Genomic DNA, 114,012 nt, shown 5'->3' with positions numbered 1-114,012 from the left:
CACTTCCATGCGACCGTAGCCTGCCCGCAGGCCCTTGACCTCCAGCAGCGCGCTCATGCCGGCGCTCCCTGCGCGGCCAGCCGCGCCGCCGCGCCGTGGCCCAGATAAGCCTCGACCACCTTGGGATCGCGCGTAACCTCGCCGGGCGTACCCGCCGCAATCAGCCGGCCCTGCGCCAGCACCCACACGTGCTCGGCCAGGCTCATCACGGCGCGCATCACGTGCTCGATCATCAGGACGGTGACGCCATCGTCCACCAGTTTTTTCACCACCGGAATCATCTCGTCGATCTCACTGGGATTCAGGCCCGCCAGCACCTCGTCCAGGAGCAACAGACGCGGGCGGGTGGCCAGCGCGCGCGCCAGTTCCAGGCGCTTGCGCCCGGCCACCGTCAGGTCGGCCGCCGGCTTGTCCAGCGACGCCTGCAGGTTGACGCGCGCGGCCACGGCCTCGGCTGCGGCCAGCGCCTCGTCGCGATCCGCCAGGCGCAGATGCGCGCCCACGGCGATGTTCTGGCGCACCGTCTGCGCGCCGAACGGCTGCACGATCTGGAAAGTCCGGGTCAGGCCAAGGCGCGCGGATTCGTGCGGCGCTTGGCCCGTGATGTCCTGTCCAGCAAAGTGCACGGAACCGGAACCAGGTTTCAGAAAACCCGACAGCAAGCCAAACAGCGTGGTCTTGCCCGCGCCATTGGGACCCACCAGGGCGGTAAGCGAACCTTGCGGCACGTCCAGGCTGACGTCCTGCACGGCCTTCAGGCCGCCGAAGGTGATGGACAGATTGCGCGCTTGCAGCAGGATCTCAGACACGGGCGCGCTCCTTCATTTTGAACAGGCGACCCAGCGACTGACCGCCGCCGGTGATGCCGCGCGGCATGAACATGACGATCAGGATCAGCACCACGCCGTAGATGACCATGCTGATGCCAGGCAACTCGCCGAACAGGTTGCGGGTCAGGTCGGCCAGCGCATGCAGCGTCACCGCGCCCAGCAGCGGGCCCCACAAGGTGCCCATGCCGCCGACGATGGCGCCGACCAGCGCCTCCACCGACACGGCCGAGCCGAATGCGATGCCCGGATCGATGTACTGGAAAACTTGCACATAGAAGGCGCCCGCGACGCTCATGAAGGCGGCCGACAGCGCGATGCCGCCCAGCTTCACGCGCAACGGGTTCACACCGATGGCGCGCGCCGCGTCCTCGTTGTCGCGCACGGCCTGTAGATAGGCGCCGAAGCGCGAATGACGCAGCCACGCGGTCACCAGCAGCGCCAGCAGCACGAAGGCGAGCAGCAGGTAGATGTAGCCGCGGCGCGAGCCGAACTGCATGTTGGCAACGCCTTCTTGCAGCGGCACCATGAGTCCCACGCCACCGCCCGTGAACGACGCCGACAGCGCCAGAATGCGGAAGACTTCAGCGAATGCCAGCGTGACCAGCGCGAAATATGAGCCCTTCAACCCATAACGGAACGTCAGCCCGCCCACCGCCACGCCGACCAGCGCGCCCAGTGCGATCGCCATGGGCAGCACCAGCCACGGATTGAGCCCCAGATTGAGCTGACCCAGCGCCTGTGCGTAGGCGCCCACGCCGAAGAACAGCGCATGGCCAAACGACAATTGGCCGCCATACCCGCCCAGAATATTCCAGGCCTGCGACAGCAGGGCCGCGTACAGCGACATCATCACGAACGTCAGCAACACGCCCGATTGGGACAACGCAGCCACGGCCACCAGCACCACCCCGAACAGCGCGATTGCGCAAAGATCCCGTTTCATCGTCAGCCCCTCGCCCCGAACAGCCCCTGCGGGCGAAACAGCAGCACCGCGATGAAGATCGCGAAGATGCCCATCTGGCCCAGCGAGTCGCCCAGGAACAGGCCTCCGATGGACTCCACCACGCCGATCAGCAGTCCGCCCACCAGCGCCCCCACGAAACTGCCCATGCCGCCCAGCACCACGATGGTGAAGGCGACCAGCACGAATCCGCTGCCCACCTGCGGATTGACGTAATAGGCCGGCAGCAGGAAACACGCCGCCGCGCCCAGGCACGCCATGCCGATGCCGAACGACACCGCGTACACCTTTTCGACGTCGATCCCCATGAGCTTGGCGCCCTGCTTTTCGCGGGCGACGGCGCGGATCGCGCGGCCCAGATCGGTGCTGCGGATGATCCAGAACAGAACCGCCGCCACCGCCAGCGCACCGCAGAACGCGATGACCTTGGGCAGCGCGATCATGGCCGGGCCGATCTCCACGGTCGACAGCGTGTACGCCGTATCGATGCTGCGCGTGTCGGACTTGAACCAGACCAGCGCCAGGTTCTCCAGCACGATCGCCAGGCCCAACGTGACCAGCAGGATGTTCTCGTCCTTGCCATGGCTGGCGCGGTTGATGACGAGGCGTTGCAACGCGTAGCCCAGCACGAACATGCCGGCCACCACCAGCGGCAAGGCGGCGTAGGGGTCGATGCCCAGCCGGTCCTTGAGCAGGTACACGGCGTACAGCGCCACCATGAGCGCTGCGCCGTGGGCGAAGTTGATGATGTGCAGCACCCCGTAGATCAGAGTCAGGCCCAGTGCGATGAGCGCGTAGACCGCGCCCGTCGTCAGGCCGTTCAGCACCGAGGAAAAGAGGATGGCGGGATCGAGCATGGGTCTTGTCAGGCCTTCAGCGGAAACACGGCGTCGGCCTGGCGGTACTCGGCCGGGAAGATCACCTTGATGTCGCCCCCGATCACCTGCGTGAGCAGCGGCTGCGCGCCGGTGTTCTGGCCGTTGACGAACTTGGTCGGGCCATAGGGCATCAGGTTGTCCTGGAAGGTGCTGGACGCCAGCGCCTCGATGATCGCGGCGCGGTCGGCGGACTTGGCGCGCTCCAGCGCGTCAGCCAGCAGCAGCATCGCGGTGTAGGTCATGAAGACCTCGTAGCTGAAGTAAGCGCCCTTCTCTTCCACGCGGGCCTTCAGCGGCGCGACGCGCGCGTCCTTCGGATTGAACCAGTGGTTGCAGTCGATGATGCCGTTGGCGATGTCCGGGAATTCTTTCAGGAACTTGTAGCTGGACGCCGCCCCGCCCAGCACGGAGTAGATGGCCTTGGGCTGCACCTTCTGCTGCTTCATCGCACGCAGCAGCAAGGCGTATTCGTTGTAGTAGTTGGCCGGGATCACGATGTCCGGATTCACCGAGCGCATGCGTAGCACGATGTTGTTGAAGTCGCGCGTGGGGTTCGGGTGCTTGACGATCTCTTTGACCTCGAAGCCGTGCTGCGGCAGCGATTTGGCCAGCAGCGCCGCCGTGCCCGTGCCGAACAGCGAGTCCTCGTGCACGATCATGACGGTCTTGGCCGGCTTGCCGGCGGCGTCGTTCAGTGCGGCCAGGTCCAGGATGGCGCGTTCGCTACAGGCGCGATAACCGGGTCCGAAACGGAACGTGTTCTTCAGGCCGCGCTCGACGATCTGGTCGGCCACGCCCACGTCCACGACGTGCGGCAGGTTGTACTTGGCCGCTGTCTGCGTCGTCGCCAGGCAGATCGCCGATGCGTACGCGCCCACGATGGCCGACACGCCCGCCTCGTTCATCTTCTCGACTTCGGCCGAACCCGCCTCGGGACGCGACTGCGCATCGCCCAGCACCGCCTGCAGCGGCGCGCCGCCCAGCGACTTGATGCCGCCCGCCTTGTTGATGTCCTCGATGGCCAGCAGCGCGCCCAGGCGGCATTGCTGGCCGGAATACGCCAGCGCGCCGGTCACCGGGTGCAGCACGCCGACCTTGATGGGCGTGGCGCCCTGCGACCGGGCCACCCACGGAGCGGACACGAGGGCCGCGGCGGCGGCGGATTGGTAGAGGAAAGTGCGGCGCGAATTCATGGGGCGAATCTCCGAAGGGTTCAATGGAATTGGGCCGACAGCTCTTCGCTGACCCAGACCTTGGCGTCGATGCTGCCGACGCGCGATAGCTGCAACTGATATTGGTAGCGGTCGGGCCGGTACAGGCCCTGCAGCAATTGCACGGGCCGGTCGCCGACATCGCGCACCAGGCGCGTGACGGCCAGCAAGGCCGAGCCCACCGACACGTCCAGATGGCGCGCCACCTGCGCGTCGGCCAGCCGCGCGGAAATGGTCTGCGTGGCGCCGCCGAACTCCACGCCGGCCGCTTCCAGCAGCATCAGCAGCGGCTCGCGCTCCAGGTCTTCCCGCGTGAAATCGGCCACGGACTGCGGCACGTAGGTGGTGATGTGAGACAACGGCCCGGCGTCGGTGCTGCGCACCCGCAGGCTTTTGTGCACGGGCGTGCCGGACGGAATGTGCAGCGCCTCGGCCACCGTGGGCGGCGCAAACACCAGCGTGCTGTCCAGCACCTGCACCGAGGTGCGCAGGCCCATGTTGACGATGTTTTCCAGGAGGCCGGTCAGGTGCGCCTTCTGTTGCGCACTGGGAGACGGCGCGCTGTGGGCGCTGGACGCGCCGCGCAGGGGCCAGGTGCCCAGGCCCGGCCGGCGCGACACCAGCCCGTCCGCCACCAGCATCTCCATCGCCTTGCGGATGGTGATGCGCGCAACGTCGAACTGGTCCGCCAGCGCATGCTCTCCTGGCACGCCGTCCTGATCGAACCGCCCCTCCTGCAACTGTTCGCGCAGGACGAGATAGATCTGGTGGTACTTCGGAAGTGGTAATGAGGTTCCCATGCAGGGAACTCTAGGGGTGTCCTAATGTACGGTCAATGGAACAAATGCCCGGACGGGTTGTTCTATCGGGAAAACACCGACTCGATCCGGTTGCGTCCCCGCTGCTTGGCGTAATACAACGCGCGGTCGCTGCGGCTGAGCGCCAGCTCAGCGTCGTCGTCCTTGGTATGTAGGGCGGAAATCCCGATGCTGACGGTCAGCGGGATGTGCCGCCCTCCAGACAGATAGGGCGTATCGGCAATGCGGCGCTGCACGTTGCGGGCAAAGACGCGGGCGCGTTCGATGTCGGTGTCGGGCAGCACGACGGCGAATTCTTCGCCGCCGATGCGCCCCACCAGGTCGATCTCGCGCAACTGCGTGCGCAGCATGCTCGCAAAATGCTGCAGCACACCATCTCCAATGGCGTGGCCCCAGGTGTCGTTGATGTGCTTGAAATGATCCAGGTCGCACATCAGCACGGCCGACCCCAGTCCGCCGTGACCCTTGATCCGCGCCAGCTCCGCGGCGATCCGCGACATGAAATGGCGGCGGTTGGGCAGGGTTGTCAGCGCGTCGGTCGCGGCCAGCTCACGCAGTTCGAGCTCGGCACGCTTGCGGTCGGTAATGTCGGTGACGAAGCCGTGCCAGACCACGGCGCCGTCGGCGTCCCGCCTTGGGCTCGCGTCGCCCTGCCGCCAGCGCACACCCTGCAGGGGCAGGCACACGCGGAACTCCACATGCCAGGGGGTCCGCGCCGCCGCTGCGGCCTGCAGGGATGCGCGATAGACAGGCAGATCTTCCGGATGGATGCGCTGTTCGACGGCGGTCGTGCTGGCCCGCACGTCGTCTGCCGTGAGTTCAAACATGTCCCAGATGCCCGCGCTGACGTACGAGAAGCGCGATCCGCCCTCGGGCAACGGCCGGCATTGGAAGACCAGACCGGGCACCGCGTCGGTCAGGTTGACGACAAGGTCCGCCGTGCGCTGGAGCCTTTCGGACATGGCGCGCACGGCGCTGATGTCGGTGGTGGTGCCCATCATGCGCAGCGCCCTGCCCGATTCGTCGCGGCTGACCACCTTGCCGCGGCTGCAGATCCATTTGTAGCTGCCGTCCTTGCACCGGATGCGGTGTTCGACTTCGTAACTGTCGGTCTTGCCGTCGAAGTGATCCTGCATGGCGGCCCGCACGTAGATCAGGTCGTCCGGATGCAAACGGGTGTAGGCGTCCTCGATGCGTGTGGTGAGTTCGGATTCGCCGTAGCCCAGCAAGGCCTTCCAGCCCGGCGAATAAGTGATCTCCCCGGTTACGACATTGCGGTCCCACACCCCCGTGCCGCTACCCGCGATAGCCAGCGACAGCTTGCGGGCCTCGTCGCGCCAGGTGTCTTCGTCGGCGCGCTCGCACGCCAGCGCGTGGCGCTTCTCGACGGCCGCGGCCGCCAGGCTGGTGAGGTCCTGCAAGGCCTGGCGGTCTTCATCCGAGAAATCGCGCGCCTGCCCGTGCCCGAGACGAAAGACGCCGAGAAGGCGGCCGTCCGTGGCGCGCACCGGGAGTTCGAGGGACCACGGACACCGGGCATGGGTGCAGGCCGCGCCGGCTGCCGCCTGCCACACGCCATCTGCATCGGTGCAAATGATGGCGGCCAGGTCGACGCCAAACATGCGGCAGGCCAGACGCGCCAGCTTATCCAGCGGGCCGTCCAGGTCGCGCGGCGCACCGCCGGCGGCATCGCCGGGCGGTGGAGTTGGGGACGCATCACCGGTAGCGGGCATGTCAGGACCTGATCAATACGACATTCATCGGTACAGCCTGGCGCAGCGTGGCTGACATTCTGTCACGGTTCGCACCAAAACTGCATCATTTCGGAAGATATGATCGCGAGCCTATGAGACCCCTAATTTCCGTAACCTTGCCGTGCCGGCGGCCTCGTTGGAAAGCCGCGCTGGCGTATCCGCTATGGCTTGCCGCCGCCGCGGCGCTGATGGCTTTCCAGTCCGCCATCGCGGCCGCGCAGCCCTTCGACCGCCATGCGGAAAACGTGCGCTATCAGCAATGGCTGGGCGAATTCCGGCAAGACCTGCTCGGGCTGCGGCAATCGGCCGATGCGCAGCCGGGGGACATCAACACCCTGTTTGCCGGAACGGTCGTGCCCGGCTCGCGCGCCACGGCGCTGCTGGAAAAACTGGCGGCAGCCCCTTCTGGCGGCACATCCGGCGAAATCCACTTTGTCGGCATCCGGCGCGTCTTCCTCGCCGCGCTGTCCGACGCCGTCGTGGCGGGCGACGGCGGGATCTATCCCGAAACACAAACGGCGTTTCAGCAACCCGCGCTGCGCGTGCGGTACGTGCATGTGGACGGCGGCGGGCGCCTGGAACGCTACTTCGACGACCCCGAGGTCTTCAAGCCCTACCGGCTGCCGGAATCGGGCGTTTTCGCACGCAACGCGTATCCGTTCCTGCTGTTTGAGGAACGCGATGGCAAATTGCGCCTGGGCGGGGTATCCAAGGAATTCTGGGATCTCGTGACGTTCATGGACGCGCTGCAGTATGCGTGATCGTCTTTGCCGCATCGCCTTTGGCGCTGCGCTGGCCTCGGCCTCGGTTCTGCACGCCGCCTCGGCCTTGGCCGCCTGCGGTCCTGCGGATTTGGGGTTTTCCGAGTCTGGCGCTTTGACGGCGCTTCGCGTTTCCGTCGATGTGACGCAATCGCGCGTCCTGCTGGGCCGCAACGGCGAACGCGTCGCCACACATCCGCAACCGATCTGGCTGACAGCTTCCGGCGATCCGCTGCCGCGCACCTGGATGGACAAGGTGGACTGGACCGCCTACCGCGTGGTCGACGGCAATGGCGCGGCCCATGCGCAACTGCTTTTCGACGCCGACGGCCGGCTTTGCCGGGTCGAGCACCTGGAGCGGCGGGCTTTGGGGAAGCCGACGGTATCCGGCGGCCATGCATTCGAGTACGGCGCTGACGGGTCCCTGCTGCGCGTGGCCGAGTACGAGCGGACGCAGGGCGCGGCATACACGCTTGTCGGCCAAGTCTGCCTGCGACGCGATGCGCATGGCACGCTGCAGGCATTTATCGCCGGGCCCTGCGGCGATGCAACGGACGCGGCCCCCGGGCGGCGCTACGTCCGCGATGCAGCCGGCACCCTGCTGCGTGTCATCGACGGCGCCGCCAACGAATCCATCGCGGTGCAGACCTACGATGAACGAGGCCGGCCGGCCACGCGCTATGTGCGGCGTCAGCCTCCATTCCTTTCGCCGGATGGCAACGACGGTCCCGGCGCCTATGCGGAACCCGTGGCCCTGCGGGACCGCCTGCACGTGATCGAACGCGAGGCGCTGTCGCGGCTGTCGACCGAAGTCCCCGGCAACGCATGGCGCATCGTGCGCCTCAAGGACGACGTCGCTTTGGACGACACTGACATGGAGTCTTGGGATCCAAGCAGCCAGACGGTGCTGGCCGAGGGCGTGACCGGCGACCAGGGTCAGTGCGCGCTTGATCCCGCCGTCCAGCAAAAGGTCTGGAATGCCATGCAGCACGAGCCCGGGCGGATTCTTTGGTACACCGACCCGATGAGCCGGCTGGTGCTGGTGCCGGCAATGCCGGCCACGACGTGGCGGGCATGCACGGACCCCGCAAACGTGTCGCGCGACGCCTGCCTGTAAACGGCAGGCGCGGCGCGTCTGTCTCGCAGCGCTGGCCGCGCCTGCCTATCGTCAGCGCGCGTTACGCGGTCCTGGGCCGGGTATCCACCGGCAGGCACAGCAGCGCCGTCAACAGCGCCAATCCCACGTGCGCGCCGTAAATCGGCGAGAAATCCGCATGGCTGGCGACGCCATGTCCCAGCAGCAGGACCGTGATCGCCACGCCCAGCACGCCGCCCACCTGGCGAGTCGCCTGGTTGACGGCGCTGCCCACGGCGTAATGCTGGGCCGGCAACCGGTTCACCGCCGCGCCCGACAGCGACGGCAGCACCATGCCCACGCCGATGCCGCTAAGCAGCAAACCCGGCAGCCATTCGGTCAGGTACGCGGGCTCGGCGCCCGGCACCAGCAGAAACCACAAGCCGCTTGCCGCATACACCAGCGCGCCGCCCACCAGAAAAGGCCGATGCCCCATCCGCGCCGCGAGCCGGCCGGTGATGATCGCCGTCGGCATCACCAGCAGCGGACCCGGCGTCACCGCCAGCCCAGCGCGCGGCAGGCTGTAATGCCACACGCCCGTCATGTAGAAGAAGAACGCGAAGAACATCATGGCAAAGGCGATGCCGAAACTGAGCGTCGCCAGGTTCACGTAGCGGTAGGTGCGGTGCTTGAACAGCGCCAGGTCCACAAGCGGGTGCGGGGTCACGCGCGCCCAGGCCACGAAGGCGATCAGCGCCATCACGCCCACCGCCGCCGCGATCGCCAGTTCGCTGCGCTGCCACGTCGGCGATTCCGATTGCACGATGGCCAGGGCCACCGCGCCCACGCCCACCATCAGCAGCGCCATGCCCACGCCATCCACGCGGCGGCGCGCGTCGGGCTTGACCGACTCCTTCAGCATCCCCGCGCCGAACCACAGCGACACCGCGCCCAGCGGCAGGTTGATGTAGAACGCCCACGGCCATCCCGCCACGTCCACCACGAACGCGCCCAGGCTGGGTCCCACCGCCGCCGCCAGTCCGCCTACCGCGCCCCACAGACTGACCGCGACCGACCGCTGCGACGCCGGAAACGCCGCCAGCACGATCGACAGCGACGCCGGCGTCAAGAGCGCCGCGCCCACTGCCTGCAGGACGCGCGCGGCGATCAGCCACTGTTCCGTGGCCGCCAGCCCACAGGCCGCGGACGCCGCCAGGAACAACAGCACCCCGCCCATGAACATGCGCTTGCGGCCATGCGTGTCGGCCAATCCGCCCGATGGGATCAGCATTGCGGCAAAGACCACCGTGTAGGCGTTGAGCACCCACGACATGTCAGCGGCGGAGGCCGTCGGGAACCCTTCCCGCAGGGCGCCGAATGCCGCGTACAGCATCGTGCTGTCCAGCGACACCAGGAAGACGGCAATGCTGGCGATCCAGAAGACGGGCCAGGGGGAGGCTTGCGGGGCGGTGGTTGCGGGCGACGCGGCGCCCATGCCTGCTGCCGAAGCGCCCGCGGAAGTGGAGTTGGTTCGCATGACGACCCGATCCTTGCGTTTACAGATAAACCGACGGACTGGCGGACAGGCCCTGCTTGACCTGGCGGGTCCGTTCGTCGGCCAGCACTTCCCGCTCGCCGGCTTCCAGCGCATCAAACGCCTGGGTGACGATGGCCTGCGGCGTGGACTTCGGCGCGTCGATGCCCTTTGTCAGATCGGTATCCACGAATCCCATGTGCAGGCCCAGCACCTGGGTGTTCTGCTCGCGCAATTCCTGGCGCAGCCCGTTCGTCAGCGCCCATGCCGCGGACTTGCTCATTCCGTACACGCCCAGCACCGGGCTGTTCACCCAGCTCGCGATCGACAGGACATTCAGAATCGCTCCGCCGCCATTCGCGGCCAGCACCGACGCGAAGGCCTGCGCCACCAGCAGCGGCCCAAACAGATTCACATCCAGATGACGGCGCGCCGACTCCACGCTGCCCGGGGCCAGAAAGCCGCCGAAGTCCGCAATGCCCGCGTTGTTGATGATCAGCGTCACATCCTTGGCCAGCTCCGCCGCGGCCGCCACGTCTTCAGCGCGCGTCACGTCCAGCTTCACCGGCACCACGCCTTCCAGCGTGATGGTGGAGGGATCGCGCGCGGCGGCGTACACCTTACGGGCGCCGCGGGCCAGCGCCTCGCGGGCAAAGGTCAGACCCAGGCCGCGATTGGCCCCGGTGATGAAAACTACGGCGTTCTTGAGTTCCATGATGGGCATTCCTGAGGGGTGATGGGTGTGAGTGAGTCGGCTTCGGTATTTATAAATATGATGACCATCATATTCAAGGACAGCAAAACGGCCGCGCAATGCGGCCGCGAAAATCAATCAGTGAGAGGCTGCAGCGCCCTCATGGTCGTACTGGTCCAGGACCGTCTGGCGGGCGGATGCCAGCACCGCGCGTCCGCTCGGGTTGTCACCCAAAGCCCGTGCCAGTTGCAGCGCGCCTACCAGGGTGCTCAACACCGCAGCCGCCGCGTGGTCGCCAGCATCGGCGGGCAGCACCTGCTGTACCGCTTCCAGCAACCGCTGCACCCGACTCGCCGCCGCCTCGCGCACGTCTTCCGACTGGCGAGGAATCTCCGACGCCAGCGCCGCCACGGGACACCCCCGTTCGCAGCCGGTCAGATGCGCATCGCTGAGATAGGTTTCCACCCAGGCGCGCAACGGGCTGGCGCCCTCGGCGCGGCGGCGCGCCATGCCCTGAGCCATCCGCGCCGCGCCGTCCTGGCCGGCACGTTCCATTGCCGCTGCCAGCAGCGCATCGCGCGACGGGAAATGTGCGTAGAAGCCGCCGTGCGTCAGCCCGGCTTCTTTCATGACGTCCGCGACGCCTACCCCGGAATACCCCGCGCGCCGGATCGCGCGCGCAGCCGCATCGACGATGCGTTCGTGGGATTGTTCCTTGCGGGAGGCGGACATGATCGCGACACCGAAAATATGATGATCGTCATATTACGCCCGCCATATTCCGAAGCGCAAGCCCCGGCCCCGATTTTTAACGCCAGGCCTCCGGCTCGATCGTCACTTCGCCCTTCTCCGCCGAGAAATACACCACGCCGTCCGAGATATTGGCGTTCAGCTGCATCGTGCGCTCCGCCAGCTTGCCCAGCGCCTTCGACTGCTCCGACGGCAGATTCACCACCTTCAGGTTGCGCGTGCGCTCCAGCTTGTTACGCACCCCATCCCACCAGATCTTGCTGGCCGACCCGCCATAGCAATACACGATCACCTCATCGGCGCGGCCACAGGCACGCAGAATCCGGCGCTCTTCCGGCTGGCCCACCTCGATCCACAGCTTGATCTCGCCAGTCAGGTCCTTCACCCACAGGTCCGGTTCGTCGGTATCGCTCAGCCCCTTCGTGAACGCCAGCTCCTCCTGCGCGTGCATCGCAAACGCCAGCAACCGCACCATCATGCGCTCGTCCGTCTCGGACGGATGGCGCGCCACGGTAAGCCCGTGGCTGCCGTAGTAGTGGCGATCGGTATCGGCGACGTTCAGGTCGGCCTTGTAAATGGTGGCGCGCAGGGCCATGGCGTAAGTCCGTTCAAAAGCGAATTGCGGGAAGGCCGCCATGATAACCGGGCGGTGCGGGAGCGTTACACTTGCCGGGCGTCCGCCGGGCCAATCCTGCCGGCAGCGCCATTCAATATTCGCCCGCCATGACCGCCACCGCCGCCCTACTAGCCTTCACCCTGGCCGCCGCCATCCTGACCATCACGCCCGGCCTGGACAACGCCCTGGTCCTGCGCACCGCCGCCGTCGAAGGCAGCCGCCGGGCGCTAATGGCCGGATTGGGCATCAGCGCCGGCTGCCTGCTGTGGGGCGCCATCGCGGCATTCGGTCTGGGCTCGCTGCTGGCCGTGTCCACGCTCGCCTACGACACTCTACGCATCTGCGCCGCGATCTACCTGTTCTATCTGGGCATCAAGCTGCTGTGGAGCACCCGCTCCCGCCGCAAGACCGCGATGGCATCACCCACCGGCATCCTGGCCACTCCCGCCCGCCCCAGCAGCACCGCCACCGGCTGGTTCGTGCGCGGCTGCCTCACCAATGCGCTGAACCCCAAGGTCGGTGTTTTCTACATCACATTCCTGCCGCAATTCATCCCCGCCGGCACCGACGTCCTGCGCTTCAGCCTGTTGCTCGCCACGGTTCACGCGATCGTCGGCATGCTGTGGTTCGTCCTTCTGGTGGCCGCAACCCGGCCCCTGGCCCGCTGGCTTTCCCGCCCCGCCGTCACCCGCGGCCTGGACCGTGTGACCGGGGCGGTGTTTATTGCGTTCGGGTTGAGGTTGGCGCTGGAGAAGCGCTGATTCAAAGGCTTGAAGCGACGCTGGCGCTTCGATGGGTGTCAGACACCCGGGCAGGCCAGCTGCAATACCACGCCCATCTCGTAGGGGTGTCAGACACCTGACGGCGGCGCGGGCGCGCACAGGCGTCTAACGACAAACACCCCGCCACCAGCGCGCAGCGTCATCATCACGACGCAAGACACCCAAACGCCAAAGAAGGCCGCCCGCGCGGCCGATTTTGGCGGCCCCGCAAGACCTTCGCCCCGCCCCGCCCGAGGCAAAAACGCAAGAACTCCACCCGCTCCGCCACCCAACGCCGGCAACTCACGGAGCGGCTGGTGACGGGACGGGTGCGAGCGAGGGGCGTCGATGCGCCCAAGGGAATCCGAAGGCAGGCGCCGAAGGGCGCCAACGAGGATGACGCAGGGGCCGTCCGGAGCGAAGGCTCCGGACCGCAATCGTGGCCCCTCGCTCGCACCCGGCACGGCGCCGGCCGCGTCTCAAGAACCCCGCCCGCCGCAAGCAGCAACAGCAACAGCAATAACAGCAGCAGCAGCAGCAGCAGCAGCAGCAGCAGCAGCAGAAACCGCCGCCTCAATAAACCCCAATGGCATGCCGCGCCACAAAATGCCCATCTCCCACGGCAACCAACGGCTCCACCAGCGGCTCATCCCCCACCCGACGCATCGGACTAGGAATCTCATCCACCAGCAGCGACCGCTCCCGATGCCGCCGCTGCGGATCCGCAATCGGCACCGCCGCCATCAGCTTCTTCGTATAGGGATGCTGCGGATTCTCAAAAATCGCCCGCCGCGGCCCGATTTCCACGATCTGGCCCAGATACATCACGGCCACCCGGTGGCTAACCCGCTCCACCACCGCCATATCGTGCGAGATGAACAAAAACGACACACCCAATTCACGCTGCAAATCCAGCAGCAGATTCACGATCTGCGCCTGAATCGACACATCCAGCGCCGATACCGACTCGTCCGCGATCACCACTTTGGGGTTCAACGCCAATGCCCGCGCAATGCAGATCCGCTGACGCTGTCCGCCCGAGAACTCGTGCGGATAGCGGTCGATCATCTCGGGCAGCAGCCCACACTTGTCCATCAGCCAGCGCACCCGCTCCTGCGCCTCTTTACCGCGCGCCACTTTGTGGATCAGCAGCGGCTCCATGATCGAATAGCCCACCGTCATCCGCGGATCCAGCGACGCGAACGGATCCTGGAAAATGAACTGGATATGCTGGCGCAACGTCTGCATCGCGCTGCCCCGCAACGCGCCGATGTTCTTGCCGTCGAACTCAATTGACCCGCTCTTGCTCTTGACCAGCTGCAGCAATGAACGGCCAGTCGTCGTCTTGCCACACCCCGACTCGCCCACCAGCGACAGCGTCTCGCCGGGGTACAGGTCAAAGCTGACCTTCTCGACCGCATGCACCCGCTTCTGCACCCGGCCCAGAATGCCGCCGGTAATGTCAAAGCTGGTCGTCAGATCCCGGACCTTCAGCACCGGCCCATTCTCGCGTCGCACCGTCGACGGCGCCGCCACAGGCGTGTCCACCAACTGCGCCGGATTCGGTACCCGCACCGCCTCGTCCACCTTCAACAGCGGAAACGGCGCCGGCTCGTCCGTGCCCTGCATCGCCCCAAGGCGCGGCACCGCCGACAGCAGCGCCCGCGTGTAGGCATGCTGCGGACGCGCGAAGATCTCGTCCGACCCGCCCTCTTCCACCTTGTCGCCCCGGTACATCACCAGCACCCGGTCCGCCACTTCCGCCACCACGCCCATGTCGTGCGTGATGAAGATCACGCCCATGTCCATTTCTTCCTGGAGCTGGCGGATCAGTTGCAGGATCTGCGCCTGGATCGTCACGTCCAGCGCGGTCGTCGGCTCGTCGGCGATCAGCAGTTGCGGCTTGCACGACAGCGCCATCGCGATCATCACGCGCTGGCGCATTCCGCCCGACAACTGGTGCGGGTAGCGGTCCAGAATGGCGCGCGCCTCGGGAATCCGGACGCGCTCCAGCATGCGCAACGTCTCCGCCCGCGCCGCCGCCGCGTCCAAGCCCTGGTGCAGCTGCAAGGCCTCGGCAATCTGATTGCCCGCCGTGAAGCTGGGGTTCAGCGACGTCATCGGCTCCTGGAAGATCATCGCCACGTCCGCGCCGCGCACGCGCTGCAGCGTGGAATCGGGCGCGCTGACCAGGTCCAGGACGTCACCGCTGCGCCGGCGCAGCAGCATCCCGCCATTGGCGATGTGCCCGCCGCCGTACTCGACCAGCCGCATCAGCGCCAGCGAGGTCACCGACTTGCCGGAGCCAGACTCGCCCACGATGGCCAGCGTTTCGCCGCGGTTCACGTGAAAGGAAACATTGCGCACCGCTTCCACGGTGCGTTCGGGCGTTTTGAACCGCACCGTCAGGTCATTGACCTGCACGACGCGGTTGGAATCCATGGTTGCCATATCGATTACTTTTCCTGACGCGGATCGAGCGCGTCACGCAGCCCGTCACCCAGCAGATTGAAGCCCAGCACCACCAGGAAAATGGCCGATCCGGGGAAGATCGACATCCAGGGCGCCTGGGTCATGAAGTTCTTGGCCGTGTTGAGCATCGAGCCCCACGACGGCGTCGGCGGCTGCAGGCCCAGGCCCAGGAAGGACAGGCTGGCCTCGGCGATGATGGCCGTGGCGATCGTGATGGTGGCCTGCACGATCAGCGGCGGCATCACGTTGGGGAACACGTGCCGGCCGATGATGCGCAGGTCAGACGCGCCCAGCGCGCGGGCGCTCTGCACGTAGTCCTCGTTCTTGACTGCCAGCACCTGCCCCCGTGTCAGCCGGATGAACTTGGGCGCGGCCGATACGCCGATGGCGATCATCGCGTTGGTCAGGCTGGGCCCGAGAAAGGCGGCCAGCGCAATCGCCAGGATCAGGAAGGGAATGGCCAGCAGGGCCTCGGTGGCGCGCGAAATGATGCTGTCCGTCCACCCGCCGAAGTAGCCCGCGGCCAGGCCGAAAGGCACGCCCACGATCAGCGCGATCAGCACCGACACCAGGCCCGCCATCAGCGAGGCGCGCGCGCCGTACACCATGCGGCTGTAGATGTCGCGGCCCAGTTCGTCCGTACCCAGCCAATGCGCCGCGGACGGCGCCTTGCGGATGGTGGTGAAGCTGGTCTGCAGGGGATCCTGACTGACGATGAACGGGGCCAGGATGGCCACCACCACGAAGAACAGCACGATGCCCAGGCCGAGCATCGCGATGCGGTTGCGTTTGAATTTGGCCCACGCGCGATTGCGGCTGCGGGGCGGCGTGACGGCTGCGGCCGTTGCAGGAATTGCGCTCATGAGTGCCTCAGGCGGGGATTGACCAGGATGTACAGGATGTCGGCCAGCAGGTTCATCAGGATGAAGCCCACCGCCACGCAGAGCACCACGCCCTGCACCACCGCGTAGTCGCGGGTGAACACCGCGTCGACCACCAGCTTGCCGAAGCCCGGGATCGTGAAGACCTGTTCGGTCAGCACGGCGCCCGCCAGCAGTTCGCCGAACAGCAGCGTCACCAGCGTGACGATCGGCATCAGCGCATTGCGCAGCGCATGACGCAGCACCACGCTTCGCGGCGACACGCCCTTGGCGCGCGCGGTGCGCACGTAGTCCGCCGACAGCGCTTCCAGCATGGACGAGCGCGTGTGGCGCATCAGGTACGCCGCGATCGCCGTGGACAGCACCAGCGACGGCATCAGCATGGTCTTGATCGACAGCCAGAAGTCTTCAGAGGGAGACACGTAGCCCGAGGCCGGCAGCAGCTTCCACTGCACCGACACCACCATGATCAGGATGATGCCCAGCCAGAAATTGGGGATGGACATGCCGGATAGCGCCGCGATGTTGGCCCCCATTTCGACAGGCTTGCCTTTGCGCACGGCGGCGATGATGCCCATGGGAATGCCTACCAGCAGCGCAAAGAACATCGCCATGGCGGCCAGTTGCAGGGTGACGGGCAGCTTTTGCGCGATCAGCGTCGTGACGGGGACGTCGGTGCGCAGGGACTTGCCCAGATCGCCTTGCAGGACCTGCCCGGCCCAGGCCGCATACTGCATCGGCAACGGGTCGTTCAGGCGATATTTGTCGCGCAGGTAGTCCAGGACGGCCGGGTCGCGCTCTTCGCCGGCCAGGGTCAGCACCGGATCGCCGGGCAGGATTTTCTGCAGCATGAACACGATCATCGACACCAGTATCAGTGTCGGGATCGCGACGATCACGCGGCGCAAGATGAGTTTAAGCATGTGGGAAACCGTAAGACTGGAACGACGGACGGCGCCGGCCGGACAGGGCCCGATGCGCGTCCGCCGCAAACGACAACCGGACGCGCAAGGCGCGTCCGGCGGGCGCGGCGGGCATTCGCCGCTCCGACATTACTTCTGCGCGAACGTCACGCCCTTGAGCCGGATCATACCGTCCGGATAGGGCGTGAAGCCCTGGACCTTCTTGCCCATCACGAAGGGCCACGGCTGGTAGTAGTTGTACACGCCGGGCAGTTCGTCCTGGATGATGGCCTGCGCCTGGTCGTAGATAGCTTTGCGTTTGGCTTCGTCCGGGACCGTGCGGGCCTGATTGAGCAGCTTGTCGACTTCAGGGTTGCAGTAGTGGCCGTCGTTCAGCGCGCCCTTGCAGGTGACGAAGGCGTGGATGTTGCCGTCGGGATCGACCCGGCCGGACCAGCCCAGCATCACGATCTGGAAGTTGCCGCCGGCGGATTCCTTCTGCAGCGCGGCGTATTCCGTGGGACGCAGGGACAGGTCAAAGCCCGCCTCGGCGGCCATGGCCTGCACGATCTCGGCGACGGACGAGGTGGTGGTGTTGTTGCCGAACACCAGCTCGGCCTTCACGCGGTCAAAACCGGCCTGCTTGAGCAGGCTCTTGGCCTTGGCCACGTCGCGCTTGGTGACCGGGAACTTGTCGCTGTGATAGGGACTGGCGGGCGGGAACGGCTGTTGGGCCGGTTCGAAGATGCCGCCGCCGGCCACTTCGTTGATGGCGTTCCGGTCGATGGCGTACTGGAACGCCTGGCGCACCAGCTTGTTCTTGAACGGGTTGTCTTCGGCGCGCTTGCCGTTGTCCACGTTGAACATGAATTGCTGGAAGCCCAGACCCGCGACCGGCGCGAACGTCAGGCTGGCGTCGGTCTTGACCTGCGGCGCGTCGGACGGATTCAGGCGTTCGAGCATATCCAGGTCGCCGGCGCGCAGGTTGGACAGGCGCACGGTGGTGTCCGGAATGGGCAGGAAGGTCACGCGCTTGAACGCGTAGTCCTTGGCGCCGTAGTACTGGTCGAATTTCTCCAGGACGATGCGGTCGTTCTGGATGCGTTCGACGAACTTGTACGGGCCGGAGCAGATGGGCTTGCGGCCCACCGCGGCGACATCGTCCGTGAAGGTCTTGGGCGACAACATCATGCCGGCGCGGTCGGACAACTGCGCGAGCAGCGTGGCGTCCGGTTCCTTCAGGGTCAGCACCAGCGTGGTGGCGTCGGGCGCGTCGACCTTGGCCACCGAGCGCAGCTCGCCCTTGCGCAGGCTGTCCGGCAGGCTCATGGCGCGGTCGAGGTTGGCCTTGGCCGCCGCCGCGTCGAACTTGGCGCCGTCGTGGAACAGCGCGTCGTCGCGCAGCTTGAAGGTGAGCACCTTGTTGTCGTCGCTGAACGACCACGAGGTGGCAAGCTGCGGCACGAAGTGCAGTTTGGGATCGATGTCCACCAGCTTGTCGCACAGCGACGTGAACACGATGCGGCCCACGTAGGTGCGGGCGCGGTGCGGGTCCAGGACATCGGGATCTTCCTGCAGGCCGATCCGGATGTTCTGGGCGCTGGCGGCGCCGGCGGCCAGTGCCAGCAAGCTGGCGCCGAAAGTCATGGTCAAGCGTTTCATTGTGTTTATTCCCCTTGTTGCTGCATTTGCCGGTATCAGGAACCGCTTAGAAACCCACCGCCTGGCCGTCACGACGGCTGTCGCTGGCGGCGACGTAGCCCAGTTCGTTGTCGTTCTCGGACATGCGCCAGATGAATTGGCCGGCGCCGAAGTCCATGTACGGATCGTCAACGGATTTCAGAGCATGCCCCAGGTCCTTCAGTCCCGCAATCGTCGACGCCTTCATATTGGTCTCGATATCCAGCGTGAAGTCGCGGTTGACCTTCCAGCGCGGCGCGCAGCACGCGGCCTGCGGGTTCTGGTGGTAGTCGATCATGCGGACCACGGTCTGCATGTGGCCCTGGGGCTGCATGTCGCCGCCCATGACGCCAAAGCTCATGACCGGCTTGCCGCCGCGGGTCAGGAAGCCCGGGATGATGGTGTGGAACGGGCGCTTGCCGCCTTCGACCACGTTGGCCGACTTGGGATCCATCGAGAAGCCCACGCCGCGGTTCTGCATGCTGATGCCGGTGCCCGGCACGACCACGCCGGATCCGAAGCCCATGTAGTTGGACTGGATGAACGAGATCATCATGCCGTTTTCATCGGCGGCGGTCAGGTAGATGGTGCCGCCCGCGTGCGGACGGCCGGCTTCGAAGTGGGTGGCCTGGTCCAGGCGGATCAGCTTGGCGCGGCTGTCCAGGTAAGCGTCCGACAGCATCTGTTCGGGCGTGACCTGCATGGCGCGCGGGTCGGCCACGTACTTGTACAGGTCGGCAAAAGCCAGCTTCATGGCTTCGATCTGGATGTGCTGCGATTGCACCGAATCCACGGGAATGTCGGCCATGTCGAAGCGTTCGACGATGCCCAGCGCGATCAGCGCGGCGATGCCCTGCCCGTTCGGCGGGATTTCGTGCAGCTCGTAGCCGCGGTACGACTTGGAGATGGGCTTGACCCATTCCGGGCGATAGCCGCGCAGGTCTTCCAGCGTCATCGCGCCGCCGCATTCCTTGCTGAAGGCGGCGATGCGCTCGGCCAGTTCGCCTTCGTAGAAGTCGCGGCCCTTGGATTCGGCGATGCGGCGCAGCGTGTTGGCGGCGTCGGGGAAACGGAAGTGCTCGCCGACCTTGGGCGCGCGGCCTTCGGGCAGGAAGGCCTGGGCGTAGCCGGGCTGCGACTTCAGTTCCTCGGCAGCGGCGGCCCACTTGTGCGCCACCACGGGCGGCACGGCGTAGCCGCGCTCGGCGATCTCGATGGCGGGCTCGAACAGTTGTTCGAACGGCAGCTTGCCCAGCTTTTCATGCAGCGCGGCCCAGCCGGCCACCACGCCGGGGACCGTGACCGAGTCCCAGCCGCGCTTGGGCTGGATGGCCAGGCCGTTGTCGCCAGTGCCGTACTTGCGCTTGAAGTATTCGGTGTTCCAGGCGGCGGGCGCCACGCCCGACGAGTTCAGGCCGTGCAATTCCTTGCCGTCCCAGACGATGGCAAAGCAGTCGCCGCCCAGGCCGCACGAGACCGGTTCGACCAGGACGATCGTGGCCGCGGCCGCAATGGCGGCGTCCACCGCGTTGCCGCCCTTGAGCAGCATGCGCAGACCCGCCTGGGCCGCCAACGGGTGCGACGTGGAGACCACGTTGCGGGCGAACAGCGGGATGCGAACGGAAGGATACGGGTTGCCCCAGTCGAAGGATTTCATGTGGCGGGTCTCATAACGGTTAAGCGGGCGAAGTTACTCTCGTGCTTTAATTAAATCAATTTGATTTTTTGTTCCGTCATAAAAGAATTTTTTATGAGTACGATCCGATTCCTGCGCACGTTTCTGGCGGTCGCGCACCACGGTTCCTTCTCCGAGGCCGCCGAGCAGGTCGCCCTGACGCAGGCGGCCGTCAGCTTCCAGATGCGCTCACTGGAGGCCGAACTGGGGCGGGAGCTCTTTGACCGCAGCGGGCGCCTGGCCATCCTGAACGCGGCCGGGCGCGAATTGCTTCCCGAAATCAAGCACTTGCTGGATTTATACGACAGACTGAGGCGCCCGAGCACGGCGCCCGGCGAATTGGCCGGATCGGTGTCGGTGGGCAGTATCGTGTCCTGCATGGGCACGCTGTCCAAGGTCATCTCGGGGCTGAAGAAGGCCCATCCCAAGCTCGACGTGCGCATCCTGTCGGGCAAGGCCAGTGAACTGGCGGGCAAGGTGGAAGACGGCGAGCTGGACGCCGCGTTTTTGGTGGAGGCGGGCCGCAAGATGGCCAGCACGCGCTGGACGCCGCTTTATCAAGAACAGATGGTGGTGATCGCCCCGCGTTCGGCGGCCGGCAAGGATGCCCGCGAGGTGCTGGCGGGCAATCCCTTCCTGCGCTTTGACCGGACCCAGCGCACCGGGCTGCAGATCGACCGCCTGCTGCGGCGCATGGCGGTGCCCGTCAACGACTTCCTGGAACTGAACGCGATCGAGACACTGGTGGAACTGGTGCGCCAGGAGGTCGGCGTGACGCTGCTGCCGCTGATCAACGGTGCGAACTGGCAGCACAGCCCGGAGCTGCGGATTTTTCACCTGCCCGAAGACCTCGGGCCCCTGTCGCGCTCCATCGGCATGCTGGAACGCCGCGAGCACGCCCGCCAGGGCATCACGGCGGCGATCTGCGAGGCGTGCGCGCAGGCTTTCCGCGCACGCGAACCGCAGACCGCCGCGTGAGGCTTACTCGGCCATGGCCGGGTCCGTGACGGACGCCTTGCCCGTCTCGATGCGGCCTGCAAAGCGGCGCAGCCACGACGGATCCTCGGTCAGGCGCACCGTGAAGTCGTACCAGGCATGGCTGGCAGCCAGCGCCCAGTGCTGCTCGACCTGCCCGCCCGCCGGGACCGTGAACGTCCAGCGCTCGTGGTTGGCGTAATAGGCGTTGGGCGTCACCTCAAACGTGCAAGGCGTCTTGCCGGCGTTGATGAAGCTGACGTAGGCGTCGCCGTTGGCGATGTCGTAGCAGACGCGGATCTCGGCATCCTGCTGCGCCGTGCGGTCGTGCGCCAGATCCCCCGCGAAATGGCGGTGCCAGCCGTTGGGACCCAACACCCACAGGTCGTACTTGCCGCCGTCGGCCGCCGTGTCCCAGCTGCCTTCAAGCTGCTTGTCCGGTTCCACCGTGTAGCGTCGCGGCAGGCGATCCAGATGCAGGCGGTCATAGACGTGGAACACCGCCGCCTGTTTGCCCGTGTTGGAAAACACCAGCCACATGTTGCCGGTGCCCGGCTGGCTGCGGCCGCTCGCGTGCAGCTCGTAGGGCAAGGCGCGTGAATAGCGCACGCCCTTTTCTTGCACGCCCTTGGCCTGCGTGGACGGATCGGGCAGCGGCACCGCAGTCAGCGCTTGCTGGGCAGCGCGCTCCTGATCCGCACCCGTGCGGGTCAGGATGTTCAGATCCGGCAGCTTTTCGTCATTCGGCGTCGCGAAGTTGAATGCCGAGGTCAGGTCGCCCAGCACGGCGCGGCGCCACGGGCTGATGTTCTCTTCCTTCACGCCGAAGCGGGCTTCCAGGAAGCGCAGCACCGACGTGTGGTCGAACGCTTGGGAATTGACCCAGCCGCCGCGGCTCCACGGCGACACGACGTACATCGGGACGCGCGGACCGGGGCCGTAGACGCGGTTATCGGCGGCGTCCTGGGCGGACGCGTGCGTGTGGCGCTCGAGGTCGGTGTTGACGGTGGAGGCGCCGGCCATGGAACCGTCCGCGTTCAGCGACGGCGCGGCAGGCGGCGGCACGTGATCGAAGTAGCCGTCGTTCTCGTCGAAATTGATGAGCAGGACGGTTTTGCTCCAGACATCCGGATTGGCGGTCAGCGCGTCGAGCGTTTCCTGGATGTACCAGGCGCCTTGCACGGGGCTGGACGGACCGGGGTGTTCGGAGTAATCGGCGGGCGCGACGATCCAGGAGATCTGCGGCAGCGTGCCGTTGAGGGCGTCGTCGCGCAGGGCTTGCAGGAAGCCGCCGTCGGGCATGGTGTTGGCCGTGCCCTTGTACAGCGGATTGGACGCATCCATGCTGGGCGTCCAGGCGGGGTACGGCGCGCCATTGGTGCCGTTGCCGGCCAGTTCGTTGGCGCGGCGGTACTGCTGAAAGCCGGCCAGCGGGTTGTCGCCGAAGTTCTCGGGCAGGTTCTGGTAGACCTTCCACGTGACGCCGTTTTCCTGCAGGCGCTCGGGATACGTCTTCCAGGTCCAGCCGGTGGTCGAAGCGCCCAGGCTATCCCATTGATTGCGGGTGGACGGGCCATTGCCCTGCGCCAGCGGGTCGTTGGTGCCGGTCCAGTGGAACAGGCGGTTGGTGTTGGTGCCGCCGTGCGTCGAACAGTGGTAGGCATCGCACAGCGTGAAGGCGTTGGCCAGCGCGAACTGGAATTCCACTTCCTTTTCGCGGTAGTAGCCCATGGACTGGTTCTGCTTGTAGCGCGGCCACTGGTACATGCGGCCGCCGTCCCAGGCCATCTGGGCGTCAACGTAGTCGTGCGGCGTGCCGGCCACGCGCTGGGCGTTGCCCTGGGTGCTGTCCAGGTGATACGGCATGACGACGCGCGTGCCGTTGGTCTGCTCCCAAACCGAGCGCTCTTGCGGGAGCGGAATGGTGATGCGGTCGCCAAAGCCGCGCACACCCTTGAACGTACCGAAGTACATATCGAACGAGCGGTTTTCCTGCATCAGGATGACCACGTGCTCGACGTCGTTGATGGTGCCGGTGCGGTTGTTGGCGGGAATGGCCAGCGCGCGGCGGATGGCCGGCGGGAACATCGACAGTGCGGTCAGCCCCGCGGTGGAGGCGGCGGCGTTGCGCAGGAACCGGCGCTTGCCGGCGTGGATCGTGTCTTTTTCGGACTTCACGGATGCTTTTCCTAAGGGTCTATGCAAAGGGCGCGGAGGGCGAGCCTCAAGGCGCGCAACGCAGTTCGGGTTTGGCGGGCGGCGGCGGCGCGGGCGTCTCGGGCTGGGTGGGGGTGCCCGGGTCGGTGGGGGTGCCCGCGTCGTCATCGTCGTCGCCGCCGCCGCAGGCGGCCAGGGTGACGGTCAGCATCAGCACCGCGCCGGCTCGCAGGAAACCGCGCAAAATCATGGATTTGCTCATGGGGTATCTATCCTTGGGACTTCAGGGAAACAGTTCGGAGACGGACTTGCCGGACATGGCGAGGGACTTCACTTCTTCCTCGGTCAACTCGCGCGACCAGAACGCCAGGTCATCAAAGACCATCGTGTACGGGCCCTTGGTGCCGGCGCAGCAGATGCCGTAGGTGCCGCGGCCGTCTTCGTTCAGGCCGATATGCGGGCCGAACACGCCGGCGATCTGCGCGAGGTTGACGGTGCCGGTGGCTTTCGTGAGCCGCGTGAAGCCCAGTTCGCTGTCGTAGCGGTAAGCGACCATGGTCTTGGTCGTCTTGTTGACGGACATGGCGATGTAGACGGGCTTGTTGGCCGTGAACTTGACGCCTTCGATGTCGGCGCGCGAACCGCCGGCCAGGTTGAATCGCAACTCGGGGCCGGCCCACTGGGCGATGGTGATGCCGGGGTTGGCGCCGGAGTTGTAGTCCTTGTTGCCCAGGATCGACCGGTCGTTGGCGGTGCCGTCGGACTGATACCAGAAGCCGATCGTGAAGGCCTGCACGCTGTCCATGAGGCCTGCGGGGTAGTCGAGCTTGAAGGCGCCCAGGGCGGCCGCACTGCGTTCGTTGCGGAAGCTCTTGCCGTGCATGCCGGGATCGGCGTAGGCGGGGGCTTGCACGCCGTCGTACGGCGTGATCGCGCCGCCGCCCGCCGCCTTGTCTGCCACGTCGCCTTCGAACGGGAAGAACATGGTGAGACCGGTGCGCAGCGAGGGCAGCAGCAAGATGGGCTTGGCGTAGACGACCGAAGCGCGGGCAGCGCTGACGGCGCGGCCGGCGGAGACGCTGTAGGCGAGTTGATGTACGCCTTCGACGTCGAAGGTGAAGCCGGTGTCGACGTATTCCGTGGCGGTGCCGGGCAGGCGCGCGACTTCCTTGCCATCGCGGCTGACGACGATGTCGCCGGCGGGTTCGCCGACGCGCACCCAACTGACGGTGACGCTCTTGTTGTCCATGGAGGTGCGAGTGGCGACGCGGCGCAGCGCGAGCGGCTCGGAGAGCGCGGTGCCGGCCATGTCGTAGGCGGCGGCTTCGGGCAATGCGTGGAGGTGCGAGAGGACGGTGGGCGCGACGTCGGCGGCGCTGGGCAGCGCGTACCAATTGGTGTCCCATACGCCGTCGAAGGAGGCATCGTCGGCGCTGCCGCCAAGCAGGACCGGTTGATTAGCAGCGAGCAGGATGGTCTTGTTGGAGGAGAACGGCAGGCCGTCGCTGCCGCCGGTCTTGTCGAGGCCGTGGCTGGACGCGACGACCATGAGCCAGTTTTCGTTGGGATGCGCGGCGCGGCGGTCGGCGAGCTGCTTGGCCAGGACGCCGAGGGCGGCGTCGGTCTGGTGGATGACGGCCTCGTAGGTGGCGCCGAAGCCGTTTTCGGCGGCGGCGCGTTCGGGTGCGCCGAATTGGGCGACGACGACGTCGTAGCCTTCGGCGATGCGGTCGCGGGCTTGGGAGGCGACGCAGTCGTCTGCGCCGGCGCAGTCGGTCAGCGTCAGTACGTAGCCGGCGTCGCGGTCGGTGCCGAGCAGGCTGGCGAGGACGGGCGAATTGAAGGCGCCGGCGGTGCGGGCGTCGGGTTGGGCGGTTTTGATGCGTTGGAACAGGCTGGGGGCTTTCATGCCCTGGCCTTGCGCATTGGAGCGCACGCCATGCACGTCGGCCCATTGGCCGGTCAGCAAGGTGGCCCAGCCGGGGGCGGTCAGCGTGGGCTGCTGGGTCACCGTGTTCGTGACGCCGCCGGTCCAGGCGCGGGTGACGGTCAGTTGGCTCAAGTTGGGGAGCGTGTTGTCGGCGGCGCCGCGACGCAGCGCGTCGTAGGTGAGGCCGTCGACGCCGACAAACAGCACCTTGTCGACGCTCGCCTCGCCCGGGGCGGTCACGGGCGGCTGTGTCGGTGGGGCGACGGGCGCGTCGTCGTCATCATCATCGCCGCCTCCACAGCCGGCCAACGCGCTGGTCGCCAGCAACGTGGCGCACCATCTTCTCCAATTCAATGTCTGCATTGCTTCTCTTCTCTTTTTCATGAAGGGGGTCTTACGCTGGCCGACATGGTGGAGACCGAACGTGAAAGACCCGTGAAGCAAAGGAGAGAAACCCTGATTGCTGAATCAGGATTCTTTTGCGTATGACGCAATGCTGGGGTGGATTTTGGTCGGGTTGATTGCTTCGGAGGCAAGGGAGTGCAGGGTTTGCGGCGGCGGCACGGGGGATGAGTTCTTGAGGCGTCCGGTGCGGCGGTGTCTTGCGGCGTCGTGCTGACGCTTTGCGTGTGGCTGGTGCGTCGCGCGTATTGCCCAGGTGTCTGACACCCGCTGAGACGGCGCTACAAGCCGACGACGACCTCCCCAGGGTGTCAGACACCGCCACATCGCCGCTATTGCATGACTGTCATGAAACGCCGCTATAGTCGGCCGCGTCTTGTTGACCGTGCCTGAATGCCATGCCTTTGTCCCTGCGCCTGCCCCTGCCCTCCGCGCCCGCCGCGCTGCGTGTTCTTGCCGTGCTGGCATTTGCCGCGGGGCTTGGCGTGTGGGCGTCGATTCTGCTTGCGCCGCAGCCCGGCCCTCTGCCCCCGGCCGTCTCTGCCGCCGCGCTGCGGGCGGCCGACAACACGCCGGTCGCGCTGTGGTTCGGCAAGGATGAAGCCATGCGAACGCAGATCACGGTGCTGGGCGTGATTGCAGCCGGTCCTGACGGCGCGGCGGTGTTGAGCGTGGACGGCGGGCCGCCGCTGGCACGGCGTGCCGGGGCGGAGGTGGCGCCGGGAATTTTGCTGCGTGACATCGCGGCGGATGCCGTGACGGTTGAACAGTCGGGCCGCGCCAGCCGTCTGGCGGCGCCGGCGGCCCAGGATGCGCCGGGCGGGATTACGCGGGAGAAGTAGGTGCGTGACAGGTCCGCGAAGTCTGGTGCGCATTACTGTCATATTTCATGTCCACAATCCCGGGCTTCAACAGATAGACCGGAGTTGCAAAGTGCGTCAGTTACCGCGCGGGCTTGCCCGCCAGCAGGGCTTCACCCTCATCGAGATCATGGTGGTGATTGTGATCATGGGGATTCTGGCCGCGCTGGTGGTGCCGCGTGTGCTGGATCGCCCCGACCAGGCGCGCCAGGCCGCTGCCCGCCAGGACATCGGCGGCATCATGCAGGCGCTCAAGCTGTACCGCCTGGACAACGGCCGCTATCCCACCACCGCCCAGGGTCTGCGCGCGCTGGCGCAAAAGCCTGACGGCGTGGCCAATTGGCGCGGTTATCTGGACAAGCTGCCCAACGATCCGTGGGGCCATCCCTATCAATATCTGAGCCCCGGCGTCAAAGGCGACGTCGACGTCTTCTCGTTTGGCGCCGACAACAAGCCCGGCGGAGAAAGCGGCGATGCGGACATCGGTTCCTGGGAACTCTGAGCGCGGTTTCACGCTGGTCGAAGTCCTGGTGGTGCTGGTGATCGTGGCCATTGCCGCGAGCATGGTGAGCCTGTCCGTCGGCCGGAGCGACAACGGCCTGCGCGCCGATGCCGAACGCCTGGCCGACGCGTTCACCGTGGCGCAAAGCGAAGCCCGCAGCGACGGACGCAACATCCGCTGGCTGGCGAACGGCCAGGGCTGGTCGTTCGAGCGCGCGGGCCGCGCCCCGGGTCCCACCGCGCAGGACGACATTCCGGTGCCCCCCGACCGGCTCGAACGCGACGAGGTTCTGCGTCCGCAGTCCTGGTCCGCGGCCCCGGTGCAATGGCGCCTGGATCCGGATCGTCCGCTGATCTTCAATACGGAATGGGTTGCCGCACCGATGACGCTGACGCTGAGCGCGGCTGATGGACACGTCACGCTGCAACGCGACGCTGCGGGGCGCTATGAGATCCGTTAACGCATCGGCCAAGGGCGTTGCCGAGGCCGCCGCCGGCGCGCCATGCCCGCGTCCGCGCGACCGCGAGCGCGGTTTCACGCTGATCGAAGTGCTGGTCGCGTTGGCAATCATCGCGGTGGCGATGGGCGCGGCGCTGCGTGCCACCGGGGTCATGGCCGCGAACAATCGCGCCTTGCAGGACAAGACGCTGGCACTGTTGGCGGCGCAGAACGCGCTTACGCAATTGCGGCTGGAACAAGCCCTGCCGCGCGCCGGCACGCAGATGGTGCCGTGCCCGCAAGGCGGTCTGGCGCTGCAATGCGAACTGGTCTTCACGAACTCGATGAACCGCAGCTTTCGGCAGGTGTCCGTGAAGGTCCATGACGCCGCGTCTCCGCGTGACGGGGCGATTTTGCTGCAGCTCGACGGACTGCTGTCCAGTTTGCGATGACGATGCGCCGCTCTCCGCAATCGCAGGCTGGCTTCACGCTGATCGAAGTGCTGGTCGCCCTGGCGCTGATGGCGCTGGTCAGTCTGATGGCCTGGCGCGGCTTGGCCAGCGTGTCCGGCGCGCGCGATCTGATCGCCGCGCAGGCCGAGGACACGGATGCCATCGTGCGCACGCTGGGCCAGATGGCGCGCGACGTCGAGTTGTCCTATACGGGTCCCGCCTTTGATTCGCCGGGACTGGACGCGGTGGCGTTCACGACGGGCCTGCGCCTGCTGCCGCGCGCGGCGGGCGGGCAGACACTGGAAATCCTGCGCCCCGATCCTGATGGCAACGGGTTGTGGCAGCGGGTCCAATGGCAGGTGCGCCGTGACGGCCTGTGGCGCGCCAGCGGCCCGTCCGCGCCGCGCAGTCCGCTGCCTGCGGCGAACGACGGCGTGCTGCTGCTGCCGGGGGTACGGTCCCTTGCGCTTCGCGCGTGGGTGCCGGGCGTGGGCTGGGCAGATGCGAACGCCTCGTTTGGGGCCGCGCCCAGTGGCCTGGAGATTGCTTTTGAACGCGGCGTGCCGGGCGACCTGCGGCGCTATACGCGCATCCTGGAGCTGCCATGAACGGTGCGGTGGTTCATGCCCACGGCGCGAGTGGCGCGCGCAGCATCCCCAGCGCTGCCCGCCAACGCGGCGCGGCGGTCGTCAGCGCGCTGATCGTCGTTGCCATCGTAGCCGCGCTGACCACCAGCCTGTTCCAGCGCCAGACGGCCAGCACGCGGCGCGTGGAAAACGAACTGGCGCGGGTGCAGGCGCGTGCGATGCTGGCGGGCGGGATCGACTGGGCGCGGCTGGTGGTGCGTGACCACGGCCGTCGCGAGCCCACCACCCGCGGCGACCAGATCTGGGCCACGCCGGTGCTGGACACCCGCATCGAACGCCCCGGCGACGATCGCGTGGCGGTGTTTTCGGGCGGGGTCCAGGACGAGCAGGGCAAGTACAACCTTTACAACCTGGCGCGTAACGGCGTGCCGCAACCGGAGCAGGAAGACATTCTGCGGCGTCTGCTGGGCACGCTGGAACTGCCGGAGACGCTGGCTGCGAGGATCGTCGACATCGTGGCGTCCGCCCAGCCGCCCGCGCTGGCGGCCGACGCCACGAATACCGCGGCGCGGCCCGGGCCGCAGGCGCGCGCGCCATTGCCGCGCGGGGTTGACGAAGTGGCCGCCCTGCTGGGGCTGGAGCCGCCGATGCGCAATGCGCTTCGGCGCACGATGACGCTGCTGCCTTCGGCCACCACCGTCAACGTCAACACGGCGCCGGCCGAGGTCATCGCGGCGCTGGTGCCGGGGCTGTCGCTGGCCCAGGCGCGCGCGATGGCGGGCGAGCGCGATCGCGGCAACTGGTTCAACAACACCGGCGACTTCGCCAATCGGCTGGCGGGGACGGGCGTGAAGACGCCTGCCCCGTCCGTCTCCACCAACAGCGGCTGGTTCCTGGCCAGCGGCACCGTGGTCTACGAACGGGCGCGCGTCTCCATGCAGGCGCTGATGCGCAGCGCCCCGCCGGCCGCTCCCGAAACCATCTGGACGAGAGAAACACCTTGAAGAACACCCTGCGCATCGCCCTGCCCGCGCTGGAGGAATTTGGCGCCGATTCGCCGCTGCCCTATGCCTGGTTCGACCGGCGCGGCCACTGCGTGCGGCAAGGCGAACTGGCCCTGCGCGCCCTCGGAAACGCCTGGCCGCAGGCCATGTGTGAAGCCGTGCTGCATCCTGCCGACGTCATCGCGGCGACGGTGCAGATTCCGGCGGTGGCGCGCGCGCATTTCGGCGCGGCCGTCCGCGGCGCGCTGGAACCGCTGGTCCTCAGCGACCTGGACAGCCTGGCGATGGGATACGGCACGCGCGCGGCGGACGGCTCCGTGCCCCTGGCGTGGTCTCCGCGCGAGCCGGTCCGGCGCGCTTGGGGTTTGCTGAGCCAGCACGGCCTGCGCGTGCGCGCGCTGATCGCCCCGCAGGCGCTGGCGCCGGTCACGGATGCGCCCTTGCGCGACCCTGCCGATCCGCGCTGGCACGCGCCGTCGCCAGCATGGTCGCTGGCAATGCCGCAGCTTGCCCCGGTCAGCGTGTCGCGCTGGCAGCCGGTGTGGCGCTGGGGCGCGCTGGCCGCCGTCGTGTGGATTGCCGGACTGAATATCTATGCAGCGCAGCTGCGCGGCGAGGCCGACACCTTGAAGCGCGGCATGCACGACCAGGTGCTGGCGGCCTTTCCCAACGTGCCGGTGGTGCTGGATCCTGCGCGTCAGGCGCAGCAAGGACTGGACGCGCTGCAGGCCAACCGTGGCGCCGCCAACGCCGGCGACTTCCTGCCGTTGGCGCGCGCGGCCGCACAGGCCCTGCCCTTTGCCGCCGACAAGGTCGCGCATCTGACCTACGCGGGCCAGGCGCTCACATTGCAGCTTGCGGACGCCGGCCCGCAGGCGCAACGCGTCGCCGAGACCCCCGCGCTGATCCAGCAGGCCGCCGCTCTGGGGTTGAAGCTTGAACGCGGCGACACCGACAACACCTGGCGCATCGTGCGCAGCCAACCATGAAACCGCTTTACCGACTTCAAGCCGCGTGGCAGGCCGCGCGCAAACCCGTGGACCCGGCGCTCGCACGCGCCCGCCAGCGCTACCAGGCGCTGGCCCCGCGCGAACGCCGCCTCGTCGCCGGCGCTGCCCTGCTACTTGGCGCGGCGATCGTCTTCGTCACCCTGATAGAACCGGCCCTGAATACGGTGCGCAAGCTGCAGGCCGAGCTGCCGGGACTGCGCGCCCAGGCCGCCACAGTCGCCGACCTGACCGCGCAAGCGTCCGCCCTGCGCCAACGCAGCGCCGCGCCTGCGGGCGCGATGCCCAGCACGGCGGAATTGGCGGCCAGCCTGGAGCGCGCCGGCCTGCCCGCGGGGCAGTGGACGCTGGCGGATGCCGATGCGGGCGGCGTGGAACTGTCGCTGGACCAGGCGCCGTCCTCGGCGCTGATGCGCTGGCTGGACGGCGCAGGGCGCGACTGGGGGCTGGCGATCTCGCACGTCGACCTGACGCGCGCCGCGAACGCCAATGGGCGGCCGCTGCCGGGACTGGTCAACGGCAAGGTCGAGTTGCTGCCGCCGCAGGCGGCGGGGAGCCACTGATGTCCGCGAAACTTCCCTCGCGCCGCGTCGCAAGTTTGTGGATCGCCGGCGTCCTATGCGCCGCAGCCGCCGGCGCTGCCGTGCTGCCCGCACGCTGGGTGCTGGCGCTCTTGCCCGACGACGCGCCGGTCACGCTGGCCGACGCCAGCGGCACGCTGTGGCGCGGCAGCGCCTGGATCGCACTTGGCTCCCAAGGCGCGCGCCGCGTGCTCCCGCAACCGGTGCAATGGCACTGGCGCTGGGACACGCTGGCGCTCGACATTGCGCATCCCTGGCTGCAAGGCACCCTGCGCGCGCGCCCGGGATGGAACGGTCTGGCGGTCCCGGCGTCGTCCCTGCGCATGCCGGCGACGGTCCTGCCCGCGCTCGGCGCACCGTGGAACACGTTGTCGCCGCAAGGCATGCTGGAGATCAGCTGGCAACCCCTGCGCCTGGGCGCCCCGCTTCCCCCCGGCCCGGCCGTCGACCTGCGCTGGCGCAACGCCGCGACTGCCCTCACGCCCATCACGCCGGTGGGCACTTACCTGCTGCGCGTGCAGGGCGGCAAAACCGGCGCCACGCTGACCCTCAGCACGGAAAGCGGCCTGCTCGACGTCAAGGGCCAGGGCGGCACCGGCCCCCGGGGCATCAACTTCCAGGGCGAAGCCACGTTCGCCCAGTCAGCCAGCGATGCCGACCGCGCCGCGCTGGACGGACTGATGTCGACGCTAGGCCGCCGCTCGGGCGACACGGTGACGTTCGGCGTGGGGAAATCCGGGCGATAGGGGCGATTGCGAGAAGGTGTCAGACACCCTAGGAGCGCCTGCGCAATATGAAGGCCAACTCACCAGGGTGTCAGACACCGTTTAGTAAGTAAGGTGTCTGACACCAAGTGGTTTCGGGCGCTACGCGTCCCGTGTCACGCGCAGGATTTCCTCTGGCGATGTCTGCCCCGTGTCCACCCACCGCTGCCCGTCCTCGCGCATGCTGCGCATCCCCGACGCCGCGGCGGCGCGGCGCAGTTCGCGTTCGTCGCGGCCTTCGTGGATCAGGCGGCGGGCCTCGTCGTCTACCGTGAACAGCTCGTGGATGCCGGAACGGCCGCTATAGCCGGTGTGGTTGCAGGCCTCGCAGCCGACGGGGTGGAACACCTGCACGCCGTCCAGCATCGACGGCGCCTTGCACGCCGGGCATAGCTTTCGCACCAGGCGTTGCGCCAGCACGCCCAGCAATGACGACGCCAGCAGGAAGGGCTCGACCCCCATGTCAGTGAGTCGCGTGACCGCCGACACCGAATCGTTGGTGTGCAGCGTGGCAAGCACCAGGTGGCCCGTCAGCGAGGCCTGCACCGCGATCTGCGCGGTTTCCAGGTCGCGGATTTCGCCGATCATGATGACGTCGGGGTCCTGGCGCAGGATGGCGCGCAGGGCCAGCGCAAAGCTCATGTCGATCTTCGCGTTGACCTGCGTCTGGCTGATGCCGGCCAGGTCGTATTCGATGGGGTCTTCCACCGTCAGGATGTTGCTGGTGGAGGCGTCCAGCCGGCTCAGCGCCGCATACAGGGTGGTGGTCTTGCCGCTGCCGGTCGGGCCGGTCACCAGCACGATGCCGTGCGGCTGGCGGATCAGGCGGTCCAGCTGCGCAAGCACGCCGGGACTCATGCCCAGCTTTTCCAGTTGCAGGCGTCCCGCCTCCTTATCCAGCAGACGCAGCACGGCGCGTTCGCCATGCCCGGTCGGCAGCGTGGACACGCGCACGTCGATCGGCCGCCCGCCCACGCGCAGCGCGATGCGGCCATCCTGCGGCAGCCGTTTTTCGGCGATGTCCAGGTGCGCCATGATCTTGATGCGCGAAATCAGCGCGGCGTGCAGCGCCTTGCGCGGCGACACCACATCGCGCAGCGTCCCGTCGACGCGGTAGCGCACCACGGAATGCGTTTCAAAGGGTTCGATGTGGATGTCGCTGGCGCCGTCGCGCGCAGCCTGCGCAAAGAGCGCGTTGATCATGCGGATCACGGGCGCGTCGTCCTGCGCTTCCAGCAGGTCCGCCACCTCGGGCATGTCCTGCATCAGACGGTCCAGGTCGATCTCGTTTTCCGCCACGCCCATGACCGACGCCGCGTCTTCCGAGTGGCTGTACGCCGCGGTCAGCAACGTCTCCAGCGCCTCGTCGTCGATCTGCGTCAGGCCGATATCGCCGTGGCAGCGCCGGATTTCGCGCACCGCCCAGTCGGGCGTGCGCGGGCTGACCGTCAACTGCGCCTGCCCCCCGCGCAGCGACAGCACCGCGCGCTGCGCGCGGGCCCAGGCATAGGGCAAGGGGTGCGCGCTCATAGCAGCGTCTCGGGGTCCACCGCCACCGTCATCATGAGCGGCCGGGGCGCGCGGATAGGCTGCTGCGCAGGCGCGGGCGGCGTGCCGGGATACTGGCGCACCGCGAAGGTTTCCACCGTCGTGGGCGGCGGGCGGCGCAGCGTTTGCGCCTGCTGCTCGGGACGCAGGTCGTAGGCGTTGTTGGACACCGACGGCGCCGACCCGGGCAGCGGCAGGATGGGCGCCTGCATGTCCGGCAACGCCCAGTGGTCGCGCGGCTGCACGGCGCCCTGCGCGCGGCGCATGTAGTCGTAGCGGTCCATCGTGACGCTGGCGCTGCGGTTGGCGTCGCGCACCACGTAGGGACGCAGGAACACCATCAGGTTGGTCTTGGTGCGCTTGCGCGTGTCGTAGCGGAACAGCGAACCGATCACGGGCAGCGAGCCCAGGCCCGGCACGCTGTTGGACGTCAGCGTCACGTTGTCTTCCAGCAGGCCACCCAGCACGATGATCTGGCCGTCGTCGATCAGCACGCTGGTGTCGATGGCGCGCTTGTTGGTGACGATGCCGGTGGTGGCGTTCGAGCGGCTTTCGTCGATGCTGCTGACTTCCTGATAGATGTCCAGCTTGACCGCGCCGCCCTCGGAGATTTGCGGGCGGATGTTGAGTTTGAGGCCCACGTCCTCGCGTTCGATCGTCTGGAACGGGTTCGAGCTGCCGTTGCTGCCCGACGTCACGTACTGCCCCGTCACGAACGGCACCGTCTTGCCCACCAGGATGCTGGCCGACTGGTTGTCCAGCGTCAGCAGGTTGGGCGTGGACAGGATGTTGGCTTCGCCGGTGTTCTGCATGGCGCGCGCCAGCACGCCCAGGTTGATGACTTCGTTGCCCAGCACGTCCACCGTGCCCTTCACCACGCCCAGGCTCAAGCCGCCGCCCAGCGCGTCAATGGACGTCGGGCCGTTGCCGGTGATGCCGCTGCCGCCCAGATTCGTGCCGCCGATGAAGCTGGTGCCGTTGCTGTTGATGTTGCCCGCGCCCGTCATCCACTGGATGCCGAATTCCGCGGCCTTTTCCTCGCTGACTTCCACGATCAGGCTTTCCACCAGCACCTGCGCGCGACGCTGGTCAAGCTGGTCGATCACTTCACGCAGGCTGCGGTACAGCGGCTCGGGCGCGGAGATGATGAGCGAGTTGGTGGCCGGGTCCGCCTGGATGGTGGCGCCGCCCGCGGAATATGACACCGCCTGCGACGTGTTGTCTTCGCGCGCGATGCGCTCCTGTTCGCCGGACAGGCCGCCGCGCGACGAGCCCGACTGGCTGGACATGCCGAGCCCGGCCGGGTTCGACGTGCTGCTGGCCGTGTTCTGCGCACGCGCTCCGCCCTGCGTGCCGCCGGTGCTGCTGCTGGCGCCCGGGGCCGCGCCCGGCGCCGAATTGGCCTGGCCCGTCAGCAGCCCGCCCAGCACCTCGGCAATGCGCGTGGCCTGCGCGTTGCGCATGTAGACCACGTGCAGGTTGCCCGCGCGGTTCTGCTGCGCGTCCAGCTTCTGGATCAGCTCGCGCGCGAGCCGCGTGCGAGCCGGACTGCCCGAGCGCACCAGCACGCTGTTGCTGCGCGGATCCGCCACGATGGCGATGCGCTGCGTCGGATCGCTGCTCTGCGTATCCAGCAACTGCGAGGCCAGGATGGCGATGTCCGTCGCGATGGCCGACTGCACCGGCACGACGTCGGTGTCCATCGAACTGGGCACGTCGATGCGCGCGATCACGGCGGCGATGCGTTCCAGGTTGTCGGCATAGTCCGTCACGACCAGCGTGTTGTTGCCGGGATACGCATTGATCGGGTTGTTCGGCGGCACCATGGGGCGCAGCACCGGCACCAGGTTCGCGGCGTTCTCGTACTTCAGGGGGAACACGCGCGTCAGCATTTCACCGCTGTTGCCGCCGCGCTTGGCAAAGGACGACACGGGCACGGGCGCCCTGCCCCCCACAGCGGTCGCGCTGCCCGCCGGCTTGGGGCCGCCCACGACGGCGCTGCCTTGCAGCTTGGCATCGGCCTCGGGCACCACGCGCGTCACGCCGTCCACGTCGACGATGGCAAAACCCTGAAGCCGCAGCGCGCCGGTCAGCATGGACAGGGCCTGCGCGCTATCCACCGGCCGGTCCGCAACCAGCGTGAGCTTGCCCTTGACGCGGGGGTCCACCAGGAAGTTGCGCTGCGTGAACAGGGACAGCGCGCGCAACACCGCGGGGATGTCCGTATCGACGAAGTTCAGGCTGACGCGGTTGTCCGCCTGTTGTGCGTGAGCCGTGCTGACGGCGGGTCCGAGTTGGCTTGCAACAAGCAGGAAAGCAAGGCTGAATTGCGCGATGTGACGCATGACGAAATAGTTGCCCGAGACGTGAAATCGTTTGAGAAAACGTGAAAGCGCGTCGGAGTATACGGGGTGTGACTGCAACATCCCGGTCATATTTCCAAGGCAAGGTGACGGGCTGGAAACCCTTTAAATTCGGGGCTCTTGGCGATTTCGGCAGGTGCTTCCGCTTTATTACAGTCATGCCCTCCTTTCGCTATGAAGCCACCGACGCGCTCGGAAAAATCGTGCGCGGCACGATCGACGCCGACTCCGAACGCGGCGCCCGCAACCAGTTGCGCGGCCGCGGTCTGCTGCCGCTGTCGACCTCGCTGGCGGCGCGCGCCGAAGGCCTCGGCGCGTCGCTGCGCACGCGTCTGTCAGATGCGGATCTTGCGTGGCTGACGCGCCAGCTCGCCAGCCTGCTGGCCGCGCGCCTGCCGCTGGACGCCGCGCTCAGCGCCACGCTGGAACAGGCCGAGAAAAAGCACATCGCCGCCACGCTGGGCGGCGTGCGCGACGACGTGCGCGCCGGCCATCGCCTGTCCGCCGCGCTGGCCTCGCGCCCTCGCGACTTTCCCGAGATCTATCGCGCGCTGATCGGCGCGGGCGAAGAATCGGGCGACCTGGCGCAGGTCATGGAAAAGCTGGCCGACTACATCGAGGAACGCAACACCCTGCGCAGCAAGGTCATGACGGCGTTCATCTACCCCGCGGTGGTGGCCAGCGTGTCGGTGGTCATCGTCATCTTCCTGCTGGGCTATGTGGTGCCGCAGGTGGTGTCGGCCTTCAGCCAGGCCAAGCAGGAATTGCCGATGCTGACGCGCGTGATGCTGGGCTTGTCGGATTACGTGCGCGAATGGGGCGCGGTGACGGGCATCGCCGTGGTGGCGCTCATCGCGCTGTGGCGCTACACGCTGCGGGCGCCGGCCGCGCGGCGGGCCTGGCACGCGCGGGTGTTGCGGCTGCCGCTGGCCGGGCGATTCGTGCTGGGGGTGAATGCCGCGCGCTTTGCATCCACACTCGCCATCCTGTCGGGCAGCGGCGTGGCCCTGCTGACCGCGCTGGAGGCGGCGCGCCGCACGCTCAGCAACGACGTGCTTCGCCTGGCAGTGGATGAGGCCGCGGCGCGGGTGCGCGAAGGCGCGGCGCTGTCGTCATCGCTCGGCGCGCAGAAGGTCTTTCCGTCGCTGCTGGTGCACCTGATCGCCAGCGGCGAAAAGACGGGCCGCCTGCCCGAGTTGCTGGATCGGGGCGCGCAGAACCTGTCGCGCGACCTGGAGCGGCGCGCGATGGCGATGACGGCCCTGCTGGAGCCGGCGCTGATACTGCTGATGGGGGGATTTGTCCTGCTGATCGTGCTGGCGGTGATGATGCCGATCCTGGAGATGAACCAGTTGATCAGGTAGGAATACGGGCCGCGTGTTGGCGCGGCCCGTGAAAGATGCGGATCAGAGCGCCTCTTCGTCGCTCTCGCCGGTGCGGATGCGGATGGCCTGCTCCACCGGGGTCACGAAGATCTTGCCGTCGCCGATCTTGCCGGTGCGCGCGGCCTTGACGACGGCTTCGATGGCGGCTTCCACCTGATCGTCCGGCAGCACGACTTCAACGCGGATCTTGGGCAGGAAGTCGACTACGTATTCGGCGCCGCGATAGAGTTCGGTGTGGCCCTTCTGGCGGCCGAAACCCTTGACTTCGGTGACGGTCAGCCCGCTGACGCCGACTTCCGCCAGCGCCTCGCGGACTTCGTCGAGCTTGAAGGGTTTGATGATGGCGGTGACTTGTTTCACGTTGGTCGTCCTGGGTTTTTTGATCTGTGCGGCGCGCCGCCGGCGGCTGTTGCGTGGGACGGAGCGCGATGAACGAGAGAATACCACCGCGCAAGGGCCAGCCCTACGCCGCACGGGAAGACCCGGACCGATCGCTTCGGTAACGATCGGTGTCCGCGCGATCGGTATCCGCCCCCATGCGGTTTTCTGTCAGACGCCCGGCGCCTCGTCCGGGATCCGGTCGGCTTCCCGCATCCAGACCACCGATTCCGAGTCGCTGGGCGCGCGCCAGTCGCCGCGCGGCGACAGCGAACCGCCGGAGCCGACCTTGGGCGCGTTCGGGATGCAGGTGCGCTTGAACTGGCTGGTCCGGAAGAATTTGTCCAGGAAGATCTTCAGGTTGCGTTTGATGGCGGCCAGGTCGTACTGGTTGCGGGCGACGTGTCCGGCTTCGGGCCAGGCGCCGGCCTCGCGGTCGCGCCATGCGGTCCACGACAGGAACGCGACCTTGGTCGGCGCAAAGCCGTAGCGCAGCGTGTAGTAAAGGTTGAAGTCCTGCAATTCATAGGGGCCGATCGACGCCTCGCTCTTTTGCTCGGGCTTGTCGTCCGCGCCGCCGGGCACCAGTTCGGGGCTGACGTCCGTGCCCAGCACGTCCAGCAGCACCTGCGCACCGTCGTCGCCCAGGCGGCCGGATTCAGCCACCCAGCGCACCAGGTGCGTGATCAGCGTCTTGGGCACGCTGGCGTTGACGCTGTAGTGCGACATGTGATCGCCCACGCCGTACGTGCACCACCCCAGTGCAAGTTCGCTCAGGTCGCCCGTGCCGATGACGATGGCATTGCTGAAGTTGGCCAGGCGGAACAGATGGTTGGTGCGCTCGCCCGCCTGCACGTTTTCGAACGTGATGTCGTAGACGGGCTCGCCGTTCGCATAGGGATGGCCCAGGTCCTTGAGCATCTGCAGGCAGCTCGGACGGATGTCGATCTCGGACGCCGTGCAGCCCACTACCGCCATCAGACGGCGCGCCTGCTGCAGCGTGCGGGTGCTGGTGGCAAAACCCGGCATCGTGACGGCCAGGATGTTGGCGCGCGGCAGGTCCAGGGCGTCCATGGCCTTGGCGCAGACCAGCAGCGCGTGCGTGGAATCCAGCCCGCCCGAAATACCGATGACCACCTTCTTCATGCCGCTGGCCGACAGCCGCTGCGCCAGCGCTTGCACCTGGATGTTGTAGACCTCCTTGCAGCGCGCGTCGCGGCGCTGGGGGTCGGCCGGCACATAGGGGAAGCGCGCCACGCGGCGTTCGAGCGGCAGCTCGGTGTCTTCAAGGGGCGGATTGACCGGCACCGCCACGCGGCGGAACTTGCGGACTTCGTCCTGATGGCGGCGCACGGACTGGCCGAAGGTGCTCTGGCGCATGCGCTCGCGCGACAGGCGTTCCAGGTCGACGTCCGAAAACACCTGGTGGGAATGGTTCAGGAAGCGCTCGGATTCGGCCAGCAGCTCGCCGTTTTCGTAGATGAGCGCCTGGCCGTCCCAGGCCAGATCCGTCGAGGATTCGCCGCGCCCCGCCGACGTGTACATGTAGGCCGACAAGCAGCGCGCCGATTGCTGCGAGACGAGCTGGTGGCGGTATTCGGACTTGCCGACGACGATATTGGAGGCCGACAGGTTGACCAGCACCGTGGCGCCGGCCAGCGCGGCATAGGACGACGGGGGAATGGGCACCCAGACGTCTTCGCAGATTTCAACGTGGAACTGGAACAGCGGCAGCTTTTCCATCTGGAACAGCAGCTCGGCCCCAAACGGGACCGTCTGGCCCAGCAGCCCGATCTGCGTATCGATGGCGCAATCGGCGGCGCTGAACTGGCGGGCTTCGTAGAACTCGCCGTAATTGGGCAGATAGGTCTTGGGCACCACCCCGAGGATGCGCCCGCCCGCGGCAACGACCGCGCAGTTGAACAACTGGTGGGCCACGCGCAACGGCGCGCCGACGACGATGGCGATGTCCAGATCGGCCGTGGCCTCAACCACTTGCGCCAGTGCCGCCTCGCAAGCGTCCAGCAGGGCCTTCTGGTGAAAGAGGTCGTCGCAGGTGTAGGCCGACAGGCCCAGTTCGGGGAACGCCGCCAGCACCGCGCCGCCCTGGGCGGCCTGCTGCGCCAGCGCGATGGTCTGCGCGGCGTTGAAGGCGGGATCGGCGACCCGGCACTCGGGTACGCCGACCGCGACCCGGGCGAAGCCGTGGGAATACAGGTTGAAGAACGGGTTCGACATCGGGGGTTCGCCTGGAGTTTCGCTGGGGGTTTCGCCTGGGGGCCTGGAATTCCGAGGCCCCGGAAACAACCGCAGGATTATCTCACGGCCCTCTGCCGGCCGCGCCCCGTGTGGGCGGCGGGCGCGACAGCTGCGCAGGCCGGCCAGGGCGCCTAGCGCGGCATCTTGCCGTCCGTCAGCCCCCGCTCGAACGGCAGGGCCGCGTCGCCGTCCACGACAGCCCCCTGCCGGTCGCGCTCGGCGGACAGCGCCGCCTGGATGGCGCTGTCGCGCAGATAGCTGCCCATGGCGCCGATGTCCGCCCCGGACGGCTGCTGGTACAAGCGCAGGCCCAGTTCCGGCAGGATCGCCAGCAGATGGTCGAAGACGTCGCCCTGGATGCGCTCGTATTCGACCCATGCGGTCACCGCGGTAAAGCAATAGACCTCGACCGGAATGCCCTCGGACGTGGGCTCCATCATGCGCACCATCATCGCCATGTCCTGGCGGATTTCCGGATTCTGCTTCAGGTACGCCAGCGCGTAGGCGCGCAGCGTGCCGATGTTGGTCAGCCGGCGCCGGTTGGCCGGCACGCTGGCCAGTTCGCCCAGCGTCTGGTTGGCCTGGACAATGTCCTGGGTCTTGGTCTGCAGGTAGTCGTGCAGCAGCCGGAACTTCATCAGGCGCTGCGGTTCGTCGTCGGCCAGAAAGCGCACGCTGGCGGCGTCGATGCGGATGGTGCGCTTGATGCGCCGGCCGCCCGATTCGAACATGTGCCGGTAATTGCGGTAGCTTTCCGAGAACAGCTTGTAGGTCGGCACCGTGGTGACGGTGTTGTCCCAGTTCTGCACTTTGACGGTATGCAGCGCGATGTCCTTGACAAAGCCGTCGGCGTTGCATTGCGGCATCTCGATCCAGTCGCCGATGCGCAGCATGTCGTTGCTGGTGAGCTGCGTGCTGGCCACCAGCGACAGCAGCGTGTCCTTGAAGACCAGCAGCAGCACCGCCGACAGCGCGCCCAGGCCGGAGATCATCCACAGCGGCGAGCGGTCGATCAGGATGGAAAGCACCAGAACGGTGCATACGGCCGCCAGGATGAGCTTGCCGATCTGGATGTAGCCCTTGATGGACCGGGTCTGCGCGCGGGTCGTGGCTGAATAGGTGTCCTGCCAGGCGCTCAGCACGCCCGAGAACGCAATGAACACGCAGATCCAGGCGCCCGCGTGCGCCAGCCGGCCCACGACGGAGATCGCCCGTTCGGCGTGGGGCACCAGGTCGATGCCCACGGACACCACGGCAAACGGCACCGCGTACCAAAGATTCTGATACGCGCGGCGGCGCTGCAGCGCCTTGTCCCAGTCGACGCGGCCGCTGGCCACCAGCAGCCGGTGCGCCAGCAAGAGGACGACGCGCGCGACGACCCACTGCACGAACAGCGCGGTCAGGATGAGCACGCCGATTCCGATCAGCGTCTGCGCCCAGATCTCCCGCGGCATGTGGGTATCAAGTTGGGTGACTAGCTCTTCCCATTCCAGGGGCATGGATCCGTACTCGCTTTTCAGGTCTTGAAACTAACCGGGGATTATCCGACAACTCGCCCCGATCGCGGGTTCCGGCCCCGCATAACGGGCGGCCGCCACACCCGGCGCGGCGCGAGGCCCTATAATCCCGGCCATCATGGCAAAGACTCCCTCCCCCGATCAAAACCAGTTCGCCAACAAGGCGCAGGCCTGGTCCGCCCGGTTCTCCGAGCCGGTTTCCGAACTCGTCAAACGCTACACGGCGTCCGTGGATTTCGACAAGCGCCTGGCGCGCCACGACATCCAGGGCTCGCTCGCGCACGCGGACATGCTGGCCGCCCAGGGCATCATCGGCGCCCAGGATCTGGCCGACATCCAGCGCGGCATGACCCAGATCCTGTCCGAAATCGACGCCGGCTCGTTCCAGTGGCTGCTCGACCTGGAAGACGTCCATCTGAACATCGAAAAGCGCCTGGTGGAACTGGTGGGCGACGCGGGCAAGCGCCTGCACACCGGCCGTTCGCGCAACGACCAGGTCGCCACCGACATCCGCCTGTGGCTGCGTGACGAAATCGACACCCTGCAGATCCTCTTGCGCCAGCTGCGCCACGCCCTGGCGACGGTCGCGCTGGAAAACGCCGGCACCATCATGCCGGGCTTCACGCACCTGCAAGTGGCCCAGCCCGTCACCTTCGGCCATCACCTGCTCGCGTACGCCGAAATGTTCGGCCGCGACGCCGAGCGCCTGGCCGACTGCCGCCGCCGCGTGAACCGCCTGCCGCTGGGCGCCGCCGCCCTGGCCGGCACGTCTTTCCCGATCGACCGCGAACGCGTCGCCAAAACCCTGGGCTTTGAAGGCGTGTGCCGCAATTCGCTGGACGCCGTCTCCGACCGCGACTTCGCCATCGAATTCTGCGCCGCCGGCGCGCTGATCATGACGCACGTCTCGCGCCTGTCCGAAGAGCTGGTGCTCTGGATGAGCCCGCGCGTCGGCTTCATCGATCTCGCCGACCGCTTCTGCACCGGCAGCTCGATCATGCCGCAGAAAAAGAACCCCGACGTGCCCGAACTGGCCCGCGGCAAGACCGGCCGCGTCAACGGCAACCTGGTCGCGCTGCTGACCCTGATGAAGGGCCAGCCCCTGGCCTACAACAAGGACAACCAGGAAGACAAGGAAGGCCTGTTCGACACGGCGGACACGCTGCGCGACACGCTCACGATCTTCGCGGACATGGCCGGCGGCATCAAGGTCAAGGCCGACAACATGCGCGCCGCGGCGCTGCAAGGCTTTGCCACCGCCACCGATCTGGCCGACTACCTGGTCAAGCGCGGCGTGCCCTTCCGTGACGCCCACGAAGTCGTGGCCCACGCCGTGCGCGATTGCGAACAGCGCGGCTGCGATCTGGCCGACCTGTCCACGGCCGAACTCACGGCCTACCACCCCAGCATCACCGAAGACGTGCATCAGGTGCTGACGCTGGAAGGCTCGGTCGCCGCGCGCAAGCACGTGGGCGGCACCGCCCCCGAGCGCGTGGCCGAAGAGGCTCAACGCGTGTTGGCGGAAACGGCCGAAGGCTGATTGCCAATCCGGCTGACGGCTCGACTGCAAGGCCCCCTTTCCGGGGGCCTTGTTGTTTCTAGCCCGCCAACCAGCCGTCCAATTGCCGCGCCAGCGCATCGAACACGCCCGCCACCCGCTTCACGCGCCGCAGATCGCCGTGCATGGCAATCCAGACGTCGACGTCAAAACCGATTTCCTGCGCCAGCACCGGCACCAGCCCCAGGGGCTTCGCAAGCTGGCGCGGACATACGCCGACGCCCAGGCCGGCCTTCAGGGCCGCGAACTGTGCGACGTGGTGGTCGCACGCCACGGCAAACGGCTGGTCGGCGTCGATCACGCCCTGCTCGGCCAGCACGCGGCGGTCGGCCAGGCGGCGGTCGGGGCCGATCATCGGCGTGTGCCGCAAGTCGCCGCGGGTATGCGGGAGCCCATACGCCTGGATGCAGTCCGCCGTGGCGTACAGCCCGACGCGCAACGCGCCGGCGCGGCGCGCCACCACATTGGCTTCGCTGGGACGCTGCAGCCGGACCGCGATATCCGCTTCCTGCCGGGGCAAGGCCTCCAACCGGTCCTGCACGCTCAGTTCCAGCCGCACGCCCGGCAGCGTCCGGCGGATTTCCAGCAGCATTGGCGGCAGCACCTCGACGCCCAGCAACTCGCTGCTGGTGATGCGCACGACGCCCTCGGCCGCATCCGCCCCCTCGCCCGCCCGCCGGGTGAACGCCTGTGCCGCCGCGTCCATGGCCTCGACGTGCTCGCCCAGTTCGCGCGCCGCGTCCGTGGGCTGCAGCCCCGCAGGGGTCCGCAGAAAGAGGCTCACGCCTACACTGGCTTCCAGCTTTTCGATGCGGCGGCGGGCGGTGGCCTGCGCAATGCCCAGCATCCGGGCCGCGCCCGACAGGCTGCCGGTACGCAAGACGGCTAGAAAGACACGCTGGCTTTCCCAATCTAGAGAATCAATGCTCATACAAAATCTGCTAACGGATGGTTCATTCTGGCGGTTCCCGGCGGCCGGCATCCCGGGCATCCTGTTTCACCCGTTTGAAGGAACCCATTCATGACCCTGACCGGCCAATGCCGCTGCGGCGCCGTCCGCTACTCCATCGACCTCGCGGGCAAGCCGCTCGTCTATGCCTGCCATTGCCAGAACTGCCAGCGCTGGAGTGGAAGCGCCTTCGGGCTGCACCTGCTGCTGCCGGAAACGGCGATGAGCATAACCGGAACGCTCGACGAATACCGCCATGAGCACGAGGGAAAGCAGTCTTGCCAATTTCTGTGCGCGCAGTGCCGCACGCGCATCTTCAACACGACCGAAGCCGCACCCGGCATGCGCGTGTTGCGCGCCGGCACGCTGGACGAGGCGGCCGGGCTGACGCCGGCCGCGCATATCTGGACCCGGCGCAAACACGCCTGGCTGCACTTGCCGGCTGACGTGCCGAGCTGGCCTGAAAGCCCGTCTCCGGAGGAGTTTGCGCAGGCGGTGATGGGAGGGTGATGGGCCAAAGGTCCGATATGATGGCGCCTTCGCCGTTCTGTCCCCCAGACCATGTCCCTCGCGCGCGCGCCGCTCAAGCCCTTTGCTCCGCTACGCATGTCCCTGGCCGTATTGGCCGCTTCCACGCTGCTGGCTAGCGTCGGTGTGCCGCCAGCCCAAGCCCAAACCGCCCGCAAACCCTCCCCCTACGAAAACGGCCGTCCCCTGCGCCCCGACGAGGTTGAGGCGCGCAAGGCGGAGGACGCGCGGTGGGGCGGCCCGCGGTTTCTGGAGAGGATCCAGACCCGGGCCGAATTCGATCAACTGGCGCGGGTCTACAACGCCGGCACGCCGCTGGAAATTCCGCACGTGCTATTCGTGATCGACCGCCAGCGCGCGGACCGCATCTATTACCTGCACACGCCCCGCTATGGGCTGCACGAGACCTTTGCGCGCGAGCGTCGTCTGTTGTCGGGCGACAAAGCCAAGCTGATCGCGCAGTACAAGGATCCGAACCGGCGCCTGCTGTTCGGCACGTTGAGCTGGCAAAACGGTCTGCCGGGCTACACCTATGAATTCTGGGAAGGCGATCTGCTGACGCCGGAACTGCTGACCCTGACCGCGCAGCGGCTGGCGGCCACGTTTTACGAGCCGCTTCGATTCAAGAGCAACTCCACGCTGCAGGAGCAGACCGCGCAGCGGGCCGGGCTGGACGTTGTCACGCAAGAGGCGCTGCTGCGCGAGCAGACCTTCCTGCCGCTGAACACCGGGCGCGCACAAGGCAGGCTGCGCATCGTCAAATCCGTGGACGAGACGCCTGACCTGTCGCCCACGGACATCTTGGTGCTGGACGAGGTGCCCGTCGCGCTGACGCCTGTGGCCGGTCTGGTCACGCAGCGGCCGTCCACCCTGCTCTCGCATGTGAACCTGCTGGCCAAGGGCTGGCGCATTCCCAATGCCTACGTGCGCGACGCCGTGGCCGTCCTGCGCGAGCATGACGGCCAGTGGGTCGAGCTGACCGTGGAAAACAACGGCTATCGGGTTCAGCGCATGGCGCAGCCCGCCGCGGCCGCCTCGCCGACGGCGGCGGCAACGCCAACCACCGCCACGCCGCTGCCCAAGCCCGACCTGTCGGTGCGCGCCATCAAGCCGCTGTCCGGCATGACCACGCGCGACAGCCGCCACTGCGGCGTCAAGGCCGCGAACCTGGGCGCATTGAAATCCGTGCTGCCGCCCGCCGCCAGCGTGCCCGACGGCTTTTGCATTCCGTTTGCCCAGTACGCGGCGTTCATGGACAAGCTGGGCGTGCCTGCCCGCGTGGCGGCGCTGGAACAGCGAACCGACTTCGCGTCCGACGCCAATGTGCGGCGCACGGAACTGGCCAAGCTGCGTCAGGACATCATCGACGCGACGCCCGAAGCCGCCCTCTCGGCGGCCTGGCTCGTCCGCTGGGAAAAACAGCTGGGCGGACGCGGCGTCTTCGTACGCAGTTCATCCAATTCTGAAGACCTGCCGGGCTTCAGCGGCGCGGGCCTGTACACCACCGTGCCCAACGTCACGCAGGCCGACGCGCTGGCCCGGGCCGTGCAGACGGTCTGGGCGTCGGTCTACAACTTCGAGGCCTATGAAGCGCGCCGCGCCGCGGGCTTCAATCAGGACGCGGTGGTCATGGCGGTGCTGGTGCAGTTGGCCGCCGCGTCGGACAGCTCGGGCGTCATGATCACGCGCGATCCCTTCGACGCCTCGCGCCGCCACGTCACCTACCTGTCCGCCAAGCGCGGGCTGGGCATCAAGGTGGTGGAAGGCAAGCGCCAGGCCGAGCAGGTCATGTATTCCAGCTGGTCCAAGGCCGTGCAGGTGCTGAGCCGATCGGCTGAGGACACGCAGCTCGTCGCCGCCGCGGGCGGCGGCGTGCGCGAAGTGCCCATCGAGGGCGCCCGGCAGGTGCTGAATGACGCGCTGGTCGCGCGCCTGGCCACCGTAGGCCGGCAGGTGAAGACGCGGCTGGGAAATGGGGATCAGGACATCGAATGGGCCGTGCAAGGCGACGAGATCCTGATCCTGCAGGCGCGGCCGTATATCGACGGCGGGCGCTGAACGCAGGGGCGCGGGGCAGACACGGCGCGGACATTGCATCCACGCCGTGTCCTGTCTTCAGATATGCAACGCGTGCCCCAGCGCCTTGAGCGCGGCCTCCTGCACGGCCTCGCCCAGCGTGGGATGCGCGTGGATCGTGCCTGCCACATCCTCCAGCGTCGCGCCCATTTCCAGCGACTGCCCAAACGCCGTCGACAGCTCGGACACCGCACGCCCCACCGCCTGCCACCCAACAATCAGGTGGTTGTCGCGCCGGGCCACCACACGCACAAACCCGTCGGTGGATTCCAGCGTCATGGCGCGGCCGTTGGCGGCGAAGGGGAAGGATGCCGTCACGCAGTCCAGCCCGGCGCTTTCGGCCTCTTGCGGCGACAGGCCCGCGACCACGACCTCGGGATCGGTGAAGCACACGGCGGGGATGGACGCCGGCTGGAAGTGGCGGCGCTTGCCCGCCACCAGCTCGGCCACCATCTCGCCCTGCGCCATTGCGCGATGCGCCAGCATGGGCTCACCCGCGATGTCGCCGATGGCCCAGACATCGCGCATCGACGTGCGGCACTGGTCGTCGATGCGCAGCGCGTTGCCCTTGCGGTCCAGTTGCAGGCTTTCCAGCCCCCAGCCTTGCGTGCGCGGGCGGCGCCCCACCGAGATCAGCACGCGATCGGCGGATAGAAGCGTTTCAGCGCCGCTGGCGTCCTGCACGCGCACCGCATCACCCTTGCCGTTCAGCCCCAGCACCTTGCGTCCGAGATGCAGCGCGATGCCCATCTTGCCGAGCGCGGCCGCCACCGGCTTGGTGAGGTCGGCGTCGTAGGTCGGCAGGACGCGGTCCTGCGCCTCGACCACGGCGACCTCGGCGCCGAGCTTGCGGTACACAGTGCCCAGTTCCAGGCCGATGTAACCGCCGCCCACCACCACGAGCTGCTTCGGGATGCTGGTGGGCGACAGGGCCTCGGTGGACGACACCACCGTGCCGCCGAAAGGCAGCGACGGCAGCGGCGTGGGCTCGGAACCCGCCGCCAGCAGCAGGTGCTCGCACTGGATGCGGATGCGGCCGGCGTCAGGCGTCTCGACGTCGGCGGTCTTGCCGTCCAGCAGCGTGGCCCAGCCGTGCACGACTTCCACGCCGTTCTTCTTGAGCAGCGCGCCCACGCCGCCCGTCAGCTTGCCGACGATGCCGTCCTTCCAGGCCACGGTCTTGGCGATGTCGATGCGCGGCGCGTCGACCGCGATGCCCAGCGCCGAATCGCCGGCGTAGTGACGCGCCTTGTCGAATTCCTCGGCCGCGTGAATCAGGGCCTTGGACGGGATGCAGCCGATGTTCAGGCAGGTGCCGCCCAACTGCGCGCCCTCGACCAGGATGGTCGGCACGCCCAGTTGCCCGGCGCGGATGGCGGCCACGTAGCCGCCGGGGCCGCCGCCGATCACCAGCAATGTCGTTGTCTTTGTGATCTGGCTCATGCTTACTCCACGAAAAGCAGCGCGGGTTGTTCCAGCAGCGCGCGCACAGCCTGGATGAAGCGCGCCGCGTCCATGCCGTCCACCACGCGGTGGTCGAAGGACGAAGACAGGTTCATCAGCTTGCGCGCCACCACGGCGCCGTTGCGGAAGGCTGGGCGTTCGACGATGCGGTTCACGCCCACGATGCCGACCTCGGGGTGGTTGATCACCGGCGTGGTGACGATGCCGCCCAAGGGACCGAGGCTGGTGATGGTGATGGTCGAGCCGGACAGCTCGTCGCGCCCGGCCGAGCCGCTGCGCACCGCCTGCGCCAGCCGCGTGATCTCGGCCGCCATGGACCAGATGTCGCGCGCCTCGGCATGGCGCATCACGGGCACCATCAGGCCGCCGTCGCTTTGCGTGGCAATGCCGATGTGCACCGCGCCGTAGCGCGTCACCACCCCGGCCTCGTCGTCGTAGCGCGCGTTGATCTGCGGAAAATCGCGCAGCGCCACCACCATCGCGCGGGCCAGGAGCGGCAGCAGCGTCAGCTTGCCACGCGACTCGCCCCACTTGGCGTTCAACTGCACGCGCAGGTCTTCGAGCTCGGTCACGTCGATTTCCTCGACGTAGCTGAAGTGCGGGATGCGGCGCTTGGATTCGGCCATCTTCTGCGCGATCTTCCTGCGCAGCCCGATGACGGGCACGGCGTCTTCGTCGTTGCGTTCGGCGTAGGCCGAGCCGGCGCGTGCGCTGCTGGCCGAGCCCTGCCCCTGCAGCCAGGCGTCCAGGTCTTCGTGCAGGATGCGACCGGCGGGGCCACTGCCTTGCACGTAGCGCAGTTCGACGCCCAGGTCCCACGCGCGCTTGCGCACGGCGGGCGAAGCCAACGGCTTTTCGCCGGGCTGGCGGACTGCGGCGGGCGCGCCGCCTGATTGGCGCCCGGCCGGCGACCTGGCCGACGCCGGCGCGGAGCCGGATGCGGATGCCGATGTCGATGACTTGGCCGGCGTGGCAGTCGCGGGCGTCACTACGCCGGGCGTCACTACGCCACTTTCCACCAGACTCGGACCTCCCGCACGCTGCGCCCCATCGGCAGCAATCCCGCCAGCCGCAGGCACAGCCGCCTTCGCCGCCGGCGCCGCCGCCGCAGCGCCCGCCTTCACATTCCCTTCGCCTTCGACTTCGAGCCGGATCAGCTCACCGCCCACGGCCATCACCTGGCCAACATCACCGCCCAGCGAAATCACCTTGCCAACCACCGGCGAGGGAATCTCGACCGTGGCCTTGTCCGTCATGACGTCAGCCAGCGGCTGGTCCTCGGCGACGGTATCGCCCACCTTGACGTGCCAGCCCACCAGCTCGACCTCTGCGATGCCTTCGCCGATATCGGGCATCTTGATGATATGAATCCCCATGTCATGCCTCCATCGCGCGTTTGAACGCTTCGCCGACCCGGCGCGGGCCGGGGAAGTACGCCCATTCCTGCGCGTGCGGATAGGGAGTGTCCCAACCGGTCACGCGCTCGACGGGCGCCTCCAGATGATGGAAGCAGTGTTCCTGCACCAAAGAAATCAGTTCCGCGCCAAAGCCGCAGGTGCGCGTGGCCTCGTGCACCACCACGCAGCGCCCGGTCTTCTTGACCGAGTTGACGATGGCATCCAGATCCAGCGGCCAGAGGCTGCGCAGGTCGATGATTTCGGCGTCGATGCCGGTTTCCTCGGCCGCGGTCAGCGACACGTGCACGGTGGTGCCGTAGGTCAGCACCGTCAGCTCCGAACCCGGACGCACGATGGCGGCCGATTCCAGCGGCACGGTGTAGTAGCCGGTGGGCACGACACTACCGGGACGGCCGGTCCACGGCGTGACGGGTCGGTCATGGTGGCCGTCGAACGGGCCGTTGTAGAGGCGCTTGGGTTCCAGGAAGATCACCGGATCGTCGTTCTCGATGGCGGCGATCAAGAGCCCTTTCGCGTCATACGGATTGGACGGCATCACCGTGCGCAGGCCGCAGACCTGCGTGAACATGGCCTCGGGGCTCTGGCTGTGCGTCTGTCCGCCGTAGATGCCGCCGCCGCAGGGCATGCGGATGGTCATGGGGGCAATGAACTCGCCCACCGAGCGGTAGCGCAGGCGCGCCGCCTCGGACACGATCTGGTCCGAGGCCGGATAGAAGTAGTCGGCGAACTGGATTTCGCACACGGGCCGAAGGCCGTAGGCGCCCATGCCCACCGCCACGCCGACGATGCCGCCTTCGGAAATGGGGGTGTCGAACACGCGCGAGCTGCCGAACTTGGCCTGCAGGCCTTCGGTGCAGCGGAACACGCCGCCGAAGTAGCCCACGTCCTGCCCGAACACCACGACGTTGTTGTCGCGCTCAAGCATGACATCCATGGCCGAGCGCAAAGCCTGGATCATGGTCATCGGCGCCGAGGCCGGACCAGCGTTGTTATCGATTGCCATGGTCAGACTCCGAGCTGCTGACGCTGCCGGCGCAGATGCTCCGGCATGTCCTTGTACACGTCTTCAAAAATGCTGGCGGCGCTGGGGACGTGGCCGTCCACCAGGGTGCCGTAGCTCTCTGCTTCCTTCTGGGCCGCCAGGATCTCGGCGTCGAGTTCGGCGCGGACTGCGTCGTGCTCGGCGTCGGACCAGATGCCCAACAGGATGAGGTGTTTCTTGAAGCGCTCGATCGGGTCGCCCAGGGGGAAGTGGCTCCAGTCGTCGCCGGGACGGTACTTGGTGGGGTCGTCGGAGGTGGAGTGCGGACCGGCGCGGTACGTTACCCATTCGATCAGCGTCGGGCCGAGGTTGCGGCGGGCGCGCTCGGCGGCCCAGATTGACGCGGAATAGACCGCCAGGAAATCGTTGCCGTCCACCCGCAGCGACGCGATGCCGCAGCCCACGCCGCGGCCCGCGAAGGTCGCGCCCTCGCCGCCGGCGATCGCCTGGAAGGTCGAGATGGCCCACTGGTTGTTGACCACGTTCAGGATGACGGGCGCGCGGTAGACGTGCGCGAAGGTCAGCGCGGTGTGGAAGTCGGCTTCGGCGGTGGCGCCGTCGCCAATCCAGGCCGAGGCAATGCGGGTGTCGCCCTTGATGGCCGACGCCATGGCCCAGCCCACCGCCTGGATGAACTGCGTGGCCAGGTTGCCCGAAATCGTGAAAAAGCCGTTTTCCCGGTCGGAATACATGACCGGCAGTTGGCGGCCCTTGAGCGGGTCGCGCTCGTTGGACATGAGCTGGCACATCATCGTCACCAGCGACACGTCGCGCGACAGAAGGATGCTTTGCTGGCGATAGGTGGGAAAGCACATATCCCCCTTTTCCAGCGCCATGGCGTGGGCGGTGCCAATGGCTTCCTCGCCCAGGCTCTGCATATAGAACGAAATCTTCTTCTTGCGCTGCGCGGTCAGCATGCGCCCGTCGAAGATGCGCGTCTTGAGCATCGCACGCATGCCGGCGCGCAGCATGTCGTGGCTGATCTCCGGCGCCCAGGGCCCGACGGCGCGGCCGTGCTCGTCGATGACGCGGACCAGGCTATAGGCCAGTGGACCGGTGTCGACCGCGGCAACATCAATGGGGGGTTTGGGCACCTCGCCGGGCGGCGAAAGATGCAGATAGGAGAAGTCTGTCTTGCAACCCGGTCGCCCTGTCGGCTCGGGGACGTGCAACTTCAGCGGCCCATATTGGCTCATGTATTGTCTCCACGCTTGATCGTGTCATGCGTTTTCTTCCTACCAAGGCGTTGCCAGAGGCGTGTGACCTCGGACGCTGCCGTCGACGGCTTGCGCCCGGGGATACTTGGGCAAAGCCGTTGACGAGATTAGCACAGGGGACAGGGCCGATGAGCGGGCCGCGCGGCCTCTGAGGGCCGCATTGGGCTACGGGTTTTCCTGCGTTGCGGCAGGCCCGGTTGCCCGTTCTACCAGCGGTAGCTGAGCGTTGCGTACAAGGTGCGCGGATCGCCGTAACGGCAGCCGGTGCTGCCGGCGCAAGCCAGGTAGCCGCGGTTGAACAGGTTGCGCGCGTTCAGCGCCAGCGACAGGCCGGACATCGACGGATCCAGCGCGCCAAAGTCATACGCGGCCATCGCGTCCACCAGGAACTGCCCCGGCACATTGGCGGGATAGCCCGGCAGATTGGTCGAACTGGCATAGCGCACCCCTGCCCCCACGGTCAGGCCGCTCACGCCAACCGCTGTCAGGTTGTAGTCGGCCCACACCGACGCGCTGTGCAGCGGCACCAACGCGATGCGCTGGTCCACCAGGGCCGGCGTGTTGCTGCGCGTGGTGCGCGCGTCGGTGTACGCATAGCTCGCGGTCAGGTTCAGCGCGCCCAGGCGAGCTTTGGCTTCCAGTTCCAGGCCGCGCGAACGCGCCTTGCCCGTCTGCACCGAATACGTGGCATCGGCCGGATCGCTGGTCAGCGCATTGGTCTGCGTCAGGTCGTAGATGGCGGCGCTGTACAGCATGTTGCCGCCTGGCGGCTCGTAGCGCAGCCCCAGTTCGTACTGGGTGCCCTTGGTGGGCTTGAACGCATTGCCCGCGCGGTCCACGCCCACCGTGGGCGCGAACGACTGGCTGGCGCTGAGGTAAGGCGCCAGGCCGTTGTCGGCCAGATAAAGCAGGCCGATGCGGCCGGTCGTGGCCGTGTCGCGCAACCGCGTGGTGACGCCGTTGGTGTAGCTTTTCTGGTCGGTATCGGCCCAGTCCTGGCGCCCGCCCAGCACGACCACCCACTTGTCCTGGATCTTGATCTGATCCTGCACATAAAGGCCCAGCGCGCTGGAGCGCGTGTTGATGCCGTAGTCAGCGGCGGTGTTCAGCACCGGCACGGCGCCGTAGACCGGGTTGTAGATATCGGCCAGCGGGGCCACGGTGCCGGAATGGCGGTGGGAATCGTAGCCGCTGCGGTAGTAGTCCAGGCCAGCCAGCACGGTGTGCTGCAGGGGGCCGCCATCCAGTTTCATTTCCAGCGAAGTGTCGGTGGCGATGCCGTATGAATGCTCGTTGCGGCTGACGACGCCGCGGCGCAGCGTGCGGCCATTGGCCTGCAGGGCGCCGAACGACAGGTAGTCCCAGGTGCCGTCCGCCGTGAAATAGCGCGCGCTCTGGCGCAGCTTCACGCGGTCGTTGAATGCGTGTTCGAACGCGTAGCCCACGGTGTAGGTGTCCGTGTCGTAGCGGTCGAAATCAGGCTCACCGATGAACAAATCGCGCGGGATCTGGCCGTTCAGCGTGTTGGCGGCAGGCATTGGCGCGGCGAATTTGGTGCGGATGCGCTGGTATGTCGCCAGCAGGGTCAGGGACGTCGCGGCCGACGGCTGCCACGTCAATGCCGGCGCCAGATAGGTCCGGTCGTCCGGCACATGATCCACCCAGTTGTCGGCGTTGCGCGCCAGGCCGGTCAACCGGTAGGTCCACGTGCCGTCTTCGGTCAGCGCGCCGGCGAAGTCGCCCGACACCTGCCGGCGGTTATAGCTGCCCGCTTCCAGGTTCAGCTCTCGCAGCGTGTCGGCGGTGGGCCGCTTGCTGACGGTGTTCACCACGCCGCCGGGGCTCAATTGCCCATAGAGGACGGACGACGCGCCGCGCAGCACTTCCACCCGCTCCAGGCCGTACGGTTCCTGCCCGCCGTCGTAGACACTGGATTGCAGCTTCAGGCCATCGCGCAGTTGCCCGGAGTTGCCGGCGGCCACATTGAAGCCGCGCAGCATGAGGTCATCGACCATCCGGCTGAACGCCGGCGACTGCGAGGAAACACCTGGCGTATACCCCAGCGCGTCGGCCAGCGACGCCGCCTTGACGACGCGGATCTGGTCGCTGGTGACCACCGACACCGATTGCGGCGTCTCGATAAGCGGCGTGTCCGTCTTCGTGCCCGACATCGCCCGCTGCGCAACGTAGCCGTCGACATGGCCGGTAGGCGATTCCGCCGAGCCGGTCACGCGCACCGGTTCCAGCATCGTCGCGTTGGCCGGCGCGCGGCGCACGCTCAGCGTGCCGTTGGCCGTTACCGCCAGCTCCAGCCCGCTGCCCGCCAGCGACTGGCGCACGGCCTCTTCGGGGGTGTAATTGCCCGCCACCGCCGCAGCCGTGCGTCCCGCGACCAAGGCGGGGTCGACCGACACCGCGCGCCCGCTTTGGCGGGCGATCCGGGTCAACGTGTCGCCCAGCGGCGCAGCCGGCAGGTCGTATCGCGTCGCCACCGGGGCCGGGGTCTGGGACTGTGTCTGAGCCTGCACCGCCGGTGCGGCCAAAGCGACGATCAGCGCGGCCGTCAGCGGCGCGGCTGGATAGTGGTGAAACATGGGATCTCCTGCAAACAGTTTGGCGTTTCAGGAGGTATGTCCAGCGAGGCCGGCAAAAGCGATCATTTTTTCTCAGCGGCGTCCGCGCGCAGGTCGATGCCCACCAGCCATCCGCCCAGCGAACTGACCTGGATGGGCAGCGTCTGACGCAGCGATTCCAGCGTGCGGTCCGTGTCGTCCAGCGGGAAGGCGCCCAGCACGCGCAGCCGCGCGGCCTCCGGCGTGATCCTGATGACGCCCCGCCGATAGGGACGCAAGGCGTCCACCACCGCGCCAAGGGGCTCGTCATGTACAACCAGCATTCCGCCCTGCCACGCGGCCGCGTCGCTCAGTTGCACATCCGGCTGGCCCAGCCCGCCCGCGCCGAAACGCACGCCCTCGCCCGTATGCAAGGTCAGGCGCTGTCCGCCCGCTCGCACCTCGACGCTGTGTTCGAGCACGCTGGCCACGCTAGTTTCGCCCTGGCGGGCCACGCCGAACACCGTGCCAAGCGCCTGGACCTCACCGTCGGCGCTGACCACCATGAAAGGCCGGCTGGCGTCGGACGCCACGCGCACGAGCACCGCGCCGCTGCGCAAGCGGACCCGGCGCGCCTCGGCAGAGAAATCCAGGTCCACCGCGGACCGTGCATTCAACGTCAATTCGCTGCCGTCGGGCAAGGTGTAGACGCGGCGTTCGGCCGTGCCCGTACGTAGGTCGGCGGTCAGGGTGCGCAACGGCGTCTGGCGGTCTGCAAGCGCCGCCAGCCCGCCGGCGGCGAGCGCCAGCATCAGCATGTTGCGCAATGCGCGGCGCCGAGCCGGCGGCTCCTTCAGCACCGCCCCGGCGGCTCGCCGCTGTCCGCCCTGGCCCAGGGCGTCAAAAGAACCCTTGACCGCAGTGTTCACTGTCTCCCAGGCCGCGGCATGGCGCGGATCGGACTGGCGCCAGCTTTCAAAGCGCACCCGGTCCGCCGCGGCAACGCTGCCGGAGGACAACAGCACCATCCAGTCCACGGCCGATTCCAGTTCGGCCGGCAGTGCGGGCGCCGTCATGGCGCAAGCCGCGAAGCCACGCACAGCGTGATGGCCTGCTTCATGTAGCGCCGCACGGTGATGACGGACACGCCGATGCGCGTGGCGATCTCGGCGTAGCCAAGCTCGTCAACCTGGCTGTAGAGAAAAGCCTGGCGCGCCTTGCGCGGCAGGCGGTGCAGGACGCGGTCGATGTGCATCAAAGCCTCGACGACAAGCGCGCGGCTTTCTTCGCTGGGTGCGCTAGCCTGCGGCAGCGCCTGCAGGCTGTCGATGTAGGCGCGTTCCAGGTCGCGGCGACGCCAGAACGTAAAAAGCGCGCGCTGCGCCAGGGTGGTCAGGAACGCCCGCGGTTCGCGAATCGCTTCGGCGTGGCGGCCCGACAGAATCCGCACAAAGGTGTCGTGCGCGAGATCGGCGGCGTCGTGACGGCAGCCCAACCTGCGCCGCAGCCACTCCTGCAGCCAGGAATGATGAGCTTCATACAGCTCGGCAGCGGCGTGCTCCGTGGGCTGCGCGGATGAGGACATAACGAGGCGCCAAGCTAATTAACAATAAGAATTATTGTCATTTATTCCTTGGCGCGCAAGCGCGGCCGACAACCGCGCTGTCCGGCTTAAACGGCGCCGGTCCATTCCGTGACGAATTCACGGTAGTCCGGACGCTTGGCGGGCGGCACCGCGCACGCGGGCGTGCCGACGGCCAAAAAGCCCAGGAAGCGGTAATCCAGCGAGTCCAGACCCAGCGCGTCCTGCACGTCTTCCACGTACGTGCCCAGGCCGGTGCTCCAGAACGCGGCGTAGCCCAGCATGTGGACGGCGTTCAGGATGTTCATCACCGAGCAGCCGGCGGCGAGCAGCTGTTCCTGTTCGGGGATTTTGGTGTTGCCGTGGGCGATCTTCTGGGCCACGGCGATGAACAGCGGCACGCTGGCCATCCATTCGCGAACCGACTTTTCCTTTTCGGGCGTCATGCGCGGATCGCCGGTGCGCTTGACGGCGTCCAGCGCCATGTCCGCCAGCTTGCCGATGGCCTCGCCCTGGATCACGACATAGCGCCACGGACGCAGCGCGCCATGATCGGGGGCCGCCATGGCAGCCTGCAGGATCTGTTCGAGTTCGTCGGGTTTGGGGGCCGGCGCCCGCAGGAACTTGAAGGAGCGGCGCGAGGTCAGGGCGTGGAGCGGCGTGGCGGTCTGGTTTACGGTCATTGATCGATGCGCAAATGGGAAAGAAACAGATTCTCATAGTACGCGATGACGTCTGACCGGTCGCTGATCCCCCGGACCGCAACAAGGGCATCCCGGCGGCGCGCTCAGCCCAGGTGGGTGTGCCGCTCCTGCCGCTCTTCGACCTGCATTTCGCTCAGTCCGTGCAGGATGCCGCAATCATCCGAGTCGGGCCGCGCCGACAGGCAGCGCTGGCGCAGTTCGGTCAATTGGGCCTTTAGCTGCGTCAGTTCGGCGATGCGCTCGTCGACGTGCGAGATGTGCTCGTCAAAGAGCTGGTTGATGGGGCCGCAGCCGGTGCGATGGTTGTCGGCCACGGAGAGGATGGCGCGGATTTCGTCCTGCGTCATGTCCAGCGCGCGGCAGTTGCGGATGAGGCGCAGACGCTCCAGGTGCATCTGGCCATAAGTGCGGTAGTTGTTGAGCCCGCGCTCCGGGGCCGGCAGCAGCCCCTCTTTCTCGTAATACCTGACGGTTTCGACCGTGGTGCCGGCCGCCGTGGCCAATTCGCCGATACGCATCGCTGCCTCCCGGATCAGATCCGATGATTAGGGGTTGACCCTATAGTAACTCCAAGGTGTGGAATTGCGTCATCAGCTTATTTGAAGGGTCAAGCGGATGTCTTTACCTCCGGTCAAACAACGCGAACATCAATCGGGCGGGGATTGCGGTCCCTGCTGCGGCGGCGAGCGCGCGCCCGCGCAGCCCGCACCCATTGCGATGGCGCGCGTCGAGAAAACGGGCGATGACGCCTGCTGCGGGCACGATCATGCGCGGGAACCGGTCAAGAGCCCCGGTCACGCTCACGCTCACGCTCACGCTCACAAGCATGGTGCCGACGCCTGCTGCGCGACCGCTGCCCCAACCCGGGCTGCCCAGGACGCGGACTGCTGCGGCCACCCGCACGGCGATGCCTCCCTGCAACCCGCCGCCGCCACGACGCTCACCGCCGGCCCGGGCCAGTTGCTGGCGCGCCTGCGCATCGGCCAGATGGACTGCCCCACCGAGGAAACACTGATCCGCAAGAAGCTGGACGGGGTGGACGGCGTGCATGCGCTGGACTTCAACCTGATGCAGCGCATTCTGACCGTGGTCCACGCCGAGGGCGCGCTGGACCGCATCGTCGCGGCCATCAAGTCGCTGGACATGACGCCCGAGCCCCTGGCCGACGGCGCGGCGGCCGCGCCCGCCCCCGCCGCCAAGGCAGTGAACTGGTGGCTGATCGGCGGCGCGGGCGTGCTGGCCGCGCTGTCCGAGTTCTCGCATTTTGCCGGCGGCCCGCTGCTGCTGACCGCCGCGCTGGCCGTGGCCGCCATCCTGGCCTGCGGCGTCACCACCTACCGCAAGGGCTGGATCGCCGTGCGCAACGGCAACCTGAACATCAACGCGCTGATGAGCATCGCCGTCACCGGCGCCGTGCTGATCGGCCAGTGGCCCGAAGCGGCCATGGTGATGTTCCTGTTCAACGTGGCCGAACTGATCGAAGCCCGCTCGCTGGACCGGGCGCGCAACGCCGTGCGCGGCCTGCTGGACCTGGCGCCCGACACCGCCACGCTGCGTCAGCCGGACGGCAGCTGGGTGGAAGTGCCCGCCGCGTCACTGCAGCCGGGCGGCATCGTGCGCGTGCGGCCGGGCGAGCGGATCGCCGCCGACGGCATCGTGGTGAGCGGCACGTCGGCCGTGGACCAGTCGCCCATCACGGGCGAAAGCCTGCCCGTCGAAAAGGCCCAGGACGATCCCGTCTTCGCGGCCACCGTCAACACCTCCGGCTCCTTTGACTACCGCGTGACCGCCGCGGCCGGCAACACCACGCTGGCGCGCATCATCCACGCGGTGGAACAGGCGCAGGGCGCGCGCGCGCCCACGCAGCGCTTCATCGACCGGTTCTCGCGCATCTACACGCCCGCCGTCGTGGTCATCGCGGCGGCCGTGGCCGTGCTGCCGCCACTGCTCTGGGGCCAGCCGTGGTTCGACGCCATCTACCGCGCGCTGGCGCTCTTGATCATCGCCTGCCCGTGCGCGCTGGTCATTTCCACGCCTGTCAGCATCGTCAGCGGCCTGACCGCCGCGTCGCGCCGCGGCATCCTCATCAAGGGCGGCGTCTATCTTGAAGAAGGGCGCAACCTGAAATGGCTGGCGCTGGACAAGACCGGCACGCTGACGCACGGCAAGCCGGTGCAGACCGACATGCAGGACTGGGACGCGCCCGAAACCGGTCCCCACCCCGCCGCCCTGATTGCCGCCAGCCTGGCCGCGCGCTCGGACCACCCCGTGTCGCTTGCCGTGGCCAACGCGGCGCGCGAAGCCGGCAGCGCGCTGCTGGAGGTCGACGCTTTCACCGCCCTGCCGGGCCGCGGCGTCAGCGGCCTGGTGGGCGGCCAGACCTACCACCTGGGCAACCGCCGCCTGATGCGCGAACTGGGCGTGTCCAACGCCGCGCTCGACGCCCGCTTTGACGAACTGGAAAGCCAGGGCAAGAGCGTCATCGCGCTGTCCGACGGCAGCCGCGTGCTGGCGCTGGCGGCCGTGGCTGACACGGTCAAGCCCACCAGCGCCCAAGCCATCGCCGACCTGCATGGACTGGGCGTGCGCACCCTCATGCTGACGGGCGACAACACGCCGACCGCGCAGGCCATCGCGCGTCAGGTCGGCATTGACGAGGCGCGCGGCGACCAACTGCCCGAGGACAAGCTGACCGCCATTGAAGGCAAGCTTGCGCCGGACGTGCGGGTCGGCATGGTGGGCGACGGCATCAACGACGCGCCCGCGCTGGCCCGCGCCGACATCGGCTTTGCGATGGGCGCGGCCGGCACCGGCACCGCCATCGAGACCGCCGACGTGGCGCTGATGGACGACGACCTGCGCAAGATCGGCACCTTCCTGCGCCTGTCGCGCGCGACGCATCGCGTGCTGGTTCAGAACATCGCGCTGGCGCTGGGGATCAAGGTGGTGTTCCTGGCCCTGGCCGTGACGGGCCACGCGACGCTGTGGATGGCGGTGTTTGCCGACGTGGGCGCCAGCCTCTTGGTGGTCGCCAACGGCCTGCGGCTGCTGCGCGCCGCGCCGGTCAGCCGCTGAACTGCACGGGCGGCGCCAATCCGGAGCCGCCCCCCGCCGCAGCCCCCGCAGCGAATGCCCGTATGATGGCGAAAAACAGAGCCGCCCCGCGCGCCATCAAGGAGACTCCCGCTTGTCCGCAGGTTCGCATTCGCCCATCCCGGAAACGTTTCCCACCTTTGAATCGTCGGATTTCTCTGGAGAGGGATCCTTCTATTTCGATCTCGTGCGCCTGCAGGATCACGACGACATTCCGCGCGGCTTTCTGCACCGGCACCGCTATTACCACCTGCTGTGGATGACCGAGGCGCAGGGCACGCACCTGCTGGACTTCGAGCAGCACGCGGTGCGCGACCATTCGGTCTTCTTCCTGTCCCCGGGCCAGATCCACGCGTGGACGTCGTCGGTGAAGCCCAGCGGCTACGTCATGAACATCAGCACCGAGTTCTTCGCGCAGATGTTCCCGCGCGCGGACGACATCGCCAAATTTCCGTTCTTTCACCTGGCGGGCGGACCGCCCGTCATCTACCTCACGCGCGAGCAGCACGACGCCATGCTGCCGCTGCTGGCCGAAATTGAACGCGAAACGCGCGACCGGCAGACGGGTCGCTTTGACGTGGTGCGCTCGTACCTGCTGATCCTGCTGACCCAGCTTCGCCGCCTGTATCCGGCCGACGATCGCGAGACCGCCGCCGGTCCCAGCTATTCGCTGGCCAAGCGCTTCACCATGCTGATCGAAGAGCATTACCTGGACTTCTCGGCCATCCGCCAGTACGCCGACGCCCTGTGCGTCAGCGAGCGCCAGCTCAACGACGCAGTCAAGCGCAGCGTGGGGCGCACCGCCAGCCAGCTCGTACAGGAGCGCATTGCGCTGGAGGCCAAGCGGCTCCTGTGCAACACGGACCTGAGCATCGCCGAGATCGGGTTCCAGCTGAACATCGAGGATCCGGCGTATTTCACGCGCTTCTTCAAGAAGCACACGGGCTGCACGCCCGGCGATTTCCGCAAGAAGTATTACCGCCCCATCGAATGACGGCCGCCCCGCAAAAAAGTGCAAAACAAGCTCTGATCTGTCCTAACGCGCCCTGACCCGGGCTGCGTAAAGTTCATCCGGACTCAACCCGCCGCGCTGCGGCCAGATTGAAACTGCGATGAATGACACTTCGACATTGATGACGGGCGGCCAGCATGTGGTGCGGGCCTTGTTGGAACACGGCGTGGACACCGTATTCGGCGTGCCCGGCGAGAGCTACCTGGACGTATTGGACGCGCTGTATGCGCAGCGCGAGCGCATCCGCCTGGCGTCCTGCCGGCACGAAGGCGCGGCGGCATTCATGGCCGAGGCGCACGGCAAGCTGACCGGCCGGCCCGGCATCTGCATGGTGACGCGCGGCCCCGGCGCCACCAATGCCAGCATCGGCGTGCAGACCGCGTTCCAGGATTCCACGCCGATGATCGTGCTGGTCGGCCAGGTCGGCAACGACATGGTCGAGCGCGAGGCCTTCCAGGAAATCGACTACCGCCGCATGTTCGGCCAGTTCACGAAGTGGGTGGCGCAGATCGACAGCGCCGCGCGCGTGACCGAATACTTGAACCGCGCCTTTTCCGTTGCCACGTCCGGCCGGCCCGGCCCCGTGGTGCTGGCGCTGCCCGAAGACATGCTGACGGACGTGGCCCCGGCCCTGCCCTGCGGCACGATCCAGGTGCCGCAGGCCTACCCCGCGCCCGACGCCCTGGCCAGCATGCGCACGCTGCTGGCGGGCGCGCAGCGTCCCCTGCTGATCGCTGGCGGCTCCGGCTGGACCGACACGGGGCTGGCAGGCCTGACCCGTTTTGCCGAGATGAACGGCCTGCCGGTTGCGTGCTCGTTCCGCCGCCAGGACCTTTTTGACAACCACCACGCGCAGTACGTCGGCGAAGTCGGCATCGGCGTGAACCCGGAACTGGCCGAGGCCGTGCGCCAGGCCGACGTCATCCTGGCCGTGGGTGCGCGGCTGGGCGAGATGGTGACGGGCGGCTATACCCTGCTGCAATCGCCGGTGCCCAGCCAGACGCTGATCCACGTGCTGACCAGCCCGGAAGAGTTGGGCCGCGTGTATCAGCCCGCGCTGAAGATTCAATCGGGCATGGACGCCTTTGCGGCGTCGGCCGCGGCGTTGGCGCCCGTGGATGCATCGCCGTGGCGCGACTGGATGCAACGCCTGCGCGGCAACTACCTGCGCTACACCGAGCCGCCCGCCGCACGCGGAGACATGGACCCGGCGCGCGTCATTGCCGCGCTGCGCGACCAGCTCGATTCGCGCGCCATCCTGACCAACGGCGCGGGCAACTACAGCGCCTGGGCGCATCGTTACTACCGCTTCAGCCACCCGCGCACGCAATTGGCGCCCACCAGCGGCGCCATGGGTTACGGCGTGCCCGCGGCCATCGCGGCCAAGCTGCGCCACCCCGAACGCCAGGTGATCTGCCTGGCGGGCGACGGCTGCTTCCTGATGACCTCGCAGGAGCTGGCCACCGTCAAGCAGCACAAGCTGGGCATCGTCTTCATCGTGTTCAACAACGGCATGTACGGCACGATCCGCATGCACCAGGAGGTGCATTACCCAGGCCGCACCATCGGCACGGACCTGTGCAACCCCGATTTCGTGGCCTACGCCCAATCGTTTGGCGTGGCGGCCGAACGCGTGGACACCCATGAAGCGTTCGGCCCCGCGCTGGCGCGTGCGCTGGACAGCGGTTCCCCCTATCTGATCGAACTCAGTCTGGACCCCGAGGTGATCACGCCCCGGGCCACTTTGACGAGCCTGCGCGAAAAGGCGCGCACCGCCGGCGCCTGATCAATCAGGCCCGGTGACCCCATAAAAAAATCCAACACTGGAGAGAGACATGACCACAACCCTGACCCCGCGCCGCCTGGCCGCCGCCTTCCTGATGACCGCCGCCTCGCTGGGCGCGGCCGCCTCGGCCACCGCGGCCGATTTCCCCGAGCGCCCGTTGCGCATCATCGTGCCGTTCGCGGCAGGCGGCGCCACCGACGTGATCGCGCGCACCGTGGCGCAGTCGATGGCCACCCGGCTCGGCCAACCCGTCGTGGTGGAAAACAAGGCCGGCGCCAACGGCAACATCGGCGCCGTCATGGCCGCGCGCTCCGACGCCGACGGCTACACGCTGCTGATGGCCACGTCCAGCCACGCCATCAACGCCTCGCTCTATCACAAGCTCGACTACAACCTGACGCGCGATTTCGCCGGCCTGTCGAACCTGGCATCGGTACCCCTGGTGCTGGTGGTGAACCCGTCGGTGCCGGCCAAGACGCCGCAGGAACTGGCCGACTACGCCAAGGCCAACGGCAACCGCGTGAACTACGCGTCCGGCGGCACCGGCACGGCCTCGCATCTGGCCGGCGCGCAGTTCAATTCGCTGGCCGGCGCGCAGATGACGCACGTCCCGTACAAGGGCGGCGCGCAGGCGCTCAACGACCTCATGGGCGGGCAGGTCCAGATCATGTTCGCCAATCTGCCCGAGGTGCTGTCGCAGGTGCAGGCGGGCCGCCTCACCCCCATCGCCGTCACCGGCACGCAGCGCCACGCCGCCCTGCCCAACGTGCCGGCGTTTTCCGAGACGGCCTACACGGCCATGAATGCGCGTTCGTGGTTCGGCCTGTTCGTGCCGGCCGCCACGCCCGCCCCCGTGGTGGAAAAACTGTCCAAGGCCATCACCGACGGCATCGCCGACCCGGCCGTGCAGGACAAGCTCAAGGGCCTGGGCGCCGACCCCGTGGGCGACGGCCACGCCGCCTTCCAGAAATACGTCAACACGGAAGTGGAACGCTGGAGCGTGCTGGTCAAGCAGTCCGGCGCCACCGCCGACTGACACCCGTTTTTGCAACCGACATCAAGGATTCATCATGCTTTACGACGTACGTACCTACACCTGCCGCGCCGGCACCATCAAGAAGCACCTGGCGCTGTATGCCGAGCACGGCTACGAGGTGCAGAGCCGCCATCTGGGCAAGCCCCTCGCCTATATGCAGACCGAGACGGGCAACGTCAATTCCTACATGCACATCTGGGTCTATGACAGCGCCGCCGACCGCGAAGCCAAGCGCCAGTCGCTGCAGAAGGATCCGGCCTGGGCGACCTATCTGACGAAAAGCGCCGAGGCCGGCTACCTGATCAGCCAGGAAAACCGCCTGATGACGCCGACCGCTTTCTTCAAGCCCTGAAGTAAAACACCGCAGGCGGGCGCTAGCCCGCCTGGTCTTCCTGCGGCCAGTCCCGCAGCACGGGCGCGTCCGGCGCGCCCGGTCCCACGTCGCGCAGATGGTCGTGCTGCAACAGCGCCATCCGATAGGCATCGCGGTACGCGCCGTTGGAAAAGAATTCTTCCTTGAGCAGGCCTTCGATCTGGAAACCGCAGCGCTCGTAGACGTGCACCGCGGCGGTATTGTCCTTGTCCACCACCAGATACACCTTGTGCAGGTTCAGCACGCGGAACGCGTAGCCCACCGCAATGCGCGTGGCGGCCTTGGCGTAGCCGCGGCCCTGGTAGCTGGGCGCGATGATGATCTGGAATTCGGCGCGGCGGTGGATGTAGTCGATCTCGACAAGCTCGACCAGCCCCGCGGGCTGCCCAGTATCGTGCTCGATGATGAAGCGGCGCTCGTTCTGGTCGTGCAGGTGGCGGTCGTACAGCGCGACGAGTTCGTCATAGGCCTCGTAGGGCTCTTCGAACCAGTACCGCATGATGACGTCGTTATTGTTGATCTTGTGCACGAAGTGCAGGTCGCCGCGTTCGAGCGGGCGTAGTTTGATATCGGACGTGACCGACATAGTTACCTCGAAATGACCGCTGATGTGCGGCCATTCTATGTCAATCCCGGGCACGGCCCGACGCCAACCCCCTGCCGGTTTGCGAGCACGCAAGTATCTCTAGGAAATACCTAGGAATCTTTATAAAATCACTGGTTTCCAGTCCCGGCGCGGACGCCCACCGCCATCTTTCGAGCGATTCCCATGAGCCGTCCCGACCCACTCTTCGTTCAATCCCTGGCCAAAGGCTTCGAACTGCTGGAAGCCTTTGCGCAACGCCCGTCCACCATGAGCATGAACGAGCTCATGGAAATCACGGGCTTCGACCGCAGCACCACGCAGCGCATGACGCACACGCTGGTCACGCTGGGATACCTGGAACGCGGCGCCGGCGGCAAGGGCTACACGCCCGGCAAGAAGATCCTGCAGCGCAGCTTCGACTACATGCGCAGCGTGCCCCTGCTTGAACGCGCCACCCCGCTGATTGCCGAGATGCAGCGCGAGACCAATGAGCGCGTGGAACTGAGCCTGTTCGACGATCTGTACATCATTTTTGCGCTGCGCCGCCAGACCAAACGCCAGACCTTCAGCAGCACGCTGGCCGGCCGCGCCCTGCCCATGGTGCAGACGGCCGGCGGCCGCGCCATCATGTCCCACCTGCCCGAAGAGGAAGTCGAGGACATCCTGGCGCGGTCCAAGGACATGCCGCTTGCCACCATTCCGACCACGCCCAAGACCGACAACAACCCGGACCGCATTCGCGGCCTGGTCCAGCAGGCGCGCCAGGACGGCTATGCGACGGCCATCGAGGAAAGCATGCTGGGCGAGCTGAACCTGGCCGCCGCCATCCTGGATCACCGCCACCGTCCGGTGGCGGCCATTCAGATCGCGGGGCTGGTGTCCGAATGGGCCTCGCCGGCGGAATTCGCGCGGCGCTATTCGCCGCTGCTGCTGACGGCTGCGCGGGGGCTGAGCGGCAAGGTCGGGTTGTCCTGACCGCCCGCCCGCCGCCCTGCCCGCCTACTGGCCCCGCCAGAACAATGGCAACGGCGCGGCCACCATACCGTCGAACTTCTTGTCGTACGCCTTGAACTCCGAATAGCCGCCCAACGGCACGAACATCACCTGTTCGTAGGCGCGCTGCTGGATCTCGGCCGCAACGCGCTTTTGCGCGTCCAATCCCGTCACCGACTCGAACTCGGCGCGCAGGCGCTGGATGGTGTCGTCCTTGGTCCAGCCCGGATAACCGCCCTCGCCCCGCCCATCCAGATTGGCGTTCACGATGGGGTTGAGCAGGTCCATGCTGGTCAGGCTGGAATGGAAGATGCTCCAGCCGCCGTCGGCCAGCGGCGCATCCTTGCTGCGCCGCGACAGCAGCGTGGCCCAGTCCATCGACTGCACTTCCACGTTCATGCCGATGCTGCGCAGAGCTTGGGCGGTCACCGGCGCCAGCGTGGACAGGCTGCGCACATCGGTGGGATGCAGCACGACGATCTTCTCGCCCGCATAGCCGCTGTCCTTCAGCAAGGCCCGCGCCTGCGCCAGATTGGCGGGTTTGGTCTGCGTGGCGCCAGCTTCGGTCTGGTAGGCCGAGATGCAGCTCAGCATGGCGCCGCACAGCTTGTAATAGGCGGGATCGCCCAGCGATGCATCCAGGTAGTCGGCCTGGTACAGCGCGGCCAGCACGGCGCGGCGCACCTTCACGTTGTCCAGCGGCGGCTGCTTCCAGTTCATGCGCAGCGTGTAGGTTTCCGACGCGTCGCCATAGCTTTGCACCGTCACGGTCTTCACGCCGTCCAGTTGCGGCAGCAAGTCGGGCGCCACGTTCTCGACGAAGTCGATTTCGCCCTGGCGCAGCGCGTTGACGGCGGTCTGCGCGTCCGGCACGTTGACGACGTCGATCCGGTCGAACATGGCGACCTTGCCGCCCGCGAAGCGGCTGGCGGGTTCCTTGCGCGGGGCGTAATCCGCATTCTTCACATACGCAGCCTTCACGCCCGCCTGGAATTCGGCCTGCACAAACTTGTAAGGTCCCGAGCCGACAGTTTCCTTGATGGCTTCCGACGGCGGCGTCGCCGCGATGCGGCGCGGCATGATGAACGGCACGGGCGAACCCGGCTTGGCCAGTGCGTCCAGCAGCAGTCCATACGGCTTTGTGAGCACGATGCGGAAGGTGTCGGCCGATGGACTTTCCATGCTTTGCGTGACCGCTGACAGGCGCGAACCGATGGGATCGCGCTGCGCCCAGCGCTTGAGCGAAGCCACCACGTCTTCGCCGGTGACCGGCGCGCCATCGTGGAACTTCAGGCCCGGCCGCAGCGTGAAGACGTACGTCAGCTGGTCGGGCGACACCGTCCACGATTCGACCATCTGAGGCTGCGGGCGTGACGCCGCGTCCAGCGAAAACAGCGTGTCGTACACCATGTAGCCGTGATTGCGCGTGATGTACGCGTTGGTTAGCACGGGGTCCAGCACGCGCAGGGGCGCATGCATGACCACCTTGGCATTGACCGGCTCGGCCTGGGCCGGAAAAAGGGGAACCGCCACCGCGAGGACGGCCAGGGCGGCCGCCGCGAAACCACGTTGTCTCATCGTCTTATCCCGATTCAAGGTGAAGAAGAAATGGCGGCCGCGTCCGGGCCGCGCCAGAAAACCGTTTCAGGGGTGCGTTTCAGTCTTGCGATTCAGCGGTGAGATTCAGTCGTGCAGCGCCTTCACCGCCTCCTGCAGCGCCCCGTCGCCCACGGGAATGGCGCACGCCCGCAGCGCGGCGTCCACCCCGCCCAGCGCGCCCAGAATCATGGCGGGATGCACGTCGCCCAGGTGGCCGATGCGGAACATGCGGCCGGCAAGCGGCCCCAGCCCGCCCGCCACCGCAACGTGGAAGCGTTCGCGCGCCATGGTTCGCATGGCCTCGACGTCCACGCCGTCGGCCACCGAGATGGTCGTGACCGACACCGCGCGCGCCGCCGGGTCTTCAACGAACAGCTTCAGCGCGCCGCCGCCCGACCACGCGTTCACCGCCGCATGCACTGCGTTGGCCACGCGCCGATGGCGGGCAAACACCGCCTCCTCGCCTTCGGCGGCAATCAGATCCAGCGCGGCGCGCATGCCCGCCAGCAGGCTTTGCGGCGGCGTGCCGCAGAACTTGCGGTAGAGCAGATCGCTCTTGCGCTTGGCCCAGTCCCAGTAGGCGCGCGGCGCGGGATTGGCCTGCGCCGCCTGCATTGCACGCGCGTCCACCGCCGTGAAGGACAGCCCTGGCGGTCCCATCAGCGCCTTCTGCGACGCGCCGATCGCGACGTTGACGCCCCACTCGTCCATGCGGAACGGCGTGGCGCCCAAGGACGCGATCACATCGGCCACCAGCAGCGCCGGATGGCCGCTGGCGTCCATGGCCCGTCGCACGGCCGCGATATCGCTGGTCACGCCGCTGGCCGTGTCGGTATGCACCGCAAAGACGGCGGCGATGCGGTGCGCCGTGTCGGCGCGCAGCGCCGTCTCGATCGCGGACGGATCCAGCGCCTGTCCCGGCCGGGTCGGCGTGCGCAGGGCCGTCGCGCCCATCGCCTCGGCATGCACGGCCCACGCTTCCGCAAAGTGGCCGCTGCCCGCCACCAGCACCTGCGCGCCGGGCGCGACCAGATTGGCAATGGTGGCTTCCCAGGCGCCGTGGCCGTTGGCGGCGTACATCAGCACATCCGCGTGCCGGGTGCCCAGCAGGCGCGCCAGGCCCGCCTCGCAATCCGCAATCAGTTCGGCCAGCCGCGGATCGGACAGGTCCATGCATTGGCGGCCCATCGCCTCGCGGACCGCATCGGGCACGTGCGTCGGGCCGGGCGTGTGCAGGAACTGCGGGCCGGCCAATGCGGCGCGGGGTATCGTCAGGCTGTCTTTCATTCGATTGTCTCCAGGTCCGGCTCCAACAGACGCCGCGCGGCGGTCCATACCCGCTGCGTGTAGATCGGGGCGGTGGGCCGTTCATACTGGCTCGCGGTGCGTTCGCACACCGCCTCCGACGGGAATACCAGCGGCGCGCCGGCCGATTGGGCCTTGACCTGCGCCTGGCAGGCGCGCTCCAGGTAATAGATGTTGACGAAGGCCTCCGCCACCGACGATCCGGCCGCGAGCAGGCCATGGTTGCGCAGGATCATGGCCTTGTGCCGGCCAAGGCTGGCAACCAGGCTCTCGCGCTCTTCCAGGTCCAGCGCGATGCCCTGGTAATCGTGATAGCCCAGCCGGTTGTAAAAGCGCAGCGCGTGCTGCGTGATCGGCAGGAGACCATCGCGCTGGCACGCCACGGCGATGCCATCGGCGGTATGCGTATGCACCACGCACGCCAGATCGTGGCGCGCGGCATGCACCGCCGAATGAATGGTGAAGCCGGCCGCGTTGACCAGCTGACTGTCGGCGTCGCCCGGATCGACCGGATTGCCGTCGAGATCGATCTTCACCAGGTCCTGCGGGCGCATTTCGTGAAACAGCACGCCGTAGCGGTTGATGAGGAAATGATCTTTCGTGCCCGGCACCCGTGCGCTGATGTGGGTGTCGATCAGATCGGTCATGCGAAAGTGCGCGATCAGACGGTACAGGGCCGCCAGTTCGTCGCGCACGCGGGCTTCGGTGGGTTCTTGCATGATGAGGACTCCGGTTGAATTCAGGCGTTGTCTGCCGCCAGATCGGGCTGCGCGCGAATCAGCCGTGCAATCGCCAGGCTCCCCGCGTCGCCTCGCCGCTCCAACTCGCGGATCACGCCCAGGCGGTCCCCCACCGATTTATCCTGGTTCAGCTTCATCTTTCCTTCCAGCCCGGCAATCGGAATCTCCAGCGCCGCGATCGCCTTCAGGCGCGGCGCCGTCAGGGTCTCGGGCATGTCCGGAAAGCGCCACTCGCCGCCCAGCGGCGTGTCGTAGCGCGCCACCGTCTCCGTCAGCACCGCGCGGATGGCCTCAGGCGCTTCGATGAGGCGCGGCGTGCCGCGCGCGTGAACGGCGGTGTAGTTCCACGTCGGGAAGGTCTGCTGGTTCACATACCAGCTTGGCGAAATGAACGCGTGCGGGCCCTGGAACAGCACCAGCGCCTGCGCGCCGTCCTGCAGGTCGCGCCACTGCGGATTGGCGCGGGCCAGGTGCGTGATCAGCGTTCCCCGGCCGCCATCGTCGCGCAGCAGGAACGGCAGGTGCGTGGCGTTCGCGCCCGCCGCGCCCACGGTCACCAGGGTGGCAAAACTGTGCGCGCGCATGAACGCGTGCAGGACGCCGATATCGGCTTCGGCATAAGCCGGCGGGGTATACATGGCGCCCCCTCTAAGCCTTGGCGTGCAGCCAGCGCGCCGTGTCGTCGAAGGCCTCGCCCGCCACGGCGGCAATCGAGACGGCCTCCAGGAAGCTGTGCGCGGTGCCGGGGTAGACCTTGGAGGCGACGTCCACGCCGGCGTCGCGCAGCTTGCGCTCCAGTTCGATGCTGTCGTCATGCAGCGGATCGCATTCGGTCACCACCAGCCACGCCGGCGGCAGGCCTTTCAGGTCCGCGCGCAGAATGTCCACGCGCGGATCGAAGAAGTCCTTGCCGTGGCGGATGTGCATGCCGCGGAACCAGATCATCATGTGCAGCGACAGGCCGTATTCGCCAGCGCCGTAGCGCACGACGGAATTGCGGAACAGGTTGCTGCCGAAGCCGCCGTAGTTCAGCACCAGCCCCTTGATGAGCGGCACGCCCTCATCGCGCAGCGTCAGCGCCGTGCCCATGGACAGGTTGGCGCCGGCCGAATCGCCGCCCACGAAGATCTGGCCGGCGTCGATATCCAGTTCGCCCGCCGACGCGGCCACCCAGCGCAGCACGTCCACGCACTCTTCCAGGGGCTGCGGGAACTTGGCTTCGGGCGCGCGGGTGTAGTCCACGCCCACGACCACGACCCCGGCGCGTTCGGCGTATTCGCGCATCACGCGGTCATGCGTGTCGATGCTGAACAGCACGAAGCCGCCGCCGTGGATGTACATGAAGGCGCCCGGCAGCCGGCGCTGCGCGGGGTAATAGACCCGCACGCGCACCGGCCCATGGCGCGTCGCAACCTGATGTTCGGCCGTGCGCGCCATCTCGGGGCCGCCCTGGGCCCACGGCAGGCGCACCTTCTCGGCATTGGCGCGGCCCTGCTCGATGGACAGCGTGTCGCGGCGCGGATACTGCGACGCGTCCGCCGCCATGCGCCGCAGGAATTCGGCGATCTGCGGGTCCAGGGGCGCAGGCGTGCCGGTCGGAATGGTGAACGCGGGATCTTCGAAATGCATGGAATGTCTCGTCTTGGGTTGGCAATCGGAAAACGGGGTATCGGCGTCAATAGCCGCGCGTCAGGTCCACCGTATGGGCCAGGGACTCGCCCTGCCCCAGACGGCGGATGTTGGCCACGACCTGCTCGGCCACGGTGCCGGACGACGGCATGGTTGCCATGTGCGGGGTGACGATCACGCCGGGCGTCGACCACAGCGGATCGGCCGGATCCAGCGGCTCCTGCGCGAACACGTCAAGGACGGCCCCGCGCAGTTGCCCGCGTTCCAGGGCGTCGATCAGGTCGGCCGCGACCAGATGTTCGCCCCGGCCGCAATTGACCACCGCAGCGCCTTGCGGCAAGGCGTCGAAGGTGCGGCGGTTCAGGATCCCGCGGGTGGCGTCGGTCAGCGGCACCAGGCACACCAGCACGTCGGTATTGGCCAGAAATTCGTCGAAGGCCGCCTCGCCGGCATAGACGCGCACGCCGTCGATATCGCGCGGCGAGCGCGACCAGCCGTTGACCGGATAGCCCATCCCGGGCAGCACGGCGGCGATGGCGCCACCCAGTTCGCCCAGGCCCATCAGGCCGATCCGGCATTGCGACGCTGGCGTCTGCGGCGGCCGGCTCCAGCGCGCGGCGCGCTGGTTGGACAGCGCCAGGTCCAGCTTGCGATGAAACGTCAGCACGCACCACAGCACGTACTGCAGCATCCCTTGCGCCAATTGCGGATCGACCACGCGGCAGACGGGCAGCCCGCGCGTGCGCTGGCCGTCCAGCAGGTTGTCCACGCCCGCGGCGATGCTGTGGATCAGCTTCAGGTTGGGCATGTCGTCATACACGCCCACGGGCGGATTCCAGCAAACCGCCACGTCGGCGTGCAGGCTGCGCGGGTCGGGCCACACGGCGACGTCCAGCTCGGGGGCCAGCCCCTGCAACAACGGTTGAAAGTAGGAAAGATTGGCCGATCGGCTCAATAAGGCAACGCGTGTCATCGGAGTTTCCTTCAAGCGCCGGCCAATGCCAGTCCGGCCGGGGGCCGGCTGCCCAACCCGTCCTTGCCGGGAATGGCGGCCAGCAGTTCCTGGGTATAGCTGCTGCCGGGCCGCGTGAAGATCTGCTCGGCGGGGCCGATCTCCATGACGCGGCCGCGCTGCATCACGGCGATGCGATGGCACAGCCGGGCGGCCACGCGCAGGTCGTGGGTGATGAAGATCATGCTCAGGTTCAGCTGCGCGCGAATGCGCTCCAGCAGATCCAGGATCTGCGCCTGCACCGACACGTCCAGCGCCGACACCGCCTCGTCCGCGATCAGGATCTCCGGCTCCATCATCAGCGCCCGCGCGATCGAGATCCGCTGACGCTGTCCGCCGGAAAATTCATGCGGATAGCGCTTGAGCGCGCTGGCATCGATGCTGACCAGCGCCAGCATGTCGCGCATCCGCGCCTGCACGCGGGCCGGGTCCTCGCCGTAGTTCAGCGGCCCCTCGGACAGCGTGGCCTCGATGGTCAGGCGCGGGTTGAAGGACCGGTACGGATCCTGGAACACCATCTGGATGCGCTTGCACCACTGGCGCCAGGCCGCGCGCGACAGGTTCGACACGTCCTCGCCGTTCATGACGATGCGGCCGGAGGTGGGCCGCGCGAAGTGCGCCAGGCACCGGCCCAACGTCGTCTTGCCCGATCCGGACTCGCCGACGATGCCCAGCGTTTCGCCGCGCGCCAGCGACAGCGACACGCCGTCCAGCGCATTGACCTCGCGCCGCTTGGACCGGAACAGGCTGGACGTCACGAAACGCATGCCCAGGTTCTCCACCGAAATGACGGGGTCGCCCTCGGCCAGCGGCGCCCCGGCGCCGAACTTGCCTTTGGGTACCGCGTCGATCAGCTTGCGCGTGTAGGGATGCTGCGGGTTGGCCAGCACGTCGGCGGCGGCGCCGGCCTCCACGATGCGGCCGTGCTGCATCACGATCACCCGGTCGGCAATCTCGGCCACTACGTCGAAGTCATGCGTGATGAACAGGATGCCGGTGTCGTGGCGCTCGCGCAGGCCGTGCAGCAGGCGCAGCACCTGCGCCTGCGAGGTCACATCCAGCGCGGTGGTCGGCTCGTCGGCGATGATCAGCGCCGGCTCCATCGCCAGCGCCATCGCGATCATCACCCGCTGGCGCTGCCCGCCCGACAACTGGTGCGGAAAGGCGTGGCGCAAGGTTTCGGGCGACGGCAGCCGCATATCGTTCAGCAGCGCCAGCACGCGCTGGTCGACCTCGCGGCGCGACAGCGACGGACCGTGGAACTGGAAGATCTCGGCGATCTGGTCGCCCACCTGCATCAGCGGGTTCAGGGCCGTCATGGGCTCCTGAAAGATCATGGCCATTCGGTCGCCACGCAGCGCGCGCAGCTCGGCCAGGGACGCATGCGTGATGTCGCGGCCCGACAGCAGGATCTGTCCGCTTTCGAGCTTGAGCACGTCCTTGGGCAAGAGGCCCATCACGGCGCTGGCCGTGACCGACTTGCCCGAGCCGGATTCACCGACGATGCACACGATTTCGCGCGGGCTGACGGTCAGCGCGATGCCTTCGGCGGCATAACGCCGGTCGCCGGCGCCGGGCAGGCTGACCTTCAGGTCGCGGATTTCCAGAATGGGATGAGGGGACATCGGCTTCAACCCTTGCGTTGGCGCGCCATGCGCGGGTCCAGGCGATCGCGCAGCGCGTCGCCGAACAGGTTCACGGACAGGATCAGCAGCGCCAGGAAGACGCCCGGAAACAGGACGATCCACGGCGCGCGCTGGAAGAACGGGCGGCCCTCGGAAATGATGCTGCCCAGGCTGGGAATCTCAGGCGGAAAGCCCAGGCCCAGGAATCCCAGCACCGCTTCGATCAGGATGGCCGAGGCACAGATGAACGTGGCCTGCACCACCAGCGGGTTGATCGTGCTGGGCAGCACGTGGCGCCACAGCACGCGCCAGGTCGCCGTGCCCATGCCGAGGGACGCTTCGACGTAAGGCTCCTCGCGCACCGACAGCACCACGCTGCGCACCAGCCGCGCCACCCGCGGAATCTCGGGGATGGCGATGGCCGTCACCATCGTGGGGATGGTCGCGCCGCCCAGCGCCACCATGGCGATGGCCAGCAGCAGGCCGGGAATGGCCATGATGCCGTCGATGATGCGCATCACCACCGCGTCCAGCTGGCGGAAGTAGCCCGCCAAGAGGCCCAGCAGCAGGCCGGCGCACACCGAGATCACGCTGACCAGCGCCGCCAGCGTGATCGACAGCCGTCCGCCGTACAGCACGCGCGAAAACAGATCGCGGCCCAGCGAATCGGTGCCCAGCCAGTATTCGGCGCTGACCGGCTTGAGCCGCATGCGGGGCGCCAGCGTGGCGGGGTCATGCCAGGTGATCAGGGGCGCCAGCATGGCCAGCCCCACCAGCGCCGCCAGCAGGGCGAGCCCGGTGAACATCATGGGATCGCGCGTCAGCGCGGGCCAGAAGGAACGGGGACGATCCAGAGCAGTTGTGGTCATGTCCGGCCTCAGTAGCGGATGCGCGGATCGAGCACGACATACAGCAGGTCGATCGCCAGGTTGATGAAGACATACACGAACGAGAAGAACAGGATCGTGCCCTGCACCACCGGATAGTCGCGCGCCAGCACGGCGTCCACGATCAGGCGGCCCACGCCCGGGATATTGAAGATGGTCTCGGTGACGACCACCCCGCTGATCAGCGTGGTGAGCGCCAGGCCGATGACGGTGACGATGGGCACCGCGGCGTTGCGCAGGGCGTGGCGGTACAGCACGTAGCGTTCGGGCACGCCCTTGGCGCGTGCCGTGCGCACGAAATCTTCGCCCAGCACTTCCAGCATGCTGCCGCGCGTGATGCGGGTAATCAGCGCCACGAACACCGTCGCCAGCGTGATGGTGGGCAACGCCATGTGATAAAGAAACGTCCCGAACCCCGACGCCAGCCCCGCGTAGCCCTGCACCGGAAACCAGTTCAGCTTCACCGAGAATGCAAGAATCAGCAGATAGCCCACCACGAACGCCGGCACCGAAAATGCCAGGACCGTGACCGCCAGCGTCACCCGGTCGAACAGCCCCTTGTGCCACCACGCCGAAAACACGCCCAGCGGAATCGCGGCAAAGATGGTGAGCAGAATCGCGCAGATCGCCAGCGCCATCGTCGGCCCCAGCCGCTGGCCGATAAGCGTGGTCACCGGATCCTTCGAAATGATCGAGGAGCCCAGATCACCCTGGAGCAGCGCGCCCATCGCCAGGGCGTATTGCGTGGGCAGCGGGCGGTCCAGGCCCATGTCGGCGCGGACCTGCGCCACCGCCTCCTCGCTGGCCATGTCGCCGGCGATGACGCGGGCGGGGTCGCCCGGCGCCAGCCGCAGCAGCAGGAACACCACGGTGGCCACCACCAGCATCACGGGGATGGCGGCCAGCACGCGCTTGAAGATCAGATTGAGCATGATGGAGATCCCTTCCCGCTACTTGGGCGAGGTCCAGAAAAGCGGAATCGGCGCATCGACCATGTCCGCGAACTTGGCGTTGTAGCCCTTGAACTTGGAGTACCCGCCCAGCGGCACGTACATCACCTGCTCATAGTTGCGGCGCTGAATGGCCAGGGCCAGTTCGCGGCGTTCGTCCTCGGTGCGGGCGGCGGCGAAGCGGCTGCGCAGTTCGTCCATGACGGCGTCGTGCGTCCACCCGGGATAAGTGGAGTCGGCGCGCCCGTCCAGGTTGGGATTGCCCACCGCCGAGATCAGGTCCAGGCTGGACATGTTCGACTGGAAGATGCTCCAGCCGCCCTGCTCCACGCCCTCTTTCTTGCTGCGGCGGCTGAGCAGCGTGGCCCAGTCCATCGACTGGATCTCGACGTTCATGCCGATGCTGCGCAGCGCCTGCGCCGTGACCGGCGCGATGTTCGCGAAGATGGGCAGATCGGTCGGATGCAGCACCACCACCTTTTCGCCCGCGTAGCCGCTTTCCTTCAGCAGCTTGCGGGCGTTTGCCAGATCCGGCGCCTTGATCTGCGTGGCGCCTGCCTCGGACGCGTAGGGCGACACGCAGGTCAGCACCGCGCCGCACACCTGGTAGACGTCCGGATCGCCGATCTGCGCGTCCAGGTAATCGGTTTCGCTCAGGGCGGCCAGCGCCGCGCGGCGCACCTTCACGTTGTTGAACGGGGCCTGCAGCCAGTTCATTCGCAGCGTGAACATATTGGAGTTCTTGCCGTAGGACTTCAGCGCGATCCCCTTGGCGTCCTTCAGCTGCGGCATCAAGTCGGGCGGCACGTCTTCCAGGAAGTCGATCTCGCCGTTGCGCAGCGCGTTCACCGCGGTCTGGCTGTCGGGGATGTTCAAGAGTTCCAGCCGATCCACGGTGACGACCTTGCCGCCCGCGAACGCGCTGGCCGGCTCCTTGCGCGGCACGTAGCCGTCGAACTTCACGTAGGTGGCCTTCACGCCGGCCTGGAAATCGGCCTGCACGAACTTGTAGGGTCCGGAGCCGATCGACTCGCTGATCGCCTGCGAGGCCGGCACGGACGCGATGCGTTTGGGCATGATGAACGGCACCGGCGAGCTTTCCTTGGCCAGCGATTCCAGCACTAGTCCGTAGGGCGCCTTGAGCTTGAGCGCGAAGGTGTCGGCGCCCGTCGCGGTCAGTTCGGCGGTGGCGTTCTTCAGGCGGTTGCCGATCGTGGCATCGCCCGCCTGCCAGCGCTGCAAGGACGCGACCACGTCTTCGGCCGTGACCGGCGCGCCGTCATGGAACACCAGCCCGGGGCGCAACTTGAAGACATAGTTCATGCCGTCTTCGGACACCGTCCACGACTCCACCATCTGCGGCTGCGGACGTCCCGACGCGTCCATCGAGAACAACGTGTCGTACACCAGATAGCCGTGGTTGCGCGTGACGTAGGCCGACGTCAGGATCGGGTCCAGCACGCGCAGCGGCGCGTGCATCACGAACTTGGCGGTGGTCTGGGCCTGGCTGGCGGCGGGCACGGCGGCCAGCGGCGCGGCTGCGGCCAGGAACATTGCTGCGGAAAACAGAAAGGATCGCTTCATTACTTCCCCTTTATGGTTTGGTCCTGCGCCGGCGGCGTGCCGGCGGGCCTTGGTGCGGATCAGGGCAACAGGATCTGCCGCCCCGTCCAGGGCGCGGCCCGTTCCAGCTCGGCCGCCAGGCGCAGGATCTGGTCCTCGCGCCCAAAGTGCCCGATAAGCTGGCTGGCCACCGGCACGCCCGATTCCGTCCAGTCCAGCGGCAGGCTGGCTGCCGGCTGGCCCGAGGCGTTGATCACCGCCAGGAAGGTCGCATAGCGCGACACCTTTTCGCGGAACGCCCAGAATTCGCCTTCCAGCGCCAGGTCGCCCAGCTTGGCCGGCAGTTGCGCCAGCGTGGGCGTCAGCACCAGGTCGACGTCCGTCATGGCCGACTCGATGGCGCGTCCGATGGCGTGAAAGCGGTTGATCGAATCCACGTATTGCATGGAGGTCAGTTCGCGGCCCACCGACAGGCCGTCGCGGATGACCGGTTCCAGGTCGTCGTCGCGCAGCGCGCGGCCGCGGATTGCCAGCCGCGCTTGAACGGCCAGCACGATGTTGGTGGCCAGCACCGTGCCGTGGGCGCGGACGAATCCCGAGTAGTCCAGGTCCGGCAACGGTGCATCCACGACCTCGTGCCCCAGTTCCCGGCACAGGCGGGCCGTGCGTTCCACGGCGGCCAGGCATTCCGGCGCGATGGGAATGCCGTTCCAGGCCTGCCGCCACACGGCGATGCGCAGGGGCTCGCGGCGCTGCTCGCGCACCGAATCCAGATACGAACCGGGCGCGGGCGGCGCGGCATAGGGCGAGCCCGGGGCATATCCACTGATGCCGTCCATCGCCGCCGCGGTATCGCGCACGCTGCGCGTCAGCACGCCTTCGCAGGCCATGCCGCCCCACCCTTCGCCGCGCGCCGGCCCCATCGGCACGCGTCCGCGGCTGGGCTTCAGCCCAAACACGCCGCAGCAGGCGGCCGGAATGCGGATCGACCCGCCGCCGTCGCTGCCGTGGGCCACCGGCACAATGCCCGCCGCCACCGCCGCCGCCGCGCCGCCGCTGGAACCGCCGACCGACCGGTCCAGCGCACGCGGATTCAGCGTGGCGCCGCCGTTGCGGCGCGCCTCGGTGGACGGTCCCATGCACAGTTCGGAAACCGTGGTCCGCGCGAACGGGATCAGTCCCAGCGCTTCGAAACGCTGGGCCAGCGTCGCGTCGAACGCGTACTCGGTGTCGTCGAACAGCGCCGAACCCAGGCTCGACGGAAAGCGCACGCTCGGCAGGCCCGAATCCTTGAGCAGAAAGGGAATGCCGCGAAACAGGCCGCGCTCGGTCCAGCCGCCTGCCAGTTTGCGGCCCGTTTCAGGCTGCACGTAGGTCAGCGCGTTCAATGGCGCGCCGCGCGTTTCGGCCAACTGCAACGCGCATTCCATCAGCTCGGCCGGCGTCACCTGCCCGCGTGCAACCAGCCCCGCCAACGCCAATCCGTCCTGCCCTTCGTACTCGTCTGTCCGCATGACTTCCCTGCAACTTTGATGCGCCTGGGTGGCCGGCGCGATAGCCCGCATCCGATTCGATGCCCTGCTTTGCCGTCTACTTTTCAAGTATTGCTTAGCAATACCGATGTAGTTCATAAAAATATTCTAAGCGAGCAACTTCGGGGCACGCAACGCGCGATTCATCAGGGATTTCCCGCGATGGCGGGTTTGTCGATGCATTGGCGCGTCCTGGTGCGGACGGCGGTATTGCCGATCGCGGCGCCGCCCCCAATAATTTCCGCACGCCTGAATTCCCCTCACCCTCATCGGCAAGGAAAAACGCTCATGCACATCCTGGTTGCTGGCTTCCAGCACGAGACCAACACCTTCGCGCCCTCCAAGGCGGGCTACGACAACTTCGTGCGCGGCGAAGGCTTTCCCGCGATGGTGCGGGGCGCGGACATGCTGGCGCTGCGCGAGGTCAACATTCCGGCCGGCGGCTTCATCAACGCGGTGGCGGCCGAAGGCCACACCGTGCAGACCGTGATCTGGGCGGGCGCCAGCCCGTCGGCCCATGTGACACGGGACGCCTTCGAACGCATCGCCGGCGAGATCCTGGACGCGGTGCGGGCGGGCGGCTTCGACGCCATCTATCTGGACCTGCACGGCGCCATGGTCACGGAACATCTGGACGACGGCGAAGGCGAGCTGCTTGCGCGCGTGCGCGAGATCGTGGGACCGGCCATGCCGGTGGTCGCCAGCCTGGACCTGCATGCGAATGTCACGGCGCAGATGTTGCAAAGCGCGGACGGCCTGGTGGCGTTCCGCACGTATCCGCACGTGGACATGGCCGACACCGGCGTGCAGGCCGCGAGGCTGCTCATGGCGCGCATTCAGGCCGGCGGCAAATGGGCCCGCAGCGAACGCCGCCTGCCCTTCCTGATTCCCATCAACGGCATGTGCACGATGCTTGAACCGTCGCAGGGCGTGTACGCGTTCTTGGCGGACCTGGAGCAGACGCCTGGCGTCGTCTCCGTTTCCTTCGCGCCGGGCTTTCCGGCGGCGGACTTTCCGGAATGCGGGCCGGTGGTGTGGGCCTACGGCACGGACGCCGCCGCAGTCGAGCAGGTCACGGAATCGCTGTATGCGCGCGTGCTAGAACTGGAACCCGAGTGGTCGCCTGACTTTCTTGAACCGGCCGAGGCCGTGCGCCGTGCGCAGTCCCTGGCTGCGGGCGCGACGCGGCCTGTCGTCATTGCGGACACGCAGGACAATCCCGGCGCGGGCGGCGACGCCAACACCACCGGCATGCTGCGCGCGCTGGTGCAAGCGGACGCGCAGAACGCGGCGCTGGGCTTGTTGTACGACCCCGAGGTGGTGCGTCAGGCCACAGAGGCAGGCGTCGGCGCGACCGTCGCGCTCAAGCTGGGCGGGCAATCCGGCGTGGCGGGCGACGCAGCCTTTGAAGGGAAGTTTGTGGTCGAGGCCTTATCGGACGGCAAGCTGCGCTTTGACGGCCCGATGATGAACGGCATGGACGTGGACCTGGGCGGGACGGCCACGCTGAGGATCGGCGGCGTGCGATTGGTGGTCAGCGCCGGCAAGGCGCAGATGTTGGACCGCAACCTGTTCCGCGTCGGCGGCGTGCAGCCCGAGGAGATGGGGATATTGGTGGTGAAAAGCTCGGTGCATTTCCGGGCCGACTTCCAGCCCATCGCGCACGAGGTGCTGGTGGCCAAGGCGCCCGGCCCGATGCAGGCCGATCCCGCGGATCTGCCGTGGACGCGTCTGGCGCCCGGGATGCGGGTGCGGCCGCAGGGGCGGCCGTTCTCGGCGGAGTGAAACGCGGTATTACTTCAGCTTGCCCTGCGGGCTGACGAAATCTTCCAGCGTCAGTCCCTTTTCCTTCAGGATCGCTTCCAGCAGCGGTTGCAGCTTGCCCAGGCTTTCCTGCACGGTTTCGCGCACGGTGTCCACGATGACCTGCGTGCTGCGCTCGATCTCGATGTTGACCGCGTCGCCCACCTGCTTGTCCTCGAAGACCGTCATGCGGCGTGTCTCGGGGATCAGCCAGACCTCGAACCAGCCTTCGGCGCGGTTCACTTCCGACACGGTCAGGCTGGCGCCGTTGATGGCGATGTAGCCCTTGGCGAACACGTATTTGCGGAAGGCCTCGGGGATGCTGAAGCGCATCAGGCGGTTGGTGTCCGAGGACTTCACCATCAGCACCTGCGACGTGAAGTCCACGTGGCCCGACAACGGATGGCCGCCGATCTCGGCGCCGTCCTTGGCCGCGCGCTCCACATTTGCGCTGTCGCCCTCGCCATAACTGCCCAGCGTGGTGATCGCCAGGCTTTGCAGCATCACGTCGAACGTGGCCTGGTTTTCGGACAGGATTTCCGTGACGGTCAGGCAGACGCCGTCCGTCGACACGCTGGCGCCGATGGCCAGGTCAGTGCAGAAACCAGGGGGGAAATCCAGCGTGAAGGTGCGCAGGCCTTCGCGATCCGCGATCTTGGCGATCTTCGCGGTGCCTTGAACAATACCGGTGAACATACGGATCCTGAATGCGGGGCGGCAGGCCCCGGAAGCAAAACATCAACGTTAACCGATATTTTGTCCGGGTCCTTGCCGGGGGCCGCAGGATCAGTGGCGGATCGCGATGGTCTTCAGGGAGGTGAAGCCGTACAGCGCCTCAAAGCCCTTCTCGCGGCCGTAGCCCGACTGGCGCGAACCGCCGAACGGCAGTTCCACGCCGCCGCCCGCGCCGTAGTTGTTGACGAACACCTGGCCGGCGCGCAGCTTGCGGGCCAGGCGCATCTGACGGCCGCCGTCGCGGGTCCACACGCCCGCCACCAGGCCATACAGCGTGCCGTTGGCGATTTCCAGCGCTTCTTCCTCGGTGTCGAACACCATGGCGGCCAGCACCGGACCGAACACTTCTTCCTGCGCGAGGCGGCTGTCGGGCGGCACGTCGCGGAACAGGACGGGCGGCTGGTAGAAGCCGGCTTCCGGCGTGCCGTCCTTCAGCTTGCCGCGCGCGGCGACCTTCATGCCTTGCGCTTCGGCTTCGGCCAGGAAACCGCGCACGCGGTCCTGCTGGCGCGCGTTGATCAGCGGACCGACATCCAGATCGGCCGCGGCCGGGCCGGTCACCGTGGCGGAAAACGCTTCCGACAGGCGCTTGAGCACGGTTTCGTAAACGCCGCGCTGGATCAGCACGCGGCTGCCAGCCGAGCACGTCTGGCCGGCGTTCTGGATGATGGCGCCCAGCAGCACCGGCATCGCGGCGTCCAGGTCGGCGTCGTCAAATACGATCTGCGGCGACTTGCCGCCCAGTTCCAGCGTGACGGGTACGTGGTTCTCGGCGGCGGCATGCGCCACCATCTTGCCGGTCTGCGGCGAACCCGTGAACGAGATGTGGTCGATGCCCGGATGCGCGGACAGCGCGGCGCCCGCCTCATGGCCGTAGCCCGTGACCATGTTCAGCGCGCCGGCGGGCAGGCCGACTTCGGCGGCGATCTCGGCCAGCTTCAGGAGCGACAGGCAGGCGTCTTCGGCGGGCTTGACCACGCAGGCATTGCCCGCGGCCAATGCCGCGCCGACGCTGCGGCCGAAGATCTGCAGCGGATAGTTCCACGGCACGATGTGGCCGGTGACGCCGTGCGGCTCGCGCACCGTCAGCACGGTGAAGCCCGGCGTATAGGGAATGGTCTCGCCGTGCAGCTTGTCGACCGCGCCGGCATAGAACTCGAAATAGCGCGCCACGGCGGCGGCGTCGGCGCGCGCCTGCTTGATGGGCTTGCCCGTGTCGGCCGATTCCAGTTGCGCCAGTTCCTCCTGGCGGTCCAGCAGCGCAAACGCAATCTTCATCAGCAAGCGGCTGCGGACGGCGGGCGCCATCTGGCCCCACTCGCCCTCGAAGGCCTGGCGCGCGGCCTGCACGGCACGGTCCACGTCGGCCTCGTTCGAGCGGGCCAGTTCCTCGAATGGCTTGCCATCGGACGGGTTCAGGACGGGAATGGTTTCACCGGTGGCCGCAGCCACCCATTGGTTGGCGATAAAGTTCTTCTGAGTCACGATGTGCGGAGTAAAGTAGCGGCCGAACGGCCGGTTGGGGGGGTGAATGGCAAGGTACGGGAGCCCCTCGCAACTTGTCAATTGGAATGACAGCTTTAATCCCAACCTTCAGGATATTTTTCTGGATGATCGGGTTATCCCTAATAATTCAGGGGCTTAGCACCCCGCTGGTTAGTCATGCCGCATGACAACCGTCCCCACTTCACAGGAGCGCGTCCGATGAGCAACGTACGTGACCCGCAGCTTGAATCGCTGCTGGCCGCGGCCACCCGCCCCCGTCCCGAACTGGACGTGCTGGCCGAGGTGGCGTCCGGCCTGGGCTATGTCCGCGCCGAGCGTTTTGCCGAGCGCGTCTACGAAAGCCTGTTCTACGCGATCGCCACCGGCAAGATCGCCCCCGGCAACAAGCTGCCGACCGAACTGGAACTGGCTGCGCTATTTGAAGTGTCGCGGCCCGTCGTGCGCCAGGCGCTGGACCGGTTGCGTGAAGACCAGCTCGTGGACTCGATCCGCGGGTCCGGCACCTACGTGAAGTCCAAGCCTGACCTGATGGGCGGCATGCCCGCGGTGGACCCCGCGCGCCGCGTCGGCCACATTCTGGAAGGGCTGGAACTGCGCATGGTGATCGAGCCCGAATGCGCACACCTGGCCGCGCTGCGCCGCACGCCTGAGGATCTGCAGGAAATGGACCGCATGCTGACCGGCTACGAAGAAGCCGACGCATCGGGCGCCATTGCCCACCATCATGACTACGGTTTTCACCGCGCCATTGCCACGGCTACCGGCAACCAGCGCTTCGTGCAGGTGCTCAAGTCGCTGGAATACGACGTGAGCCACGCCGTGAACGTCATGCGCCATCTGGTCCACAGCGAACCCTGGAAGCGCACGCGCGCCGCCATCGACGAACACCGCCACATCTATCAACTGATCCGAGATCAGGACGCCGAGGGCGCGCGCAACGTCATGCGCGCCCATATTGAAAAAGCCCGCAGCCGCATGCTCAACAGCGGCTCGGAACATTGAGCAGGAAGCCGTACCGTCATGTCATCGCAACGCCCGCAACTGAACCTGAATCAGCAACTCGTCATCGTCACCGGCGCCAGCCGCGGCCTGGGCGCGGCTATCGCGCAGGCCTTTCTGCGTGAAGGCGCCAAGGTCGTCATCAACTACCTGCACAGCGCGGACCGCGCGCAGGCCCTTGCAGCGACCGCCCCGGACCGCGCCCTGGCCGTGCAAGCCGACGTGCGCGACCCCGCCGCCGTCGCCGCCCTGGTTGCCCGCGCCAGCCAGCACTTCGGCCAGCCGGTCAGCACGATCGTCAACAACGCCTTGCCCGCCTTCCAGTTCAACGGCGACGCCCGCCCCCACGCCGACACGCTGGACTGGGCGCAGATGAACGCCCAGCTCGAAGGCAGCGTGCGCGCCGCCCTGAACACCACGCAAGCCGCCCTGCCCGGCATGCGCGCCGCCGGCGGCGGCCGCATCATCAACGTCGGCACCAACCTGGTCCAGAACCCGGTCGTGCCGTACCACGACTACACCGCCGCCAAGGCCGCGCTGCTCGCCTTCACCCGCACCCTGTCCCACGAGCTGGGCGCGGACGGCATCACCGTCAACATGGTGTCCGGTGGCCTGCTGCGCACCACCGACGCCTCGGCCGCCACGCCCGACGCCGTCTTCGACATGATCGCCGCCGGCACCCCGCTGCGCGAAGTCACCACGCCGGAGCAGTTCGCCGACGCGGTGCTGTTCTTTGCCAGCCCCTGGTCGCGTGCGGTGACCGGGCAGAACTTGATTGTGGATGGCGGCTTGGTCAAGGGCTGACCGCCAAATCCGGGTTGCTCCCCGGGTGACGACGATGCGTCGTGTGTTACGGTGGACCGGCAAATCCACCGCAACCCAGGAGGCAAGATGAAGACGCAGATCAGTTATCGAAAGCTCGACGGCAGCGACGGCGTGGCGCTGGTCAATGGCGGGATATCCGAGACGGAGCAGGCAAAGCAGGAACTGGCGAATTGGCTGGATTTGCCGGCGGCGGACGCGGCGAGCGGAAATCCGGAAGACGTTGACGGCCGCCTGCGGCGCGGCGGAATCGAGCCGGGATCGGTCGAGTTCAATCACATCAGTGAGTAGCAAAAGAAAAACCCCGATTCGCAGGAATCGGGGTTTTTGCTTGTGGGTGTCAGATACCTTGCAGCGGTGGCGGAGCTACGCTGGGCGGTGTCTGACACCCGCTGAGACGCTGGCACGAACTGACGGTCACCTCCCCAGGGTGTCAGACACCCATGGCGGCGCGGTATCATTGCCCCCTCTGCCGGGGACGGTCTTGCCGCCCTGATCTGCTCTGGATTCAAGTACCAAACCATGAAACTCGCCACCTGGAACGTCAACTCCCTGAACGTGCGCCTGCAACAGGTCCTCGACTGGCTCGTCGCCAATCCCGTCGACGTTCTGTGCATCCAGGAGCTCAAGCTCACGGACGACAAGTTCCCCGAGGCGGCATTCAAGGAAGCCGGCTACCACGCCGTCTGGGCCGGCCAGAAAACCTACAACGGCGTCGCCATCATCTCGCGCGTGCCCGGCACGACGATGGTGCGCAACATCCCCGGCTTTGAAGACCCGCAGCAGCGCGTCCTGGCCCTGACCTTCCCCAGCCCCGAGGGCGACGTGCGCGTCGTGTGCGCCTATTGCCCCAATGGCCAGTCGGTCGGGTCCGACAAGTACGCGTACAAGCTGGAATGGTTCGAAGCCATGCGCAAATGGCTGGCCGAAGAGATCAAGCAATTCCCCCGCCTGGCCGTGCTGGGCGACTACAACGTCGCGCCCGCCGACGAAGACGTGCACAACCCCGAAAAGTGGGAAGGCCAGGTCCTGGTGTCCGAACCCGAACGCCAGGCGCTGCGCTCGCTGATCGACCTGGGCCTGACCGACTCGTTCCGCCTGTTCGAGCAGCCGGAAAAGTCCTTCAGCTGGTGGGATTACCGCCAGTTTGCCTTCCGCCGCAATGCCGGCCTGCGCATCGACCACGTGCTGCTTTCCGCTCCCTTGGTCAAGCGCTGCACCGCCTGCGTCATCGACAAGGAACCCCGCCGCAACGAGCAACCATCGGACCACGCGCCGGTCATCGCCACGCTCGCATTTGTCTGAAAATTTTCGGCTCCGGCGCGTGTTGCGCAGCCGGGGGGAATTCCTGTATATTTCTGGTCTTGCTTGATTTGGGGCGGTAGCTCAGCTGGGAGAGCGTCGCGTTCGCAATGCGAAGGTCGGGAGTTCGATCCTCCTCCGCTCCACCAAATTCCAGACGGAAAAGCCTTGGACACTTTTGTGTGCCAAGGCTTTTTTGTTTCTACGGGCTGGGTGACTGCGGGCTGGATGACTGCGGGCTGGATGACTGCGGCCCGCATGTGGAACCTACGACCCGCCTGTGGAACGGCAATATTTGAACGGCAGGCGGGGCGGTGCTTAGCCGCTTCAGCGGCAAGGCTTCAACGCATGCAGGTCCAGCAGCGTGAACTCGCCGCCGTCCTGCCATCCCCCCGTGTCGATGTAATACACATTGCCCAGTTGCGCCGGCTTGCGCAGCGTCATGTGTCCATGGACCACCGCACGGACGTTTCGGACAGGCTTCGCATATTGCATTCGATAGCGGTCGATGGACCACAGGCACGCATCTTCATCCTCCAGACTGAAGGCGGCGCCATGGATGGCCTGCCAATCGTCATAGGGAAAGTCGGCATGCACCAGACCGACGACACCGTCCGGCGTTTCCACCTCGATGGCCAGCGGCAAGGCATTCAAGCGGGCGCCGATGCGGGCCTGGGTGTCGCTGTCGCACGCATCCAGCCATTCGCCGCCATGGACGCGATGATCCACGTCGGGAATCGGATTGTTCATGGCACGCCGCCACGTCATGAGGTCGTGATTCCCGCAGATCGCGTGAAACCAGGGGCGCTCTAGCCAGGCCAGCACCTCGGCGGACTCTGGCCCACGATCGACAAGATCGCCGACGGAGAACAAGCGGTCACGCTCGGGGGAAAAACTGGCTGCGGCAAGTGCGACTTCAAGCCGGCCGAAATGTCCATGAATGTCGCCGACGGCAAGATCGCGGCCTTTGGTATTCAAACCAAAGCGCGCTACACGCAAATTTCCGGACCTTTGGGCTGATTCCATGCAGTGTCCCCCGAATCATCCTTCCCACATTGAGGGGTGCCCGAAATTTGTAGGCAAATTTCGGACAGTCTGCGAGTTTAAGCCCGGAGTTCCGCCTGGCTCCCCCTTCGCACCGTCTTCAGCACGCTATCGCCTGAGACGCCGCCTTTCTGTCGCTTCGTCTGATTTTTCAAGCCGTGGCGTAGCGCGCTTCTTAGACAGAGCACACCATCGAGGCATATTCAGCGGCAGCGCCGCGCGCCGCATCTCCAACCGGCGACCTCCGCGCGCCAGCGCTGAATCTCATCAACGCTTGTATCCACTTGGGCATCCGCGAGAGACCCACCCCGTTTCCGGACAGACAAACTTGTGACGGTGATATCAAATCAATAAAATGACATCAATTCACGCCGAGAGGTTCCACATCATGGCCTCGATCACCGTCCGCAATATTCCCGACGAAGTACACCGCGCGTTGCGTGCGCGCGCCGCCAAGCATGGCCGAAGCACCGAAGCAGAAGTTCGCGCCATTCTCGAACAGGCAGCACGCCCCGAGGGGCGCCTCAAGATTGGCTCTCTATTAGCGTCCTTCGCCCAGAAAGCCGGCCCCCTGAGCGAAGCAGAGGTTGAATCCATCAACGGGGTCCGCGACAAGAGACCTGCCAAGCCGATGGATTTTGAATGATCGTTCTTGATACCAACGTCATTTCGGAAGCCTGGAAGCCACACCCCTCCGCACAAGTGATGCAGTGGATAGATGCCCAGAACTCTGAGACACTTTTCATATCGGCCATCACCATCGCGGAACTGCGACTTGGATTGTCGGTCATGCCGTCAAGCAAGCGACGCGATCACTTTTGCCGGCTGTTGGAAAAAGAATTGCTGCCAGCATTCTTCGGGCGCATCCTGCCATTCGACCTGGAGGCTTCGGGCGCCTATTCCCATTTGATGGCAAAGGCGCGCAAAGCGGGTAAAGCCATCAGCGCAGCCGACGGCTACATCGCGGCAACGGCCGCAACGCGCGGCATGATCGTCGCCAGCCGCGATACGGCCCCCTTCAAGGCCGCTGACGTTGCTGTCATCAATCCCTGGAACGACGTTTAAGGCTAAAGGAATTCGGATGCTGCATGGGCATCCGAACAAGGCGCAGTCTTAAACCGCGCCCCCACCTCAAATCGTCTCCTTATCCAACCTCCGCACCGCCGCGCTCAGCGTCGAGAAATCAAACTCTTTCCGTCCGCGCATCACCAGCCGGATCAGCACCGTCGTCACCACCGGCACAAACGCCGCCAGCAAGAACGATTCCAGCAGGAACGTCGGCTTGTCCCCCGGCGCGGGGAAGAAGAACAGCCCGGCGATCAGCCCCGTGATGGTGGCCGTGGTCGCGGTGAAACCATCGTGTTTGCGGCTGAACAGCCCATAGAACACCGGGAAGGCGGCGGCCGAGCACAGCAGGTCGGCCAGCAGGAACAGGTACAGCACGCTGTAGCCTTGCGACGCCACGATCATCACGGGGATCGCCATCAGCAGCACCAGCCAGCGCGCCAGGCGCTTCATGGTGGCGCCGCCAGCGTTCGGCATCAGGCGGCGCAGGTCCACCGCGATGATGCTGGACACCGCGCTGATGGCGGTGTCGGCGGTGCTCATGACCAGGGACAGGCCCAGCGGGATCAGGGCGATGACGAACCACGCCGGGGCGTGCGGCATGATCACGCTGAACAGCGCAATCGAGCTGTCGCCCTCGGGCGCCAAGCCGACGAAGGCAAGGCCGAACAGCCCCATCAGAAAGATGAACGGCGCCACCAGCACGCCGCCCAGCAGAAAACCGTTGCGCATGGTGCGGGTGTCTCGAGCGGCGTAGATGCGCTGCCAGTTGCCCTGGTGGAAGATGCCGGTCAAGAGGATGGCGACAAAGAAGGTCAGCCCGGCCTTCACGCCCACCGGGTCGGTCAGATCCAGCAACTGCGGGGCCTTGGCCTGCAGCGCTTGAATGGTCGGCAACGTGCCGCCCGCCGCCTGCCAGCCCACGACGCACAGCACCACCAGCAGCGGCACGATGATCATCATCTGCACCTGATCGGTGAAGATGGACGAGCGCAGGCCGCCGTAGGTGGTGTAGAGCAAGGTCGTCCCCATCACGATGGCCGCGGTGGCCCACAGAGGCACGGGCGCCAGCATCGCGACCAGCTTGGCAATGGCCGTGACCTCTGCCGAGAGCGCGATGAACAGGTAGAACAGCATGATGAAAAGCGCCAGGCCATACATGGGCCGGCCGTAGCGCGCCATCAGGAATTCCGTCAGCGTGTGGCCGTGCGGGATCAGCTCGCGCATGCGCCGTCCCAGCGGAATCATCACCAGGCGCGGCGACATCGACCCCAGCGCGTAGCCAATCACGGCGGCCAAGCCGCCCCACGTGGCGGCCTGCGCCGGCGAAAAGAGAATCCATGCGCCCAGCGTGGACGCCATCAGCGTGAGGATCGTGCCAAAGGACCCCTGGCTGTTGCGCGCGACGATGTAGTCTTCGAGGGTGCTGCGCTTGCGCCGCGTGTACAGCACGCTGGCCAGGGCGAAGCCGCCCGAGAACAGCAGCAGCCATATCAGGGCGGTGGTTTGGGTCAACATGAAGGTCGGTCCTCCCGCGCGCGGCCTGGGGCCGGACGCGTAACGCGGCAGCCCGCCGTCAGGGAGGCCGCAAGATGAATGGAATCAGGGAGGGCGCGCGAGACTTGCGGAGTCCTTCCCTTCGCCGGCATTACCCGGATCAGGTTCAAAGGGTTACCGCGTTGACGCGGAATCTCAGCCCATACAGGGCTCCCCCAGGAATTGCCGCAAGGTTAGGAGAGCGGCGCGGCGATGTCAACGCGCAGCGGGGAAGGCGCCGCCCGGCGCCCGGTTTTATGCTAAGTTCGCCCGCTTGCGGCACCCGAGGGCGTGCCGGACGCGGCATTGATGACGCAACTGATGACGCAATCGACGAGCTGATCGCCATGATGCACCTGAACCTGTTCATTTTCGGCTGCGGCCACCATCGCGCGGCCTGGCGCCACCCGGACTCGGCGGCCGAGCGGCTGGGCGACATCAGCTACTACGAAAACCTGGCTCGCACGGCCGAGCGCGGGAAGCTGGACGCCATTTTCTTTGCCGACGGCCAGTCGATGGACAACATCGGCGACGGTCCGCGCTGGTATCTTGAACCCCTCACCACGATGGCGGCGATCGCCCGCGCCACCTCGCGCATCGGCCTGATCAGCACGGTGTCCAGCACGTTCTTCACGCCATTTCATGCGGCGCGCATGGTGGCCTCGCTGGACCACATTTCCGGCGGCCGCATGGGCTGGAACGTGGTGACGTCGATGTTCGATGCCGAAGCGCGCAACCACGGCTACGAAGCCATGCCCGGCCACGACTGGCGTTACGCCCGCGCCGAGGAATTTGTCGACGTCGCGCTGCGGCTCTTCGACTCGTGGGACGACGACGCGCTGGTCATCGACCGCAACGGCCACTTCGGCGTGCCGGACCGCCTGCACAAGATAGACCATCATGGCGAGCATTTCCTGGTGGACGGCCCGCTCACGGTGCCGCGTCCGCCGCAAGGGCATCCGGTGCTGTTCCAGGCGGGCGCCTCGGACCAGGGCCGCGATCTGGCGGCGCGCCGCGCGGAGGCCATCTATGCGGTGGCCTACGACCTGCCGGCCGCGCAGTCCTACTACCGCGACATCAAACAGCGCGTGCGGGCGGCGGGCCGCGACGCCTTTGTGCCGATCATGCCGGGCCTCGTGACCTATGTCGGCTCGACCGAGGCCGAAGCCCGCGCCAAGCAGCGCGAACTGGACGAGCTGCTGCCCGCGGACGCCTCATTGCGCCAACTGGGCACGTTCGTCTTGCAGGATTGTTCGGGCTGGGAACTGGACGCGCCCGTGCCGCCCCTGCCCCCGTTGTCCGCGTTCACCGGCCCCAAGGGCCGTTACGGGACCATCCTGCGCATCATCGAAACCGAACAGCCCACCGTGCGCCAATTGCTTGGCCGGCTGGCCGCGGGCGGCGGACATTGCACGATGGTGGGCACGCCGGAGCAAATCGCTGACCGGATGGAACACTGGTTCAGGAACGAAGGCGCCGATGGCTTCAACCTGATGCCCCCGTCGCTGCCGGGCGGCATCGACGACTTCGTGGAGCAGGTGGTGCCGGTGCTGCAACAGCGCGGGCTGTTCCGTAAAGACTACGAACACGCCACGCTGCGCGGGCATCTGGGCCTGCAAAGACCGGGCCGCTGACAGGGCTGACGCCGGACCGAAAGGTGCCGAGCGGATCAGCCCGTCTGGGTCAGCGGTTCGCGCTTGGTGTCGGGGATAGGTTCCCGGAGGGCCGGATGCGAACGGCCGTTGCGGCCGGCGCGCGGGTGGCGATCCAGTCGTAAAGGCGGACGCCAGGCTCGCGCATCAAGGCGGTGACGATGCCGGTGAGCACCAGCCCCACGACGATAAAGAGCAGCCAGGCCATCACGACGCACCGTTGCAGATTGCGGTAGCCAGGCCGCAGGTGCTTGATCGGCACTTCCGCGCACCAAACCCGATAAATTCGCGGGCTGCCGCGCACTGCCTGATCTTGTCGTTAATCATGATGTCGCACATACAAAAGCCGTCGCCGCGGTGATGCAGGACTGCCCCGCGGCGAATATTAAAAAATGTAATGTAGCGTAGATTATGTTCCAGCAAGCCGCACGAAACGGGGTGAAATCAAAATCATCGCGACTACCTGGCCGGCTCGTCACGCCGGCAGCAAGCCCCGGCCGCCGGGCATTGTCGCGGCAGCTACAACGAAGGCAGCTACAAGTTGGGATATTTGCCCACGATCTCCAGCACGCCGTTGATCACGAACTGCACGCCCATGCAGACCAGCAGAAAGCCCATGACGCGCGAAATGGCCTCGACGCCGCTCTTGCCGATCACGGCAACGATGCGGCCCGCAAAATGCAGGCAGATCCAGAACAGCAGCCCCAGCAGCGAAAACACGATGACCGGGGTCACGGCCACCACCCAGCGCGCATAGTCAGGTGCGATGGCCGTATCGACCGACGACGCGCCGCTGATGATCATCGCAATCGTGCCGGGCCCCGCCGTGCCCGGCAACGCCAGCGGCACGAAGGCGATGTTGGGGCTTGGGTGCGCGAGCGCGTCGGCCGCGGCTTCGGCCTCCAGCGCGCGCGGCTGGTCCGACGGAAACAGCATGCTGAAGCCGATGCTGACCACGATCAGCCCGCCCGCGATGCGCAGCCCGGGAATGGAAATGCCGAAGGTGTGCATCAGCAGCGCGCCAGCGTAATACGTCACCAGCATGATGCCGACAACGTAGAACGCCGCCTGGGTCACCTGCTTCTGCCGTTCCTTGAACGGAATCTGCTGGCCGAGCGACAGCAGCAGCGTCATGGACGTCAGCGGATTGGCCAGCGGCAGCATGAGCGCCAGACCCAGGCTGACGAGCTTGCCCAGTTGAATCAGTTCATCGATCATGACCGCTCGCTAAAGTATGCGCGCCGTCTACTCTACCTCACGCGGCCCGGTAATTCCGTCAACGAGCCACGGCCAAGCGGCCGATCCGGCACGCGGCCCACGGTGAACGCCCTGCGGCCAACGCGTCCAGCATCGGCTTGGCTAATCATCAGCATCCATTAAACTGATGCAATTCCCGCAGCGGGCCGCGCTGCCTAGCATACAAGCGCCCGCTGCCTGCGGCTTTGCCGCGGCGCATTGCCATTGCCACCCGGAGTTTCCTCTTGACCGACCTCTATCAATTCAGCCGCGGCACCGCCCCGCTGCTGATCTCCATTCCCCACCTCGGCAGCCAGATCCCCGACGCGCAGCGTCCGCACATGACCGATGTTGCCCTGCAATCCGGCGACACCGACTGGCATCTGGACACCCTGTATCAGTTCGCCCAGGCGCTGGGCGCGTCCGTGCTGGGCGCGCGCTATTCGCGTTACGTCGTCGACCTGAACCGACCGCCCAACGACGAAAGCCTGTACCCTGGGCAGACCAAAACCGGCCTGTGTCCCACCCAGGCGTTTCGCGGCGATGCGCTGTACCAGAACGACGCCGTGCTGACCGACGCGGAGCGCGCTCAGCGCCTGGACGCGTACTGGAAGCCGTATCACGCCAAGCTGCGCGAGGAAATCGACCGCATCAAGGCCGAGCACGGCACGGTGCTGCTGTGGGAAGCGCACTCGATCGCCAGCGTCCTGCCGCGCCTATTCGAGGGCAAGCTGCCCGACCTGAACATCGGCACGTCCGACGGCGCCTCCTGCGCGCCCGACATCCTGGCCGCCGTGCATGAGCAGTTGAACGGCTGCACGGATTACACCTGGGCCGTCAATGGCCGCTTCAAGGGCGGCTACATCACGCGTCACTACGGGTCGCCGGCCGACAACGTCCACGCCATCCAGCTCGAAATGTGCCAGTCCACCTACATGGACGAAACGCACCCGTACGGCTATCGCCCCGATCTGGCAGACAAGGTCATTCCGGTGGTCGAAGGCATGGTGACCGCTGCGTTGCGCCAGACCACCGCGCGCCAGCGCTAAGCCCATTCCAAACGCCGCCGGATGCCCACGCCATGAACCGTTTTTCGTTCAGCAGCACGGAAAATTATCCAGAATGGAACCTGCTGTTGACGTGGGTAGCCGTGGTGGAAGCGGCGTCGGTCTCGGGTGCGGCGCGACTGCTGGGATTTTCGCAGGCGGCGGTGTCGCAGCGGATCAAGCAGCTTGAAGCCGCCATGTCGACCGAACTGCTGGACCGCAGCACCCGCCCCGCCCGGCCCACGCCGGCGGGCGAGCTGCTTTTTGAACACGCGGCGCGGCTGCTGGCGCAGGCCGGCGACATGACCGAAAGCGTGCGCAACCTTAGCCGGGCCAAGCGCAACATCGTGCGCTTCGGCTGCGTGGACTCGTTTGCCGGCACGCTGGGGCCAACGCTGATCCACGGCCTGTCCGGCGCGTCGCGCCAGATCCGGCTGTGGTCGGGCATCACGCCCGTGCTGGACAAGCAGCTCGAAGACCGGCAACTGGACCTCGTCGTCACCACCAGCGCGTCGGCGGGCAAGCCCACTATCCGCAAATACAGCCTGTTCAGCGAACCCTACGTGCTGATCGTGCCGCGCTCGATGAGCATGGACCGGATCGACACGTTGAAGGAACTGGGCCAGCGCGCCCAGTTCATCCGCTACAGCGCGCGCTCGTTCATCGGCGCCGAGATCGACCGGCTGGTCGAGTCACACGGCGTGATGATCGAGCGCACTTACGAATTCGACAATACCGATCCGTTGCTCAGCCTGGTCACGGCCGGGCTGGGCTTTGGCATCAGCACGCCGCTGTGCATCTGGCAGTCGCGCCATTTCCTGGACCAGTTGCGCGTGCTGCCGCTCGCGCCCTTCCTGGGCGCGACGCGGGCCGACGATCCCGCCCTGTCGCGCACGCTGTATCTGGCCGCGCGCCAGCAGGAGGTGGGCAAGCTGCCCTCTGAAGCACGCGACGTGATCCTGATGGCCATGGAGCGCTTGATCCAGAAGGAACTTGCCCCGGCGCTGGGGCTGCCGCCGGCCACGCTGTGGCGCAGCCTGCGGCGCTAACGCCCCACCCTCACGACAGCGACGACGTCAGCGCCGGCACGGCCTCGAACAGGTCGCCGACCAGACCGTAGTCCGCCACGCCGAAGATCGGCGCGTCGCCGTCCTTGTTGATGGCGACGATGACCTTGGAGTCCTTCATTCCCGCCAGATGCTGGATGGCGCCCGAGATCCCGACGGCCACGTACAGTTCCGGCGCGACGATCTTGCCGGTCTGGCCGACCTGCCAGTCGTTGGGCGCATAGCCCGCGTCGACGGCCGCGCGCGAGGCGCCCAGCGCCGCGCCCAGCTTTTCGGCCAGCGGATCCAGCAGCTTGAAGTTTTCCGCGCTGCCCAGGCCGCGTCCGCCCGACACCACCGCGCGCGCGCCGCCCAAGTCGGGGCGTTCGGACACCGCGATCTCGCGGCTGATGAAGCGCGACAAGCCCGCCCCCGCCACGGCCTCGACCGCTTCCACCGTGGCGCTGCCGCCCTCGGCTGACACCGCGTCAAAGGCCGTGGGGCGGATCGTGGCCACGACCACCGGATAGCCGCTCTTGACCGTCGCGATCGCGTTGCCGGCATAGATCGGACGCTTGAACGTATCAGGCGCCAGCACCTCGATGACGTCCGAGACCTGCGCCACGTCGAGCAAGGCGGCAATGCGCGGCGCCACGCCCTTGCCCTGCGCCGTCGCGGCCAGGAAGACGTGCGAATACCCAGCGGCAACCGCCACCGCCTGCGCGGCCACGGTTTCCGGCAGACCGTCGGCAAGCTGCGGCGCCTGCGCCAGCAGCACCTTTTCCACCCCGGCCACCCGCGCAGCGGCCTCGGCGACCGGCTGCGCGTCCCCGCCCGCGATCAGCACGTGGATCGGCATGGCCAGCCGGGCGGCAGCGGCGATGGCGTTGAGCGTGGCGCCGTTCAGCGCCCGATTATCGTGTTCGGCAATAACGAGGACAGTCATCAGATCACCTTGGCTTCGTTCTTCAGTTTGTCGACCAGCGCGGCCACGTCGGCGACCTTGATGCCGGGCGCGCGCGCCGCCGGTTCCTCGACGCGCAGCGTTTGCAGGCGGGACACGGGATCCACACCCAGCGCGTCCGGCGTTTCCACGTCCAACGGCTTTTTCTTGGCCTTCATGATGTTGGGCAACGTGACGTAGCGCGGTTCGTTCAGGCGCAGGTCCGCCGTGACGATGGCGGGCAGCGTCAGTTCCACCACTTCCAGGCCGCCGTCCACCTCGCGCGTGACGCGCGCCGTGCCTTCGCCGATGGCGATGGCGCTGGCGTTGGTGGCCTGCGGCCAGCCCAGCAGGGCCGCCAGCATCTGGCCGGTCTGGCAGGCGTCGTCGTCGATGGCCTGCTTGCCCAGGATCACCAGCGCGGGCGCTTCCTTGTCCACGACGGCGCGCAGCAGCTTGGCGACTTCCAGCGGCTGCAACGCGGCATCCGTCTGCACCAGCACGCCACGGTCGGCGCCGATGGCCAGCGCCGTGCGCAACGTCTCCTGCGACTGCGCCGTGCCGCAAGACACGGCCACGACCTCGGCAGCCGCGCCCTGCTCTTTCAGGCGCACGGCCGCCTCGACGGCGATTTCATCGAACGGGTTCATCGACATCTTGACGTTGCCGATGTCCACGCCGCTCTGGTCGGCCTTGACGCGCACGTTGACGTTGTAGTCAACCACGCGCTTGACCGCGGCAAGTACCTTCATGGAAACACTCCTGAGTGAAAGGAATCAACGGCCGTTCCCGCGTCGTGGCGGGGACGGCTGCAGGTTGGTCAGTTCGGGACGCTTCCCTGGACGGTGATGTCCAGGATCACGGCGAAGTCGCTTTGCGTGGCTGCAGTGCGGGGGTTGGCGCCGCGCGACATCTGGTATTCCTCCGACGTCACCACGAGCCGCGTGACGTCGCGCCCGTCCGCGCCGGCCGGCAGCGAACCGACCTCGCAGCAACCGGACGCCACGTCCGAACACGTCACCGATGCCACCGCAGCACCACGCAAGACAAAGAGATTCAGCACCCGCACGGCTCCGCCGACCAAGGTCGATTGCAGCAACGCGTCGCCGCCAAACGCAGCCGGCTCGAGGGGCCGCAATGCCACGGCGACACCCTCGCCTTGCAGCATCACCCCCTCGCCCGCCAGCACGACCGACACGCGGTCAAACCCCGGAAAGCGCGAATACGGCCCGTCGCGTTCGATATCGGCGATGCTCACGCGCCACCGTCCAGCCGGATCGGCCGCCAGCGTGCGCGTGACGCCTCCTCCGTTCTTCCACGGCTCGGGCGGCAACGCGAGCCAGCTGGCGCGCACCGGACCGCGCGAATCAGGAAACTGCGCCAAGGCCGTACTTCCCGGTCAAGAGCGCGCCGCGCTGAAAGCGCCCCAATTCATAAGGCGTAAGCGACACGTCGGTCGCCAGGCCCAGGGCCTCTTGCGCCAGCACGCGGCCCACCGTGGGCGACAGCTTGAAGCCGTGACCCGAGAACCCAAAGCCCACGATCAACCCTTCGACGCCCGGCACGCGGCCCAGCACGGGGTTCCAGTCGGGCGTCACGTCGTAGACGCCGGTCCAGGAAGACGCCAGCCCGGCGGTCTCATACGCGGGGAAGCGGTCCGCCACCTGCGCACCCACCTCGGCCACGTAGTCCAGCGGAATATCACCCTGCTCAGCATCGCTCTTTTGCAGCGCCTCGCCGACAATTCCTTCACTGACCAGCATCTGGTTGCCGCCGTAGCTGCGGCAATACAGCATGCCGGGCGAGGCCAGGTCCTTGAAGACCGGCATCGAATACGTGTAAGGCGCAGCCTCGCACTCCAGCGCCAGCACGGCATGGCGCTCCGGCACGACGGGCATGGCGACGCCCGTCCAGCCGGCAAGCTCCGGTGTCCAGATGTTCTGCGTGCTGATGACGAGCGGCGCGCTGTAGTCGCCTTCGGATGTCACCACGCCCGTCACGCGGCCGTTGTCGATGATCAGGCGCTGGACGTTGACGTTTTCGCGGATGGTGACGCCGCGGCGGCGGGCGCCGCGCGCGAAGCTGGTGGCCACCAGATACGCGTCGGCAAAGCCCGCCTCCGGCTCATAGCCGATCAGCGCAGCGTTGTCGAAGGACGCGATGGGCAGCAGCTCGCGCGCCTGCGCGGCATTCAGCAATTCCAGCGCGATGCCCTGCGCCGCTTGCTGGGCCAGCGCGCCGCGCAGCGGTTCCAGCTTGTCGTCGTCGGCGGCGGTGATCAGGTAGCCGCATTTGACCAGGCCGCACGAGGCCTCTTCGTCGCCCAGATAGCTGGCGAAATTGTTGAACACGCTCCAAGAACGCTGGGCCAGCTCCACGTTCTCGCGCACAGAATAGTGCGTGCGCAGGATGCCGGACGACTGCGACGTAGTGCCCGCGCCGATGGTCTCGCGGTCCAGCACCAGCACGTTCTTCGCGCCGAGTTCGGCCAGGTGAAACGCCACCGAACTGCCGATCACGCCGGCACCAATCACGATCACGTCATAACTTTTCACGACAAGGCTCCAAGGACAAGTGCGGCGAGTGTGGACCCGCCTTTTCGGAGCCGCCGCAATATAAGCGCCGCGAATACTTAATAAAAGCGTTCTGGAAAGGTGCGCCCGCGATCAGGCGGCCGCGCCAACCGCGCCTCGGATCGCCTCGGCGTCCTTGCCCGGCGGCAGGCCGAACATCCGCCGGTACTCGCGGGTGAACTGCTGGGCGCTTTCATAGCCCACCGCAAACGCCGCGCTGCTGGCCGTCGCGCCTTCGGCGGTCATCAGCCGGCGCGCCTCGATCAGGCGCAGCTGCTTCTGGAACTGCAACGGCGACAGCGACGTGGCCGCCCGAAAGTGCTGGTGGAACGACGACGGGCTCATGCCGGCCGCCGCCGCCAGCCGCTCGACCGGCAGCGGCTGCGCAAACTCGGCGCGAAGCACCGCGACCGCGCGTGCAATGCGCTGGGCGGCGCTGCCCGGCCAGCCAAGCTGGCGGATCGCCTGCCCGTGGCGGCCGGTCAGCAGCCAATAGTGCATTTCCCGCACCAGCTGCGCCTGCAGGACCGGCAACGCCGACGGCCGTTCGACCAGTCGCAACAGGCGCAGCGCGGCGTCGGCGACCTCGGCGTCGGTCTGTTCCACCCGGACGGGCGCGCCCGGGTCCACCGGCCCCACCTTCATTTCCAGGGCCAAGTCGCCAATCACGGCCAGATCCAGGTCCAGTACCAGCGAAAAGTACGGCTCTCCGGGGCTGGCCCGCGTGATCTGGCTGACAGTGGGCACATCGGCCGTGATCAGCAGCGAATCGCCGGCACTGAAGTCGAACGTGTTCGCGCCGAGCGCCACGCGCTTGGCGCCCTGCAGCACCAGGCACGCGAGCGGCCGCGAGATCGCGTAGTCCAGCCCGGTGGGCTGCAACGCACGGATGACGGCCAACCCCGGAATGGGCGTTTGTGCCACGCCCGCCGGACCGGCGTGGGCTTGCGCGTAACGGCTCGCGGCGGCGCGCAAGGTGTCGTTGAGCAACGTGTCGGTCATGGGGAGGGATCACCAAGGGTTTGCCACCGGGCCATCGTAATGGGTTCCCGCGCGCCGGGACGCTCATTTGGAGGATCAGGCCAACAACGCCCAGGTTCAGGCAAAGGCGATCCGGTGCATCCGCCACAGAATGAACCCTCACCGAATACCACCAAGGAGCCTTTTCATGAGCACGATTTCTCTTGTCACCGGTTCGAGCCGCGGCCTGGGCCGCAGCGCCGCCCTGGCCCTCGCCCGCAGAGGCAACGACGTCGTCATCACCTACCAGAGCCGCGCGGCGCAGGCCGACGAAGTCGTCGCCGAGATCGAGCGGCTGGGCGGCAAGGCCGTGGCGCTGCAGCTGGATGCGGGCAATGTGGCCGCCTTTCCAGACTTCGTCGCGCGGCTGCGGACGGCGCTGGCCCAAACGTGGCAGCGTGACACCTTCGATCACCTGGTCAACAACGCGGGACATGGCGACATGGCGCCGATTGCCGACATGAGCGTGGCAGCGTTCGACAAGCTGATCGACGTGCACTTCAAGGGCGTGTTCTTTCTGACGCAAAGCCTCCTGCCGCTGCTGTCCGACGGCGGCCGCATCGTGAACCTGTCCAGCGGCCTGACGCGCGTGTCGGCGCCGGGCTGGGCCGCGTATGCGGCGGCCAAGGGCGCCGTCGAGGTGCTGACGGTCTACCTGGCCAAGGAACTCGGCCACCGCGGCATCGCCGTCAACGCGGTGGCGCCGGGCGCCATCGAGACGGACTTTCTGGGCGGCGCAGTGCGCGACACGCCCGAATTCAACAAGGCCTTCGCGGACATGACCGCGCTAGGCCGCGTGGGCGTGGCCGACGATATCGGGCCGATGATCGCCAGCCTGCTGTCCGAAGACAACCGATGGGTCAACGCCCAGCGCATCGAGGTGTCGGGCGGCCAGGGCATCTGACGCGCGCGGCACCACACCGGGCCGCCTCCTTGCGCGGCCCGAACGGGTCTCCCCTTGTAGAAGTGCGGCTCTTTAAGCGCCGCTGATGTTGACCATCGCCGTTCCTTATATTCATGCCGCCGCCGGGCGATCGGGCGAAAGTCTTGCCTGCCGCACCCCAGAGTGCTGGCGACATGGAATCTATCGGTCAATCTACATTCAAGTAGGGGAAAAATATGAACATGAATCGCCGCGCCATGCTGGTGCGCACCGCTGCACTTGCGGGCGCAAGCGCCCTGGGCTTTCCGATGATCGGCCGCGCCGCAGGCGCGTCCTACACCTATGGCGGCTCGGCCTGGCTGGGCCATTACTCCGCCTACATCGCGATGAAGACGGGCCTCTTTGCCAAGCAGGGTCTGGACATCAAGTGGCAGAGCTTTGCCACATCGTCGGACCGCATGAGCGCGGTGATGGCGGGCAATGTCGACCTGGCGGGCACCGGCGTGGTGTCGTCGCTGGCGCTGATGGCCGCGGGCGCGCGCCAGTTCCAGGTCATTGCCACCCCCAACAACTTCGGCCGCGCCGAAGGCGTGCTGGTGCGCGACAACGTCAAGTCCGTTGCCAACCTGAAGGGCAAGAAGATCGGCGTCACGTACGCCTCCAGCGCCCACGTGCTGCTGCTGGACGTGCTGCGCCAGGCGGGCCTGAACCCCGACCGCGACGTCTCCATCATCAACCTGCCCGCGACCAACCTGCTGTCGGCCTACCAGGGCAGCCAGATCGACGCGGCCGTGGCCTGGACGCCCGCGTTTGACCGCATCAAGGCCGTGCCGGGCACGCATGTGCTGCTGGACGACACCGCGTTCTCGCTTTACAAGCAGTACGCCATCACCCCCGGGCCGGACGTGCTGCTGACGCATGCCAAGCTGGGCAAGGAGAACCCGGACGCCGTGCGCAAGTTCCTGCAGGCGGTGTTCCAGGCCAACGCCATGCTGACGAACCAGCCCGAGGAAGCGGCCGGCGTGCTGCTGGAGCTGACCGGCCTGTCCAAGGACGAGCAGCTTGCCGTCATCAAGCAGACGCAGTGGTATTCCGCCGAAGACCAGAAGGCGCTGATGATCGAACCCGGCAACTTCGTGAACGGCATGCAGAAGCTGGCCGAGATGCTGGTGTCGCTCAAGCAGATCGACCGCGCGCCCACCGTCAAGGACTGGGTCCAGTCCGCGTACCTCTGAGTTCGGGACAGCTGCCTATGTCCACACGTTCGTCATCCCGCGAAACACGCCTGCTCTGGGTCAGCGTGTTCTCGCTGCTGGGTTTTCTGCTGATGTGGGAAGGCCTGTGCCGCGCCGGCGCGGTCGACCCCATCTTCCTGCCCGCGCCGTCCCAGGTCCTGGCGCGCGCGCTATCCCTATCCGACCAGGGCACGCTGTTCTACAACGTGCTTGCGTCCACGCGCCGCGTCATGGTGGGCTTTCTGGCCGCGGTGATCGTGGCGATTCCGCTGGGTATCCTGCTGGGCACGTCGAAGGTGGCGCGCGCCGTCTTCGATCCCATCATCTCGTTCCTGCGTCCCCTGCCGTCCATGAGCTGGATTCCGCTGTCGCTGCTGTGGTTCGGCATCACCGAAACGCAGAAGTACAGCATCGTGTTCATGGGGTCGTTCGTGCCCGCTTTGCTGTACGTGATGGAGGCCTCGCGCAGCATCGACCCGGTGCTGGTGCGCGCCGCGCGCAACCTGGGCGCCAACCGCTGGCAGGTCATGCGCGAGGTGCTGTTTCCGGGCTGTCTGCCGCAGATCCTGTCGGGCATGAAGATCATTCTGGGTCTGTCGTGGACCTGCGTGATCTCGGCCGAGCTGGTGGCGTCCAAGGAAGGCCTGGGCTTCATGATCATGAACGGCAAGGAATTCTTCCAGACCGACACCGTGGTGCTGGGCATGGTGCTGATCAGTTTCACCGTGCTGGTGACCGATCTGTGTTTGCGGCTTCTTGAACGATGGGTGCTGGCATGGCAGCGATGAACGACACGATGATCCGGCTGACGGACGTCTCCAAGGCCTATGGCGAAGTGCCCGTGCTGGACAAGGTCAACCTGGAGGTCAAGCGCGGGGAATTCCTGGTGCTGCTGGGCGCCTCGGGCTGCGGCAAGTCGACGCTGCTGAACCTTATGGCGGGCTTCATCACGCCCAACACGGGATCGGTGGAAATCAACGGCAAAAAGGTCACCGATGTGACCGCGGCCTGCGGCATGGTGTTCCAGCAGTACGCGCTGTTTCCGTGGCGCACGGTGCAGGAAAACGTCGAGTTCGGCCTGAAGATGCGCGGCATGTCGCGCCAGGAACGCGCCCCGATCGCCCGCAAATTCATCGAGATGGTGGGCCTGAAGCACGCGGCGGACAAGTTCCCGCACGCGCTGTCGGGCGGGATGAAGCAGCGCGTGTCCATCGCGCGCGTGCTGGCCAACGACCCGGACGTGATGCTGTTCGACGAGCCGTTCGCGGCGCTGGACGCCATGACCCGGCAAGTGCTGCAAGACCAGTTGCTGTCGATCTACGAGCAAAGCGGCAAGACCATCGTCTTCATCACGCACTCCATCGACGAGGCCCTGACCCTGTCGACGCGCATGGCCGTCATGGGCTCCAAGCCCGGCCGCATCGTGCAGGACATCCAGAACGACCTGCCGCATCCGCGCAGCGCCGACGTGCAGCTGTCGCCGCGCTTTGTGGAACTGAAACGGGCGATCTGGGAACGCGTGCAGGAGGAAGTGACGCGCAGCATGGAACTGGCCGGGGATTAACGCAAGCGCGCGCTCGGCCTAGATGACGTCGGTGTACAGCGTGACCGTGATGCTGAAAGCGGGAATCCTGCCCCACTCGTCGCTGGGATAGCGCGGCGCTTCCACCCCCATGCCCAGGCCGTATTGCAGGCCGTCCTGCCCGCCGCGCCAGGAATGCGGCGCGGTTTCCCAACCGCAGCAGACGTATAGCAGCGGCGGCAGGCCGAACGCTTCGCTGAGCTGGGCGTGCGCCGCCGCCGCGTGGGCGCCGATCACCTGGTAGCGCGCGATCATGGGCTTGGCCTGCCGGTCATCGTGCAGCTCGCACCCCAGGTACTCGACATGGGCGGGCTTTCGGCCCAACGCCTGCAGAAAGTCCCCGCAGGGCATGCCGGGCGGAGCCACGCCCTGCGCGCGGGCCTCGGCTTCGGCGGATCGGAGGTCCAGGGCGGCGGTGTCCCGCGCCGGGACGTCGGCCGGGGCCACCGCAAGGCCCAGCGCCACGGCGGCCAGCAAGGGTGCGAACAGCGGCGCCAATAACGGCGTTCCCCGTGTCCGGCGCTGCGTGACGTTGGGCATGACCCGGTTCATCGGGCTCCCCATGGCGTGGTTTGCTGCGCGGCAACGCCGCCGGATGCGTCGCCCGGACGCTGCCACGCACCCGTGCTTCGCCCTTCCTCGGATAGAAACTCCACCAGCGCGGGCAATGACGGATCCATCGGCCGGTTGGCGTGGATGCGCATGACATAGCCCCACGAGCCCGGCATGCGCAGATGCGGGGTCAATGGCACCAGCCGGCCGCTGGCCAGGTCTTCGTCGATCAGCGGCGCGCGGCCCAGCGCGATGCCAACGCCCGCCGCCGCGGCGGCCACCACGGTGCTCAGACCGCTCAGCACCATCGGATCCTGCCAGTCATCCGCCGCCAGACCCAGCCGCGGCCGCCACGTGCGCCAGTCGGTTTCGGGGCTGTCGATGTGCTTTTCTTCCAGCCAGCGGTGGCGCAGGAACACGCGCGGGTCGTTGCGGTCGGCCTCGGCCACCAGCGCCGGGCAGCATACCGGCACCACGGTTTCCGTCATCAGCGGAATGTCGCCAGGCGCGGCAATGTGCGGCCCCATCGCCCGCACGTGCAGGAACGCCAGGTCGATGTCCTGGGTCTTCCAGGCCGGATCCTGGCTGGCGTGCAGGTACACCTGGATGTCGATGTCCGGATGCAGTTCGATAAAGCGGCCGATGCGCGGCGCCAGCCATAGGGCGGCCAGCGACGGGTTGGCGGACACATTCAGCGTGTAGCGCCGCTTGCCGCGGGCGCTGGCCCGCACGTTGCGGCAGGCGGTCTCCAGTAGGGTCAAGGCCTGTTGTACGGAAGCCAGCAACGCGGCGCCCGCTTCCGTGGTCTCGGCGCGCCGCACGGTGCCGCCCCGGCGCAGGAGCGGCGCGCCCAGATCCGCCTCCAGCGCCCGCAATTGATGGCTGACGGCGCTTTTCGTGACGTTCAGTTCGGCGGCCGCGCGGCTCAGGCTGCCCAGGCGGGCCACGGCTTCGAAGGCGCGCAAGGCGGCCAGCGGCGGCGTGCGGGTAGAGGAATCGGACATCGGTTGAGTTTATCTCAACCCTTGATTGAAAATTCATCGCTTTCGCGCGCGCGCCGGATCGGGGACGATGCAGGCTCTGGATGGAGTAATGCTATGTATTTCGATTCGAGGCTGTGGCGCCTGACCGCGGGTCTGCGCGCCGGCATGGCGGGCGGCATTTTCCTGGGCCTGTTGGCCCTGGCGGCCGGGATTGCGCGGTATGTGTTTCTGGGCCAGTTGCTCGCGCGCGTGTTCGACGGGGCGCCGTGGCAGCAATGGGCGACGCCGGCGCTGTGCGTGGCCGCCATGGTGCTGCTGCGGGCGTTGCTGGACGACTGGCGCACGGTGCAGGCCAATCGCACGTCCGCCGCCATCCAGCACACCCTGCGCGCGCGGCTGTACGACCGCATCGTCGCGCTGGGGCCGGCCTGGTTTGCCAGCCAGCGCACGGGCGGCGTCATGCTGACCGTGGTGGACGGCGTCGAGCAGTTGCAGACGTTCTTTGGACAATACCTGCCGCAGGTCGCCATCGCCGCGGCCGCGCCCTTTGCGATCTTTGCCGTCATCGCGTTCTGGGACGTGCCGACCGCCCTCGTCTTCCTGGCTGCCGCGCTCTTCGCGCTATTCGGGCCGATGGCCGTACACATGCTGGACCGCCGTGCCAGCCTGGCGCGCAGCCGGTCGCTCAATGAATTTGGCGAAGAGTTCCTGGACGCCGTGCAGGGCCTGCCCACGCTCAAGTCGTATGGCCAGGGCAAGGCCTGGGGCGAACGGCTGGCCGCCCGCGCGCGCAGCCTGTCCGACAACACGTTCTGGGTGCTGTCCGTCAGCCTGCTGACACGCGGCATCAGCGACCTGGGGGTGGCGCTGGGCGCCGCGCTGGCGCTGACGCTGGGTGCCTGGCGCGTGACCACGGGCGACATGAGCGTCGAGGCGCTCTTGATCGTCCTGATGGCGGGCACCGAGATCTTCCGCCCGCTGCGCGACCTGCGCGCGGTGCTGCACCGGGGCATGCTGGGCCAGTCGGCCGCCGCCAGCATCCACGCGCTGATGGACGCGCAGCCGCTGACGCCCGCCCCCGACACCCGCGCCGCGCAAGCGGGCCCTGCGCGCCTGGCGCCCACCATCGAATTTGACGACGTCGCGTTCTCGTACACACCCGAACGCGCCGCCCACCGGGGCCTGGCGTTCCGCATCGCGGCGGGCGAACGGGTCGGCGTCGTCGGCCCCAGCGGCGCCGGCAAATCCACCATCGTGCGGCTGCTGCTGCGCGAATGCGTGCCGCAATCGGGCGCGGTCCGCGTGGGCGGGCACGACGTCAACGCGCTGGACCCCCAGTTTCTCTTGTCGCACATCGCGCTGGTCAGCCAGGACATCACGCTGTTTCACGGCACCATCGACGACAACCTGCGCCTGGGCCGGCCCGACGCGATGCCCGACGAAGTCCGCGCCGCCGCCCGCGCCGCGAACATCGACGACTTCATCATGGCGCTGCCCGACGGCTACGCCACGCGCATTGGCGAGCGCGGCCTGCAATTGTCGGGCGGCCAGCGCCAGCGCGTGGCGATCGCCCGCGCCCTGCTGCGCGACGCGCCCATCCTGATCCTTGACGAGGCGCTGTCGTCGGTGGACACCGAGAACGAGGCGCTGATCCAGCAGGCGCTGGACCGCCTCATGGCGGGCCGCACGACGCTGATCCTGGCGCACCGGCTGGCCAGCGTGATCGGCGCCGACCGCATCCTGGTGCTGGACCAAGGCCGCGTGGCCGAAGCCGGACCGCATGCCGACCTGATGCGCAAGCAAGGGCTGTACTACCGCCTGATGCACGAACAGGCGGCCGCGCACCGCAACCCGGCCGCCGGCTCGCCGCCCGCGGCGCAGCAGGCCTCGGGCAATACGCCCGCTGAACCCGACGACGGCAACGCCCCCGGCCCTGCCTTGCGGCCGCTCGATGCCGATGCCGACCAGGTCGGCTGGCGCGCCACGTTGGGCACACTGCTGTCGGTAGTGCGCCCGTGGCGCGGCACGCTCATCGCGACCATTCTGCTGGGCGTGGCGCGTGTCGCCGCCTTCATCGGCGTGGGCGTGTTCAGCGCCCTGATCGTGGCCGCCATTCGCGATGGCGGCGACACCACCGCGCTGATCGTCGGCCTGCTGATCGCCGCACCGCTGGCCGCCCTTTTCCATTGGCTGGAATCGTGGCTGGCGCATGCGATGGCCTATCAGCTTCTCGCAGACATGCGCGTCAAGCTCTACGACAAGCTCGAACGGCTGGCGCCCGCATACCTGCTGCAACGCCGCTCGGGCGATCTGGTTGCGCTGGCCACGCAGGACGTGGAGATGGTCGAGTATTTCTACGCGCACACCATCGCGCCGGCCATCGTGTCCGTGCTGGTGCCGCTGTCCGTGCTGGGTTTTCTCGCGTTCTACAGCTGGCCGGTGGCGCTGGCGCTGCTGCCGTTCCTGGCCTATGCGCTGGTCTCCCCCGTGCGAGGCCGGCGCCGCGTCGACGCCCTGGGCGACAAGGCGCGCGAGGCGCTGGGCGAAATGAGCGCCCACACCACCGACACCATCCAGGGCCTGGCCGACCTGACCGCCTTCCAGGCGACGGGCCGGCGCCGCGATCAGTTCCTGAAGGTGGCCGATCACTATCGCGCGCGGCGTCTTGCCATCCTGCGCGACCTGTCTCGTCAGACCGCGTGGTTTGAAATCGCGATGGGTCTGGGCGGACTTGCCGTGGCCGTCGTGGGCGCGCTGCAGGTGCAGGCCGGTGCGCTGCCGGCCGGCATGCTGCCGTTGCTGGTGTTGATCGCGCTGGCGACGTTCCTGCCCGTATCCGAGATCTCGCAGGTCAGCCGGCAACTGGCCGACACCATTGCCGCCACGCGCCGACTGCACGTGGTGGCCAACGAACCCGAACCGGTCGTTGACGGTCCCCTGCCCGCGCCGGTGGCGCCGCACGGCCTGTCGCTCACCTTCGAGCGCGTCAGCTTCGCCTACCCCGGCAAGCGCCAGGACACGCTGCGCCACCTTAGCTTCACGGCGCCCGCCGGCGCCACGGTGGCCATTGTCGGCGCCTCGGGCGCGGGCAAGAGCACCGTCGCCAGCCTGTTGCTCCGCTTCTGGGATCCGCGCGAGGGCGCGGTCAAGCTGGACGGCGTAGACGTTCGCCAGCTCCAGCTCGACGGCCTGCGCGAGCGCGTCGCGCTGGTCACGCAGGACACCTATCTGTTCAACGACACGCTCGAAGGCAACATCCGCCTTGCGCGCCCCGAGGCCAGCCGCGAAGACCTGATGCGCGCGCTGGAGCAGGCGGCGCTGGCCGACTTCGTGCAGCGTCTGCCCGAAGGGCTCGCCACACGTGTGGGCGAACGCGGCATGCAGTTGTCGGGCGGCCAGCGCCAGCGCATCTCGATTGCGCGCGCCTTCTTGAAGAACGCGCCGGTGCTGATCCTGGACGAAGCCACCTCACATCTGGACACGCTGTCGGAAATGCAGGTGCGCGGCGCGCTGGACGTGCTGATGCGCCACCGCACGACGCTCGTGATTGCGCACCGCCTGTCCACGATTCGCGATGCCGACCTGATCCTGGTGCTGGACCGCGGCACGCTGGCCGAGTCCGGCACGCATGACCAGTTGCTACGCAAGCAAGGGGTGTATGCGCGGCTGGCAAGCCATCAGGGCGGCTACGCGGCTGCTGGCGCGGCGTCGCTGCCCGGTTAGCGCGGCCTCGCCGCATCCGCCGCGTTGAAAAAAACCGACATTGCATTCCGTCCCCACGCGCGGCCCGTTGATTCGCCTACATCACTTCGATAGAATCGGCAATTCGGGCCTCTCGCCCATTCCTTTTTTTCCCCTCACCCACCGACAGGGAGGCCGCATGATGTACCCCATGCCCAACGCCGTCCCGCGCGTGTCCCCGCGACGCCATTAAGTCGTCGCCCGCGCGGCCCCATCGCCAGTTCCTTACCTGGCGACCGGTCCGCCGTGCCCATCTGAACCCCTAACGCAGTTGCCCGCGCCCTTTTCGGCGCACGGCGTGTTTTCCCTCTTTCCTTTCAAGGAACCTGGCGAGCCCTATCCCGCCAGGCCATGGCAATGGCTAGAAAAAAAATCGACTTTCGAGGACAGGCCTTCAAGGATGTCCTGGGCTTTACCTTCCGCTATTGGGGCCGGCAACCGCTGCGCATCGTGGTGATCGTGGCGCTGGCGCTGCTGTCTGCCGTGGCCGACGTACTGACCCCGATGTACGCCGGCCGCCTGGTCGACGCGGTGGCGTCGGGCGCAGCCGGCGACCAGCTTGCCTGGAACGCCGCCATCACGGCCTTCTGGCTGCTGGTCGCGCTGGGCGTGGGCGGGACGCTGCTGCGCCAGGCCGTCTTCCAGAACATCATCACCTTCACGCTGAAGATGATGAACGGCATCGCCTCCAATGCCTTCTACCGCGTGCAGCGGTTTTCCACCGACTGGCACGCCAACAGCTTCGCCGGCTCGACGGTGCGCAAGATCACGCGCGGCATGTGGGCGGTGGACCTCTTGAACGACACGCTTGTGGTGGCGCTGCTGCCGTCGGTGGTCATGCTGGTGGGCGCGACCGCGTTGCTGGGCGCGCATTGGCCACTGATGGGGCTGGTCGTGGGCCTCGGCTCGGTGCTCTACATCGCCGTCACCGCGACGTTGTCGCTGGCGTACGTGGCGCCTGCGGCACGGCTGGGCAATGCCTGGGACACGCGCATGGGCGGTGCGCTGGCCGATGCCGTCAGCTGCAACGCGGTGGTCAAGGCCTTTGGCGCGGAAACGCGTGAAGAGGCACGGCTTGACCGCGTCATCGACAAGTGGCGACGGCGCACGCGCCGCACCTGGATCCGTGCCACATTCAACGGCGGCATCCAGGGCGCGATGCTGGTCGCCATGCAGGCCTCGATCCTGGGCGCGTCGCTGCTGCTGTGGTCGCGCAATCAGGCCAGCGTGGGCGACATCACCTTCACGCTGACCATGTTCTTTGTCCTGCAGGGCTATCTGCGCGACGTGGGCATGCACATCCGCAACCTGCAGCGCTCGGTCAACGACATGGAAGAACTGGTGTCGCTGGAAAAGCAGCCGCTGGGGGTTGAGGACCGGCCGGGCGCGGGCGACATCGCGGTGACCGCGGGCGAGATCCGCTTCGAGGACGTGACGTTCCGCTATGGCGCGCACAATGTCGCGCTGTACGACCGGTTCTCGGTGCGCATCGCGCCGGGCGAACGGGTGGGCCTGGTCGGCCCCTCGGGATCGGGCAAGACGACGTTCATCAAGCTGATCCAGCGCCTGTATGACGTGAACGGTGGCCGCATCACCATCGACGGGCAGGACATCGCCCAGGTGAAACAGGCGTCGCTGCGCGGCCAGATCGCGATCGTGCAGCAGGAGCCCGTGCTGTTTCACCGCACGCTGGCGGAAAACATCGCCTATGCCCGCCCGGGCGCATCGCAGGCGGACATCGAGCAGGCGGCCCGGCTGGCCAGCGCGCATGACTTCATCATGGCGCTGCCCAAGGGATACGAGACGCTGGTCGGTGAACGCGGCGTGAAGCTGTCGGGCGGCGAACGCCAGCGCGTGGCGATTGCGCGGGCGTTCCTGGCCGACGCGCCGATCCTGATCCTGGACGAAGCCACGTCCAGCCTGGACAGCGAAAGCGAGGTCCTGATCCAGCGCGCGATGGACCGCCTGATGGAAGGCCGCACGACGCTGGTCGTGGCGCACCGTCTGTCGACGGTCCGCGCCCTGGACCGCCTGCTGGTGATGGACCATGGCCGCGTCATCGAGGAAGGCAGCCACGACGCGCTGATCCGCCTGAAGGGGGGCCTGTACCGGCGGCTCTTCGAGCGCCAGGCGCTGGAACTGACCAAGGGCCTGGATCCGGTGGAACTGCTGGAAGACGGCGCCGTCCCGCCGCCCGCCAAGACCGACGAAGTCGACACAGCTTCGTTCGCCTTCGGCAAGTAACGCTGGCGCGGTGCGAAGCAACAAGGCCCGGCGCAAGTGCGCGCCGGGCCTTTCTTGTTGGCGGTTCGCCGCATTGGACCGGTGTCTGACACCCTCTGAGATGCGGCCGCAAACTGCCGATCACTTCCCCAGGGTGTCAGACACCTCAAAAATCACGGGTGTCTGACACCTCATTGGGTCCTACAGAACCAACGTCAGAACGTCAGTCACCCAGCAAGTTGCTCCGGTCCCGGTGTCTGACACCTCATTGGGTCCTACAGAACCAACGTCAGGGCGTCAGTCACCCAGCAAGTTGCTCCGGTCCCGGTGTCTGACACYCTCTGAGATGCAGCCGCAAACTGCCGATCACTTCCTCAGGGTGTCAGACACCTCAAAAATCACGGGTGTCTGACACCTCATTGGGTCATACAGAACCAACGTCAGGGCGTCAGTCACCCAGCAAGTTGCTCCGGTCCCGGTGTCTGACACCCTCTGAGATGCAGCCGCAAACTGCCGATCACTTCCCCAGGGTGTCAGACACCTTAAAAATCACGGGTGTCAGACACCTGGCAAGTTGCCGCGCCGGTCAGCCCGGGCGGTTGGCGAATGTCAGGCGCAGGCCGAAGCCGATCAGCGCGGTGCCGAAGACCAGGCCCTGAATCTTCTGCGCACGCGGGCTTGCCGACATCCAGCGGCCTACCGCGCCGCCCGCCAGCGCGCACAGCACGTCGAACGTCAGGCCCAAACCAACGAGGATGACGCCCAGCACGGCGAACTGCTGGCCGATCGGGCCGCGCTCGGGGGACACGAACTGCGGCAGGAGCACCGAGCAGAACAGCAGCGCCTTGGGGTTGAGCACGTTGGTGAGCACCCCGCTCATCAGCGCGGGCCCCCAGCCCGCATGCCGCGGCGCGACCTCGCCGTTCAAGGGCGGAATCGCCAGCGGCGCGCGCAACAGACGGATCCCCAGCCACACCAGATAGCAACCGCCCACCGTGCGCGCCGCGTCGAACGCCCACGGGTGGGTCTTGAACAAGGCTGCCAGACCCAGCGCAGCCAGCGTCACGTGCGCCGCGCGTGCAATCGCCAAGCCCGCCGCCACCGCCAGCGCCTGCCCGCGGCCGCGCAGCAGACCGGTTTCCAACAGCAGGATCATGTCTGGCCCGGGCACCACGTACACGATCAGCAGGGCCCCGAGAAACAACGCCATATCGGCCATGACCGCGCTCCACCACAAGTTTTCCATGGCGAGATTCTAGAAAAAAGGGGCTGGCATGTGCTTGCCATTCTTGCCAACTTGGATACCATTCCTGGCACAACACGCCAATCAAAACTCGAATTCCATACATCCATGCCAAAACGCCAACTTGACGCCTACGACCGCCGCATTCTGGAGGCATTGCAGAAGAACGGCCGGCTCACCAACGTGGAGCTCGCGGACCAGATCGGTCTGTCTCCGTCGCCCTGCCTGCGCCGCGTGCGGATGATGGAGGAAGCCGGCGTCATCCAGGGCTACGAAGCGCGCCTCGATCCGCACGAGGTCGGATTGGGTTTGACGGTGTTCGTGGGCGTGAAGGTCGAGCGCCACCACGAACGGGACGCCGAGATGTTCCGCAACGAGGTCAGCGCGCTACCGGAGGTGATCGCCGCGCACCTCGTGTCCGGCGAATCCGACTTTCTGTTGCAGGTCGTGGTGCCCGATCTGCGCGGGTATGAGCATTTCCTGCTGCATACCCTGCTGAAACTGCCGGGCGTCAAAGATATCCGCAGCAACTTCGCGATCCAGACGGTTAAGCCGCAAAGTCCCCTGCCGCTGGATCACCTGGGCCGATAAGGCTCGTCACCTCACGGCATGGCCGCCGCCGCCCGGTCCACCAAAGCGCTGCGCCGCTCGAAACGCGCCTGCGACATCGCCAGATAGCGCTCCACAATGGCCGGCTCGGACGTCTTGGGCGTGCCGCCCGGAAACGGCGGCTTCGGATCGTATTCGATCTGCAACTGGATCAGCTTGGCGACGTCCTCGCCGCATAGCGACGCCACCACCTTCAACCCCATGTCGATTCCCGACGTCACGCCGCCGGCCGTGAACACATTGCCGTCCACGCACAGGCGCTCGTCGCTCGGCGTGGCCCCGAAGCGGGCCAACAGTTCGCGCGCGCGCCAGTGGCTGGACGCCCGCTTGCCCCGCAGCAGCCCGGCCGCGCCTAGCAGCAGCGAGCCCGTGCAGATACCGAACAGGTACTTGGCGCCCTGCCCCTGCCGGCGCGTGAAGTCCACCCACGCCGGATCGACGATGGCATCGTCCGTACCCGGGCCGCCCGGCACGACCAGCAGGTCGCAAGGCAGCGCCGAGTCGATCGTCTGCGTGGGCACGAAGCGCAGCCCCCGGTCGCACCGCACCGGCTCCATCGTTTTTGCGACAAAATCCACGGTGAAGCCCGGCGCGTTCGCCAGCACCTCGTACGGCCCAGTCATATCGAGCTGGGTCAGCCCTTCGAACAAGACGATATTTACTTGCATGACGTTGCTCCCATGAAAACGCCAGAGCCCAGCATAGGCGAACGCGCGCCGCGCGGTGCGCCAGAAAGCGCGCCAATCGCGCCACAACGCGTGATGTTCGTGCTATATGACGGTTTCCAGCCGCTGGACCTGGCCGGTCCGTGGCAGGCCTTCAGCTCGGCCAACGAAGAAGCGGGCCGCCAGCTGTATGTCTTGAACACGATCGCGGCATCGCCGGTGGTTTCCACCTGGGAACAGGGGCTGCGCATGCAGGTCGACGGCACCTTCGAAGCGGACGGCGACGAGTCCATCGACATGCTGCTGGTGCCCGGCGGCCCCGGCGTGGACCGCGCCGCGGCGCACGGCGAAACGCGCGCCTGGCTACGCCGCCGCGACGCCGGCACGCGTCGCACCAGCAGCGTCTGCACGGGTGCATTCGTGCTGGCCGCCACCGGCCTGCTGGATGGCCGCGCCGTGACCACGCACTGGCGCTCGGCCGACCGTCTGCGCCAGCTTTACCCCGGGCTTCGCGTCGACGACGACCGCATCTTCATCGAAAGCGGCAAATACTGGACCTCCGCGGGCGTCACCGCTGGCATCGACATGGCATTGGCGCTGATCGAGCGCGATTTCGGCGCGGCGCTGTCGCAGCAAGTCGCGCGGCGGCTGGTCGTCTTCATGCGCCGCAACGGCGACCAGCGCCAGTACAGCCAGACGCTGCGGCTGCAGGACCGCGTGGCCGCGCCGTTCCGCGAACTGGTCGAAAAAATGGAGGCACGGCTGTCGGCGCGCTGGTCGGTCGACGACATGGCGGACGCCTGCCGCATGTCGCGGCGCACCTTCCAGCGCAAGTTCGCGGCACACTTCGGCGTCGCGCCGACCGAAGTGCTGCGGCGTCTGCGCGAGGAACGCGCCGGTGCCTTGGAGAGCGCCGGCAAGATGACAAGGAAGGCCGTCGAACAACACGTAGGTCCGGTGCAGAAGCGCCCACGGCAATAGCGGCAAGGCTGCGTCAGATCTTCGTAGGTCTTCGTAGGTCGCCCGACGCCGCAGTCCCCGTGGGCACGAGCGCCCACGAACTAGAGTTCAATTGACGATTAGGACCGGCAACGCTTGAAGTAGCGAGAGCGTTTGCCACCACCGGTGTCTGACACCCTTGGAACATGCTCTTCATATGACGCGAATCTCACCAGGGTGTCAGACACCTGACGCAGAAGCAGCCACACGCGCAGCGTCATCACCACGACGCAAGACGCCGCGTAAGCCCACGAARGCCGCCCGCGCGGCCGCCCGCGGGCGGGCACCGCAAGACGCTTCTCTCCCACCGGTGTCTGACACCCTTGGAACACGCTCTTCATATGACGCGAATCTCACCAGGGTGTCAGACACCTGACGCAGAAGCAGCCACCCGCGTAGCGTCATCACCACGACGCAAGACGCCGCGTAAGCCCACGAAGGCCTCCCGCGCGGCCGCCCGTGGGCGGGCACCGCAAGACGCTTCTCTTCCACCGGTGTCTGACACCCTTGGAAYATGCTCTTCATATGACGCGAATCTCACCAGGGTGTCAGACACCTGACGCAGAARCAGCCACMCGCGCAGCGTCATCACCACGACGCAAGACGCCGCGTAAGCCCACGAAGGCCGCCCGCGCGGCCGCCCGTGGGCGGGCACCGCAAGACGCTTCTCTTCCACCGGTGTCTGACACCCTTGGAACATGCTCTTCATATGACGCGAATCTCACCAGGGTGTCAGACACCTGACGCAGAAGCAGCCACACGCGCAGCGTCATCACCACGACGCAAGACGCCGCGT

Annotated in this window: 102 protein-coding genes, 1 tRNA gene and 1 riboswitch (1 of these 104 running past the window's edge); of the genes, 42 read left to right on the top strand and 61 right to left on the bottom strand. The window is 67.1% G+C overall.

Annotation, left to right across the window (positions count from 1 at the left end; translation table 11 throughout):
* The 7 genes from ASD71_RS22975 to ASD71_RS22945 form a co-directional block, all read right to left on the bottom strand.
* On the bottom strand, positions 1 to 57 hold the start of the coding sequence (locus ASD71_RS22975) for an ABC transporter ATP-binding protein (protein ID WP_056570101.1). 654 nt of this gene lie to the left of the window's left edge; 57 of the gene's 711 nt are visible here — the first part of the coding sequence; it begins with the start codon at positions 55 to 57; its stop codon lies off the left edge, out of view.
* Entirely contained in the window at positions 54 to 809 is a 756-nt protein-coding gene (locus ASD71_RS22970; protein ID WP_056570099.1) for an ABC transporter ATP-binding protein, read from the bottom strand. The genes ASD71_RS22975 and ASD71_RS22970 overlap by 4 nt, the downstream gene beginning before the upstream one ends.
* On the bottom strand, positions 802 to 1,773 hold the full coding sequence (locus ASD71_RS22965; protein WP_056570097.1) for a branched-chain amino acid ABC transporter permease: 972 nt from the start codon (positions 1,771 to 1,773) through the stop codon (positions 802 to 804). The genes ASD71_RS22970 and ASD71_RS22965 overlap by 8 nt, the downstream gene beginning before the upstream one ends.
* A gap of 2 nt (positions 1,774 to 1,775) precedes the next feature.
* Positions 1,776 to 2,648, bottom strand: coding sequence for a branched-chain amino acid ABC transporter permease (locus ASD71_RS22960; protein WP_056570095.1), 873 nt, complete (start codon positions 2,646 to 2,648; stop codon positions 1,776 to 1,778).
* 8 nt (positions 2,649 to 2,656) lie between these two features.
* Positions 2,657 to 3,862 (bottom strand): ABC transporter substrate-binding protein, encoded by a 1,206-nt coding sequence (locus tag ASD71_RS22955; RefSeq protein WP_056570093.1) that lies wholly within the window; start codon positions 3,860 to 3,862, stop codon positions 2,657 to 2,659.
* Positions 3,863 to 3,882: 20 nt separating this feature from the next.
* The gene (locus ASD71_RS22950) at positions 3,883 to 4,680 is read right to left on the bottom strand and encodes a GntR family transcriptional regulator (protein WP_056570091.1); all 798 of its coding nucleotides are present in this window, start codon (positions 4,678 to 4,680) and stop codon (positions 3,883 to 3,885) included.
* 62 nt (positions 4,681 to 4,742) lie between these two features.
* A complete protein-coding gene (locus ASD71_RS22945) occupies positions 4,743 to 6,431 on the bottom strand; it encodes a diguanylate cyclase (RefSeq protein ID WP_056570089.1) in 1,689 nt (562 codons plus the stop codon).
* Between the two features lie 47 nt (positions 6,432 to 6,478).
* On the opposite strand from ASD71_RS22945, the gene ASD71_RS22940 reads away from it, so the two are divergent.
* Positions 6,479 to 7,213, top strand: coding sequence for a cytochrome P450 (locus ASD71_RS22940; protein WP_235512297.1), 735 nt, complete (start codon positions 6,479 to 6,481; stop codon positions 7,211 to 7,213).
* A complete protein-coding gene (locus ASD71_RS22935; protein ID WP_056570085.1) occupies positions 7,206 to 8,330 on the top strand; it encodes a hypothetical protein in 1,125 nt (374 codons plus the stop codon). Before ASD71_RS22940 ends, ASD71_RS22935 begins: the two co-directional genes overlap by 8 nt.
* A gap of 61 nt (positions 8,331 to 8,391) precedes the next feature.
* Here ASD71_RS22935 and ASD71_RS22930 read toward each other — a convergent pair whose 3' ends face one another.
* The 4 genes from ASD71_RS22930 to ASD71_RS22915 all read right to left on the bottom strand — a co-directional run bounded on the left by ASD71_RS22930 (position 8,392) and on the right by ASD71_RS22915 (position 11,861).
* Positions 8,392 to 9,825 carry a DHA2 family efflux MFS transporter permease subunit gene (locus ASD71_RS22930; protein WP_056570083.1) on the bottom strand — a complete coding sequence of 478 codons (1,434 nt, stop codon included), beginning with the start codon at positions 9,823 to 9,825 and terminating at the stop codon, positions 8,392 to 8,394.
* Between the two features lie 19 nt (positions 9,826 to 9,844).
* On the bottom strand, positions 9,845 to 10,537 hold the full coding sequence (locus ASD71_RS22925; protein WP_056570081.1) for an SDR family oxidoreductase: 693 nt from the start codon (positions 10,535 to 10,537) through the stop codon (positions 9,845 to 9,847).
* A gap of 117 nt (positions 10,538 to 10,654) precedes the next feature.
* Positions 10,655 to 11,248, bottom strand: coding sequence for a TetR/AcrR family transcriptional regulator (locus tag ASD71_RS22920; RefSeq protein WP_056570079.1), 594 nt, complete (start codon positions 11,246 to 11,248; stop codon positions 10,655 to 10,657).
* Between the two features lie 76 nt (positions 11,249 to 11,324).
* Positions 11,325 to 11,861 (bottom strand): YaeQ family protein, encoded by a 537-nt coding sequence (locus ASD71_RS22915; protein WP_056570589.1) that lies wholly within the window; start codon positions 11,859 to 11,861, stop codon positions 11,325 to 11,327.
* A 128-nt stretch (positions 11,862 to 11,989) separates the two neighbouring features.
* Here ASD71_RS22915 and ASD71_RS22910 point away from each other — a divergent pair, with 128 nt between their 5' ends.
* Positions 11,990 to 12,643, top strand: a complete 654-nt coding sequence (locus ASD71_RS22910; RefSeq protein WP_056570587.1) for a LysE family translocator — start codon at positions 11,990 to 11,992, stop codon at positions 12,641 to 12,643.
* Positions 12,644 to 13,216: 573 nt separating this feature from the next.
* Here the strand turns inward: ASD71_RS22910 and ASD71_RS22905 are convergent.
* From ASD71_RS22905 to ggt, 5 genes are all read right to left on the bottom strand, one after another.
* Entirely contained in the window at positions 13,217 to 15,085 is a 1,869-nt protein-coding gene (locus ASD71_RS22905) for a dipeptide ABC transporter ATP-binding protein (RefSeq protein ID WP_156395280.1), read from the bottom strand.
* 14 nt (positions 15,086 to 15,099) lie between these two features.
* Complete coding sequence (locus ASD71_RS22900; RefSeq protein WP_056570076.1) at positions 15,100 to 15,978, bottom strand: ABC transporter permease; 879 nt, start codon at positions 15,976 to 15,978, stop codon at positions 15,100 to 15,102.
* Positions 15,975 to 16,919, bottom strand: coding sequence for an ABC transporter permease (locus ASD71_RS22895; RefSeq protein WP_056316436.1), 945 nt, complete (start codon positions 16,917 to 16,919; stop codon positions 15,975 to 15,977). The genes ASD71_RS22900 and ASD71_RS22895 overlap by 4 nt, the downstream gene beginning before the upstream one ends.
* A 129-nt stretch (positions 16,920 to 17,048) precedes the next feature.
* The gene (locus ASD71_RS22890) at positions 17,049 to 18,560 is read right to left on the bottom strand and encodes an ABC transporter substrate-binding protein (RefSeq protein WP_056570075.1); all 1,512 of its coding nucleotides are present in this window, start codon (positions 18,558 to 18,560) and stop codon (positions 17,049 to 17,051) included.
* A 46-nt stretch (positions 18,561 to 18,606) separates the two neighbouring features.
* On the bottom strand, positions 18,607 to 20,235 hold the full coding sequence (ggt, locus tag ASD71_RS22885) for a gamma-glutamyltransferase (protein ID WP_056570073.1): 1,629 nt from the start codon (positions 20,233 to 20,235) through the stop codon (positions 18,607 to 18,609).
* A gap of 93 nt (positions 20,236 to 20,328) precedes the next feature.
* On the opposite strand from ggt, the gene ASD71_RS22880 reads away from it, so the two are divergent.
* A complete protein-coding gene (locus ASD71_RS22880; RefSeq protein ID WP_056570071.1) occupies positions 20,329 to 21,231 on the top strand; it encodes a LysR substrate-binding domain-containing protein in 903 nt (300 codons plus the stop codon).
* Between the two features lie 3 nt (positions 21,232 to 21,234).
* Here ASD71_RS22880 and ASD71_RS22875 read toward each other — a convergent pair whose 3' ends face one another.
* The 3 genes from ASD71_RS22875 to ASD71_RS22865 are packed head-to-tail and all read right to left on the bottom strand — an operon-like array spanning position 21,235 to position 25,678.
* Entirely contained in the window at positions 21,235 to 23,406 is a 2,172-nt protein-coding gene (locus ASD71_RS22875) for a phosphocholine-specific phospholipase C (protein WP_056570069.1), read from the bottom strand.
* Between the two features lie 46 nt (positions 23,407 to 23,452).
* Entirely contained in the window at positions 23,453 to 23,647 is a 195-nt protein-coding gene (locus ASD71_RS22870; protein ID WP_082579026.1) for a hypothetical protein, read from the bottom strand.
* A gap of 21 nt (positions 23,648 to 23,668) precedes the next feature.
* Entirely contained in the window at positions 23,669 to 25,678 is a 2,010-nt protein-coding gene (locus ASD71_RS22865; RefSeq protein WP_056570067.1) for an alkaline phosphatase family protein, read from the bottom strand.
* A 437-nt stretch (positions 25,679 to 26,115) separates the two neighbouring features.
* Between ASD71_RS22865 and ASD71_RS22860 the strand changes: the two genes are divergently transcribed.
* From ASD71_RS22860 to gspN, 9 genes are all read left to right on the top strand, one after another.
* Entirely contained in the window at positions 26,116 to 26,559 is a 444-nt protein-coding gene (locus tag ASD71_RS22860) for a hypothetical protein (RefSeq protein WP_056570065.1), read from the top strand.
* A gap of 91 nt (positions 26,560 to 26,650) precedes the next feature.
* The gene (gspG, locus tag ASD71_RS22855; RefSeq protein ID WP_056570063.1) at positions 26,651 to 27,079 is read left to right on the top strand and encodes a type II secretion system major pseudopilin GspG; all 429 of its coding nucleotides are present in this window, start codon (positions 26,651 to 26,653) and stop codon (positions 27,077 to 27,079) included.
* The gene (gspH, locus tag ASD71_RS22850; protein WP_056570061.1) at positions 27,051 to 27,539 is read left to right on the top strand and encodes a type II secretion system minor pseudopilin GspH; all 489 of its coding nucleotides are present in this window, start codon (positions 27,051 to 27,053) and stop codon (positions 27,537 to 27,539) included. The genes gspG and gspH overlap by 29 nt, the downstream gene beginning before the upstream one ends.
* Positions 27,526 to 27,969 (top strand): type II secretion system minor pseudopilin GspI, encoded by a 444-nt coding sequence (gene gspI, locus ASD71_RS22845; RefSeq protein WP_056570059.1) that lies wholly within the window; start codon positions 27,526 to 27,528, stop codon positions 27,967 to 27,969. Before gspH ends, gspI begins: the two co-directional genes overlap by 14 nt.
* Complete coding sequence (locus tag ASD71_RS22840) at positions 27,966 to 28,577, top strand: prepilin-type N-terminal cleavage/methylation domain-containing protein (RefSeq protein WP_056570057.1); 612 nt, start codon at positions 27,966 to 27,968, stop codon at positions 28,575 to 28,577. The genes gspI and ASD71_RS22840 overlap by 4 nt, the downstream gene beginning before the upstream one ends.
* Positions 28,574 to 29,560: a type II secretion system minor pseudopilin GspK gene (gene gspK / locus ASD71_RS22835; RefSeq protein WP_056570055.1), complete on the top strand. Its 987-nt coding sequence runs from the start codon at positions 28,574 to 28,576 to the stop codon at positions 29,558 to 29,560. The genes ASD71_RS22840 and gspK overlap by 4 nt, the downstream gene beginning before the upstream one ends.
* Positions 29,557 to 30,549, top strand: coding sequence for a GspL/Epsl periplasmic domain-containing protein (locus ASD71_RS22830; RefSeq protein WP_056570054.1), 993 nt, complete (start codon positions 29,557 to 29,559; stop codon positions 30,547 to 30,549). Before gspK ends, ASD71_RS22830 begins: the two co-directional genes overlap by 4 nt.
* On the top strand, positions 30,546 to 31,130 hold the full coding sequence (gspM, locus tag ASD71_RS22825) for a type II secretion system protein GspM (RefSeq protein WP_056570052.1): 585 nt from the start codon (positions 30,546 to 30,548) through the stop codon (positions 31,128 to 31,130). Before ASD71_RS22830 ends, gspM begins: the two co-directional genes overlap by 4 nt.
* Complete coding sequence (gene gspN / locus ASD71_RS22820) at positions 31,130 to 31,894, top strand: type II secretion system protein N (protein WP_056570050.1); 765 nt, start codon at positions 31,130 to 31,132, stop codon at positions 31,892 to 31,894. The genes gspM and gspN overlap by 1 nt, the downstream gene beginning before the upstream one ends.
* Positions 31,895 to 32,014: 120 nt before the next feature.
* Here the strand turns inward: gspN and gspE are convergent, their stop codons facing one another.
* Positions 32,015 to 33,442 (bottom strand): type II secretion system ATPase GspE, encoded by a 1,428-nt coding sequence (gene gspE, locus ASD71_RS22815; protein WP_056570048.1) that lies wholly within the window; start codon positions 33,440 to 33,442, stop codon positions 32,015 to 32,017.
* Complete coding sequence (gene gspD, locus ASD71_RS22810) at positions 33,439 to 35,805, bottom strand: type II secretion system secretin GspD (protein WP_056570583.1); 2,367 nt, start codon at positions 35,803 to 35,805, stop codon at positions 33,439 to 33,441. The genes gspE and gspD overlap by 4 nt, the downstream gene beginning before the upstream one ends.
* Before the next feature lie 176 nt (positions 35,806 to 35,981).
* Between gspD and gspF the strand changes: the two genes are divergently transcribed.
* A complete protein-coding gene (gene gspF, locus ASD71_RS22805; RefSeq protein WP_056570047.1) occupies positions 35,982 to 37,187 on the top strand; it encodes a type II secretion system inner membrane protein GspF in 1,206 nt (401 codons plus the stop codon).
* 42 nt (positions 37,188 to 37,229) lie between these two features.
* Here gspF and ASD71_RS22800 read toward each other — a convergent pair whose 3' ends face one another.
* The 3 genes from ASD71_RS22800 to ASD71_RS22790 form a co-directional block, all read right to left on the bottom strand.
* Complete coding sequence (locus tag ASD71_RS22800; RefSeq protein ID WP_006386376.1) at positions 37,230 to 37,568, bottom strand: P-II family nitrogen regulator; 339 nt, start codon at positions 37,566 to 37,568, stop codon at positions 37,230 to 37,232.
* A gap of 189 nt (positions 37,569 to 37,757) precedes the next feature.
* On the bottom strand, positions 37,758 to 39,824 hold the full coding sequence (locus tag ASD71_RS22795; RefSeq protein ID WP_056570045.1) for an NAD(+) synthase: 2,067 nt from the start codon (positions 39,822 to 39,824) through the stop codon (positions 37,758 to 37,760).
* A gap of 152 nt (positions 39,825 to 39,976) precedes the next feature.
* Positions 39,977 to 41,344: a mechanosensitive ion channel family protein gene (locus tag ASD71_RS22790; protein ID WP_056570043.1), complete on the bottom strand. Its 1,368-nt coding sequence runs from the start codon at positions 41,342 to 41,344 to the stop codon at positions 39,977 to 39,979.
* Positions 41,345 to 41,480: 136 nt separating this feature from the next.
* Here ASD71_RS22790 and argH point away from each other — a divergent pair, with 136 nt between their 5' ends.
* Positions 41,481 to 42,902: an argininosuccinate lyase gene (argH, locus tag ASD71_RS22785; protein ID WP_056570041.1), complete on the top strand. Its 1,422-nt coding sequence runs from the start codon at positions 41,481 to 41,483 to the stop codon at positions 42,900 to 42,902.
* 58 nt (positions 42,903 to 42,960) lie between these two features.
* Here argH and ASD71_RS22780 read toward each other — a convergent pair whose 3' ends face one another.
* Positions 42,961 to 43,851 (bottom strand): LysR family transcriptional regulator, encoded by an 891-nt coding sequence (locus ASD71_RS22780; protein WP_082579024.1) that lies wholly within the window; start codon positions 43,849 to 43,851, stop codon positions 42,961 to 42,963.
* Positions 43,852 to 43,941: 90 nt separating this feature from the next.
* Between ASD71_RS22780 and ASD71_RS22775 the strand changes: the two genes are divergently transcribed.
* Both ASD71_RS22775 and ASD71_RS22770 read left to right on the top strand, forming a co-directional pair.
* A complete protein-coding gene (locus ASD71_RS22775; RefSeq protein ID WP_056570037.1) occupies positions 43,942 to 44,379 on the top strand; it encodes a GFA family protein in 438 nt (145 codons plus the stop codon).
* A gap of 51 nt (positions 44,380 to 44,430) precedes the next feature.
* On the top strand, positions 44,431 to 46,455 hold the full coding sequence (locus ASD71_RS22770; RefSeq protein WP_056570036.1) for a PEP/pyruvate-binding domain-containing protein: 2,025 nt from the start codon (positions 44,431 to 44,433) through the stop codon (positions 46,453 to 46,455).
* Positions 46,456 to 46,512: 57 nt separating this feature from the next.
* Here ASD71_RS22770 and lpdA read toward each other — a convergent pair whose 3' ends face one another.
* The 9 genes from lpdA to cadR form a co-directional block, all read right to left on the bottom strand.
* Positions 46,513 to 47,916, bottom strand: a complete 1,404-nt coding sequence (gene lpdA, locus ASD71_RS22765) for a dihydrolipoyl dehydrogenase (protein WP_056570035.1) — start codon at positions 47,914 to 47,916, stop codon at positions 46,513 to 46,515.
* Positions 47,917 to 47,918: 2 nt separating this feature from the next.
* Positions 47,919 to 49,313, bottom strand: coding sequence for a dihydrolipoamide acetyltransferase family protein (locus tag ASD71_RS22760; RefSeq protein WP_056570034.1), 1,395 nt, complete (start codon positions 49,311 to 49,313; stop codon positions 47,919 to 47,921).
* A 1-nt stretch (position 49,314) separates the two neighbouring features.
* A complete protein-coding gene (locus ASD71_RS22755; RefSeq protein WP_056570033.1) occupies positions 49,315 to 50,358 on the bottom strand; it encodes an alpha-ketoacid dehydrogenase subunit beta in 1,044 nt (347 codons plus the stop codon).
* A 2-nt stretch (positions 50,359 to 50,360) separates the two neighbouring features.
* Positions 50,361 to 51,593, bottom strand: a complete 1,233-nt coding sequence (locus tag ASD71_RS22750) for a 3-methyl-2-oxobutanoate dehydrogenase (2-methylpropanoyl-transferring) subunit alpha (protein ID WP_056570032.1) — start codon at positions 51,591 to 51,593, stop codon at positions 50,361 to 50,363.
* A 227-nt stretch (positions 51,594 to 51,820) separates the two neighbouring features.
* Positions 51,821 to 54,208: a TonB-dependent siderophore receptor gene (locus ASD71_RS22745; RefSeq protein ID WP_056570024.1), complete on the bottom strand. Its 2,388-nt coding sequence runs from the start codon at positions 54,206 to 54,208 to the stop codon at positions 51,821 to 51,823.
* A 62-nt stretch (positions 54,209 to 54,270) separates the two neighbouring features.
* A complete protein-coding gene (locus ASD71_RS22740; RefSeq protein WP_056570023.1) occupies positions 54,271 to 55,242 on the bottom strand; it encodes a FecR family protein in 972 nt (323 codons plus the stop codon).
* Complete coding sequence (locus ASD71_RS22735; protein ID WP_056570022.1) at positions 55,239 to 55,751, bottom strand: sigma-70 family RNA polymerase sigma factor; 513 nt, start codon at positions 55,749 to 55,751, stop codon at positions 55,239 to 55,241. Before ASD71_RS22735 ends, ASD71_RS22740 begins: the two co-directional genes overlap by 4 nt.
* Before the next feature lie 86 nt (positions 55,752 to 55,837).
* A complete protein-coding gene (locus ASD71_RS22730) occupies positions 55,838 to 56,431 on the bottom strand; it encodes a nitroreductase (protein ID WP_056570021.1) in 594 nt (197 codons plus the stop codon).
* Positions 56,432 to 56,535: 104 nt separating this feature from the next.
* On the bottom strand, positions 56,536 to 56,970 hold the full coding sequence (gene cadR, locus ASD71_RS22725; RefSeq protein ID WP_056570019.1) for a Cd(II)/Pb(II)-responsive transcriptional regulator: 435 nt from the start codon (positions 56,968 to 56,970) through the stop codon (positions 56,536 to 56,538).
* 199 nt (positions 56,971 to 57,169) lie between these two features.
* On the opposite strand from cadR, the gene ASD71_RS22720 reads away from it, so the two are divergent.
* The 5 genes from ASD71_RS22720 to ASD71_RS22700 all read left to right on the top strand — a co-directional run bounded on the left by ASD71_RS22720 (position 57,170) and on the right by ASD71_RS22700 (position 63,731).
* On the top strand, positions 57,170 to 59,527 hold the full coding sequence (locus tag ASD71_RS22720) for a cation-translocating P-type ATPase (protein WP_056570015.1): 2,358 nt from the start codon (positions 57,170 to 57,172) through the stop codon (positions 59,525 to 59,527).
* A gap of 112 nt (positions 59,528 to 59,639) precedes the next feature.
* Positions 59,640 to 60,539 (top strand): helix-turn-helix domain-containing protein, encoded by a 900-nt coding sequence (locus ASD71_RS22715; RefSeq protein ID WP_056570013.1) that lies wholly within the window; start codon positions 59,640 to 59,642, stop codon positions 60,537 to 60,539.
* Positions 60,540 to 60,657: 118 nt separating this feature from the next.
* Positions 60,658 to 62,343 (top strand): thiamine pyrophosphate-binding protein, encoded by a 1,686-nt coding sequence (locus ASD71_RS22710; RefSeq protein ID WP_056570011.1) that lies wholly within the window; start codon positions 60,658 to 60,660, stop codon positions 62,341 to 62,343.
* A 49-nt stretch (positions 62,344 to 62,392) separates the two neighbouring features.
* A complete protein-coding gene (locus ASD71_RS22705) occupies positions 62,393 to 63,379 on the top strand; it encodes a tripartite tricarboxylate transporter substrate binding protein (RefSeq protein ID WP_056570009.1) in 987 nt (328 codons plus the stop codon).
* A 34-nt stretch (positions 63,380 to 63,413) separates the two neighbouring features.
* The gene (locus tag ASD71_RS22700; RefSeq protein WP_056570008.1) at positions 63,414 to 63,731 is read left to right on the top strand and encodes an NIPSNAP family protein; all 318 of its coding nucleotides are present in this window, start codon (positions 63,414 to 63,416) and stop codon (positions 63,729 to 63,731) included.
* Positions 63,732 to 63,753: 22 nt separating this feature from the next.
* Here ASD71_RS22700 and speG read toward each other — a convergent pair whose 3' ends face one another.
* Positions 63,754 to 64,338 carry a spermidine N1-acetyltransferase gene (speG, locus tag ASD71_RS22695; protein ID WP_056570007.1) on the bottom strand — a complete coding sequence of 195 codons (585 nt, stop codon included), beginning with the start codon at positions 64,336 to 64,338 and terminating at the stop codon, positions 63,754 to 63,756.
* 183 nt (positions 64,339 to 64,521) lie between these two features.
* Between speG and ASD71_RS22690 the strand changes: the two genes are divergently transcribed.
* Positions 64,522 to 65,313 (top strand): IclR family transcriptional regulator, encoded by a 792-nt coding sequence (locus ASD71_RS22690; RefSeq protein ID WP_056570005.1) that lies wholly within the window; start codon positions 64,522 to 64,524, stop codon positions 65,311 to 65,313.
* 24 nt (positions 65,314 to 65,337) lie between these two features.
* Here the strand turns inward: ASD71_RS22690 and ASD71_RS22685 are convergent, their stop codons facing one another.
* The 11 genes from ASD71_RS22685 to ASD71_RS22635 all read right to left on the bottom strand — a co-directional run bounded on the left by ASD71_RS22685 (position 65,338) and on the right by ASD71_RS22635 (position 78,155).
* On the bottom strand, positions 65,338 to 66,909 hold the full coding sequence (locus ASD71_RS22685) for an ABC transporter substrate-binding protein (RefSeq protein WP_056570004.1): 1,572 nt from the start codon (positions 66,907 to 66,909) through the stop codon (positions 65,338 to 65,340).
* A gap of 105 nt (positions 66,910 to 67,014) precedes the next feature.
* Positions 67,015 to 68,217 (bottom strand): alanine--glyoxylate aminotransferase family protein, encoded by a 1,203-nt coding sequence (locus ASD71_RS22680; protein WP_056570003.1) that lies wholly within the window; start codon positions 68,215 to 68,217, stop codon positions 67,015 to 67,017.
* On the bottom strand, positions 68,214 to 68,954 hold the full coding sequence (locus ASD71_RS22675; protein ID WP_056570000.1) for a class II aldolase/adducin family protein: 741 nt from the start codon (positions 68,952 to 68,954) through the stop codon (positions 68,214 to 68,216). The genes ASD71_RS22680 and ASD71_RS22675 overlap by 4 nt, the downstream gene beginning before the upstream one ends.
* Before the next feature lie 20 nt (positions 68,955 to 68,974).
* The gene (locus ASD71_RS22670) at positions 68,975 to 69,613 is read right to left on the bottom strand and encodes an FMN-binding negative transcriptional regulator (RefSeq protein WP_056569998.1); all 639 of its coding nucleotides are present in this window, start codon (positions 69,611 to 69,613) and stop codon (positions 68,975 to 68,977) included.
* Between the two features lie 10 nt (positions 69,614 to 69,623).
* Entirely contained in the window at positions 69,624 to 70,604 is a 981-nt protein-coding gene (locus ASD71_RS22665) for an alpha/beta hydrolase fold domain-containing protein (protein WP_056569996.1), read from the bottom strand.
* A 46-nt stretch (positions 70,605 to 70,650) separates the two neighbouring features.
* Positions 70,651 to 71,577, bottom strand: coding sequence for a glyoxylate/hydroxypyruvate reductase A (locus tag ASD71_RS22660; RefSeq protein WP_056569993.1), 927 nt, complete (start codon positions 71,575 to 71,577; stop codon positions 70,651 to 70,653).
* Between the two features lie 11 nt (positions 71,578 to 71,588).
* The gene (locus tag ASD71_RS22655; protein ID WP_056569992.1) at positions 71,589 to 73,241 is read right to left on the bottom strand and encodes an ABC transporter ATP-binding protein; all 1,653 of its coding nucleotides are present in this window, start codon (positions 73,239 to 73,241) and stop codon (positions 71,589 to 71,591) included.
* Between the two features lie 5 nt (positions 73,242 to 73,246).
* Positions 73,247 to 74,110, bottom strand: a complete 864-nt coding sequence (locus tag ASD71_RS22650) for an ABC transporter permease (protein WP_056569990.1) — start codon at positions 74,108 to 74,110, stop codon at positions 73,247 to 73,249.
* A gap of 8 nt (positions 74,111 to 74,118) precedes the next feature.
* Positions 74,119 to 75,060, bottom strand: coding sequence for an ABC transporter permease (locus ASD71_RS22645; protein ID WP_056569989.1), 942 nt, complete (start codon positions 75,058 to 75,060; stop codon positions 74,119 to 74,121).
* An 18-nt stretch (positions 75,061 to 75,078) separates the two neighbouring features.
* Positions 75,079 to 76,662, bottom strand: coding sequence for an ABC transporter substrate-binding protein (locus ASD71_RS22640; RefSeq protein WP_056569986.1), 1,584 nt, complete (start codon positions 76,660 to 76,662; stop codon positions 75,079 to 75,081).
* A gap of 59 nt (positions 76,663 to 76,721) precedes the next feature.
* Complete coding sequence (locus ASD71_RS22635) at positions 76,722 to 78,155, bottom strand: amidase (protein ID WP_056569984.1); 1,434 nt, start codon at positions 78,153 to 78,155, stop codon at positions 76,722 to 76,724.
* A gap of 306 nt (positions 78,156 to 78,461) precedes the next feature.
* Between ASD71_RS22635 and ASD71_RS22630 the strand changes: the two genes are divergently transcribed.
* Entirely contained in the window at positions 78,462 to 79,958 is a 1,497-nt protein-coding gene (locus ASD71_RS22630) for a M81 family metallopeptidase (protein WP_056569983.1), read from the top strand.
* Between the two features lie 9 nt (positions 79,959 to 79,967).
* Here ASD71_RS22630 and ASD71_RS22625 read toward each other — a convergent pair whose 3' ends face one another.
* The gene (locus tag ASD71_RS22625; RefSeq protein ID WP_056569982.1) at positions 79,968 to 80,672 is read right to left on the bottom strand and encodes a riboflavin synthase; all 705 of its coding nucleotides are present in this window, start codon (positions 80,670 to 80,672) and stop codon (positions 79,968 to 79,970) included.
* A 90-nt stretch (positions 80,673 to 80,762) separates the two neighbouring features.
* The gene (locus ASD71_RS22620; RefSeq protein ID WP_200949471.1) at positions 80,763 to 82,199 is read right to left on the bottom strand and encodes an aldehyde dehydrogenase family protein; all 1,437 of its coding nucleotides are present in this window, start codon (positions 82,197 to 82,199) and stop codon (positions 80,763 to 80,765) included.
* Between the two features lie 216 nt (positions 82,200 to 82,415).
* On the opposite strand from ASD71_RS22620, the gene ASD71_RS22615 reads away from it, so the two are divergent.
* The 5 genes from ASD71_RS22615 to ASD71_RS22595 all read left to right on the top strand — a co-directional run bounded on the left by ASD71_RS22615 (position 82,416) and on the right by ASD71_RS22595 (position 85,489).
* The gene (locus ASD71_RS22615) at positions 82,416 to 83,219 is read left to right on the top strand and encodes a FadR/GntR family transcriptional regulator (RefSeq protein ID WP_056569980.1); all 804 of its coding nucleotides are present in this window, start codon (positions 82,416 to 82,418) and stop codon (positions 83,217 to 83,219) included.
* Between the two features lie 18 nt (positions 83,220 to 83,237).
* The gene (locus tag ASD71_RS22610; RefSeq protein WP_056569979.1) at positions 83,238 to 84,020 is read left to right on the top strand and encodes a 3-oxoacyl-ACP reductase; all 783 of its coding nucleotides are present in this window, start codon (positions 83,238 to 83,240) and stop codon (positions 84,018 to 84,020) included.
* 87 nt (positions 84,021 to 84,107) lie between these two features.
* Positions 84,108 to 84,329, top strand: coding sequence for a hypothetical protein (locus ASD71_RS22605; protein ID WP_056569978.1), 222 nt, complete (start codon positions 84,108 to 84,110; stop codon positions 84,327 to 84,329).
* Positions 84,330 to 84,560: 231 nt separating this feature from the next.
* Positions 84,561 to 85,343, top strand: coding sequence for an exodeoxyribonuclease III (gene xth / locus ASD71_RS22600; RefSeq protein ID WP_056569976.1), 783 nt, complete (start codon positions 84,561 to 84,563; stop codon positions 85,341 to 85,343).
* Positions 85,344 to 85,413: 70 nt separating this feature from the next.
* A tRNA-Ala gene (locus ASD71_RS22595) sits at positions 85,414 to 85,489 on the top strand.
* Positions 85,490 to 85,667: 178 nt separating this feature from the next.
* Here ASD71_RS22595 and ASD71_RS22590 read toward each other — a convergent pair.
* Positions 85,668 to 86,366: a metallophosphoesterase gene (locus ASD71_RS22590; protein ID WP_056569974.1), complete on the bottom strand. Its 699-nt coding sequence runs from the start codon at positions 86,364 to 86,366 to the stop codon at positions 85,668 to 85,670.
* A gap of 406 nt (positions 86,367 to 86,772) precedes the next feature.
* On the opposite strand from ASD71_RS22590, the gene ASD71_RS22585 reads away from it, so the two are divergent.
* Entirely contained in the window at positions 86,773 to 87,030 is a 258-nt protein-coding gene (locus tag ASD71_RS22585; protein WP_056570581.1) for an Arc family DNA-binding protein, read from the top strand.
* Positions 87,027 to 87,449 (top strand): type II toxin-antitoxin system VapC family toxin, encoded by a 423-nt coding sequence (locus tag ASD71_RS22580; RefSeq protein ID WP_056569972.1) that lies wholly within the window; start codon positions 87,027 to 87,029, stop codon positions 87,447 to 87,449. The genes ASD71_RS22585 and ASD71_RS22580 overlap by 4 nt, the downstream gene beginning before the upstream one ends.
* Before the next feature lie 66 nt (positions 87,450 to 87,515).
* Here ASD71_RS22580 and ASD71_RS22575 read toward each other — a convergent pair whose 3' ends face one another.
* On the bottom strand, positions 87,516 to 88,967 hold the full coding sequence (locus tag ASD71_RS22575) for a sodium:solute symporter family protein (RefSeq protein WP_056569970.1): 1,452 nt from the start codon (positions 88,965 to 88,967) through the stop codon (positions 87,516 to 87,518).
* 99 nt (positions 88,968 to 89,066) lie between these two features.
* A riboswitch (TPP riboswitch) is annotated at positions 89,067 to 89,173 on the bottom strand.
* Between the two features lie 159 nt (positions 89,174 to 89,332).
* Between ASD71_RS22575 and ASD71_RS22570 the strand changes: the two genes are divergently transcribed.
* Entirely contained in the window at positions 89,333 to 90,619 is a 1,287-nt protein-coding gene (locus ASD71_RS22570) for an LLM class flavin-dependent oxidoreductase (protein ID WP_056569969.1), read from the top strand.
* Between the two features lie 49 nt (positions 90,620 to 90,668).
* Here the strand turns inward: ASD71_RS22570 and ASD71_RS28075 are convergent, their stop codons facing one another.
* Together ASD71_RS28075 and ASD71_RS22565 are read right to left on the bottom strand one after the other, a co-directional pair.
* On the bottom strand, positions 90,669 to 90,899 hold the full coding sequence (locus tag ASD71_RS28075; protein WP_156395263.1) for a hypothetical protein: 231 nt from the start codon (positions 90,897 to 90,899) through the stop codon (positions 90,669 to 90,671).
* A 272-nt stretch (positions 90,900 to 91,171) separates the two neighbouring features.
* Positions 91,172 to 91,855, bottom strand: coding sequence for a MarC family NAAT transporter (locus ASD71_RS22565; RefSeq protein ID WP_056569968.1), 684 nt, complete (start codon positions 91,853 to 91,855; stop codon positions 91,172 to 91,174).
* Between the two features lie 263 nt (positions 91,856 to 92,118).
* On the opposite strand from ASD71_RS22565, the gene hutG reads away from it, so the two are divergent.
* Both hutG and ASD71_RS22555 read left to right on the top strand, forming a co-directional pair.
* Positions 92,119 to 92,922 (top strand): N-formylglutamate deformylase, encoded by an 804-nt coding sequence (gene hutG / locus ASD71_RS22560; protein ID WP_056569966.1) that lies wholly within the window; start codon positions 92,119 to 92,121, stop codon positions 92,920 to 92,922.
* 32 nt (positions 92,923 to 92,954) lie between these two features.
* Positions 92,955 to 93,968, top strand: coding sequence for a LysR family transcriptional regulator (locus tag ASD71_RS22555; RefSeq protein ID WP_056569965.1), 1,014 nt, complete (start codon positions 92,955 to 92,957; stop codon positions 93,966 to 93,968).
* A gap of 10 nt (positions 93,969 to 93,978) precedes the next feature.
* Here ASD71_RS22555 and ASD71_RS22550 read toward each other — a convergent pair whose 3' ends face one another.
* From ASD71_RS22550 to ASD71_RS22530, 5 genes are all read right to left on the bottom strand, one after another.
* On the bottom strand, positions 93,979 to 94,911 hold the full coding sequence (locus ASD71_RS22550; protein WP_056569956.1) for an electron transfer flavoprotein subunit alpha/FixB family protein: 933 nt from the start codon (positions 94,909 to 94,911) through the stop codon (positions 93,979 to 93,981).
* The gene (locus tag ASD71_RS22545) at positions 94,911 to 95,660 is read right to left on the bottom strand and encodes an electron transfer flavoprotein subunit beta/FixA family protein (protein WP_056569955.1); all 750 of its coding nucleotides are present in this window, start codon (positions 95,658 to 95,660) and stop codon (positions 94,911 to 94,913) included. The genes ASD71_RS22550 and ASD71_RS22545 overlap by 1 nt, the downstream gene beginning before the upstream one ends.
* 68 nt (positions 95,661 to 95,728) lie before the next feature.
* Positions 95,729 to 96,292, bottom strand: coding sequence for a HutD family protein (locus tag ASD71_RS22540; protein ID WP_056569954.1), 564 nt, complete (start codon positions 96,290 to 96,292; stop codon positions 95,729 to 95,731).
* The gene (locus ASD71_RS22535) at positions 96,276 to 97,463 is read right to left on the bottom strand and encodes an FAD-binding oxidoreductase (RefSeq protein ID WP_056569952.1); all 1,188 of its coding nucleotides are present in this window, start codon (positions 97,461 to 97,463) and stop codon (positions 96,276 to 96,278) included. The genes ASD71_RS22540 and ASD71_RS22535 overlap by 17 nt, the downstream gene beginning before the upstream one ends.
* A 111-nt stretch (positions 97,464 to 97,574) precedes the next feature.
* Positions 97,575 to 98,483 carry an AraC family transcriptional regulator gene (locus tag ASD71_RS22530; protein ID WP_056569950.1) on the bottom strand — a complete coding sequence of 303 codons (909 nt, stop codon included), beginning with the start codon at positions 98,481 to 98,483 and terminating at the stop codon, positions 97,575 to 97,577.
* 166 nt (positions 98,484 to 98,649) lie between these two features.
* On the opposite strand from ASD71_RS22530, the gene ASD71_RS22525 reads away from it, so the two are divergent.
* The 4 genes from ASD71_RS22525 to ASD71_RS22510 all read left to right on the top strand — a co-directional run bounded on the left by ASD71_RS22525 (position 98,650) and on the right by ASD71_RS22510 (position 102,183).
* Complete coding sequence (locus ASD71_RS22525) at positions 98,650 to 99,405, top strand: SDR family oxidoreductase (protein WP_056569948.1); 756 nt, start codon at positions 98,650 to 98,652, stop codon at positions 99,403 to 99,405.
* Between the two features lie 215 nt (positions 99,406 to 99,620).
* Complete coding sequence (locus tag ASD71_RS22520; protein ID WP_056569946.1) at positions 99,621 to 100,619, top strand: ABC transporter substrate-binding protein; 999 nt, start codon at positions 99,621 to 99,623, stop codon at positions 100,617 to 100,619.
* Between the two features lie 17 nt (positions 100,620 to 100,636).
* Positions 100,637 to 101,407 (top strand): ABC transporter permease, encoded by a 771-nt coding sequence (locus tag ASD71_RS22515; RefSeq protein ID WP_056569942.1) that lies wholly within the window; start codon positions 100,637 to 100,639, stop codon positions 101,405 to 101,407.
* The gene (locus tag ASD71_RS22510; RefSeq protein ID WP_056569941.1) at positions 101,395 to 102,183 is read left to right on the top strand and encodes an ABC transporter ATP-binding protein; all 789 of its coding nucleotides are present in this window, start codon (positions 101,395 to 101,397) and stop codon (positions 102,181 to 102,183) included. The genes ASD71_RS22515 and ASD71_RS22510 overlap by 13 nt, the downstream gene beginning before the upstream one ends.
* An 18-nt stretch (positions 102,184 to 102,201) precedes the next feature.
* Here the strand turns inward: ASD71_RS22510 and ASD71_RS22505 are convergent, their stop codons facing one another.
* Positions 102,202 to 102,741, bottom strand: coding sequence for a DUF4952 domain-containing protein (locus ASD71_RS22505; protein WP_082579038.1), 540 nt, complete (start codon positions 102,739 to 102,741; stop codon positions 102,202 to 102,204).
* 8 nt (positions 102,742 to 102,749) lie between these two features.
* Complete coding sequence (locus ASD71_RS22500; protein ID WP_056569937.1) at positions 102,750 to 103,757, bottom strand: LysR substrate-binding domain-containing protein; 1,008 nt, start codon at positions 103,755 to 103,757, stop codon at positions 102,750 to 102,752.
* A gap of 93 nt (positions 103,758 to 103,850) precedes the next feature.
* Here ASD71_RS22500 and cydC point away from each other — a divergent pair, with 93 nt between their 5' ends.
* Both cydC and ASD71_RS22490 read left to right on the top strand, forming a co-directional pair.
* The gene (gene cydC, locus ASD71_RS22495) at positions 103,851 to 107,459 is read left to right on the top strand and encodes a thiol reductant ABC exporter subunit CydC (RefSeq protein ID WP_056569936.1); all 3,609 of its coding nucleotides are present in this window, start codon (positions 103,851 to 103,853) and stop codon (positions 107,457 to 107,459) included.
* Positions 107,460 to 107,834: 375 nt separating this feature from the next.
* A complete protein-coding gene (locus tag ASD71_RS22490; protein ID WP_056569935.1) occupies positions 107,835 to 109,721 on the top strand; it encodes an ABC transporter ATP-binding protein in 1,887 nt (628 codons plus the stop codon).
* A gap of 565 nt (positions 109,722 to 110,286) precedes the next feature.
* Here the strand turns inward: ASD71_RS22490 and ASD71_RS22485 are convergent.
* Positions 110,287 to 110,946 carry a LysE family translocator gene (locus ASD71_RS22485; RefSeq protein WP_235512294.1) on the bottom strand — a complete coding sequence of 220 codons (660 nt, stop codon included), beginning with the start codon at positions 110,944 to 110,946 and terminating at the stop codon, positions 110,287 to 110,289.
* A 105-nt stretch (positions 110,947 to 111,051) separates the two neighbouring features.
* Between ASD71_RS22485 and ASD71_RS22480 the strand changes: the two genes are divergently transcribed.
* The gene (locus tag ASD71_RS22480; RefSeq protein WP_056569934.1) at positions 111,052 to 111,534 is read left to right on the top strand and encodes an Lrp/AsnC family transcriptional regulator; all 483 of its coding nucleotides are present in this window, start codon (positions 111,052 to 111,054) and stop codon (positions 111,532 to 111,534) included.
* An 11-nt stretch (positions 111,535 to 111,545) separates the two neighbouring features.
* Here ASD71_RS22480 and ASD71_RS22475 read toward each other — a convergent pair whose 3' ends face one another.
* Positions 111,546 to 112,220, bottom strand: a complete 675-nt coding sequence (locus ASD71_RS22475; RefSeq protein ID WP_056570577.1) for a DJ-1/PfpI family protein — start codon at positions 112,218 to 112,220, stop codon at positions 111,546 to 111,548.
* A 90-nt stretch (positions 112,221 to 112,310) separates the two neighbouring features.
* On the opposite strand from ASD71_RS22475, the gene ASD71_RS22470 reads away from it, so the two are divergent.
* Complete coding sequence (locus ASD71_RS22470) at positions 112,311 to 113,198, top strand: GlxA family transcriptional regulator (protein ID WP_056569932.1); 888 nt, start codon at positions 112,311 to 112,313, stop codon at positions 113,196 to 113,198.
* The last annotated feature ends 814 nt before the right edge of the window (positions 113,199 to 114,012 follow it).

The organism is Achromobacter sp. Root565, from assembly GCF_001427425.1.
GTDB lineage: Bacteria > Pseudomonadota > Gammaproteobacteria > Burkholderiales > Burkholderiaceae_B > Achromobacter > Achromobacter spanius_D.
The sequence above is the reverse complement of the archived record's forward strand: the minus strand, read 5'-3'. Positions and strand labels throughout refer to the sequence as shown.

Bases quoted from the DNA above. Each gene is read 5' to 3' on its own strand.
- ASD71_RS22965 (WP_056570097.1), bottom strand. From the start codon at position 1,773: ATGAAACGGGATCTTTGCGCAATCGCGCTGTTCGGGGTGGTGCTGGTG.
- ASD71_RS22960 (WP_056570095.1), bottom strand. From the start codon at position 2,648: ATGCTCGATCCCGCCATCCTCTTTTCCTCGGTGCTGAACGGCCTGACG.
- ASD71_RS22955 (WP_056570093.1), bottom strand. From the start codon at position 3,862: ATGAATTCGCGCCGCACTTTCCTCTACCAATCCGCCGCCGCCGCGGCC.
- ASD71_RS22950 (WP_056570091.1), bottom strand. From the start codon at position 4,680: ATGGGAACCTCATTACCACTTCCGAAGTACCACCAGATCTATCTCGTC.
- ASD71_RS22945 (WP_056570089.1), bottom strand. From the start codon at position 6,431: ATGCCCGCTACCGGTGATGCGTCCCCAACTCCACCGCCCGGCGATGCC.
- ASD71_RS22935 (WP_056570085.1), top strand. From the start codon at position 7,206: ATGCGTGATCGTCTTTGCCGCATCGCCTTTGGCGCTGCGCTGGCCTCG.
- ASD71_RS22930 (WP_056570083.1), bottom strand. From the start codon at position 9,825: ATGCGAACCAACTCCACTTCCGCGGGCGCTTCGGCAGCAGGCATGGGC.
- ASD71_RS22925 (WP_056570081.1), bottom strand. From the start codon at position 10,537: ATGGAACTCAAGAACGCCGTAGTTTTCATCACCGGGGCCAATCGCGGC.
- ASD71_RS22920 (WP_056570079.1), bottom strand. From the start codon at position 11,248: ATGTCCGCCTCCCGCAAGGAACAATCCCACGAACGCATCGTCGATGCG.
- ASD71_RS22915 (WP_056570589.1), bottom strand. From the start codon at position 11,861: ATGGCCCTGCGCGCCACCATTTACAAGGCCGACCTGAACGTCGCCGAT.
- ASD71_RS22910 (WP_056570587.1), top strand. From the start codon at position 11,990: ATGACCGCCACCGCCGCCCTACTAGCCTTCACCCTGGCCGCCGCCATC.
- ASD71_RS22905 (WP_156395280.1), bottom strand. From the start codon at position 15,085: ATGGATTCCAACCGCGTCGTGCAGGTCAATGACCTGACGGTGCGGTTC.
- ASD71_RS22900 (WP_056570076.1), bottom strand. From the start codon at position 15,978: ATGAGCGCAATTCCTGCAACGGCCGCAGCCGTCACGCCGCCCCGCAGC.
- ASD71_RS22895 (WP_056316436.1), bottom strand. From the start codon at position 16,919: ATGCTTAAACTCATCTTGCGCCGCGTGATCGTCGCGATCCCGACACTG.
- ASD71_RS22890 (WP_056570075.1), bottom strand. From the start codon at position 18,560: ATGAAACGCTTGACCATGACTTTCGGCGCCAGCTTGCTGGCACTGGCC.
- ggt (WP_056570073.1), bottom strand. From the start codon at position 20,235: ATGAAATCCTTCGACTGGGGCAACCCGTATCCTTCCGTTCGCATCCCG.
- ASD71_RS22880 (WP_056570071.1), top strand. From the start codon at position 20,329: ATGAGTACGATCCGATTCCTGCGCACGTTTCTGGCGGTCGCGCACCAC.
- ASD71_RS22870 (WP_082579026.1), bottom strand. From the start codon at position 23,647: ATGAGCAAATCCATGATTTTGCGCGGTTTCCTGCGAGCCGGCGCGGTG.
- ASD71_RS22865 (WP_056570067.1), bottom strand. From the start codon at position 25,678: ATGCAGACATTGAATTGGAGAAGATGGTGCGCCACGTTGCTGGCGACC.
- ASD71_RS22860 (WP_056570065.1), top strand. From the start codon at position 26,116: ATGCCTTTGTCCCTGCGCCTGCCCCTGCCCTCCGCGCCCGCCGCGCTG.
- gspH (WP_056570061.1), top strand. From the start codon at position 27,051: ATGCGGACATCGGTTCCTGGGAACTCTGAGCGCGGTTTCACGCTGGTC.
- gspI (WP_056570059.1), top strand. From the start codon at position 27,526: ATGAGATCCGTTAACGCATCGGCCAAGGGCGTTGCCGAGGCCGCCGCC.
- ASD71_RS22840 (WP_056570057.1), top strand. From the start codon at position 27,966: ATGACGATGCGCCGCTCTCCGCAATCGCAGGCTGGCTTCACGCTGATC.
- gspK (WP_056570055.1), top strand. From the start codon at position 28,574: ATGAACGGTGCGGTGGTTCATGCCCACGGCGCGAGTGGCGCGCGCAGC.
- gspM (WP_056570052.1), top strand. From the start codon at position 30,546: ATGAAACCGCTTTACCGACTTCAAGCCGCGTGGCAGGCCGCGCGCAAA.
- gspN (WP_056570050.1), top strand. From the start codon at position 31,130: ATGTCCGCGAAACTTCCCTCGCGCCGCGTCGCAAGTTTGTGGATCGCC.
- gspE (WP_056570048.1), bottom strand. From the start codon at position 33,442: ATGAGCGCGCACCCCTTGCCCTATGCCTGGGCCCGCGCGCAGCGCGCG.
- gspD (WP_056570583.1), bottom strand. From the start codon at position 35,805: ATGCGTCACATCGCGCAATTCAGCCTTGCTTTCCTGCTTGTTGCAAGC.
- gspF (WP_056570047.1), top strand. From the start codon at position 35,982: ATGCCCTCCTTTCGCTATGAAGCCACCGACGCGCTCGGAAAAATCGTG.
- ASD71_RS22795 (WP_056570045.1), bottom strand. From the start codon at position 39,824: ATGTCGAACCCGTTCTTCAACCTGTATTCCCACGGCTTCGCCCGGGTC.
- ASD71_RS22790 (WP_056570043.1), bottom strand. From the start codon at position 41,344: ATGCCCCTGGAATGGGAAGAGCTAGTCACCCAACTTGATACCCACATG.
- argH (WP_056570041.1), top strand. From the start codon at position 41,481: ATGGCAAAGACTCCCTCCCCCGATCAAAACCAGTTCGCCAACAAGGCG.
- ASD71_RS22780 (WP_082579024.1), bottom strand. From the start codon at position 43,851: ATGAGCATTGATTCTCTAGATTGGGAAAGCCAGCGTGTCTTTCTAGCC.
- ASD71_RS22775 (WP_056570037.1), top strand. From the start codon at position 43,942: ATGACCCTGACCGGCCAATGCCGCTGCGGCGCCGTCCGCTACTCCATC.
- ASD71_RS22770 (WP_056570036.1), top strand. From the start codon at position 44,431: ATGTCCCTCGCGCGCGCGCCGCTCAAGCCCTTTGCTCCGCTACGCATG.
- lpdA (WP_056570035.1), bottom strand. From the start codon at position 47,916: ATGAGCCAGATCACAAAGACAACGACATTGCTGGTGATCGGCGGCGGC.
- ASD71_RS22760 (WP_056570034.1), bottom strand. From the start codon at position 49,313: ATGGGGATTCATATCATCAAGATGCCCGATATCGGCGAAGGCATCGCA.
- ASD71_RS22755 (WP_056570033.1), bottom strand. From the start codon at position 50,358: ATGGCAATCGATAACAACGCTGGTCCGGCCTCGGCGCCGATGACCATG.
- ASD71_RS22750 (WP_056570032.1), bottom strand. From the start codon at position 51,593: ATGAGCCAATATGGGCCGCTGAAGTTGCACGTCCCCGAGCCGACAGGG.
- ASD71_RS22745 (WP_056570024.1), bottom strand. From the start codon at position 54,208: ATGTTTCACCACTATCCAGCCGCGCCGCTGACGGCCGCGCTGATCGTC.
- ASD71_RS22740 (WP_056570023.1), bottom strand. From the start codon at position 55,242: ATGACGGCGCCCGCACTGCCGGCCGAACTGGAATCGGCCGTGGACTGG.
- ASD71_RS22735 (WP_056570022.1), bottom strand. From the start codon at position 55,751: ATGTCCTCATCCGCGCAGCCCACGGAGCACGCCGCTGCCGAGCTGTAT.
- ASD71_RS22730 (WP_056570021.1), bottom strand. From the start codon at position 56,431: ATGACCGTAAACCAGACCGCCACGCCGCTCCACGCCCTGACCTCGCGC.
- cadR (WP_056570019.1), bottom strand. From the start codon at position 56,970: ATGCGTATCGGCGAATTGGCCACGGCGGCCGGCACCACGGTCGAAACC.
- ASD71_RS22720 (WP_056570015.1), top strand. From the start codon at position 57,170: ATGGCGCGCGTCGAGAAAACGGGCGATGACGCCTGCTGCGGGCACGAT.
- ASD71_RS22710 (WP_056570011.1), top strand. From the start codon at position 60,658: ATGAATGACACTTCGACATTGATGACGGGCGGCCAGCATGTGGTGCGG.
- ASD71_RS22705 (WP_056570009.1), top strand. From the start codon at position 62,393: ATGACCACAACCCTGACCCCGCGCCGCCTGGCCGCCGCCTTCCTGATG.
- ASD71_RS22700 (WP_056570008.1), top strand. From the start codon at position 63,414: ATGCTTTACGACGTACGTACCTACACCTGCCGCGCCGGCACCATCAAG.
- speG (WP_056570007.1), bottom strand. From the start codon at position 64,338: ATGTCGGTCACGTCCGATATCAAACTACGCCCGCTCGAACGCGGCGAC.
- ASD71_RS22690 (WP_056570005.1), top strand. From the start codon at position 64,522: ATGAGCCGTCCCGACCCACTCTTCGTTCAATCCCTGGCCAAAGGCTTC.
- ASD71_RS22685 (WP_056570004.1), bottom strand. From the start codon at position 66,909: ATGAGACAACGTGGTTTCGCGGCGGCCGCCCTGGCCGTCCTCGCGGTG.
- ASD71_RS22680 (WP_056570003.1), bottom strand. From the start codon at position 68,217: ATGAAAGACAGCCTGACGATACCCCGCGCCGCATTGGCCGGCCCGCAG.
- ASD71_RS22675 (WP_056570000.1), bottom strand. From the start codon at position 68,954: ATGCAAGAACCCACCGAAGCCCGCGTGCGCGACGAACTGGCGGCCCTG.
- ASD71_RS22670 (WP_056569998.1), bottom strand. From the start codon at position 69,613: ATGTATACCCCGCCGGCTTATGCCGAAGCCGATATCGGCGTCCTGCAC.
- ASD71_RS22665 (WP_056569996.1), bottom strand. From the start codon at position 70,604: ATGCATTTCGAAGATCCCGCGTTCACCATTCCGACCGGCACGCCTGCG.
- ASD71_RS22660 (WP_056569993.1), bottom strand. From the start codon at position 71,577: ATGACACGCGTTGCCTTATTGAGCCGATCGGCCAATCTTTCCTACTTT.
- ASD71_RS22655 (WP_056569992.1), bottom strand. From the start codon at position 73,241: ATGTCCCCTCATCCCATTCTGGAAATCCGCGACCTGAAGGTCAGCCTG.
- ASD71_RS22650 (WP_056569990.1), bottom strand. From the start codon at position 74,110: ATGACCACAACTGCTCTGGATCGTCCCCGTTCCTTCTGGCCCGCGCTG.
- ASD71_RS22645 (WP_056569989.1), bottom strand. From the start codon at position 75,060: ATGCTCAATCTGATCTTCAAGCGCGTGCTGGCCGCCATCCCCGTGATG.
- ASD71_RS22640 (WP_056569986.1), bottom strand. From the start codon at position 76,662: ATGAAGCGATCCTTTCTGTTTTCCGCAGCAATGTTCCTGGCCGCAGCC.
- ASD71_RS22635 (WP_056569984.1), bottom strand. From the start codon at position 78,155: ATGCGGACAGACGAGTACGAAGGGCAGGACGGATTGGCGTTGGCGGGG.
- ASD71_RS22630 (WP_056569983.1), top strand. From the start codon at position 78,462: ATGCACATCCTGGTTGCTGGCTTCCAGCACGAGACCAACACCTTCGCG.
- ASD71_RS22625 (WP_056569982.1), bottom strand. From the start codon at position 80,672: ATGTTCACCGGTATTGTTCAAGGCACCGCGAAGATCGCCAAGATCGCG.
- ASD71_RS22615 (WP_056569980.1), top strand. From the start codon at position 82,416: ATGAGCAACGTACGTGACCCGCAGCTTGAATCGCTGCTGGCCGCGGCC.
- ASD71_RS22610 (WP_056569979.1), top strand. From the start codon at position 83,238: ATGTCATCGCAACGCCCGCAACTGAACCTGAATCAGCAACTCGTCATC.
- ASD71_RS22605 (WP_056569978.1), top strand. From the start codon at position 84,108: ATGAAGACGCAGATCAGTTATCGAAAGCTCGACGGCAGCGACGGCGTG.
- xth (WP_056569976.1), top strand. From the start codon at position 84,561: ATGAAACTCGCCACCTGGAACGTCAACTCCCTGAACGTGCGCCTGCAA.
- ASD71_RS22590 (WP_056569974.1), bottom strand. From the start codon at position 86,366: ATGGAATCAGCCCAAAGGTCCGGAAATTTGCGTGTAGCGCGCTTTGGT.
- ASD71_RS22585 (WP_056570581.1), top strand. From the start codon at position 86,773: ATGGCCTCGATCACCGTCCGCAATATTCCCGACGAAGTACACCGCGCG.
- ASD71_RS22580 (WP_056569972.1), top strand. From the start codon at position 87,027: ATGATCGTTCTTGATACCAACGTCATTTCGGAAGCCTGGAAGCCACAC.
- ASD71_RS22575 (WP_056569970.1), bottom strand. From the start codon at position 88,967: ATGTTGACCCAAACCACCGCCCTGATATGGCTGCTGCTGTTCTCGGGC.
- ASD71_RS22570 (WP_056569969.1), top strand. From the start codon at position 89,333: ATGATGCACCTGAACCTGTTCATTTTCGGCTGCGGCCACCATCGCGCG.
- ASD71_RS22565 (WP_056569968.1), bottom strand. From the start codon at position 91,855: ATGATCGATGAACTGATTCAACTGGGCAAGCTCGTCAGCCTGGGTCTG.
- ASD71_RS22555 (WP_056569965.1), top strand. From the start codon at position 92,955: ATGAACCGTTTTTCGTTCAGCAGCACGGAAAATTATCCAGAATGGAAC.
- ASD71_RS22550 (WP_056569956.1), bottom strand. From the start codon at position 94,911: ATGACTGTCCTCGTTATTGCCGAACACGATAATCGGGCGCTGAACGGC.
- ASD71_RS22545 (WP_056569955.1), bottom strand. From the start codon at position 95,660: ATGAAGGTACTTGCCGCGGTCAAGCGCGTGGTTGACTACAACGTCAAC.
- ASD71_RS22530 (WP_056569950.1), bottom strand. From the start codon at position 98,483: ATGACCGACACGTTGCTCAACGACACCTTGCGCGCCGCCGCGAGCCGT.
- ASD71_RS22525 (WP_056569948.1), top strand. From the start codon at position 98,650: ATGAGCACGATTTCTCTTGTCACCGGTTCGAGCCGCGGCCTGGGCCGC.
- ASD71_RS22520 (WP_056569946.1), top strand. From the start codon at position 99,621: ATGAACATGAATCGCCGCGCCATGCTGGTGCGCACCGCTGCACTTGCG.
- ASD71_RS22515 (WP_056569942.1), top strand. From the start codon at position 100,637: ATGTCCACACGTTCGTCATCCCGCGAAACACGCCTGCTCTGGGTCAGC.
- ASD71_RS22510 (WP_056569941.1), top strand. From the start codon at position 101,395: ATGGCAGCGATGAACGACACGATGATCCGGCTGACGGACGTCTCCAAG.
- ASD71_RS22505 (WP_082579038.1), bottom strand. From the start codon at position 102,741: ATGCCCAACGTCACGCAGCGCCGGACACGGGGAACGCCGTTATTGGCG.
- ASD71_RS22500 (WP_056569937.1), bottom strand. From the start codon at position 103,757: ATGTCCGATTCCTCTACCCGCACGCCGCCGCTGGCCGCCTTGCGCGCC.
- cydC (WP_056569936.1), top strand. From the start codon at position 103,851: ATGTATTTCGATTCGAGGCTGTGGCGCCTGACCGCGGGTCTGCGCGCC.
- ASD71_RS22490 (WP_056569935.1), top strand. From the start codon at position 107,835: ATGGCTAGAAAAAAAATCGACTTTCGAGGACAGGCCTTCAAGGATGTC.
- ASD71_RS22485 (WP_235512294.1), bottom strand. From the start codon at position 110,946: ATGGAAAACTTGTGGTGGAGCGCGGTCATGGCCGATATGGCGTTGTTT.
- ASD71_RS22480 (WP_056569934.1), top strand. From the start codon at position 111,052: ATGCCAAAACGCCAACTTGACGCCTACGACCGCCGCATTCTGGAGGCA.
- ASD71_RS22475 (WP_056570577.1), bottom strand. From the start codon at position 112,220: ATGCAAGTAAATATCGTCTTGTTCGAAGGGCTGACCCAGCTCGATATG.